Source organism: Paenibacillus sp. Marseille-P2973 (assembly GCF_018101095.1).
Lineage (GTDB): Bacteria > Bacillota > Bacilli > Paenibacillales > Paenibacillaceae > Fontibacillus > Fontibacillus vini.
Window position 1 is genome coordinate 230,687 of sequence record NZ_JAGQEH010000005.1, and the last position, 115,343, is coordinate 346,029.

Below are 115,343 nucleotides of genomic sequence, written 5' to 3' on the forward strand. Positions count from 1 at the left end.
TTCTGCACGGAGTGCGGTTCGCCGCTGGTGGAAAACGCAAAGTTCTGCTCCGGTTGCGGCACGAAAGTGTAGGGGATGACGATGGAAGCTTCAGCACCAAAAGAAGCCACCGCGAAGGCTCCAGTTACGTTTCCCTGTTCCGGCTGCGGCGGCCCGATGCTGTTCGACTCCGAGGCGCAAAATCTGAAATGCCAATACTGCGGGCGTGAAGAGGCCATTGAGGATTCCGGCAGCCAGCCCGTAGAGTACGATCTGGATTTGTCCGGAACGGATGAAGAAAATGCAGCGCGGACGGATTGGGGATTCCGGAAGCAGACGCTGCACTGCGAAAGCTGCGGCGGCGATATCGTGTTGCCTGAACTGGAAACCGCCGCGATCTGCCCCTTCTGCGGATCCTCGAAAGTTCTAAGTCAACAGGACACGGCCAGTATCAAACCGGAAACCGTGATTCCGTTCCAAATTTCCATGGAACAGGCCATGGCTTCGTTCAAGACATGGAAGTCGAAGCGATGGTTTGTGCCGAATGCCTTCAAGAACGGGAACATTGTCGCTCGGCTGTCCGGTCTGTATATTCCCTACTGGACCTTCGATGCCGATACGGACTCGGTGTATACGGCGGAACGCGGCGACTATCATTATCGCACCGTCACTCGTACCCGGACCGTCAACGGTAAAACCGAAACGTATACGACCCAGGAACGGTACACGGTATGGCACCGGGTCGGCGGGGAGTATGACCGCTGGTTTGACGATGTGTTGGTCCCGGCTTCCCGGCGTTATGACGGGAAGCTGCTGGAGAAGCTGAACAATTTCGACCTGTCGAAATTAAAAGAGTACCGACCGGAATATCTGAGCGGCTACCTGGCCGAGAAATATTCCGTGCCCCGCAGCGAGGGCTGGCAGCAAGCCAAGGTGCGCATCGACAATGCCATCGAAGTCGGCATCAAAAGGCAGATTGGCGGCGATGAAATCCGTGCGTTGCGTACCCGTACGCAATACAGCGGGCTTACCTACAAGCATCTGCTGCTGCCGATCTGGAATGCGGGCTATACTTATCGCGGGAAGTCTTACCGTTACATGGTCAACGCTCAGACCGGACTTGTTTCAGGCACTGTTCCGCGCAGCCCGTGGAAAATCACCATTTTCGTGCTGTTCTGCCTCGTTGCGGTCCTGATTGTGTTGTACTTCATAGGGCAAAGCCAATAAAATTAAAGGCCTATGCATGCGACATCATACTCAACAGAGAAAAAGACAGTCTCCCGAAATCGGAAGACTGTCTTTTGTTATGCTACTAATTATTTTGAAAGCAGATTGTACAGGATCTGCGCCACTTGGGCACGGGTCGATGCCTCTTGCGGGCCAAGCTTCCCGTTGCTGCCCGTTATAACTCCGGCTCCCGCAAGTTGCCGGAATGCCTCTTGCGCGTAGCCGGCAATCTGTCTAGCGTCGCTATAGCTTGCAAGCGAGGCTGCGGATTGCTCCGAAGGGAGCTCGCTGAGTACGCCAAGCGCACGGTACAGCAGCGTGATCAACTCCTGACGCGTAATTTCAGATTCCGGAGAGAACTTGTTATCGCCCGCTCCGTTAGCGATACCGAGCTTTTTCGCCGCCGCCAAATAACCGCTGTAGTAAGATTCCCCGGCATCGGAGAAATTGTCCGCGCCAACTGCTTCAGGAGAAATATTGTATGCCTTCAGCAGAAGCACGACAAATTGTCCCCGGGTCACTTTGGCATTCGGGCTGAAGTTGTTGTCATCAACCCCCGACGCAATGTTTCTGGCCGCCAGATAATCGATAGCCGGGTAATACCACGACTCCGCTGCGACATCGGCGAAAGCGACTTTATGGTATCCGATAATAAGTTGGGATAACTCGTTGACCGCAACATCAACCGTCCCCGTTGCAGGATTAAATCCGCCTCGCAATACCTCCAACTCACCCGACTCGCTGACCCGGTACACGATGATCGCATTATTCGTTTCGCCGGCTTGCGGCTGGTACGGAATGCTGATCTTAATCTTGCCACCGGTGCCTGCGCTCGTGATGCTCTTGTCGCCGGCAAAGATGGAGAAATCATACACAGGACGATCGCCAAGCGCCTGTTTACCTTCTTCCGTGAGCTCGGCTTTCGCAATCAGGATACTAATATCGCCGCTCTCCTCGGATGCGCTGAGCTTATCGATGGTGCCGGCATCCAACGTAATCGTCGCAATCCCCTCATAATTGATCACGACAGCAGCGCTTGTTCCGGCTGCCAATTCGTTAAAGGCCTTTCTTGGGATCGTAAACTGAGCCGTTTGCGTGCCGGCTGCTGCCGTGGCCTTGAATTCGATCACGGCTGTTTTGCCGGCTGCCTCCGCCTGTTTCGCGCTATCCGTTAGACTCGTCACGGCTGCTGCCGAAGCTAATGCCGTACTTGACCCTGTTGCTTCGTCCGTAACAGGCTTCACCGTTATTGAGACAACAACGGAATTGCCATTCGTTGTTACCGCCGGCTTTCCGCTGTCAGTTGGTGCAGTCGTACCAGTGTTCCCGCCGGAGCCGCTGCCAGACGATGAATTCGAACCTCCGCCGCCCGAGCCGTTTCCGCCATTGTTGCCACCGCCGTTATTGCTGCCGCCTCCCGGCGCCGGTGCGTAGGCTGGAACGATTACGGCCGTATCCGGGCTGGCATGATACCCCGTCTTGGCTGCATATCTGACTTGGTATGTCCCCGGTACCAGTCCGGTAATCGATGTGCCTGTCACCGCCGTATACTCTGCCGCACCCGACAGCTTATACTCCTGGCCCGGCTCGGTTCCGTTGATCCGACCGTCGTTATTGGCCGAAGTTGTCGGAGCCACGCCTGTCAGTCCGGCTGGGGCCGCTTGTTCTGCGGCATAGGCCGGAACTTCCACATCGGTCGGACGGCTTGCCTTGTAGCCTTCTTTTTCCGCATACCTTACATTGTAAATTCCCGGAACGAGCCCCGTAACCTCAATGTCCGTAGCGTATACGTAATCCGTAGCGCTGACCGGTTTATATTGCATCGCGGTCGTCGTTCCGACGATTTTGCCGTCATCATTGGCCGGCGTCGTTGGCGCCACGCCGATTAATCCCGTCGGCGCAGCCTGCTCGCCGAAGCCCGGGACTTCAACCCAAGTATCCGGGCTCGCTTTGAATCCCTCGCGGGCCGCGTATCTTACGGCATAGAGTCCCGGCTCCAAACCGGTAATAGCACCCTCTACAGCCGGTTTATAAGTGGAGTCGTCTTCCCGTTTATATTCCTGGGCAGATGTAGTACCCGTGATTTGACCATCCAGATTGTCGGCCGTCGTTGGCGCAATCCCCTTTAATCCGCTAGGTCCGTCTTGTTCTTGATCTTGCTTAGCCGCCGGAACCACAACTTCTACCGACTGGCCCGGCGCGTAGGAAATCGCGGTCGCCCCTTCTTTGCTGGTCGGTCCCTGATAGCCCGGTTTGGACGCATACCGCACCTGATAAGTGCCCGGAACCAATCCGGTTATCGACTCACCGGATACCGGCTTGAACTCGGATTCCCCGGCCAGTTTATATTCCAAGGCAGAAGTGGTACCCGTGATTTGTCCGTCATTGTTAGCGGACGTCGTCGGCGCTATTGCATTCAATCCCGTCGGCGTGGCTTCCAGTCTGGAATGCAACGATTCAAGCGCTTTGATGTAGTTGTTATATCTGGCGCCTACCGCGTATCCATCGCCTTCCTTCACGTAATCCGGTTGAATGTTGGTCCAGGAATACATCAGCTCGATATGTCCCAGAATTGGAGCGCCTTGGCCATCCGCATCCTTGTTATCCTTGTTGTAAGCAAACAGATAAGGAACCTGGAGACGGTCCCCGGAAATCACGGTTCCCTGTCCATCTACATAGCTGATCGTCGTCGGTTTGGCAGCCGTATTATTCTGAGTCTTGATATTGGTCAGATAGCTGTTGACCAGATCGACGTACAATTTGGCATATGGATGATTTGTCGTCCGGACTTGAAGCGTTTCATTGCCGTGAGGATTATCCCCTCTCGGTCCGCCCGTATTATTACCGGACTCCCGGACTTCCAGTCCCCCATCCAGCTTGGTATCCCAGAAATAGATTTTATCGATGCCCTGCTGCTTGGCATATTCGTTAATGTATTTGATTACCGCCTGCGTATTCGGGCACCACGATCCCCCGAACAGAAACAAGTAGTTCCCTTCGCTCTGCAAAATCTGTTGCAGTTGGTGATAGGTTACATGCTCATAGACGAGATCCCCGTCGGCTTCCGTAAAAATAGTCTGCCCGGCGTTCTCCCCGGCATAGTTGAGGTTGAAGGCTTCCTTAATATAATCGGATTCGTTGATCGTGCTGTATCCTTGCGCAGCCTTGAATACGGTGCGAACCGACTCTTTATACGCTCCGACCTTATTAGAATCCAATTGGCCATCCGTCAAAAAGTCATCCCAAACCCGGCGTTCGTCCAAATAGGTCACGATCGGTGCCGGATTCCCCTGCTCGTCTTTATGATCCTTGTTGTATACAAACAGGAACGGGGCTTCGATTTTGTTGGCGGCTACCGTATTGCCGTCCTTCGTGTAGCTGACGTTGTAAGCCGGGTCATTCTTGTCGTACAAATTCAGGTTTTTCAAATACTTATTGACCAGATCTACATATTTGTAAGCGAACGGGTTACTGGAATCCGCAATCTGCAGGGAATCCCCATCCAGCTTGGTATCGAAATTATAAACGGTATGAATACCTTGTTCTTTCGCCACCTCGTTAATGAATCCGATGGTTGCCTGAGTTTGCTCGCTCCACGCCCCGCCGAACAGGACAGCGTAGTTGCCTTCGCTCTCGAACAGATGGGCGATGTCTTCATATGTAGCCGTTTTGAACACATGGTTCTCGTCATTCAAATGCTCATACACCTTATTAAAATAATTAAAGTGACTAACCGCCGATTTAGCGATGCCGCTACTGTTTGCAACCTCAGCGGCGCTGGCGCTGGCTCCGCCGAATACCGGCACAGCCAGGAATGCCGCCAGCAGCAACGTCAACCATCGCCGGGACTGGTTTAATCTGATTTTGTTCATATTAACACCTCAATGTTCTTGTGTGATTTGAACCTCATTTGGTATTGCTTAATTAGCAATCTTCATCGGAGCTCGGCGGTGCTGGAGCCGGTTCCGGAGCAGGAGCCGGAGCTGCCGGTTCTGGTGCCGGAGCGGAAGTTGACGGCGAAGATGATGAGGAACCGGACGACGAGCTGGATGATGAAGATGATGACGACGAGTCGGATGAAGATGAACTCGAGCTTGACGCAGGCGCTGCGGCCGATTTGGTTTCGGTCACTGCAGGTGTTGTCACTTTAGGTTGATTATTCTGCTTCTTGATAAAAGAGACAGACGAACCGGAACCGGTGTTTTGCTCTTTAACAGCTGGAGCCGACGCTTGCGTTGACGGCGCCTTTTGTGATTCCGCTGCCGTCGTACCCGCTTTGTCCTTGCTCTCCTCGGAGGCCGTACTAGCCGTAGGTGCAGGCTTACTGTCCTGCTTAGCCGCGGATGCTGTCGTCTTGGACGGTGTCGATTCAGTTGCTTTGTTTACAGCGGCTGCATTGTTCGCCGAAGACTCCGATGCTGCCACCGTAGAAGACCCAGACCCTGCTGCCTTACTTCCTTCAACCTTCACAGGAACCGCTGTCGTCGCTGCTTCGGCAGACCCAGCCGTTTCACCAGCCGATTCGCTTTCCGCCACAGTCGATTCGTCAGCCGCAGACGCGTCCGGTGTGGCTGCTTCAGCCTGCTGCACGGATCCGCTATCCTCCGCATTGACAGGCTCTTCCGTAATCGGAGGCTCCGCCGCCGTATTATCTAAAGACGAGGTTGCCGGAGCAACCGGAGCGCCCTCCGCCGCGTTTACTTCCCTGGCGTGTTTATTCGCGGAAACCGCCGCAAATGTCAGTACGCCGAATACCAAAGCTGCTGAAACTAGGGATATCGCAATCTTTTTCATGAGTACACAATCCTTTCTGAGTTTAAAATTGTTGTTGCATCACCGCACTAATCTTCGCTGCTCACCCTCTTTGTCTGCTTCATCCGGATAATAAAAAAAGACCCAACAAGCCGCATAGATGCGTGCTCATTGGATCTCTGGCCGTCCAGTAGATCACTCTTTTTCATCATCCTGAATGATGTGGTTGATAGGTGCTTTTGTTTCTTGTAACCCTATATTAGGGTCCGATCATCGCAATGTCAATCATTATTTTAATTTTTCCTATTGGTTTTATCGGAATTATTTAACTTTTCCATCTCCTTGCGGTGTTCCGGCGTAATCAGTGGCGTATTCAGCGGAGTCTCAACGGCGTTTTCTGCCGTCCATTCATCCTTACTCAACCAGCAGTTGAGTTCCAGCCGAGTTACTCGTCCTAAGATACATAGCGTTTCTGCCGTCCGTGTTTATAATGAAGATAACGACGTCGTAATCTGATTTAGGAGAAGAAACGATGAACAACGGGGATAAAGTAGGTAAACGCATCGCCATGCTTCGCAAGGAAAAGAAGTTCTCACAAGAGGAGCTCGCCGAGCGGCTCCATGTAAGCGCACAAGCGGTCTCCAAGTGGGAAACGGGGAAATCGCTTCCCGAGACGGCTACGCTGCCCTTGCTCTCCACCATCTTGGGACATTCCATTGACAGCATCCTCATGCCGCAAGAATTAATCATTCTCTCCGCATGCTATACGGATGGACAGGAGAGCCATGAAGTTACTCACTTCTTGAATCAGTTTGTTGTCGGCAATCAATTGACGTTTCCCGTAAGCGAACAGACCCTTCCTTTTAAAATTCAAAGTGACCGGCTCAAGGTACTGCTCGTGAAATATGAAACTCCCTCCGGGGTTTATTCCGATTACGCTTTAAAAGGGGACACCTTGACCATCGGGATCGACTCACAAAATTTCATGACCAAGGACGGCGAACTGGACTTTATCTTTGCAGCCTACGGCAATGAATCGGCTTATCTGAACGTGATGAAGAAAATGACGCATCTCCAGTATTTCCGGTGGGATGAGTTTCAGGCCAATCATGAGTTATTCCCAAGCCTCATCGACAATGAAGGGCAAGACTATTTGCTGCTGATTTACCGAAATGCCGAAGGTCTTCACGCCGTCAGCTGCCAGGAGGGTGAACGCATCCGCTACAGCCCGGATCGAATGTCATTATTTTGGTACGACGACTCCAGCGAGAGTTACATTATCGAACAGGTTGACCGGCTGGGCTTCGGCAAAGGAATGGACTGCTCTTGGGGCGGCGCGATGTACCTGTCCCTGAAAAGTATGGGCGTTCAGACTTCCTATGAAAAAATTATGGGCGTCTCCGGGGCATGCTGGAGAATCGCTTTTACCCCGGCCTGGGACTACAGCTCCGCTGATGCCTTAGTAGCTTACGATTATGCCGTTCCCGCCTTTGCGGCCTATGGCTTTCAACCGATCTGGGCGGATCGGATCAGCCAGAAAGAACGAAAAGCGGAAAAGCAGCAAGTGTTGGCCAGCATTCGCAAACATCAGCTTCCTATTGCCATCAACCTGCGCGTCGCACCCGAGTGGGGCGTCATTACGGGATATCTTAATAACGGAAACACCTTGCTCTGCCGATCCTATTTCGATGACGAAACCTTCCGGGATCTTCATGATGATCCCGAATTCCAAGCCTCCATGGAAGAGAGCAAAGGTTATCTTTATGTCGATCAGTGGCCGTTCGCCATGGTACGGTTTGGAGATCAAGGCCCGGTTCCTTCCGACTTCGACAACCTGCTTCGTTCACTGCATACCAAGGTAGACTCGATGAGCCAAACCGAAAATCGGGGTTACCGGATGGGATACTCCGCTCTGGAGACGTGGAGAGAAGGACTGCTGGATGAGGCATGGTACCATACGGCGGAGGATTCGGATATTTCCCGGAGGCTTAGCGTCAATCATTTTTGCATGATGGCCCTAACCGACGCCCGGAAATGCGCAGCTGCTTATTTGCGTGATTCCCTATTCATCCCGCAAGGTGAATATGTCTCTCAACAGCTCTCAGAAATGGCCAGAATTTACGAAACCGTGCATTCTCGGCTTTCGGCTTTTTATGAAGCCATGCCAAGTGATGAAACTTTAAAAACCTCTTTCTCGGTCCGGCAGGCTTGGTCGAATGAGCAAAGAGCCGAACAGGCACAACTGCTGGAGTGGATGGCAAACCTGGAGAGACAGGGAGACGAGCTGGCGAGGCTGGTTTTGGAAAATGCGAATAACAGGCTAGCCAGCGACAAGCGTTAGTTCAGGGACTAGTTCAAAAAGGGGGTTATCTCCGCACCTTATCCTCATCCGGTGCGGAGATAACCCCATACTTTTGCGAACAACATTTATTTTATGATATCTTCCAGCTTGTTCATTAATTCCCGTAATTGATTAATCGACGTGACAATCTCTACTACATGCTGCTGCTGGACATGCGAACTTGCCAGTACCTGCTCAACCGATGCCGCGGATTGTTCCGTGAAAGCGGCCACCGTGGTAACCTCCTGGACGACGGTTTCAGAAATTTGGCGCAGACGTTCATTCATTTCGCGAACCTGTACCGCCTGTTCCAAGACCCCGGTTGAATTCGACTCGATTCCGGCAAACAGCTGTTCTGCATTCATCGCCGATTCTTTGCCCGCATCCACAACCGTACGGCCATGCTCCACTAAATCCGTCGCCTGCCCGATGCGGCTTTGAATGGATCCGAGAATGACCGAGATGTCCGTAGATGCCTCCTGAGCATGCTGGGCCAACTTCCGGATTTCCGTGGCCACCACCGAGAATCCTTGTCCATGTTCTCCAGCTCTCGCCGCTTCGATAGAAGCATTCAAAGAAAGCAGGTTTGTCTGGTTCGCAATGTCCTTAATAAGGTCCACGATGCTTTCGATTTTCCGGTTTTCCTCATTCACTTCTCCCATAACCAGGGAAGTATTTTGAACGATTTGGTCGATTTCATGGATTTTCTCCGTCAATTCGTCCATTTTGACTTTGCCTTGAACCGTAAACTCGGAAGTCGCCTTCGATTGTTCACTCATTTTAACGGAAGCCTGGCTTGTGGCACTTACATTCTCATCCACACGATGGATAGCCTCCGATATATCGGAAATGCTGGCGGACCCAGTCTCGATACCGACCGCGATTTCATTGAAGGCGGTTACGACCTGATTGGATATTTCCCCTGTATGGGTGGCATTCGCCTGCAAGCTTAGAATCGAATGACCCAGCACTTCCACCGTATTTTTAACCTCTCCCAAGACTTCCTCCGTCCGATTTTGCGCAACCGCGGATTCCGCCGCGCTGGCTTCCGCTTTCCTTCTCATTTTAGCGCCGATCAGGCTCTGTGCAATCAAGGCCGTTAGGGTGACGATCAGATAACCATTTAAGTTAATGTCACTTTCCGTTGACAGAAATTCTTTGGTCTGCAAAAAGTAGTTCGTCATCACTATCGCAAGCAGGCCGCTAAGCAGCAAGGGACGATAATTATGATAAATTGAAATAAGAGCCAGCGTAAAGAAAATAAGAAGCAGGCTGCTGTATCCCGCGCTCGCATTGATAAAAAAGAAGGTAATGATGCTAAGCCCGATCGATACGAGGTACATAATATAACGAACCCCTATTTTTCTCCAAATCAGAATCACGCACAGCAGGGCGACCGGCAGTCCGGAAATAGCCAACGTCTGTCTTATGTGTGGAACCGACAGTACAAGCCCCAGAAAAAGAGTTCCCCATAGCAACCAAACCATTAATTTGTTCCTTCGGTGCAATTCGATTAATTTCTCTGACATCACAATCACTCTCTCTCTGAGCTGTTTTATTCTACGGGGTTGCTATATTACATAAATACTTGAACACTGCACTGTAATTCGACATACTCGAACAAAATCCCTCCACCCTTTTCATGAACTCTACTATCGTTTTTTGAGCGCTGCTTTCCTATTAAACTCAAGCTTATTGAAAGCGATATCAAACAAATGATAGTATAAGGATTGGGAGATTCTCTCTACCTTATTTTGAAAGGAAGTACTCAGTCTATGGTCAATACAAAAGGGAAATGGGCATTAATTACGGGCGCAAGCCGGGGCGTAGGCTATGAGACCGCCATTTTTATGGCGCAGCAGGGTTGCAATCTCATCCTGCACAGTAGAACGTTGGAGCATACGAAGGCTTTGGAAGAAGAGGTTAAAAACCTCGGCGTGGAAGTATATAGCGTGCAGGCGGAACTCGCCAATCACGAGGAAGTGGTAGCGATGCTGGATGAAATTGAGGCAAAAGGGACGCAGGTCGACATCGTCTTCAACAATGCCGCCGTTCAGATCGCCTACCGGACCGATTACTGGAATACTCCGGTGGAGGACTTTGAACAGAGCTTCCGCATCAATTTCATCTCTGTCGTTACGATTTGTAACCGGCTTATTCCGAAAATGATTCAGCGCGGCTTCGGACGCGTTATCAATACAACCAGCGGCATCCGCAATGAACCGGAGCAAGCGGGGTATGCGGCCAGCAAAGCCGCGCTGGACAAATTCACGAAGGATTTGGCCTCCCGTCTGGAAGGCACCGATGTCATGCTGAACCTGACCGATCCGGGCTGGTGCCGGACCGATCTGGGCGGACCATCGGCCCCTAATGACGTGAAGAGCGTCATCCCGGGGATTGCGATCGGCGCCTTTGTCGACGACAAGAAGAGCGGGCGCTTCTTCCCTGCGCAAAGCTTCACCGGCTTATCTCTTGAAGAAGCCGTCGTGAAAGCGGAGCAGATCGAAGCCCAGCCTCATGTTATTTAAGAGCGTACTGTAACTGTAAATAGCATAAAAAGGCCCGTATCCGGATCAAAACATGTCCGGGATACGGGCCTTTATTTTTGGAGTCCGAAGTTGATTCATGTGTCTCCTGGGGAGTGTATGAGCGCATTTCCCTTCCCTGCTTAGTCGGTGCCAACTTGCTCCATGATCGCCGCCGTTACGGCCTCCCAATGCTGCTTCATTTCCTCCCGGGCCCAAGCGTCCGTCAGCTTCTCCTGATGAAAGCTGATTGTCGTCTTGTCGGCATGCGACGGGTTGGGAATGAGTCGAATTTGGAGCGTGGACGGCTGACTCCACCCTTTTCGTTGCCAGGTCAAGCGAAGCTGCTCCAGCGGCTTTACGACGCGCAGCTCCCCAAAGTTTCCTTCTTCGGTCGTATATTGGTGCCCCGGTTCGAGCTCCAGCGACGACAAATCGCCCAACCACAGCTTCAATCCTTCCGTGGAGAGCAGAAATGCCCAGGCCGCCTCCCGGGAAACGGGAAAAGTCCGGCGCACGCCGATCTGAAATCCGGCCGCTTTTGTTTGTCCTATCATCGAATCCACTCCTCTCAAAAATTAAGGCGTAAGTCCTCTTACGAACAATTCGATGCTCGAATCCAGAAACTCCGTCAATGCCACGCCGGCAATGCCTTCCGAACCGTACAGATGAGCCATGAACGCACCGTAATTCATCCACATGAACGTAATCGCCTGCGCTTCCGGCGAAGTAGGAGTCAGCTTCCCCTTCTCCATCATCCCGGTAAAATAATTAGTCAGCAGTTCCCGAAGCAGCCGCGGGTGCTTTTGTGCCTTTTCCCGCGCGGCGGATAATTCCGCTTCCTGGAGAACGACGCGAATCCACGTCCGATTCCGATTCATGATTTCATGGTACGTTTCGGCGACCAGCCGCAAATCGCTCCGCAAATCCCACACCAGCTGCTCGGCAAAAATCATCTCCATGGCACCGGTATAATAAAACCGGTCAATCGCCTCGTCCAGTAAATTGGGCTTGCTGCCAAAGTTACGAAACAGCGTCATCTCGCTGACTCCCGCCTCAGCCGCAATCTCCTTGGTGGAAACGCCATTGTAGCCCTTTTCCGCCATCAAAGAGAGCGCCGCCTGCATCAGCTTTTCCTTGCTGGTCAACTTTTGCTTGCCCGCAGGCTTTTGTTTACCTGTCGACTTCTGTTCGCTCGTCAACTTCTGTTTGCCTACCGGCTTCTGTTCGCTCGTCAAGTTCTGTCTATCTCTTAATGTCTCATTAAATTCCATGCTCGCTCCTCCAAAATGTTAGTCAACACTAACATATGGATATTATATACGCTGCCTTTCTATAAGTCAAAAAAAGGAAGTAAAAAAGACGCCGTACAGGCGTCTTTTCTCTTGAAATTACCTTTCTGGTTCTGCATATAAAGCACACATCCGCCGTTCCGTCCACCATCCAACAGTTCGTTATCTTTCTTCGCCCCTACTCACTCGCGCAAAGGGCAGCTTGTTGGATTTTTTCCAATGATATAGAAGTTACTTTTGCTTTGGTGATGTTTGGTTGGAAAATATCCAATGAAAAACGAGTGTCCGTGCCGATTTAGAGTTATAGAGAGCTTTTCATTGGAAATTATCCAATGAAAATGCTGTTTGGGCGCTGAATCAGCCATCTGGTTGGATTTTTTCCAATCATCCCTTGATCGATCCGGCGACCATCCCCTTCATGATCTGCTCCTGCAGTATGAGGTAAACGAGAATCGTCGGAAGGACGGCGATCGCCATCGCGCCCATCGTCAAGCTGTAATCGGTACCGAAGCCGTCCGAGAACAGGGACAGGCTGAGCGGCAGAGTCTTGAGCGCCTGCGTGTTGATGAACACAAGGGCGAACGAGAAGTCGTTCCAGAACCGGAGGAACGCCAGAATCGAAATTGTAGCGATGATCGGCGTGCACAGCGGCAGCACGATTTTTCCGAAGATGCCCCACCAGCCGTTGCCGTCAATCATGGCCGCCTCCTCAATCTCCCGGGGGATCGAAGCCATGTAAGCCATGGCCAAAAAAATCGCGATCGGCAGCTCGAACGCCGTGTAAGGCAAAATTAGCGCCCCGTACGTATCCAGCAGATGGATTTTATTCATGATGATAAACAGCGGCACAAGCGTGCTATGGATCGGAATGAGCATGCCCGCCAAAAAAATTCCAACCACCGCTTTTTTGAAACGGAACGGGAACCGGGCCAGCACATAAGCCGCCAGAACGCTGAGCAAGATCGTAAGTACAACCGCGGCCAGCGTGACAATGGTGGAATTCACCATGGCCCGTCCCATGTGCCCAAGCTCCCAAGCTCTAACTATATTCTCCTTCATCCAGACGAGCGGCAGGCCGTAAGGCCGGTTGAAGAAATCCTGATTCGTCTTGAACGCGCTGATAAACAGCCAGTATAACGGGTACAGCGTAATCACGGAATACACGAGCAGCAATAGCTTGCCAAGGCCCGATAAGCCCTTGACCGCCAACTGTCTGCCGGATAGATCCCGTCTCATCCCGCCGTTCCCGCCATTTCCTTTTTGAAGGCTCTGATCGTTGGTTACCCCTGTTTTCAAGGCCGGCTCTATTTTCATGTCGCCTTCTCCTTCCCGACTAACCCGATTTCTGCCGGGTCAGGATGTAATTGATGCCGATCAAGAGCGCACTGATGAGTATGATCATGGTCGACACGGCGGAACCGTATCCGTACCGGTACACGTCAAAAGTGCTGTTGTACATATAAGTCGCGAGCAGCTCCGTCGAGCGCGCCGGCCCGCCGCCGGTCATGACAATGACATGATCGAAGGCCTTCAGGCTGCCCGAGATGCACAGGACGAGCGTGACGACGACCGTGCCCCAGATCATGGGCAACGTTACATAAAGGAGTTTGCGCCAACCCACGGCGCCATCGATTTTGGCCGCATCGTCGACCTCGGGTGAAATATTTTGCAGAGCGGCAATAAAAATAACCAGGTACGGCCCGACATTGCTCCAGTTGATCGGTATGGAAATCGCCAGCATGTTGACCTGCGGATCGGACAACCAGGCCCTGGTCCAGGACTCTAATCCGATCATTCTCAGCACCGTATTGGCGAGCCCGAATTGCGTTTGGTAGATATATCCCCAGATCAGGCCGACGACAACCGTGGATAGCACCATCGGCATGAAGACGGCGGAACGAACGAACCGGGAAAAGAGTGTATTCTTCAGCAGCAGCAGGGCCAGCAGGAGAGCAATCGGAATCTGTCCGATGATCGAGGATGCTACCAATATCAAATTGTTGCGGAGCGCCCGCCAAAAGATTCCGTCCTGAAACATTTCGCGGTAATTGTCCAAACCGATAAAGCTCGCCGCGCCGAAGCCCTTCCAGCTGAAAAATCCGTAATACGCCGACCAAAACACCGGCACGATAACGAACATCAAGAAGAGCAGCAGGGCCGGTAGCAGCGCAACGGCAATGAATCCCTTACTTCGTAATGCGGTTGGCATGAATGCAGCCTCCTTTCTTAAGCAAACAGTCCATTGTGTCATAAGGCTGACTTGGGGAGGGCTGGCCTCCCCCGTCCAATCCTGTATCTAACTAAAAACTGCTCGCCTTAAGGAGTAACTGATCTAGCCTGCGCATCCTGTACCTTCTGGGCTACCGATTCCGGCGTACCGCCCATCATAATTTCCTGCAGTCCGTTATTGATGACATCCGCCGCATCGGCGGACAGATAAGCGTCATAAACCGGCGTAATCCCCGTTTTCTTGACCAGGTTGAAGGCTTTATAGTACAACGAGGTAACCTTCGCCTGATCGATTTCCGTATCATACATGACCATGGAATTGCTCTCGGCAATCGCTTTTTGAGCTTCGGGGCCGCTGACGGCATAGATCAGCTCCAGCGCCGCTTCCTTGGCCTTGCCCTCCGTCCGGCTGCTTAACGCAAGCCCGCCGCCGGCTCCGCCGGTAATCGTGTTCGGGTCGCCCTTGCCGCCAGGAATCGCCGGAAGGACGGTGACGTCGATCGCTTTCATCTGCTCTTCCGTGGCTGATGCCGCCAGGTTCGTGAGCGTCCAAGCGCCGCTGATCATCATTGCCGCGTTCCCCTGGATGAAGTACTGTTCGGCCTGGGTATTGTCGATGCTGTTCGCGCCTTCCTGGAATGCCTTATTATCCACCAGCTGCTTGAAGTAACCAAGCGCTTCCACAAACTGCGGATCGGTAAATTTGGCGTCCTTCTGGGCTACCGCATTTTTGAACCAGTCGGTCCCGGTCACCCGGTCGGCCAGCGAGCCGATAATCGTCGATTGCGCGACCCAAGGCGCCTTGTTTCCCAGCGCGATCGGCGTAATCTTGTTCTCATTGAACACTTTGATCGCCGTCATCATTTCATCCCATGTGGTCGGTACTTTTACGTTATATTTCTCAAACAATGCAGTGTTGTAATACAAAATCGAGGTGGCCGACATACCGAGCGGAACCGAATATACCTGGTCCGCTTCGAACTTATACGCGTCGAAAGCTCCCGGCAAAAACTTATCTCTCCATTCCGGATGTGCGTCCAACGCTTCTGTAACCGGTTGCAACAATTTCGCGTTGTAAAGCTCGGAAGAATGGCTTCCCGCATACACAAAGAACAAATCCGGCATCTCATTGGCCGCCGCTACGGTGCTCAAGCGCTGACGATAGCCGTCCGGCGGAATCGCCTGCGCATCCAATTCCACGTTCGGATGATCCTGTTTATACTGATCGATAAAGCTACGCACGGTTTTCGCCCGCAAATCATCGCCGGCAAAATTGTGCCAGATCGTCAGTTTTACCTTCTCCTCTTTGCCCTTCGATCCCTCAGCTTTTTCCCTGCTCTCTCCTCCGCACGCCGAAAGCAGCAGTGCAACGATTAGCAGCAGCAGACCTATTTTTCCTTTGGCTTTCATCGTCAGTCCCCCTTGATTGGATTGAGATTGTATGAAGCTCCTTGTTGATTAGCCCTAGTATAAAAGAGGGGGCCGTTACTCCACAGGGGAGAAACTTCAGTCGATAGAGGGACATTTTTCAGGTCTTTCCCGATACTCGGACGGGGTAAGCCCCGTGAATTTCTTGAACAGGCGGTTAAAATACTTCAAATCCTCATACCCGATCCCGTTCGCGATCTCGCTGATTTTCGCCGTCGTTTCCCGGAGCATAGCCATCGCCCTTTGCAGCTTCGCACGGGTAACGAATTCAATATAATTTTGCCCGGTCTCCCGTTTGAACATCGCGCTGAAATAATTCGGGTTCATATGGACATGACCGGCTACCTGATTCAAGGATAGAGATTGACCCAGATGATCGTGAATGTATGAAATGGCGCTCTGGACAGGGCTGATTCCCCCGACCATGACCTGGTGCTGGTTCATGAGCGATTCCAGATGGGCGAACAGCGCCTCTTCCGGGGCGCGCGCCAGCTCATCCAAATCCAGCTCCTCCTCCGAACCGCTAAAGGAATAAGCATGGCCGATGGAGGAAGCGGCGCGCTCCAGCCAGCGCCGGCCGGCAACGGCAAGCGAATGCAGGTAAGCGCGGACCGAGCCCGGCGTCGCTTGTTCGTCCAGGCGGAGCCGCTGCAGCTGTCCGCAGATCCATGCTCTCAGCTCTTCCGGATCGCCCGCCCGCAGCAGCAGGGAGAGGGCATGCTCCTCCTCCTGGGAGCAAACGGCGCGGCAACCTTTGCGCCTCCGGATTTCATCGTACCGGAGCGTCCGCTTCGGGTGGAGCAGCCAGTGGAACTGGGCGGTCTCCTCCGCGGTTTCTACGGCGCTGCGCAGACCGCGGGCCGATACCGTCGGCTCTCCGCAGGCAGCCAGAATCGGGCAGCCCAGCGACTGCTCGGCGGACCGGATCGCCGTTTCCACGGCGCACCAGCCGTCACCGCAGTTACGCTCCCGCCGCACAACCAGCAGAAGGCCTTCTCCCCAAGGCAGCCACTCGCCTTGGAGCCGCCCTGCCAGCATGGCACCGATCTGCTCGGTCAACGCTCCGGATGCCTGCTGCAGACGTTCCCCGCCCTTAGCGCATTCAGCATCAGGGTCTTTCTGGTTGTTGGCGGTGATCCGCCAAACCTCCAACCTTTCTCCGCTTTCAGTCAATCGGAGGTCCGGATACCGCTCCCGAAACTCGCGTTCCGCGATTTCCTCATCGGCTCCCGTGCCGGAAGCAAGCAGGTTGCGGAGAAAGCCCTGATTCACCAGCCGCTGCTGCATGGCGCGAAGCTCCTTGAGCCGCCTCTGCTCCAGCACTCGACTTCTCGCCTGGTCCGCCGCCTGCACGATTTCGCCCGGGCGGCTGGTCTTCAACAAATAATCGCCCACTCCCTCCCGAAGCGCCTGCTGCACATACGAAAAATCATCAAAGCCCGTAATGATGATCAATTCCGTATCCGGAAACTTCAGCTTTACCTCGTGGGCCAGTTCCAAGCCGCTCCTTCCGGTCATGCGGATATCGGTCATGACGATCTCCGGCTGTTCTTCCGGGATTCGTTCCAGCGCTTCTTCAGCCGAAGCCGCCGGCTCCATGACCTCGAACCCGTGCTCTGCCCAAGGAATTACCGTACTTAGCCCGGTCCGGATAATGACTTCATCATCGACAATCAACACTTTCATGGCTGTTCCCCCTTGCAAGGAATCGTAAAACTGACCCGGGTCCCTTCTCCTTCCGTACTTTCCACGCACAATCCGGAATCCTTGCCGTAATGAAGCAGCAAGCGCTTGTGGACATTACGCAGTCCATAGCTTCCCTGCGGAGAGCGCGTCGGCTCATATCTCGGATTCTCGGCCAGTTGCTCTCTCAACCAGTTCAGCCGTTCGGCGGACATACCCACGCCGTCGTCTTCCACATACAATTCCAGCCGCTGTCCCTCCCCCTTGATGGAAATCGTGATCGTCCCGGGCAGCTTTTGCTTCAAGATCCCGTGAAGCATCGCATTTTCCACCAGAGGCTGCAGCAGCAGTTTTAGCATGAAAACCTCGTTCAAGCTTTCATCGCACAAAATTTCTAGCGTAAATCGATCCGGATAACGGGCTGATTGAATGTTGGCGTAGTTGCGGACATGCATAATTTCCTGGTGGACCGTGCAATATTCCTGGCCGCTATTCAGACTAAACCTTAAAAAGTCGCTCAAAGAGCCGACCATATCCGCAATCTTCGTATCCTGGTTCATTAGCGCCAGCCAATGGATCGAGGACAGCGTGTTATAGAGAAAATGAGGATTAATCTGTACCTGAAGCGCATGCATATCGGCTTCCTTTTTCAGCGACTCATTCAATTTGACCTCTTCGTTCAGCTTCACAATCCGCGAGCTTAGCCGGTTATAGCTGATGATCAGCTGACCTACTTCATCGATCGATTTGACCGGGAGGGCCGGCAACGGCTCGTCGGGACTGGCATTCTTGAGGAATCTCGTTAATGCGGATAAAGGCTTGGTAATCTTCTGTATTAAAAACAAAACGGAGAAAATAACGAGCAAAATGGCCCCGGTAACAGCTACTGCCGTCAAGGAAAGAAAATACCGGTTCTGCGACCGGTATTCCTGTGCCGGAATCAGGCCGACCAGCTTCCAGCCGACCCCGTCCATCGTCCGGTACAGAATCGTCTTTTTGTCGCTGCCTTCCCCATAGTTAAGGTCTCCGCTTATCCCGTCCAGCTCCCCGATCCCCGGATAGTAATGGTCAAGCGGCAAGTTCGTCCCCATGTCCGCAGGTCCGGCAATGATCCGGTTCTCCGCATCCAGCAGCAGAACAAATCCGCTCTCCTCCATCGCGGCCTGACTCACCTGATGGGCGACGACCGACTGATCCAGATTGATCTGGAGCTTCCCGATCGGTTTGTACTTATCGGTGCTGCGAACCGGCCGGGACAGCGTTATCACCTCACGCATCCCCTCGAAGGTCCACTGGCGATGAACGGGGGACCACCATTTCGGATGACGTGCGTAGTATCCTGATTCCGTCCCGGTAATGTCCGCGAAATCCGAACGGATCAGAGACTTAAGCGTGATGCTGCGTTTGGCGTCGAGCGGCTCGATCACGATATTGGCAACGTAATCTTTGGAGAATGCCAGACTGTTCAACAGCAGAATGATGGAATTCTGCAGCTTCAAGTCGCTCTCCGGTGCTTTTAAATAGCTTTGGACGCTGCTGTTTCCGATCAGAAACAAGGACATATTCTCCGCATCCCCTACCATCGTCCCGAGATAAGCCTCCAGTTGGCGAAGCGTGTTCATCCCCGATATTTTGGCCTTTTCTTCGGACACGCCCTCCGCCATTTTGTAGGAGAACAATCCGAGAAACAGCAGAGGAACCAGCGTGGCGAAGATGATTAAGAGCGACAACTTATGCTTGAGCGATTTCCCAAGCCACTGCTGCATGCGGCAAGCTCCCCCCATTTGGAACAATTTTTATATAATATACCATTGGCAGCGCTTTCTCGGAATACTTTTTACTAAGCGTGCTTCTCTTCAATTAGCCACCCCGAGCTTGGCATGAAATGAGACCCGGTTTAAAACAAAAAACACGCCGTGTCCGGCGTGCTCTTTGTTTGTGATTCATATTCATATTCATATTCGTATTCTTAAATCTATTTTCTAGTAACCGTAAATCCCTTTTCCTCCAGCAGGTTCACGATCCCGATGTCTCCGGCCATATGTGCCGCACCCACCACGATCAGATAGACGGAAGATTTTTGGCCTTTCAAATAGCCTTCGATTTTATCGGTCATTGCAATGTTCCGGTCTACGAGCATCGCCTTGTTGAATTCCTCGTTCTTGCCCATTTCCTGGACCAGCTCCAGCAAGGCCGCGTCGTTACCGGTTTTCCACATGTCCGCCATAGCAGTCACGCTGTCGTCAACTTGATCGAAGTTATTCAATACGGCAAGCAAATTGTCTTCCTGCAGCTTCGGCGAAAAGCCGTTAAACATGCCCAATTGGGATTCGTACGACTCCAGTTCGATAATCGGAAGCTTGCGCTCCATCGCCTTCGTAAGGAAGTAAAGATCGATGCCGGTTTGCCCCTCATATCCTGTTTTGGAGGCCTGGAGCGTTGAAAGCGTCGTTTCGACCACCCATGGCTTGAATGCATCCAGCGCATCCTTAGGCAGGCCGTTTTCCGCTAAAATGTTACCCAGCTTGGCGTAAGTCGTCTCGGAAATATGATCCTTCAGTGTGGTTCCATCCTGATAGGCACCCAGCTTCATGGCCAGTTCCTGGGTTTCCGGATCGGCGGCCTTCGCAATATCGACTTCTACCCCAAGGTAATCGGCCTCTTCAAAGGCTTGTTCTATAGAAGGATGCAGCGGGTAAAAGCTGGCGTCCGCCAGGTGCATCGAACCGAGCAAATATACCTTATTGCCGGCATTCTCGACCTCCCACAGGAATCCGCGTCCGCTTGCCGCTACCTCCTTGCTCTTCAGGATTACGGTTCGGGACGCCTCATCCCAGAAAACCTCGTATCCGGCTGCATCCCCGAACGAACGTACCGGAAGATATGTAACTCCTTCAATCTGCTTTGGCGCGGAGCTTAACTGAACCGATTGTCCATTGACGACGGCTGCATTCCGGCCGTTCTCAAGCTCGATCGTCAGTCCGTTTTTCGTTCCTTTGACAAGTTTGGACTTGGCATCCTGTTCAAACTTGAAATTGAGCGCCTCAAACAGTTCCTCCATAGGGACCAAGGTCATCCCGCGATCGATCACCGGCGCATGTCCGTCAAATCCGACCCGCTCCCCATCCACTTGCAGTGCCACCGGTTTGGCGGCAGCGGAGGCCGCTGGCGCAAACAAAGTCACCGCTAAAAGCAGCGATAAAAAGGAGGCTGCTATTCTCTTCATTCCCATCTTCCAAATTTCCCCTCTCATAGATATTCTTTCATAGATTATATCGAATTCATTCTATGAAGCCAACCCAAGCCGCTTAAGAGCCCGGGTTATGCGCGCCATAATTTCGACACATGAACAAAAACCGCGCAAAACAGGCCTGCTGCGATGGTGAAAAAATACGGATGCTATGCTACAATACTGAAATGTTCTTAGGGAAATTAAGTAGGAGGTTATTTGAATCGCCATGTTAATTATCGGCATCGCCGGCGGCACCGGCTCCGGAAAAACAACAGTTGCCCGCTCCGTCATTGAGCAGCTTGGATCGGATAAAGTTACGTTTATATCGCAGGACAATTATTATAAAGATCAGTCTCACTTAACGATGGATGAACGTCAGCTGACCAATTACGATCATCCCTTCGCGTTTGACAACGAGCTACTGATCGAGCATTTAACCCTTCTCAATAGCGGACAAGCCGCCTATGCGCCGGTATATGATTTTACCCAACATACCCGCTCGGCCTCGGATACCGTTCATCTTAAACCAAACCGCATTGCCATTGTCGAGGGTTTATTCGTGCTCTATGACGAAAAACTCCGCAATTTACTCAATATCAAAGTGTTTGTGGACACGGATTCCGATGTTCGCCTGCTGCGTCGTGTTCTGCGGGATATCGAGGAACGGGGCCGCTCAATCCACTCCATCCATCAGCAATATCTAGCCACAGTGAAGCCGATGCATGAGGCGTTTATCGAGCCCTCCAAAAAATACGCCGACCTGATCATCCCCGAAGGCGGGCATAACGAGGTCGGCATCCAATTGTTGACCATATTAACGGAGAAGTACTTAACCGGCGGTGAAAACTGGCTGGTTTAGAATACTCATCCTATTTCATACCGCTAATCTCGCAAACCGGACCTATATGTATAGCCTGTCAGGATACGACCTCATAGGCTTGCAGCATGGTCCGGTTTTTTCCGCTTTTCTTGGCTTCGTAAAGCAGTGAATCCGCCTGCTCAAACAAATCCGAACGGGTCCGTCCTGCCCGGTATTCCGCCAGTCCGATACTGACCGAAATCCGGCGTCCGTCCATTTCCTCATGCCCGAGGCGCCAGATGTTCTCTCTAGCCTTTTCTGTCTCCCGGTAAGCCTCTTCCAGCGTTTTCCCCGGAAATATCACAACAAATTCCTCTCCGCCGTATCTTGCGATAATTTCATACGGGGAGAAGGATTCCTTCAGCGTACTCGCTACCCGGGCCAGGATGATGTCCCCTACCGCATGGCCGAACGTGTCATTGACGCTCTTAAAGTCATCGATGTCCAGGACTGCTAGCTGAAGCGGCATTTCGCAGTTATTGCTTTGCTCGATCAACTGATCCAGGTACTCATGCAAAGTCTTGTGATTGTAAAGGTCGGTCAATGCATCGATTTTTACCATCCGATCCATCAACGCATTCTTGACCACCAGTTCCTGTTCGCTTCTTACCATGCGCATGAGGTCGTTCAGTATTTCCTCGCCCCTCTGAATAATGCCCCGCAAGATGTATAGCATCCCGACCATGGCAAAGATAAAGGCCGAAATCTCATATCCTCCCATGCTCTCCCGGATCCGGGGGAACGCCCAGTACACCATTCCAAAAGCCGCCATATTGACTGCAAAGGCAAAATAAAGCCTTTTAATGTTGAAATAGAACATGGAGACCAGTAATGAAAGAAGAAATATATATTGAAGATGAATCGTCTTATTGGCAATCATTAAAGCGGAGGCGATACAAGTGCCGCTTAGAATAATGAGCAAGGGCTGATCGATCCGAAACCGGTAGGCGACCTCATTGATTCCCAACACAAGGAGTTGAATAGCGGTTGGCAGGAACATCGTATGGACCAGATATTCGGAAACCCGATCGGGTTCAGTCGTAAATTTCACATAAAGGGCGACCATTTCCGCAATTACGGATATGCCAAGGACAACCCAATAAGTGATTAATATTTTTCTATGCAATGCCCGTGTATCGGATCTCATTATATAATGCTCCTCTGCTTCATCCACTCATCGATTTGCTCAATACTCATCGGCCTGCCGTAAAAATATCCCTGCATATTGCGGCAACCGAGCTGCAATAAAAAATCGACGTGTTCTTGGTTCTCGACTCCCTCGGCAATGACCTCCAGATGAAGATTCTCGGCCATGAGAATGATAGCGCTAATAATGGCCCGCTTGGTCGGGCTCTCCAAGTTATTCGTAAACAGGCGGTCCAGCTTAAGCGTATCCAGAGGAATCATGTCCAGCAGGCCAATGGAGGAATAGCCTGTCCCGAAATCATCCATCGAAATCTTGACCCCCATATTTCGGATGCCTTCGATTTGCCGGATAATTTCCTGGATGTCATACAGCACCATCGATTCCGTAATTTCGAGCTCCAGCCATTGCGGATCCAAGCCCGCTTCGTCCAATATTCTTTGGACCGTCTTCTGCAAACTTCCCGTCTGAAACAAACGGACGGAGAGATTCACGGAAATCGGCTCCAGAACTCCTCGTGCCTGCCATTCCCGGCATTGTAGACAAGCCTTCTTGAGCGTCCAGTCCGTCATCGGTACAATCAGGCCGGTCTCCTCGGCGATAGGTATAAATTCACCCGGAGATATAATCCCGAGCCGGGGGTGATTCCAACGGATCAAGGCCTCCCAGCCGGCCAGACAATTTTCCTTCACATTCCATCTTGGCTGATATACCAAAAAAAATTGCTCATTATCCAGCGCCGGGTGAAGGTCCTTCTCCAGCTCCATTTTACGAAGCTCCTGTTTTCCCATTTCCTCGCTGTACACGCAATACCGGTTCTTTCCCGCTCCCTTGGCTCTATACATCGCCGTATCCGCAAATTTCAGCAAAACGGAACGGTCCGTATCGTGGATAGAGCTTATGCTGATCCCGATGCTTGCCGTAATGAACAACTCGTTACCTTGAATGGAATATACTTTTTTAATGCTCTTCAGAACTTGTTCCGCTAACCGTTCGGCCTGTTCCTGATCGCATGGCGCTACGGTAATCAAAAACTCGTCGCCGCCCATCCGAAACACTTCGAGCCCGCTATGCACGAATTTACTTAACCGTTCGCCTACCTGCTGGATGAGAAAATCCCCAATATGGTGACCCAGCGTGTCATTTACCGCTTTGAATTGGTCCAGATCCATAAACAAGACCCCGATGCTCTCTTCACCGGTATGCCTGTCAAAAAAACGGTTCATTTCATTCCGGTTAGGAAGTCCGGTGACCGTATCCAGGTAAGCCATCTTCTCCAGGAAATACCGGTCAAAGAATAACGCGCCCCACGACACCAGAAAAATACTAAAGATAACTATAGTAACGCCCAGCAACAGCATATAATCGGCTACAGGCTCCGGCTCTAACACCGCGCCCGCATGCTCGGTGAAATTGGCGGCTTTCATTCCCGTATAATGCATCCCGCAAATCGCAAGCCCCATTAGGCAGGCTGACAGCCACTTCAACCAGCTTGTTCCGTATTGGGTCCGGAACCGCAGCAGCAGAAACATGGCCGCATAGGAAGCGACTAGAGCAATGCCGGCGGACAAGGTCCAATACAACGGATCGTACGATATATGTGCAGACATCATCATTGCTTCCATGCCCACGTAATGCATGATTACAATCCCGCTGCCCATAGCGAAGCCGCCGACGGCAAATTTAATCCAATCTATATTTTTAGGCAGGGTCAGATAAAACGCAATAAATGAAGATATTATGCTCACCATCATCGAAAGCAAAGTGAGGCCTATATTATATTTGACAGTCATCTTCAAGTGGAATGCCAGCATGCCGACGAAATGCGTCGCCCAAACCCCCGTACCCATTACGAAGGAGCCGGCCATGATCCAATAAAACCGGGTCCTGCCCGTCTCCCGCGTAATTCTCGCTGTGATGGTTAGAGCCGAATAGGAAGCTAATATGGCAATAAAAATGGATAACACAACGATATAGGAGTTATAGCTGCCTTCTAAATACACTATCTTCATTCCTGCCTCTCATGATGCCTGTTGTGGATATCTGTAGTGATTATAATATGATAGTAATTCAAATGAATAGAGGATCATAGGCTTTTCTTGCGTAGGATCCAAAATATTTTAAATTTGAGTCCCGTCTATGGATTTCGAAGCCGAGATCATAGAAAAAACCGGCATCGGATTCATTCATCCTGTACCGGTCTTTACTTTTAGCTTGTCTCTATTAAACGCTCTGAAGCAGTTCGCTAACCGTCACCAGTTCATACCCTTCGGCTGTCAATTCGGATACTAAAATTCGAACGGCTTCCACGGACTGGGACCGGTCATCGTATCCATCATGAAAGATCAAAATACTGCCCGGTCTCACCTGCTCCCTGCTTTTGTCAACAATATGCCGGACGCCCGGCATCTCCCAGTCCGTCGCTGCTCCGTTAAGAGCCCCGATCGCCTTGTAGCCAAGCTCCTCAACAACTTCCGCTACCAGCTCGTTATATGCAAAATAAGGCGGACGGAACACTTTCGGAGCGACTCCGGTCAACTTCTCAATCAGCTTCTCGGTCTGAATCAGCTCTTCTCTGCATTCCTGTTTGAGAAGCTCCGGCAGGCTCGGATGCGTATAGGTATGGTTTCCGATCTCATGACCCTGCTCGTGAGCCTCCCTTACCAACTCAGGGCTCAACTCCATCTGGCTGCCAATCATAAAAAAGGTGGCCTTTGCTCCGGCCTCCCGGAATATATCCAACACCTGGGGCGTATAGACCGGGTTGGGACCATCGTCAAAAGTGAATGCAACCGCTTTCCTTTTGATCGGAACCTCATTGATTATCTCGAAATTGGACATAATTCTGACTCTCCTTAGGAAGATTGGACGCTGTACAAGGAAAGGATAATACTACGCTGCAAGTCCGTCAATCCCGAGTTTCTTATTTTCCCTTCTTCAAAGCCGCTTCCTGCTTCGCAGCAAACTCTTCGGGGGTAATCGCGTTGCCTAAAAGCGCTTGGATCAGGTTGTAATGCTCTTCCGCGGCGACCGGTTTCATTTGCACGTCCAGATACAGAATAACCTTGCTTGCATTGTTCAACTCGTTCAGCACATCGGTGAACATTTGCGGCAAATTCACGCTGGTCGTATCGACCTTCGTTCCGGGGATTATTCCCGCTTCGGTTACCGAAAGCTCTCCCCACCGTTGCACGAAGAAGCTGACGAACTTCTTGGCGTCCTCTTTCACCTTGGAATTTTCGGCTACGAACAAGCCGACGCCAACGCCTCCGACCCAATCGTCGATGTTACCTTTCCCGCCTTCGATCGTCGGGAATTTAAAGAATCCGATCTTGTCCTTGAACTCCTGCGGAATGTCCGCCCTCGTCGTATAGTTGGGAACTTCCCACGTTCCCATCGCATACATCGCTGCCGTTTCATTCATAAATTCCAGTTTGGCCTCATCGTTGGACAATCCGTTAAAACCTTTGACGAACGCGTTGCTGTTCACCAGTTCCTGAGCTTCCCTCGCAGCCGCAATCAGGCTGGGATCACTAAAATTGCTGCTCGCAACCGCCCGGTCCTGCACATCAGGACCTCCAATCCTGTCGGCGAGGTACATATACCAGAACGATCCGGTCCAGGCATCCTTGGAGCCAAGGGCAATCGGAGTGATCCTGTTGTCGTTCAACGTTTTGATGATAGATTTTAATTCTTCATAGCTTTGCGGCGGTTGAAGATTGTATTTGGCGAATATTTCTTTGTTGTAGTAGACAGGAACGATGTTCAGTTCCACGGGAAGTGCATACGTCTTTCCCTCAAAAGCATAGGCTTCCGTCGTACCGGCCACGAATTTATCCTTCAGTTCCCCCTGCAGAAGATCATCGAGTGAAGCAAACATCTCGCCCTTCACATAGGGCTCAAGGAATCCCGCCGCCCAGGTAAATCCCACATCGGGCAAGCTGTTGGACGCGGACAACACTTTAATTTTGTTCTTGTACGGCTCGTTATCAAGAACTTCGGTTTCGATGTTAACGTTAGGATGGGCCTGCTCGTACTCGCCGATAATTTGATTTACCAGCTTGTTTTGCGCGGAATTGCTGCTGTCCGGCCAAAGATGCATCATTTTAATCGTCACTTTATCGCCGGTCGAAGCGGCGCTACTGCCCGAGTCCTCCTCTGCGGATACGCCGTTACCGTTCAGGTTCGAATCTCTATTCTTAGTACCGCTGCTGCAGGCAGCCAGAATCAAGGCCAACACCAGCAATAACATGGATGCCGAAAACGCCTTTTCTTTCATGCAAGCCTGTCCCCCTTATCGTTGCGACTAAAATGTATGCGTTTTCCCTCTGAACCCAGTGTAACACCCTGCCTTATAAGGACATAAGGGTACAGCTTATGGATATTGTTCCATTTTATTTGGAATCGGCGCCAGGCCTCAGACTTCGGGATTCTGGTTCCTGACCTCGCTCCGGTACAATCCGGGACTGTGCCCTTCGTACTCCTTGAACACTTTGTTGAAGTACTTGGTCGTCTGATACCCCACGCGTTCTGCGATTTCCGCTACCGACAGCCTGGTCTGCAGCAGCAGTTCCTTGGCCTTTTGAATCCGCACACGGGTCAGGTATTCAATGAATGTCATCTGCATCTGCTCCTTGAACAGAACGCTGAAGTAGCTTGGATTCAAATGGACGTGATCGGCCACTTCGCGCAGACCGAATCCCTCATTTAAATGCGCCTCCACGTACTGAAGCGCCTCCCTGACCGGTTCGCTGACCGGCTCCATGTCGTCGGTCGCCTGGATCAGCTTGCTATCGACGATCCGCTGGATTCTGCTGATCCGGTTACGGTGCTCTCCAGCCTCCAAAGCCTGCTCCACGGCTTCGATCAGCTTGTCCTTGCGGATCGGCTTCAGTAAATATTCGACCACGCCCAGCTGAATGCCCTGGTGAGCGTAATCGAATTCGGCATATCCCGAAATGAGAATTACCGCAGGTTTATAAGTCAGAGAAGCCGACTCCAGTTGCTTAACCAGATTCAATCCCGTGATTTCCGGCATGCGGATGTCGGTAATCAACAGATGTACCGGCTCGTTCTCCAGTATCGTAATGGCATCCCGGCCATTATCCGCCGTCTTTACCTCAAAGCGTCCGCCGCCCCAGGCCTCCAGCATATTTTTCAGTCCCTGTCTGGTTCGCGGTTCGTCATCGACGATCAAAATCGTTTTCGGTTTAAACATAGTCCATCCCTCCCGTCTGGATTGGAATTACCAGGCTGACTGCAGTCCCCTCGTTCTCGCTGCTTTTGATCGAAAGTCCGGGTGTTTCTCCTCCCGAGTCGCCGTAGTAAAGTTTCAACCGCTGCTGTACATTGAAAATCCCGATACCGGACCCTTTGGCGGAAGGGGTCTTGCCAGTATTAAGCGCGGTAACTATAGTACGGAGCGTTTCACCGTTCATCCCCTTGCCGTCATCTTTAACAGTGACGACCAAGTGCGCGGCATCTTCGGCAAGCGAGACATGCACGGCAACCGTACCGGGCCCGATTTTGCCCTCGACGCCATGGAGAATCGCATTCTCGACCAGCGGCTGGATCAGCAGCTTGGGCATATTTATAGAGGCATAAGCAGGCGATGACGAGATCGACCAGGTCAACCGCTCGCCCAGCCGCATTTTCATAATCAGGAGGTAGCGTTCAATATGCTCCAGTTCATCCCCCAGCGTGACCCATTCTTCCTTGTTCGGACCGGTAATCGTATACCGGAACAAGTCGGACATCGCAACCACAAACTCTGCGAGCTCTTCCTCCTGCTTCTCCTGTAACGACCAGTAAAGCGCCTCCAAAGTATTGAACAGGAAATGCGGATGGATCTGGGCCTGGAGCGCTTTAAGCTCCGTTCGGCTCTGTATGATCTCTTTTTCATAGACCAGTTTGATCAGTTCGTTCATGTGCTCAACCATCTGATTGTAGGTATGATTCAGTTCGTTGATCTCAATGGTGGATGAAATTTGCGTAGTCGGCTTCAGACCTCCGAGCCGCGCACTGCGCATCGTCTTGATCAATTTAAAAATCGGGCGCGTAATGATCGTTGACATTAAAAAGGACAATACGATAAACAGGAGCGTGCCGATCCCCGCTGAAACGAGAATTGCCGTGCGGAGTACGGAAATACCGTCCGTAATGGCGCTGACCGGCGTCAGGATCAGGAAACTCCAGCCTGTAACCTCGGACTGCTGCTTGACCAGCATGTATTTCTTCTTGCCGAGCGCCACGATCGGTTCGCGGGCTTCCATCAGCATTTGGATCGAATCGACCGGAAAACGGTCGTCATTCGTCGCGATCAGGCTGTAATTGTGGCCGACGACCAGCATCGTCTCGCCCCCGGCTTCCCCGGCCAGCGATTCGCCGATTTTTAGCGCGGCCCGGTCCATCCGGACAAGCAGATACCCGCCTGATGTAAACCATTGATCCATCAGACTGACGCTGCGAATGGCCAGCAAGGAATTCGGATCCTTGGGGTCGATGCCGGCCCAGATCATCCGCCCCTTGCCTTCTCTTGCCTTCGTAATCCAGTTAAGAGTTATTTTTTTCTCCAAATTGCTGCCATCTAAAGGAAACAGACGGCGATACTCGCTGCTGTACAACTCGACCGAGGTAATACCATCCGCATAGGTCTGAACGATTCTTATGCTGGCAAGCAGTCCCTGCCGCTCGGAAAAGGTCGCTTGCTTCCCGTTTTTTTCGTTGAGCAGAAGTTGTTGTACATAAGCGCTTGTAGCGACCTGGGTCGTCAGCGAATCAATCTGATTGAGCACCGCCTCCAGCCGGCCGTTTGCCTGAATCGCCGTCTGTTGAATATGCTTTTCCGCATTATTTTTCAATAGCCGGGAAACCGAATCGAAAGTGACGACACCCACTACGAACAAAATAATCATCATCACAAACAGGAACCCTACCAGCATCTGGTTTCGCAGGGTATTCCATCGGCTAATACGAGCTTTCATGTCCTTATCCGCCTTCCTTCGGTTCCGTCCTGCTGCATATTGCATTCGAGTTTATCTAATTCTAGGCTGGCTGCGGATTCCCCTTTTTTTGAGCTGGGCTGCTCATGAATTAAGCCGTCTCCGGCCGGTACCCTAATTATCGCTTTTTAACAATGATAGTGTTATGGTAATTTCTAGAATGAAAGGTTCCAATATGAAGGGAGAACGAAAATGAGGATTTATGTCGCCCTGCTGCGGGGCATTAACGTCGGCGGCAAGAACAAGATCAAAATGGCCGATTTACGAGCGGAGCTGGAAAAGATCGGGCTGACCCGGGTACAAACCTATATTCAAAGCGGAAACGTGCTGTTTGAATCGGAAAAGGACGAGCCCTCCCTTCGTCAGGACCTCGAGCGGATGATCGAGGCGGTATTCGGGATCAAGCTGACCGTGATGCTTCGAACGGCGGAGGAAGTGAAGGGGATCGTGGAACAATGCCCGTTCCCCGAGGAGCTTGTGGCCGAGGCAGCGGCCACGCGTGTCGGCGAAAGCCTGCATGTCGCCATGCTTACGGAACCGCCGGCCCCGGCGGGAGTGGACAAGCTGGAGGCGGTGGAACGCGGCACCGATCTGTATATCATCGCGGGCCGCGACGTATATTTGTTGTTCCGGGACAGTATCCGGGACTCGAAGCTGGCCGCTAACCTGCATAAGCTGGGGGTAGAGGCAACAGTCCGGAATTGGAAGACTATGAACAAGCTCGTTGAATTGGCGGAGGGAATGAAGCGCGCTTGAGGCGGAGCTGTTCATAAAAGACAAAAGCGACCCCGGAAGGTCGCTTCTGTCTTTTTAATTCAATAATAGACCAAAATATAATTGCTAAGGCTAGCCAATTGGACATTCTCGTATTGCTCATCAGATAAACTGCTTAAAGCCTTCCCCGTTTCGGTGGCCAAAGCTTCCTCATCTACCTTGCCCGCAAGACGAAGCACAATATAAGTTTCCCCTGCTTTAACTTTCTCTTCCAGCTTGGATCCGAACTCCTGTACACTTTTTACTTCCAATCCATTCGCCTTGTAATATTCCATGGAATCGTCTACCGCCGCGAATTCAGGTATTTCGGCATCTACCCAAAACTCGTTGTTGAGCGAATAATTAAGCGTTTGAGCCGTATCATCACTAGAATTGAACAACAAGTAAGGCACCCCGCTATTGGTCTCATTATTGGTGGAATCCACATGTACCCACCCGTTATTCAGCTTCACTTTGTTCCAGGCATGCGGCACGCCTCCCATGTCTCCGGTCACCACGACGCTTTCCAGACCGGCCAGATCTCCCAGCAGCTTGTAAACAGAAGCGTAGGAGGCACAGACTCCGACCTTTTTAACCAGAATACCGTAGGTTGTAAAAGAATCATCGAATTTCGAGTCAACGGTACGGTAGCCGTTTGCCTTCGCATCCTCCAATGCCGCGTCGTCATATTTGGTGTTTTCGTTCAGATATTCGTAAATGGCTTTGCTCTTATCCTCCGCCGACATCTCCGCAGTAATGACGGAAGCTACGACCTTCTTCGCCTCGTCGATGATTTCCTTCTGCTTTTTCTTAATCGAAGCTGCCGAGTCATTATATTTGATATGGAGGGTCAGCGTTTTGTAATCGTATTGGAAACCTTCTACGCCAAGCACAAGAGGATTTTGGTACATCACCTTTAGAACCATGTCGGATAAAGTCTCGAAGTTCTGCGCCTCCGGGAAGGCCTCCAACGACACCTCTTGCACAGTGTCTATCATACTTAGAGCGACGATTTCCTCCACAGCCGAGTCGGCGTTCACCGGAACCTCTTTGACGATCTCCGGCACTTGAACTTTCCCCTTGTCGCCATCCTCCACTCTTTTCTTCGTATTTTCCTTTTGCGACTCCGTAATGTTCTCCGGTTCCCTGCCTTGCTGCGCACCCGAGTCTCCTTCTTCTATGACCGTAGGAACATTCGGATCGGGAATATACTCGGTGTCATTCTTGGGTTCTACATACCCTGTACTCGGCTTAGCCCGACGCTGCTGCTCATTTAATTGATCAAGATCGGCGGCGGTGATGTTCTGTACGTAGACATACCCTTTTAACGCCGTTCCTTCCACTCCCACATAAATGGTGGGCCGGTAATCCTCCAGGTTGGTGCGGGAGGTATCGTAAATCAGGTTTCGGCTTTTCACGGAACCGTCAATGAAAGTAACCTCGGTCGTTGTCGGCAATTGTGAAATATCGCTATAGGCTTCGTAGGTGATGTTCCCCTCCCAATCCGCCGGAATCCGGGAAGACAAAGGATACGTGCTGACTACGTTACTGAAGTTTGACTCTTTGCCGCCGCGAATCGCGGTGACGTAGTACTCGCCGTATACCCCCGCATTTTGAAAGGAAATGTAATCCGGATCGGTGCGATCCTCGCTCGAGTCATAAAAGAACTCTGTTGCCTTTACCTCTTCCAGCAGGCTCGGAATTCCTCCGGCATACGCCTCTTCCGGCCCGGATACCGGCAAATTCTCAATCGCCAGCAGGTCGCCGAACTTGGAATCGCGATAAATCCGGTAAGATTCGGCTCCCTCGACAGGGTCCCAAAGCAGCTTGAATTCTCCCTTTTCGTTGATTTCGTATCTTAATGTCGGCACTGGAATTTCGGATTTGATCGTGAAAGGAATGATGATCGGCTTCTCCAGCTTGGAAGGCTCCGGAGCGTCCAGATCGTAGTTGATTCGTATGTAGTAAATCGGGGCATTTCCCCATCCTCCAAAACCGTCGAGCGTATCGGACGAATCCAGCACGCTGCCCAGCGGACTGATCTCCACCGTATCGGTTTGGGTCATGTTCTTAAAGAAAGTGGAGGTTAGCACTTGGCTTTTGGGTAGTGCCTTAATGTCCGTATGTACGGTAACCACTTCCGAGGCCATCAGGTCATCGAACCTGCTTTTGAATTGGAACGTAAACCTTTCGTCCTTCGCCACATTGTACATCGGCATCATAGCCTGATCGGTATCCGATCCGTACTTCTTCTTGACGTCGAGCACGCTCAATTCTCCGGTAGCCGTATCTACGGCCTCAAGTTTATCGCTTTCGTTGTTCTCTGTCAGAGCCACCTCCGCAACGGAGTTCAAATCGGTTCCGGCATTTCCGAAACACCCCGTCAACGCTAACATGACTCCAATTAAAACCAACCACAACCTTTTCACTTCAACACCTCTTTCGTAAATAATTCATGCACCATTTGCACATCAACAATGAACTCACCCAATTTCCAGAATATAGGATGCCAGTGCCTCATACGCTAGGATACAATAAAACACTACATCATTCCATAAAAATTTCCTTTCATTCCATAAGGATACAAACAATCCATCCGTTTGCCTGAAACGCAAAAAAGGGCGATCGTCAGATCGCCCCTACTTCGTTTATAACGCTATTGTTTTACCGTCATTAACGTTAAATCAGCTTATGCGCATACCACTTCTTGCCGCGGAAACGCCACAGGAAGAGTGCTCCGCGCACACCCCACTCGCAGTTCATCGCCAGCCAGACACCGAGAATTCCGAAGCCCAGCACAATGCCGAGAATGTATCCGAGAATGACCCGGAACAGCCACATCGTCATCATCGAGGTAATCGAGGTAAACTTGGAATCTCCCGCAGCCCGGAGGGCGGACGGCAATATAAAGCTGATAGCCCAAAGCGGCACCTGGGCAATGGTATTAACCAGCAGCACCAGGAAGATATCATCGACGATTTCAGGCGGCGGATCGAAAATGCCCACCAACGGCCGGAATAACGGCATCAGAATCAGTCCGATTAACGCGAGAGAAGCTGAACCTAGCCAGAGAAAAGATTTGATAAATTTCCGGGCATCCTCAATATTCCCCCGCCCGATGCACTGGCCCACTACGGTGACGATGGTCAAGGACAATGCACTGGCGGGAATTTGAAACACCATGGCCAGCGAGCCGCTGATCGCATTGGTCGCGATGGCGTAAGTGCCCAGGCTGACGATAAATACCTGGGTCAATAGCTTGCCCCCGTTGAAAAACATCTGTTCGGCCGCGAACGGAACGCCGATGAACATGATTTTTTTAAGCATCGATAACGGAATATGAAAAAGATCGCGGATTCGCAAATGCAGCGTACCATCCAGTTTAAACAAGTAATACAGCGCGCAAGCGGCCCCCGCATAGCGGGCGATATTTACCGCGAGCGTCATCCCAAGTACACCCATATCGAGGACGTTAATAAAGACCACGTTCAGCAATACGTACAGAAGATTCATGATCAGTGACAGGGCTAGCGACGCACGAGTCTTGCCGACTCCGCGGAGCGCCCCGCAGACCGCCTGAACCACCGCGATACCTACATAGGAGATGCTGCTCCCGATGAGATAAATCCGGGCGCTATCCAGTACGTCCGCCGAGGCTGATCCGAACAGGACATTGAGCACCGGGTTATGAAAGCCCATAATCAGGAGCCCGATCCCCAGGGCCAGCATGGACACTGAACTAACCGTACTCGCTGAAGCCCGGGACACCATCAGGTCATTGCCGCTGCCTTTATACTGCGCAACGACCACCGTCCCCCCGGTAGCTACGGCTACAAACACATTGATGAGGAAAATATTCAGCGAATCGACCATATTTACCGCACTCACAGCCGCCACCCCGGACGAACTGATCATGGCGGTATTCACCAGATTCAATCCGACGATGAACGCCTGGTCGATCAGAATCGGAAGAAACAAAGCTATGATTTGCCGGTAATCCATCGACTCCCCGGTAAAATATTTGTCCAGGAAGCCCTTCTGTTGAAAACGCAAGCGAAGCTGCTTCAAGATCATCACATTCTTTTCTCTAAAATGGAAAAAACCCTTCGTGTGAAGAGCTCTTAATCAGTGTATCGGTTAAATTACGACAAGATATGAATATATCCAGGTCTGCGCCCGATGCGGATCAATACCTGTTTGAAGATATCACTGACCGCAGGTTCTGTCAATGAAGGCGTTCGCTCATCTCATCCCATTTTCGGATAAACAATAGTCCCATCTTCCTCAATGATCGGCATGGCTCCCCATCTTCCAAGCTGATGTTTAACGAGCTCTGGTTCACCTTGGGAATTGTCTATAATGTGGTATACATCCCACCCATTTACCGTAAGCCAGTTGCTGATTAGCAGACGGTGACAACGCGCCGGATGCCTTTCTGAACACATATAAGCGAGATTCATCGAATCTGCTTTATTCACAAGTTCCTCAATGCCTGCAGAGAATTCCTCGCTCAACGTATAGTCCGCATAATTATGAAAAGATGGATTATTCCATCCCTCGTTCAAACTTGTTCCCACCAGGGACGATTCCCCCCGCCTCCCGCCAAGCTGCGGAAAGTGCTGGTACCCGATATTTCCTCCGGACAGCCATTTTACCATTTCTTCTTTCTTAAATTGGGGATGCTTCCTGCTAGCGGGGAAGGCACGAACATCGGCGACAAATTCTATATTGGCAACGCCTAACATTGCGATAAAGTCCTCTTGTGAATGATCGGAATGTCCAATTGTAAATATATTCATTAAGATTCCTCCATCCACAGGTCTCCTCTTATTTAACAACCGTTAAGCCAAAAGCGAGTAAATGGCTTTATGTTCTACATATCCATTGTTTCTGGTAGTGAACCACAAGGCCAAATCAGTCTTGGAAAGTACCCCATAATAAAAAAAGCCCGGCAATGCCCACCGGGCCTCACACCCGCCACCTGCCTGCGGCTTGTCTGACTTACGCGTACAACGAACCCAATAAACCCTATTTATTTGACCAAAATACAGCCGACTGTGATTCTAAGGAACTTCAGTACCCTTATTCCAAACAAAGGGACACTTTTCATGCCTCAATTTGCTCAATAGCGCCGCTGGAGTTCGTTAAATTTGGTAATGAGCCATTTTCCTGCTAATAAGAACACTACGGTTCGTTAGAGTGAGAAGGCGTGCGTAGTAGAAGAGCAATGTGGCTGGTGGGAGGAGGAGTAATGTGGTACGCGGAAATTCCTTACGGACATAGGAGACCTTAACTAGCTGGTTTTTGCGTCCTAAACATTCTAATGGTCACAAGAGCCCTTATTCGTCCGCAAAGTCCATTTTCTTCGAAATTCGGCTCGATTAAGGGCTCTGGTGTCCTTTAAAATAGTAAACCCCCGTTTTGGGAAGGTTTAACGTCTCTCACGTCCGTTAGGATCGTGAGCAGCTGTTACTTTACGCCATAGAGTGAAACGTGAGACTAAGCCGTCTTCATTTTCCAGGCTCCGTCTGTTTCTGGGAACCGACATCGGTTTGATCCTCAGACTCCTGCTTAGTAAATTCCATAACTTTATAGTCGATCCCCTTCACGGTAATCACACTTCCGTCAGGAATGGATTGCTCCACGATGACGGTAACCCGGCCGGGATACTGTTCCGGTGTTTTTATTTCCGGTTCGGAAGCGGGATCCGTCCCGGTAGTTCCGGTATTTGTGCCTGTACCTGGAGCTCCTGCATCTGTACCTGAAGTTGCCGTACCCGCACTTGAATTTCCAGTACCAGTAGCTCCAGCACCTGAAGTTCCTGTGCCGTCAGTTCCTGAAGTGTCCGTTGAATCTTTGGTCCCTGTATCAGCAGATTCCGATTTCCCGGTTGCCGGGTCCGCTACCTCGCCGGTCGCAGGATCCGTTTTCTTACCTGCCGCCTCATTTCCTTCGACCTCTCCCTTGCTTCCATCACCATTCTGGGATGGGTCAACTGCATCTCCGCCATCGTTTGCCTCCGAGTTCCCGTTATCGGGAACGCCGGAAGAACATTCGGAGGTGAATTTCAGCATGGACAGCTCCTGCGGCTCTTGACCCGTTACCTGAATGGACAGTGCGCTTGGATCAAATACTTTGCACTCGGCCAAATCATCGAAAGGGAAAATCAGGCGCGTTTCTGCCTTGCCGTCATCCTTGGTTTTCAATGGCTCGGCAAATACTATAGGTTCCGAAACCGGATCCACCGGATCACCCGCTCCGTCGGTCGTTGCAGGGGGATTATCATCCTTCCCGATCACGCCGGTCTCTTTCAATACCCACAATCCTCCGACGATAACGATCACCAACAGGCAGAGCACTGCTGATGCGGCAACGACGGCCTTCCGATTCTTGACCAATAACCGGCTCAGCGGAGATGACAACTCCAGCTTAGCCTTGTCGAATACAGACCCCAGCGCCTTTCCTGCCTTCGAAAAATAGTTCCGTCGATAATCGCGGCTCTTGAAGGCGGACTTATCATGTCTTTTGAAGTAGGCCAAAATCGCTGAGCCATAGGCAGGAACCAAGCCCCGGGGACGCGAAAAATGCGGGTGCGCTTGAGACCACAGCATAAACTGATAAATCATTTCCTTGTTATCGGCATTTCTGCGTAAATAGTCAAACAGCGCGACATACTCCACAAAGCCCGACTCCGACTCCCGATAGAAGGCTAAGGCAAGTCTATGGAATTCAGAAGGCCTGATCTCGCCCTGAAGCCATCTGCGAACAATCTGTTGAACGCGGTCCACTTCCATCAAGCCTAATCCGTCAAATACCTCAACGTCCGGTTTGTCCTCAGTAAACATCCGGTGGAGAGCGTACAGCATAGCTGCATTACCGCTTAAACGAGTATCCTTCTGATCCCGCACCCAGGCCTTGCCGTCGATCCGGCTCAAGAACTCGGCACTTAGCAGCTGCTCTTTGGTAAGCCTGTCCAAATCCAATTCGCTTAGCAACGTCCGGCTAGCTGCCCTGGATAAGGTCTCTACCATACCCGAATCCTGTAATGCGCTATCCGCCGGAGAATGGCCCTCAGACCATTTGCCGGTTTCCAGCAAAATCAGATTCACGGCACGAAGCAGCTGCGAATTGCTGCGCAACATATCCAACAACCGGTTGCGCGCAGCCTCCTGAAACGAAGGGTTGTAAAGCACCCGCGGGTGTTTAGCCCCCCAGGAGTAGATCAAGTTCAAAATTCCCTTGATATCTCCCGATTTATTGAATTTATCTTGAATATAAGGCTCAAATAAAGCTCTGGAGAGCCCCTCGTTAGCCAATATACTCGTAAAGAAAGCGGCATCCAGACCAGGGTGCCCTTCAATCAGCGCATAGAATGCATCGGCCGCATCCCGCCGTTCCTGCAGCAGAGCATTTTTCAAAGCCCGGACGTAATAAGCGATGATCTTATCCTCCTGCCCGGCTCCTTGAATGCTGAAATAATCACGGAAGCATTCCGCTACAGCAAGGTCGGGGATTTGTCCCTGGCTGACCCGGTCAAACTCAAGATCAAAGCGGGACAGGAATAGATCGTTCAGCTCCATTCTCGTTTCCAGGGATCCGGCCGGCTGCAAATAGTCCAGCAATCCCCGCAAAACCGCAAGCTTATGATCTTCATACATCGCGTCATCGCCGGATTTCACCTGATAGAATACGGCCAATTCATGATAGCTGGACAGGGCCGACTTGCGTTCGCTGCCCATTCCTTCCAGCATTTCATCGGCAAAAACAAAGAAATCTTCCAGCCGGTCCCTGTGCTCCAAGCTATTCCAGGCAAGATCGAGGTACGGCTGACGCGACCAATCCAGATCCATCTGTCCGGTCCGCTCGGCAGCCAAATCAAACACAAAGTCTTTCTCGATATTGCGATCATGAGGGCGCAGGCTCCCTTTTTCCACAAACTGAAGATGAATATACTTCTTGTTGGTCGGTTCCTTAGCATAAGTAAGGAAGCCCAGACGTCTGCGGAACTCAAAAGGAAGGCAGGAATACAAAATGTCCAGCAAAGAGAGCGCCTCTTTGGAAATGTCCTCAATAGGGACGTTCAGCGAGATATATACTTTCTTTCTGCCCTGGCCCGAAGCGGTCATTACGGCGAACAACAATTGTTTGAAAAGGAGTTCATCCAGACCGAGCCGGGCCAGACGTTCCTTCGCGGAAGCTTGTCCCGCTTGTCCCGCAAGTCCCGCAGCAGCCATGCTCCCTTCCAAGTGCGGAATTTGCGGCAATTCAGGCAGTTCAAGCCCGCGCTCCACATCATACCCGCCTTCAAAGGCGGCTTCGATCAAGGACTTATAATTCGTTACAATCTCCTCGGAGCGTTCTCCGGGGATGACATAGTTATGCGTAAAAAAAGCGCTCCGCAAGCCGGTGAAATCCACCGGCTGGTAAATGCTGCGCCCAAGCACGGTTTCGCCGCCTTCGGCATGAAACAAATGGACGGACTCGGGATACAAGGCTGCGTCCTTTTCGCTGCGGGCAGTAAGTTCGGCAGGCGCATCATACAAGCAGAACGGATGAAGGATCTTCTTGATGAATGCTGCGTCAAGACCGGGAGATTTGGCTACCGTATCGAAGCCTTCGGCGGAGCGAAATATGCCCCGCCGCTCCCGGGTGTACATTTGCTGCTGGATGCTTCCTGGAGAGATGGACTTCAATGCAATTCTCTCCCCTCGATGTAATTCAACTGGTACAGCAGCCAGATAAACGGCTCATCCACCCGGATCGGGCTGACTACGCCTTGCAGCTTCTGATCCACCGGATTGCTCCCGAGCGCGGAAACCGCGAAATACGCCGTATTAGTAAAGTACACATCCATCGTGCCTTTAAACGGACGGTCGACCTTCTCGATAAAGCGCCGGATCTCTCCGTCGATATTTTCAAATTCGGCGACATTAAAGCTTTTACGGTGAACGACATTGTTGAATACGTTACTGTTCGATTTGATGTATTCCCCATCCCCATCGCTCAATGCGCGAAGCATATCGCTCTTGGTCAGGACGACGGCCGTTGGAATATCGGTTTTCCCCTTTTCCTCATAGGCGATGAAATCCCCGAACATCGTCAGCACCACGTCCCGCGGTTCATCGTACTGGGAGACCCATTCACCCGGCTCCCCGCCGATATTGATGCGGATCTTCTCGCGAATCGAGCGGATTTGCAGCGGATCGACCATAAATAGAATGCCGGAGGAATTCTTGATGTGCTGGCCCTGCAATCCCAGATAATCCTGATCCACCATTCCCTCGCCCGCTACATCAAAGAAGACCAGCGTCAATGGCGGCTTCCGGTCATCCTTAAACACAAACTGAAAAATAAACGGCTCCTGCATCTTCTCTTTCTGAGTCGAAGCGAGCAGATCTCCGCGTTCGAACAACGGCTCCTCGTACATACTGCGGAACTTCCGGCTGATCTCCGCATTCAGCGGCATACAGGCCGCATCGAAGTGATCCGCCGTCGTATTCTGAAGCGTATGAATCAGAGAAGTCATATACACCGACTTCCCGACCTGCGAAGCTCCGATGATGGAGATGATGTTGCTCGGCACTTTGCCGGCGGTAACCGGAAGCTCGTTATGGCAGTGCGGACATAACCTCCGGCGCGTGATGATCCCGTAGCGGTCATTTAGCCCGATCAGCACGTGATCCGAATAAATCCGGTGTTCCTCCGGAACCTGATGAGGAGCGATAATCGCCTCCATATCATAGACCGTGTCCAGGCCAAAGCGCTCCCGGTACTTGTTCAACGCTTCGTCCTCGCCCAGGGCGTAGTCCTCGTCGTCCTCCCGGTGATGTGCCGCCCGGAACACTACTTCCTCCGGTGAAAACTTACTGAAGCAGTAAGGACAGACAATATCGTAGAATAACGGCCGCGGCGCGGCCTGTGGTTTCTTCTTGAACATCTCGAAAATGCCCATGGTTCATTCCTCCTTCAGGCTCTGCGATTACTCCGCGATGAGCTCATACAATTGTCCGTATTTGCGCCCATCCGTAAAGAACAGCCGGACGTAATCGCCTTTGCCCACCTCGATGACAGGCAGAACGTTTCTCCCCGGAGCAAAGTCCTGCAGAAAATGATAGACGGTCCCATCCTCCTTGCCTGCCGGATACCCACCCTGTTTCTTGACGTAACAGAGAACATCCTTGCCGAGCGCCGTCTCCGTCATCACTTGAATCTGAATGCTTTTATATTTGCGGAACAGGCTGTTCTTCTGCGTAACAGAGTAATAAATCCGTGCTCGGCCGGCATTCATCACCAACCGGTTCTGCCCGTCCTGCTGATGGATCAGCTGCAATTCGTCGTCTGCCGTCAGGCATCCGTATACCGTATATAATACGCGTCCAATTCCGTCCAGACGCTCGCGATAGCCGCCGTTCGCCTTGTATTCCTCCCGCGTGTAGAGCTTCATGTCCGTCTCCGCCGGCAATGTATCCAAGGAGTCGTCTGCGGGGCCTTTGTGAATATACACCGCCTGGACTCCCTCCGGCCAACGCCATCGCAGGCATATCCAGTCTTCATCCAGACTGTAGTTCATTTCCCGAATTAACGGAGTTGACGGTGCCGCATCGATAACCCGCATGTTCTCTTCAACCTCCCTTGCTCTAGAATCCCCGGTTGACTCCGTCCCGCGGCCGTTCTCCGATGCCATTGCTGGCCGGGGAGCTATGTCCGTTCCGACGGCGCCCGGTTATTCTGCCTTGGTTCTCTTTTACAGGCACCACCAGCGTAAACAGGGCAATAACCCCCGCCAGCAGCAAGCAGGCCAACAGACGGACGATTACATCAATAAACTCTTCTCCGGACAATCCGAATTCCAGAAGCAGCCCCGCCAGGATTCCTCCTGCCGCGCCGCCGATGCTGAAGCTCTTGGCCAGATACCGGTTATCAAACATAATGCCGAGCCCTAATCCGATCACCGCTCCGATCAGAAGGATCGATAAGATTCGCAGCGCCATGTAAATGCCGCTATCTTCCGTCGGACCCGTCCGCTTCGTTACAAGGGTACGCTCCCCTATGTTGTCGTATATTTTCTGGAAGGCAAAAGTCAGCTGATCCGCTTCGGCCACATCCTGATATTGTCCGCCCGTCTGAGCGGCAATTTCTTTAAGCAGAGCGGAGCCTTCCGCATTATCCAATCCGAGACCTATCGCATTGATGGCGATCCCGTCTTTTTTGTACTCGCTGAGCGCATTCGCCGTATCCACTTCGCTATAACCGTCCGACAGCAAAATTACCAGTGTTCCCCGGCTAGAGGAGTTTCGCGATTTAATCTGGTCCATCGCTTCAGTCAGAGCCAGATCAATGTTCGTTCCCCCCTGCATCGGCTCAAGGCCGTCCAGTCTGGAGAACACCTCTTCTTTTACCCCTTGATCCTTCAGTCTGACAAAGGGCTGAATCAACTGGACCCTATCGTCAAACACGATGATGGCCGCCTCTTTATCCTGATCCATCTTGTTAATCAGCATTTTGGTTGCCCCGTAACGGCTATTGTCCGGATCGCTGGCCTCCATGCTTCCGGAGTCGTCGATGACAAACACGATATTCTTGACCTGCTTCAGCCCGCCGAGATTCAATTCATAAACGAATTCAAGCGCCAGGCCTACGACAAACACCATCACCAGGGTTGCCGGAACGACCAGCTTCCAAGAAGCGCCTACGTATCGTTGGCGCCAGGAAGACCCGTTTAGCCGCGGCTTGGTCATTTCAGCCACCAGACAGAATACGCCGATGCACAGAGCCAGAATCCCGAAATACAAACCGATGATCACCATGCCGGGCAAATCGCCGGGAAGGCGATTCAGCAGGATTTCGCCGACGACAAAACCGACGGCCCCCCCAACCAGACTGAACAACAACAGGAGCAAATTGATTTTACGCCTCATCTTGTTTGCTTCCTTTCCATTGATTTAATAGTTCTCTCAACGCAGTTCCGGCAGGCTGTCGGGTTGTATACCGTGAAACTCATAACCGTTCGCAAGATAGGTCTCGTAATACACCTTGCCATTGCGGTAATACATTAGGTCCTCCAAATGAAAACCGCCCATCAGGTTCAGCTTCACTACGCCGCTGCTGCGTCTCTCATGAAGGCATCCGAGCTTATAGATCCGCGACGTTTCATCGACGCCAAACACATAACGGACGAATTCACTTTCATAATCCCCGAAAATATACTTCTCTTCATAACGGTGTTCCTGCGTGTAATCATACAGCCGCAAATGGATGGCGGCGCGGTCTTCGAGGGTTCGATACAGCTTCTTGAACAATTCGTCCTTCGAAAGAACTTCCTTATTGCTGTAATCAATCGTAACATTCGAACGCTGCAGCAACTCTTCTTCAAACGTCAGCTTGAAATAGGATGAAGTCAGCAGAGTGTCCCGGCAAACCGAAATCAGTTTCGTCAGAAGGCCCTCTGTTCCGTTATGATCCAGCAGTTCCCGCTGATTACCAAGCATTCTATCTTCAAAAAATACGCCAGGTCCGCGCTTCGCCTTCCATTCGTCGATCACGCGTTTTGTCACCAGCTCGTAGTATTCCATAATATTTTGGCCGATGTAGTCGTCCGCCCAGGTTACGCTCTCCTGAGCCGCCTCTTTTAGTTGGCTTTCCAGGCTTTCCAGTTGAGTGATCTTACCGCCGTAACGCTTATGCAAGGCCTCGACTTCCGCCTCGATCCTCGTGATCAGCTTCAGCTTCATCTCCAGAACCAGCAGTTTCCGCTTTCTGTAATAGACGGTCTGGAACAGCTCCGAGATGCAAGCCCGCAAATTACGCTTATCCATAAACGGCACCCGCTTAAAAGACAAATGATCCACGATTCCTCCGGAAATCTGGTCCAACTCGGCCTTCGCCAAGTCCAGCTCCATTTGCGTTTCCCGGTACAAGGCTTGCAAAAACGGCCTTATTCCGCCGTTCTCTTTATGCTCACCACTCCAGTGAAACAGCTGGAACAGGCCGATAAGCGGGTCAGCAGCCATGCCGGTCCGTACCGCATGATCCAGTTCTTCCGCTACATTCAGCTGTTCCAGCCGCCGCCGGGCTGTTTCTTCGTAGTTGCTTCGGAAGAAGGCGGCACAACCGCCGCCGAACAACGCTTCCTCCGCCTCCCGAAGCGACATTTGACGTATAGCCGCATAGCTGACCTCGTTAGTCATCAGGGCATGCATCTCGGAAATCGCCTCGACATCAGGTACCAGCGTGGATACCCGTTCCTCGATCAATACCGGGTTTACGCCGAACAAAGCCAGCCTCTGCTGCTCGCTTGCCCCCGGGTCCTGTGCCATATCTGTCATCATCTGACGATAGAAGTGATAGAGTACCACCAAGGCAATCGATTGGTTAGGCCGCTTCACCTTGGCTAAGCCAGCCGAAACGTATCCCTGACGACCCGATTGAGTCATGATGTTATTCTTGAACGAAGTGTTGTTGTAGCTGCTATTAGCCGGATCAAAGGCCTGTTCTTTGTATTTCCGGTTCTTCAATAGACTGATATGGCTGATCATTTCATAGCTGCTATACAGTTCGCCCGCCGACATAATCCCCCGCTCGTTGCGATCCGACAGAACATACACCAGATCAAACAACGGGGCGGCCCGGTGGGTCACCGGAATCGAAAGACCGTCTTCCGTGACGTGCAGATTGGCCGTAAAAGAATAATCCGGCTGCTGCATATAATCGAGCTCCCGCAAGAAGGCCACGCCCGCCGAACTGCCGTAGCCGAACGCCTCCACTTGTTCCCGCTCGCTGATCAAGGCGTACAAATCCATCTGCACCGACTTGAACGATTGACCGAGGATCGATTCCGCCAGCAGCGAAAGCTCGGGGACAAACACATTAAGCGGGTCATCGACCCGCGTAATCACAGAGAGATGAATCCGGTCGAAGGAAGAATAGAGCCGGCCGTATTCCGATATACTGCTGCTGACCTGGCGAATAGCCCGGTTTAATTCAAACAATCCTTGCCCATTGCGGTAAAACTCCCGGTACATGCGGGGACGAACCGTCTTCGGATCGTCCCCTCCCCCTATACCGTCGAGAATATGCCTTTTGACCGAAACCGAAGAGCTGCCCTCTGATTGAGCAGATACCCCTTGTGCGGTCATGACATGTAAATACATAACCCCTTTGCTGTTATCCCATTTTCGGTCATTGAGTTCCTTGACTACGTCGATCGCCTCCGCGGTCTTGTCACCAATGAACAGAAACAAAGCGGGATAATGAATGCTGCTCTGATCGTCGCCCTGAAGGGTCAGGCGTTCCTCATTCCGGTCATAATCTATTGCAAATTGCTCCAATTGCTCCTTCATCGCTTACTTCAACCTTTTACGAATATCGTTTAATTGGGCGGCTATTCCCTTGTAGAATTGATACAGTTCCTCGCCGTTAGCCAATTCGATCTTCTCATATTCCAACGCATCGCGGGCTTCCAGGAAATTCACGGTCAGCTCATCCAGCTTGGACAGCAGCGGCGCGATATCCTCCGAAGCCGTCATTTCCGAAGCACGGCGGGACGCCTTGCGCAGTAAAGTATTCCGGCTCTTCTCATCCAGCCCGCGGAAATGAGTAAACACCTCGTATTCCGCATAGTTCCGGCTCTTCATCAGGTTGGCAAAAGGCTCCCAAGCCTCTTCCTCGGCGTCGCGATCATAGACATAAAGGGCGCCCTTCTTCACAATTGTGCCCGTATACATCGCCTCGATAAATTGCTCCAGCCATTTCTCCTCGTCGCGATATTGTCCGAGCAGTCCTTCCAACCGGTCGGCCATTTCACGAATCGCATTATACTTGGCCAGTTCGCTGCGGACCGTAGCGATCAGTTCCGGCGAGCGAATAAGGTTCTCTTGGGCTAGATCTTCAGTGATACTGCCGAAGATATCTTTACTAGCTGCGACCTCCAAACCGTCGGACAGCAGCCGCTTCAGCTCGGTCAAGGCGGACTTCACCTCGCCCAGATTCGGCTTCGGCGCGTCAAGACGCATATCGTATCCGGCCAGCTTCCGATCCAGATCAAACGGTACGGTCTGAACTACGGCAAACCGGTTGCTTGTATTTTGATCGATACTCTTCTCCACAATGATCTTCAAACTGCGGGCTTCGCCAAACTCGCCGCGAACACGCGCATTGTAGCTCTGCACCCGCTGGTTCACATAAACATCGCCCCAGGATTTCTCGGGAATCGGAGAAGGCAGATACGTCCAGTTATTCTTGTCGGTTTGCACCAGATGGCGTCCGATGCCTTCCTTATCGAGAATCGTACGTTCATAGCTTTCTTCGTACACTTTAAGCGGTGTATAGACGAAGAGCGGCACACCGTTGCGGGTGTTAAGCCAGAAGATGCGGTTCTTGACTTCGCTCTCCTTCACCGTGAAGTGGGATTTGCCTACCGCGTTATTCTGATAATTGCGGATCCCCTTCAGAATGCTCGGAGCCTGAACCGGAACCGATACGAAGCCCCAGGCCGGGAAGTTCAAATTCCCGGTACTGTTAGATAAATGGAACACCGGTACGGCTTCATCGTCCAGCTTGCTCGCAATATTGCGCTCCACAAACTTCTCGATGGATTCATCCTGCCCATACTTAATGATCAGGAATTCCTCCATCGACTTCGTGATCAAATCCCCGAACTTGTCGCTAAGGAAGGAAGAGATCGAGCTGACAATGTCGATTTCCTGCTCCTTGATCCACTGATTGGAGTGGTTCAACAGCTCCGTCGAGAAATCGCGGATCAAATCGTCCACGTCCTTCTGCTCCATCAAATTATTAACGACCTTGGAGATATCGGGAACGCTGACGATGTTCCAATAGTACGTTTTGTTCCCTTTATGATCAGACTGCTCCTCCCCGTTAATGAGGATGTCTCCGTTCTTGGCAAAAATAGAGCTGAGCGCGTTCAACACTTCCGTAAATACGTTATAAATCCGGTTATTTTCCGAGTTAAGCAACTCGTAAAGATCCTCGTAGAACTCGATCAATTGCTCCGTACGCTCCGTATCGGCATGGAGCCAGTACTCATTGATTTTCGCTTCGATATAGAAGTTCTTCTTCTTATCCTTGGATACGAAGGCGCTCTTTGCGTCGCTCAGCTTATCGGCAGCCTGCTCTTGCGCCGCTTCGATCTCGCGAGGAATGCGCAGCAGATTCTCCCGCAGCGCTTCAATGTAGGACAGAAGCATTTTTAGCAGGCAGAAGCCTTTCTCCGTATAGACCAGCCGGGACACGTAGAACGGCCCTTGCTCCGGATGAAGAAACAGCCGGCGGACCTGATCGCGGAACTGCTCCATGATTTCGCCGGGAAGCTGCTTCTTCGCCTTGATGTATTCTTCGCGGGCCCGTGCCAGGAAATTCTGCTCCAGCTCGGTATCGATATTTACCACCTGCGATTTCACCACATTGGCATGGCTAAGCCGTTCGCTGTTCTCATAACCGGGAAGCGGCTCGGGAACGCGCGATTCGAAGGTTTTGGCCATGCTGTCGAGGTCGATCCCCAGCTTCCGGGCAAATTTCTCCACGTCCTCCTGGTTCGGAGCCTTCTCAAACATGCCTTCCATCTTGTCAAACAAACGGTAAGCCAAATACGTCGTCATTTCTTCGATCGGAAGAACCGCCGACGAAGCGCCGATAATGTTGTATTCGTAGTTGGCGGGATAGATTTTGTTCATCTGCGCGATATTCGTGCGAATGTTACTGATGTAGTCGTGGATGGCAAATTCCTCTCCGGATTGCTTATCCTCACTGGCCATAAAGTTCGTGATATTCTCGGCCGTCACGTTCATGCAGTAATCGTAGGCATTCTCCAGCAGCTTACCTTCCGTATTCGTCGCCGAAATCAAATGGCAAAGATTAAACGGCGGCAACGGGGAATTCACGGTAAGAATGTTGCCGTACTGCTGTTTGAACCGCTCGCCGCGGCTATCCACGTTCATCCAATAGTCCAGTTCCTTCAGCGCGGCATACCCGTTCTTCTTAATATATTCCCGGGTATGCTCGCTCAGGCTCTTGTTCGAAAGGTTGATATCCGGGGTGAACAAATATCCGAGCGTATTCACCCGGTCGATGCCCGCTGAGCCGTGATCGCGCTCGATGATGCCCCGTACGATATAGGCGATGTCCAGGAAGCAGCCGCTGCCGGTTCCGCCGGATAAGCCGGTAAGGAGAAATACCATCAGCTTCTTGTTGGTGCCGACGGACAACGTCTTGATCTTCTTATCGATGGCTTGCACCACTTGGGTAATTTTCGTAAACAGCAGCAATCTTCCGGCCTGGCGCACGCCGGCCGCACCGTTCATCCCATCGGTGATGCTTAATTCAGGCGACAGCCATTCCGTAATGTAAGGCTCAAGGATACTGCGGTTTTGCAGTAATCCCCCGATTTCGGCGTTCGATAACAACACGAATTCATTGATCGGGTCGAGGCCGATGCCTTTATATTTCTTGGTCCGGTCCTGTTCATTCGTTTCAAATGCCAGGAACTCCACATTGTCCGGCTTTTCCCGCTTTTTCTTGGAAAGCGGATCTTCCGGGAGCCGGAACCGCCGGTTAATCTGGTATTTCAGCCGCAGCAGCGCATCGATCCCCGTGCCGCCCAAACCGATGATCAGCATCGGGTTGTCGATCGTGTCGACCCGGATCTTATCGCTGACAATGCCTCCGCCTAATGAAACGTCCAATTGTTGAATATGTTCTCTTACTACGGGCTTCATATGTGTTCCCCCTATTCGCTTTTAGAACAACCCTTACACGAGATATTCGATAAAAATCGTTTTGTCCACACTGCTCAGCGGGAGGGTGATACGATCCCCGCCTTTCAGCTCATAGCCTTTGCTTGCGTCGATGGCACGCCCCGACTTTTCGATCGTTCCGGCGGTGCCACTCGTTATGATGATCCGGTCATTGCTGCCGGGGGTGAAGACGATTCTTTCCGTCTCCTTCAGTTCAGGCGCCAGCTGCAGGAGCTGGTGAAGATTAAATTTGCCGCGGAAGGCGGTTAATTTCTTGTACTGCGGATAAGACTTTTCGTTTGTATTCTCATCGCGGATTTCGAGGACGATTTGTCCCACAAAACCGCGGTTATTCTGCTTCACCTTCCGGAATATGAAATATCCCGCAACCAGCAGGACAAGAGCGGCTGCAACCCCCAAAATCACCGGCAATAGCGGAAAAGGCTTCTTCTCTTCCCCGCCGCTTGGCGTGGAGGCTGGAGGAGTCGCTGCTGCCGATCCCGCCGGCTTAGCGGTTATTTTGACGGGAGGACTCTCGCGGTAAAAGCTCTTCTCCTCCGCCTTCACCACCAATTCATATTCATGCTTGTCAGGAATCTTGTAGGTTCCTTCAAACTTGTCGCCCTTATTGTCCAATTTGATTTCTTCCGTCTTACCGGAATCGAGATCGGTTACCTTCAGGACCGCGGCCATATTCTTATACATTTCGTCGTTGGCCAGCTTCTGTCCGTTACTGGTCAGATAGGAAGAAATAGCGACTTCATCTCCCGGTTTGTAGCTTGTGGAAGGCAAGGGCTCCATGGCCAGTTCCAGATCGTAATTGAACACGAGATTAATATCGATTTTGTCTTTCGATGTTCCCTTGACCTTCAGTTTCCAATCCCCTTCGCTTGGGGACAACAGCTTGAGCAAGGTATAGCTCTTCGAGTTGGTAACCACCACGTCGCCGGACGGAATCGCTACCGCCTTCCCGGAAGGGTCGATGAGCTCCGTCTCCACCGGCTTGGACGACATGATAGAGATATTCGCTTCCAGTACGTTGGCGTTCGGAACATTGACGGTGACCTCTTGAAAATTACCGGTACCCGTCATGCTCTGGATCGGTACGATTTTCAGCTTTAGATGACTGGCAAAGATTTCGCTCAAAATTTGCGGAAGGTCCTCCGCCGAATTGGTGGAGAAGGATTTGGCCGCGGTTTTATCGGACAGGGCAGCCAAAGCCTCTTTATTTAACTTGCCGTCGGCGTTCAGCCCGATCGTGTAAATCGGAATCCCCGCCTGCTTGGCCTCTTCGACCGAAGCATTCAATTCCTTATCGGATTCACTCTGCGTTCTACCCGAGTTTTTGTCAAAATCGTTATTCCCGTCGGCCAGAACGACGATCATCGGATCGTGGTTCGGGTCCGCACCGTTCTGAAGCACTTTGATCGCTTCTTTTACACCGACCGCAATATCCGTGTAAGGCCCTCTGTCCAGGCCGTCGATAAATTGCTTCAAGTCCTCCTTGTCGCCCGGAGTCTTGATTTCAAGCAGGGCCTTTTCTCTCTGGATTTTATCGGTAAAGGCGACGATGCCCACTCTGTCGCCATTAACCGACAGCATATCGATAAACATCTTCATGGCTTCATTACCAATTTTATTAGTATCGCTCGTATTCATGGAGTTGCTGACATCCACAACAAGCACGGCATCGATCTGCGAGGTCTGTCCGGCGGCATAAGCCCCCGGCAAACGGAAGCTGAAGAGAAGCAACATCAGCGATAATGCGAGCAGCAAACTGCGAGTTTTTATTTTTCTTTGGAACATGTGTAGTACTCCTTTACTGAAAAATCGTTATGTTATTGCCGCTGCATGATTTGACAAATCTCCCCCTAAGATCTGCCAATGCTATGCCAATATGATATAATTAACGCCTGTAAAGTTCAATTATTTTAAAGGTTGTTCAAAAAGACATCTTTCCACGACGAAGCAGAACATGAAGCGGATTCGACGTCGAATCTTGAATTCAGCCGGGCCTTCCGTTGCTCACGTACCTCATGTACGCTCCGCTACTCAGTCCCTAGCTTCATCCAACCTTCTTGGTCCTGAAAACCTGTCTTTTTGAACTCGCACTTTTAGGTATAATGGCCTGCTCGGCCTATAAAAGAAGGAGACTGTATATGATTACTTACGTTTGCCTGGCTATTTTGTTTCTTTTTGTCATTGCAAAATCAATCATATATTGGAGACGCAATAAGAATTCGATTGCGCCCGAAGAGCTTGACCGCAGGCTGGTACTCCAAATAAACCGGGATAGTGATAACCATGGACAATAAGATTCCTGTACAAATTAAACCTACTATTAAAACGAAATATGTATATGAAAAGTTAAGAATATGCAACAATTGCCATCGCTATACGATTTTACGCGAAGATAATTGTACGTTCTGCGGGAAGCCCGGTCTTCTTCCCCTGCGTGAAAAGGCTGCTGCAACCGTACGCCGCACCATGCGCAATGAAAGGCTGGCCGCGATACTGATCACCCTGATCAGTATCTTCTTCGGCAGAAGCTTTCAAGAGATGGCGATTGGGCTGGCCGGAGGGGTCATTCTGACCGGGTGTCTCTGGTTTGTTCAGCGCAGGCTGCTTCCGCGGGCCGTTTCCCGGGAAATAGCCCGAATGTTCCTGCACGATCGTCAAAGAATAGCGGACGGACTCATCGCTAATCTGGACCGGGCCGTCGAAACGGGCAAAGAAGATAAAGCCCGCTCTTATGAAATGCTGCGGGAAATCGCCGCGCTGGTCCATGATGACACCATCCGGTCGCTGCAAATCATACTGCTGCAATCTTTTGTGCTTCGTAAGGATATGGAGCTGGAATTGGAGCCGTTGCTGCAAAGCCGATTTGATCCTGATCTTGCCCGCTATATCGGCGAATTAGCAAAAATCAAACGCGAGCTGATCAAAGACAGGACCTTTCGCTACATATTAAAATATGAACATGAAATTGCCTCCTTGGAACGCGGAGAAGACATTCTTGCCGGGGTGGCCGGAGCCGCCGTAAGGTTGAAACGTTACGTCCTGAGCTACTCCGACTTCATTTCGCGGTATGCGCGCCTGCTTCCCAAAGAGCGATTCTTGCGCCTTTACCGGGTCATAGCCACAAATCCAAACGAGCCGTGGACTTCCCTGGCGGATGAGGTTTACCGGATTTACAATGAGAAATACCAATGGGATGCCGATTTTCAGCAAATAACACCAAGGAGCATTTCCTTATGATGATTCGTAGATTGGTCTCTCTGCAAAGCCTGCTTCTTGCATCATGTGCCGTTATGCTGATTCTTATCGGTCTCAAGGGTTATGGAATTTCGCAAAAGATGGCCTGGTTTGACGAGGCCGAGCGCCTCTATGCGGAGAAGGATTTAATCCAGGCCGAAACCTGGTATTTGAAAGCCCGAAACAACACCTCTATAGACTATAGGGAGGACATCATCTCGGCTCGTCTGAAAGAGCTGGCTCCGATTACGGATATGAAACGGCAGCTGGCGGAGTTAAGCTCGCAAGGAGCTAAGGCCACTTCCAAAGGCGATTTCGATAAGCTTATGGATGTCTATGCGAAGTTATCCCTGCTTCGCAACACCTATTATACGGGGAACGGGCCTTATAGCGAAAATTACCGTGAAATTTCGAAATCGAACAACGTTTCCGAGAAGTTCGTCTCCTATTTCGCCCAGTTCAAGGACCGGTTCTACGCGGATATGGATCACAATCTGGATACCGGCGATTATTCGAATGAATCCTTTAAATGGAATCTGCTCCGGATCCCTTTCAACTTTTACGGGGACAGCTCCAAGCAAATCAGCGAATTAAGCGCCAAATTCAAAACCTACGACGCAAGAAGAATCAAAGCCACCGCGTCCAAGGGCCTTTATGACACTTTATTCGCTGAAGCAAAGGATATGCTGGACGCCTACAAAAGCCATCAGTTTGAAGCGCCATGGATCACAAGCACAACGAAAGAGCTTATTGGAAGCCTGCTGGAATACGATCTGAAAGAAGAAAACTATGCCGCCTTCGCCAAGCATGCCAAACAATACAAGGAATTCGCAAACCAAGCCGACCCCGGGTCGTCGCTGACGGAATATGCGGAGGGCCAAATTGCGCGATTGATGAAAAAAGCCAAGAAAATGGCGGCACAAGGGGAGTATCAGGAGGCCATTAATCTCTATAATGCACTGAGTGGTTACCAGGATACCGGCGAAGCCGTGGATCAGGTCAAGCTGGCCTGGATGGCTGCAGAACCGTCCCAACTGCTCCCTATTCGAAGTGAGGGGGACAGCTATCAACACGTAAGCGGGGGTACTGACGCTTACGGCTCCAAGATATATGTCACGGCAGCCGATGAGACAAACCGGATTTATTTCGGCAGAATGAACGCCCAGGAACAAGTTCAGGTGCTCAGCAATACGGATATAACTTCAAATGCGACCATCCGGCAGCTGTCTATTGAACGTAAATTAAGCAACAAAGAGACCCCTGTCCTTCTCGTTGAAGCCGATTCCGCAAGCAGGAACGCGCTTTATGCGTTGTTTGAAGTTCAGGATGACCGGATTGAGCTGATCCTGTGGGTTGAAGCGGACAATCTGACCATCAACCCGGATGGCAGCCTCCTTGTAGAGAATCCCGCAGGATCGGGCGAGGGACAAATCGCCATTTACGAACGGTCAGGCTCCTACTATGAGTTTACCGGCGTCAAGACCGTTATCCCGGAGATTGCCCCTGAAGATATCGCTCAATATCCGCAGAAAAAGGTACGCTTCACATGCACGATCTCCGCGCCGGGCGAATTCGAAACTACGGCATGGGCCGGAGACAATTATATCGTGCTGACAGGTGACTTCCAATTCTCGGAGGGACCCGCTGTTATTACCGGTACGTTTGTTGAATATAAGGACATCATGATCAATGAGGACCTGCTAAACGTTCCCGTAGTTCAAGTGGATTCCGTTGAGCCATCTACGTTGCCCTGACTCTTCCGGGATAATGACCCTCGCTCCATTTTCGACTTCAGATAGGCCGTGAACCTGAATTCAATGTAATGATAGGACAGATGCGATATCAGGACCGACAGCGCTAACGATAACAGCGCGTAGATTCCGAAGGAAACCGCATTTGTCCCTATCATGGCGGCGAATTTGGGCACGGCTATTTTTAATGGAAACATGACCATTGTATGCCACATGTACAAACTGAAGCTGATCCTTCCCAAGTAACGCATCACGCTCGTTCGTAGAAACCGGGACAGCAGCCCATACTCCATCAGGATAGGGATAAACAGCAAGAAGCTCAGCACAAGCGCGGCCCAAATCGGAACCTTTAACGTATAGTAGGACAGATAGATTGCAGCCAACAGAATTACGCCATTAAAATAAAACGCTTTGACGGGTTTCCAGTAGCTCTTAATCTGTGTCTGGCTGAAATACGCCGCGACACCTACGGCAAAGAAGGAGAAGTCTTTACGATAATAAATAATGATGATCGCAGCGGCAGCTACCAGGGCATACAGTATGCCCTTCCGAACCCTGGGCAACTTGGAGCTGCGGTAGATTAGCCAAGCCAATCCAGCAATAATATAGAAGAATAACTCGTAACTCAGTGACCAGGCAACGATCTGAGCGATCGGAAGCGGGAACATTCCGGGCAGCAGAAGAGCGTTGGATATGAAATGAAACGCGTATTGCCCCGGTCCGATTCCATCCATCCATTTATATTCGATCACCGGTCCGACCGCGAAAATAATAAGATGAATCGTTATAAATACGGGATAGATCCGCAGCAGCCGGTTGACGGCAAACTCCCGGAACGATCTTTTATTCAACAAGCTTTGGGTGATCAAGTATCCGCTGATTACGAAGAACAGGTTTACTGATATAGGCCCGGCCTCATTGATCATATAAAGAAAATTTTCCTTGGGAATCTCGGGAATGTATCCCTCGATCACGGCGGAAATATAGATATGATAGATCACAACCGACAGGGCAAGCAGTCCGCGCAGTCCCATCAGCGTATAATTCATCTTCTTCACGAATCCTTATCCCCTTTGCCAAAAACGGTCAAATCCTCTCACTCTACTTAATCACAGGATGGCTATCTAGTCCACTGGCGGACCAACCGCAGCCCGTCTATATGCAAGAAGACACCCTTCCGGGTGCCTCCTTCGCTAATACAATACTGTTTATAGTCTCTTGGCAAATTGATTCAGCCGTTCGGACATTTGTTGAATTTCCTCAATAAACGAAGACATGTGCTGGGCCGACTCCGCTTGTTCTTCCACCACTTGGTTGATCCGGTCGATGGATTTCCCCATTTCCGCCGTAACCTCTCTGAATTCTTTTAAAATCCCCTGTATAACTCTGGTGGAGGAAACCGTCTCATTGGACAGCTTTCGGATCTCCCCCGCTACAATGCCGAACCCTCTTCCTTTATCCCCGGCATGAGCTGCCTCAATCGAGGCGTTAAGCCCGAGCAAATTCGTCTGATCTCCGACGGCTTTTACGATGGAGACGACTTCATCCGTCTTGTTGACCTGTTCCTCGGTCGCCCGGGCGAGGGCAAGGAGCTGGTGAGTAAAGCCCGCCAAGTCATTTGAACCGCTCGCCATGCGGGACAGCCGGGCGTTTGCCTGGGTCAGCGAGTCCGCGATTTGATCGGAAATGTCCCGGAGTTCGCTCTGCTTGCGCAGTTGGACCGCAATACCGCCGATAACATGTCCTTCATGGTCATGCAGCGGGGTAGCCGTCCCCGTAAATTCAAATCCGTAAAAATCAGCAGGCACTTCTGCCTTCAGGCTTATATTGTTTTTGATTGCGTTCGTCAGCGGTTCATCGGGATGCAATAACTGGTCGACCTTGATTTGCAGGTCGATATTCTCCCCCGGCCAATAAGCGACAAACTTGTCCAGATCGCAAATCGCGATCGACAAATCCATCGGAACGGCCTCCTTAATAACAGGTATGATTGCCATGAAGTCTTCCAGCGTTCTCTCTTTATCCATTCCCAAACCCCATTCTTCGAATACTGCAATGAATTATATTACAATATACGCCCTGCTAAAGTAGTTCTACCAGCTCATAACATCTTTCCTTGGTAATCCGGGCTTTGGCGGAAAGCAGCTGCAAGGCCTCCATCGTCCCGCCCTTATACTCTGCCGCTTCCTTCTCGGCGGTTTCGTCTCTCTCTGTAATCCACTCACGCTGCTCCTGCTTCAAGGCTGCCATATCCTTCTCGGAAAGCCGATCTTCCAGTTCCCCATAAATTTCGTTCAGGGCCGCATCCCACCGTTTATAGGTTTCATTGGCTGCCTGGGTCATCGATACGGTGGTCCCCTCCTCGTTCAGCTCCTCCAAATCCGCAAGCCCCTTCTCGACCTCATCCAGCTTTTTCGTATAATCAGCCCGCAATGATTCGCTGTTGGTTGATTGGTCAGCTTTATTCGATGGCTGGTTCCCGTTCGTTTGCTGATCATCTTCAGAAGTTGCAGGTTCCTTCGTTACTTCGTTCTGGTTCGTCTGCCCGTTCTGACTCGGAGGTGTGCTTTCAGTCTCTTTGTCCGAATTTCCATTTCCGCATCCCGCCAAGATACTGCACGCCAGCAAGCTTAAGATCAGTATTTTTCTCATCATTCTCCACCCATTCTTTTTGGATTTTTCTAATATAAGGTAAAACGAATATACAGCCAGGATTGTTGCGATATCATTGACAGCCTTTCCGGAACGGCCTGTATAATAAGAAGGCTTAGCCGAAGTATCAATAAAGAAAAACGGTATCTTTTCATCTAACCGACAAGGAGAATTACTAAGTTATGTGGTTTCTATTCGCTTTACTGACCGCCCTCGCTTGGGGAGGCGCAGATTTGTTCTATAAGAAAGGCAGCGACTCCCGCGATCGGTTCAGCCATATCAAAATCGTTATCATGGTCGGGCTCGTCATGGGGGTTCATGCCACAGGGTATATGCTGTTTAAGGGAATTACGCTGGAGCCGGCCGACCTGCTTCGCTATTTACCCGTATCGGTCCTTTACATCTTATCGATGACGATCGGGTATATCGGGCTCCGTTATCTTGAATTGTCTATCGCCTCCCCCGTCCAGAACTCCTCCGGGGCTGTCACCACGATTCTGCTGTTTCTGTTTTTTACACATTCATTAAATACGCTGGAGGTTACGGGCATAGTCATTATTACCCTCGGCGTGATCGGTTTAGCAGTCTTGGAAAAAAAAGCCGAGCAAATCGCGCTTCGAGCCAGTTCGACCAAGATCGATCCGAAATATCAAATCGGCATGATGGCGATCCTATTTCCGGTTCTATACGCTCTGATCGATGGGCTCGGCACGTTTGCCGACGGGATTTACCTCGATGAACTGAGCCTGATCAGCGAGGACGCGGCCCTGCTTTCCTACGAATTCACTTTTTTCGCCTGCGCTGTTCTGGCCTTCATCTACCTCCGGTTTGTGAAAAAACAGCGGTTCAACCTGTTCCAGGAGCGCGTCAAAGGCTATGCGGCCGTATTTGAAACGATCGGTCAATTCTTCTATGTATTCGCCATGTCCAGCAACGCCATCATTGCCGCGCCGCTGATTGCTTCTTACAGTATCTTTTCCGTCATTCTGTCCCGGATTTTCCTGAAGGAACGACTGAACAAGGCGCAGTACGCCGTCGTTATAGCGGTCATTATCGGCATCGCCCTGCTCGGAATTGCGGATGAATTGTAATATACTGGAGGCGAGAGGTGATTGAGAGATGAATAGAATCGGTCCTGATCCGAATGCCATTTTTCCTAACCCAAGCATGAAAAGAATTTGCTATATCAAAAATGTGATCACCAGGTCTAACATTAGTATCGGCGACTATACGTATTATGACGATCCCGATGGTGCGGATCAATTTGAATCCCACGTTACTCATCATTATGAGTTTTTGGGCGATAAGCTAGTGATCGGCAGGTTTTGCGCCATCGCCAAGGGCATCGAATTCGTCATGAATGGCGCCAATCATCGGATGAACTCCGTAACTACGTACCCTTTTAATATTATGGGCGAAGGCTGGGAGACCGTTCCGGTCTCATTGGACCAGTTTCCCTTCAAAGGAGATACCGTGATTGGGAATGACGTATGGATCGGTCAAAATGTGACGATCATGCCCGGAGTCCATATCGGTGACGGCGCCATCATCGCAGCCAATTCCCTGGTGGCCAAGGATATCCCCGCCTACCATATCGCGGGCGGTAATCCGTGCCGGATCATTAAGAAGCGGTTTGACGATGAGCTCATATCGTATCTTGAACAGCTAAAATGGTGGGATTGGCCTGCAGACAAAATTTTCGATAACCTGGAGATTCTGTGCAGCTCTGACCTTGAAATGATTAAAAACGTGAAGTAGAAAACAAGCCCGGTCCATATTCGGACCGGGCTTGTTGAGACGCTACCCTTGTTTCAGTTTGTATGGATCTCATTAATATCAAAAAACATGATGGCATTATTATTCACAACCACAAGCTCTGTTTCTGAAAGTGGAATCACCTGTGAAGAAGAAATCGTTCCATGATTCATCACAAGCTTGAATTTCATCTTGCCATCCGAAGCATCAAGGGCATGCACCGTGCCGCCTTGCGTGGAAATATAGACCGTTCCATATGAATCCAGCGTTAAAGTCGATGGGAAAAAGCTATATCCCGATTTTTCCTCCATACTCGGCAGGCGATAGACCCAAAGGATCTCCCCGGTATCCGGGTCTATTTTTTGTAGAGTTTTATCGTCTTTGGTTACCTGAAAGGAATCGGTAGGTTCTATGGATACACTTGATACCGATTGAAGTGTGCCATTCACAATACGATAAACCCCGGCATCGTCCAAAACGGTGCCGTTATCGAGCGGAATCAAGCCGGAATGCGATTCCGGGAGCAGCATGATGATTTCCCCTTTGTCATTAAGAACGACCAGATGATCGATATAAGAAATAAAAATTTGATTGGAAGCATTCGTACGAATATTGATGGTTTGTCTAACAGCCGATATGCTTTCCTCCCCTTTTTTCCATTGGGAATGAAGCCACAGACGTTTTCCCTTTTTATCATACGCTGCAAAACCTTCGGTCGTCACTACAAGCAAATTACCCGATCGGTCTAGAACAGCCTGCGTTGGATAAAATACATCCGGGGCGGCTTCGGTATATAACGGAATCCCCTTCCATACAGTACCGGTATCATTACTTTTGATCGTATACCCTTTATTCGTGGCTATTGCCGATATACTAATAGGGGAATTCTCGGCATTTAACGGCCATTCCTTATGTATTTTTCCGTTGTAATCCATCTGTTTGACTGAAGTGAAATTGGTAAATATCAATGCATCGTCCGGAGCAACGAATCCCTCATATTGCTGATAGGGACTGTCATCCTGGAACGACCACTTCAGCTTCATGTTGCCGTTATGCTCAAGGACCGCCGGTTTGCCTCGGTCATTAATTACTGGGAGCTCGGTTTTGACCGCAAGCTTCGGAGTTTCGATCTCGACTACATGCATTTCTGCCTTCCAATCGACGGAAGCCCCCAGCGACTCGCTGATAAAGCGAAGCGGTACGTAAACACTGTTCTTTACGAGTAGGGGCGGCCTGGATAAAAAGATGGGTTGTTTATTCTTGTATGCCGTCGTTTTGCCGATTTGAAGCTCAATCGTCGTGTCTCCTTTTTCTCCGATGATCTTCCCTTCCTTGGGCAAATAAGTCACCTTCGCCTGAAGCGACTCGAAGATCAATCGCATGGGGACATACAAACTTCCATCCCGATTGATCGGGGCCTGATCCGTGTTCAAGTAATTGCCGTCAAGGACGATCCAGTAACTCTCGGAATCGGCGAAAGCCGGACGATGAAGAGACAAAATCAATAAAACTATAAAGACACCTGTCGTTATTCTCCTGATCATATATTTCCTCCTGTGGTATTTTAGGGATTTTTTATTAATTCGATCCCTTGGAAAAAATTCCTTCATTCTTTCCATACCGACACTTGCCCAATGCTGCACAAAAAAAGAGCTTCACCCTTTGGAGGCGGGAAGCTCTTTTATCGTTTTGAAGATCTTGCGCGACGTCTGTTACCGGGCCCGTTCTTGACTTACGTCATTGTAAAATTTGATCGAGTAGATGGCACAAATCCCGACAATAACATAAACGATCCGGGATAATGTGGAGGTTTGCCCACCGAAGATGCCAGCCACCAGGTCATATTCAAAGAGGCCGATCAATAACCAGTTAAGTCCGCCCACAATCAGTAAAGTGAGTGCAATCGCATTTAGTGTTTTCATTTCAGCCACTCCTCAGATAAGAGTTTTTCATTAAAAAAATGCCCTTTTCCATCCAACTTTATACATCCGGTCTTGTGACAAAAAAGGAAACATGGAATTCTGAATCCATCCATTCCACTCCGGATGTGAAGGAGACGCTCTATTTTGATATACTCACAATACAGAAACCTCTATGTAATAGAATTTAAGAAATGAGGAAGAAAATGCGGGGCAATCACATGAACGATAATGAGGGGGCTATTCCGGAACCGTCACTTTCGGAATGGCATGAACTGTTCAATTTATGCGCAAATGCTGTAGATGATAAAACGATTACGGTACGGTATGCAGAAAACGTCTTGAAAGCGATCCGGGGCGTTAAGCCGGAGCTCAAGCCCGGCTTGGGACTTATTTATGATCTGAATGCCGCTCTTTACTGTCTTAAGCTGTTAATTTTACCTGCCAAGTCAACCTCCACTACTTATCATGCCAATTTTATGGGCTATTACAATTCGGTGGCCGTAAAGGAAATGCAAGAGTCCATCGGGCAAATCCTTGGTGAACCACTACCTCTCGGGCCTGAACAACAAGGATGGACTGTTGTCCTGCAAACACTGGACTTTATACGCAATGAAATGCTGAATGCACAGCAGGATCAGATTTTCGGAGAACCTTATTATCAACTCTGGCAAGCCTGGATTGTGCCTAATATAAAAGATAAAAATGTTTTTTTGCGCGAATTGGAGCTATTGGAGCAAGCGGGGAAACAACCCGGTTCAAGTGTGCATCAAAAAGCACTAATTCGGGCCCAATGCTGGATGTACTACCGCTTATCCGATGATCGGATGGCTCTGGAGCTACTCAAACAGGCGCAGGAGAATACGAAGGATTATTATGTTTTCATTCTGAATATTCTGGGCTTAATGCTGATGGAACAAGACTGGACCCGATTATTGGACTGGCTTATTACGGTCGGACCTCTGCTAGAAAGCCGGTACAAAGACGTCATGGACAGTTATGCAGGCTACTGGAGCAAGACGGTAGAACAGCTTCCGGAATGTGAGGAAAGGATGTGGAGCACGCTCAGAGAGATGCTCCCTTATTCGGAGCGTATTTACGAACAGCTTATGATCGAGCTGGGGCAATGGAGGCAGTGGATGGACTTGCAGCTTTCCAATAATGTCGATCCTCTCGCTATTCGTGCAACCGATCTGAAGCCCCTGGAGAAAAATGCTCCTGAGGTATTGCTGCCTTTTTATCATCAGGCTGTAGAGAGATATGTGCTCGAGAAGAATAGAGGCAGCTACAAGAAGGCTGTAAGGCTGTTGAAGCGGCTCTCCAAGCTGTATACCAAAATGAAGCTTACCGCGCGATGGGAGCAATTTATCGACTCCTTTACCGACAAGCACAGTCGTCTTCGTGCTTTACAGGAAGAGCTGAGGAAAGGAAAACTAATACCATGACCCGATTCAAACAAGCTATATCCATCGGTATCCAGTTGAGCGAACATGGGGATGCGTTATTTTTCGGTACGGTAAACGACCGAAATTTCGTATCCGGACTATCTTTGAAGCACCACCTGTTCGCCTGGCACGAGGAGTCTTATTACGGGACGGAGCTGGAAATCTCCCAAATCCAAGATATCGAAATCGTACTGCTCCCGGCCGAGCAGGTCATCCCTTTCCTGGCGAATTGCGAACTGCTCCGGCATATCGACTGGACCTGGCAGCCGCAGGCCCAGCCACTCCGTCAAATAGCTCCCCTGCTGGCCGTCTGTCTGGAGGAGAAAGCCTATATCCCCAGCTATACAGCGGCTAAATCGGGTAAACTGGCGTGGGAATGGGACTTGAGTGCGTCCGCCCAAGCAGAACTGGACGCGATCAACTATGACGAGATAGATCCGGATTTTATAGATAGAGTGCGCGCCGCCTTCTCCGCTTCCGTTTTCTATCGTTATTACGGCACTCAAGAAGCCGCTGCCGATTTGCGCCGGGATTACCCGCTGTTGTTCAGCAAAGAACGCATGTCCGCAGGAAGCGATGAACAGAGCTGGCTTATTGACATCGGCTGGAAGCCGGATACTTCCCCCTTCCGTCCGTTGCTGCAGCTGCTTGAACCCGGAATGGAACCGGAAACCGAATTTGATCCATCGGCTGACGAGGACTGGCGACTTCAGCTTGTACTGCAGGACAAGCTAAATCCTGCGCTGCTCGTGCCCATAAGGCTCGGCACTGACGGCCGATGCTTCGGCACTTGGCCCGAGACGTGGTCAGAATACGTCCGCAGCCTCTCCGCCAATTGGCTGGACCGCTTGCAAGCCTGCCTGCCGGAGGCCTATTTCTCAGCAGCGACTGCCGCCGGCGATGTCTTTGCGGAACCGCTGAACGACCGGGCGGCCTGGCAGTTTCTGACCGAAGACAGCCGGCGGCTGCTGGACGCCGGCTGGCAGGTGCTGCTTCCTTCCTGGTGGGAAGCAGCCAGCCGCACCAAGCCGCGAGTGCGGGCCAAAATCTCAGCGGGTGCCGGCGGCGGCAAATCCGGCGGCGGGGAATCGCTGTTCGGGCTGAATTCGCTCATCGACTTCGATTGGCGGATCGCGATTGGCGATGCCGATCTGACCGAAGCCGAATTCGCCGAGCTGGCGGCCCGCAATGAAAGACTTGTCCGCTTCCGCGGACAATGGATTCCGCTCGACCCCCGGCTGCTCGCACAAATTCGCAAAGCCATGGCACGGGTCGACTCATCGCGGGGAATGTCCTTTCAAGAGGTGCTCCAGCTTCATTTGCTGGGTGGAACCGAAGGTGCGGCAGACCGCCTGAACCCGCTGAGCGGTACGGACGATTTCGCAGGACAAATCCGACTTGAAGTGGAATTGAACAAGCACTTGAACCAGCTCATCCGGCAATTGGGCCAACAATCGGAATTGCCCAAGCCCGAGCTGCCGGCCGGACTGCGGGCGGAGCTGCGTCCTTATCAGCATGAGGGATTCGGCTGGCTTGTCCTGCTGGAGCGTTTCGGCCTCGGGGCCTGCCTCGCCGATGATATGGGACTCGGCAAAACGGTGCAGCTCATCACCTATCTCCTTCACTTAAAGGAGCGGCAAGGCGAAGAATCCGGACAGCCGTCTCTGATCATATGCCCTACCTCTGTGCTGGGGAACTGGCAGAAGGAGCTCAACCGCTTTGCACCATCACTGCGCGTGATGCTCCACTATGGCGGAAGACGTCTGGACGGCGATTCTTTCCGCGAGGCTGCGGACCATGCCGATGTGATCCTCACCTCCTATGCTACCGCCGCGCTGGATCAGGAGTTATTGAAGGAATATGCTTGGGGAACGATTTGTCTGGACGAAGCCCAGAACATTAAAAATGCGCAAACGAAGCAATCCTCCGCCGTCCGCAGTTTTCCGGCCAGACACCGGATTGCGCTCACCGGCACGCCGATCGAGAACCGGCTTTCGGAGCTGTGGTCTATTTACGACTTCATCAGTCCCGGCTTCCTGGGTAGTGCATCGGCTTTTCAACAACATTTTGTTCAAGCCATTGAGAGGGAGCACAATGAACAACGTACGGCCGATCTGCAGAAGCTCATCAAGCCGTTCCTGCTCCGCCGCAAGAAGAGAGACCCGCACATTCAACTTGATCTTCCGGACAAGAACGAGATGAAAATGTACGTGAATCTAACCGCCGAACAAGGGGCCCTCTATGATCAGACGGTAAATCAATTGATGGAACGCATGCAGAAGCTGGAGGGAATCGAGCGCAAGGGAGCTATTTTAGCAGCGCTCACTCAATTAAAGCAGCTTTGCGACCATCCTGTGTTGATGACCAAGGAGCCCATCCCTTCGCCGGAAGATTCCTCGAAGGACGGAAAGGATTTGGAGGCGCTCATCAGCCGTTCCTCCAAGCTGGAGCGTTTGCTGGAAATGGTCAAGGAATTGCGGGAAGAAGGAGAACAGTGCCTTATTTTTACGCAGTATGTAGGGATGGGACAGATGATGCAGCGAGTGCTTGAGCAGGTACTCCAAGAGCCTGTTCTCTATCTGAACGGCAGTACGCCGAAATCCGCCCGGGATAAAATGATCGAGCAGTTCCAAGCGCCGATTGAGACGGGAAGCGCCCAGGCCGGCACCAAAAAGCCGTGCGTCTTCGTTCTTTCCTTGAAAGCCGGCGGTGTCGGCCTGAACCTCACGGCGGCCAATCACGTGTTCCACTTTGACCGCTGGTGGAATCCGGCAGTAGAGAACCAGGCGACCGACCGGGCTTACCGCATCGGGCAAACCCGCGACGTACAGGTGCATAAATTTATTTCGCTGGGCACGCTTGAAGAACGCATCGATGAAATGCTGGAAAGCAAGCAGCAGCTCAGCGACAACGTCATCGCAAGCTCCGAGGGCTGGATCACCGAGCTTTCGACCGAGGAGCTGAGGGACCTGTTTTCACTCCGGAAAGAGTGGGTCGGCCAAGATTAGGGAGGGCTCTGTGAGAACTCCCGGCTTTCCTCTTCCCTTTTCTACCTCACCACGAAACTATTCAATACTATTTACCAAAGAAGTAAAATCAAGTATGTTCATATAGAACAGTTTTAACGGGGGTGTTATATGAGATATAAAGGAGCAGCCTTGGGTGTCCTATTGCTATTAGGAATTTCAGCGTTTTTCCTCTTCCCTAAAAATACTCACAAAGATCTGATCCTCATCCAAGAGACGGAGCACGGCCTTTTTTACAGCCCTACTAACGATTCCGAAACCACTCAGATGATCGACATTTTAGCCCTCGAATTCGACGCACACTACACGCGCCTGTCAACGATGTTCCATTTTGAATCGGAACGCAAACTCCCTGTTCATGTGTACCCGGATTACGAAGCATTCCGTAAAATGATCGGCCGCGATACGGAAGGCACCTATGATGCAAGAGACAAAACGATTAAAGTGTACACTCCGGTGAACCTCGAAAATCCGAATACCCGAAAAGCTTTTACCGATCAAATTACGCATGAACTCGTTCACGCTGTCATCCAGCAGGTCAACCCGAAGGTCGGGCGTACAAAGTGGCTTGATGAGGGGACCGCCTATTATGCGTCCAATCAATTTGAAGCCGAGTTTGAATCTAAGCTCCTGTTCGGTTCCGCCTTTTTAGATTTTCCGGATCTGGAGCAGTTTCAGCGGTCTGACTATTTCAATAAGGCTGGGGGAGCAGCCTACTTTTACAGCGGCACCTTGATCGATTACATCATTGATGAATACGGGATAGACGCGCTTAATGAAATCATCCGCAAACCTAATCGAATGGAGAAAATTCTGAATACGTCTCTCGAAGAATTGTATGCTGAGTGGAAATCCCGGCTGCAGAATCCAGAAGACTAACGGCTTCAAGGACTCTTCCCACATAAAAGACTCCTTAAGAAAAAGCCGGAATCCTGGGATCCCGGCTTTTCTTAAATTATAGAACGCAACCATTGCCGATTGTACGTCCAGATTACCTCAAATGCTATTCGCTCTCCACGTACTTAATGCCGTCGCCCTGAAAAAACTTGTCTTTGTATGAATACTCAATTTCTAGTTGGCCGGATGAAAGCGCCGGAGAGAACCATAAAGGTATAATCGCGTACAGTTTATCATTTCGAACCTCGTACCGGAAATATTGACCATATGCCGGGCTTTCATACCAATAAGGCTTGTCGGACTTAAAATCCTCTTCTGGAATACCATGCGGAATGGCCAGCTCTTTATGATCAATCTGGATGCTGGCCCCCTCTTTCGTAACTTTTCCCGGCACGACATGTTTTAAAGTATAGGTTTGCCAGTCCTCCAGAGGGATCTCCGAGAATTCCTCACTATCGAAAATATATGCATTTTCCTCTTTAAATCCTGTTCCGTAACCCGTCGTTAAAATGATCAATAATTCGTCCTTGCCGTCCTGATTCAGATCCTGAAGATAAACCTGAGGGGCATAGGATGGATTGCCGACATTATACCAGAAAGGAAAGTTGCGGGTTATCTCACCAAGGGTTATCCGCATTCCCCAGTATCCGCCGTCCGATTTTTTACCCCATATTTTGACCTTCTGAGTTCCCTTCACATATTCGGTCAATAGGTCTTCCCGATCAACGATATTGACCTCTGACTTCTGAGCATTCCATTGAACCTCTTTACCCAGAGCCTCGGCTGTCGTTCTTATGGGGACCATAACCCTTCCGTTCACGAAGCTTGGAGCTTCCTTCGAGCCGATCTTAGATCCGTTTACCAGCAAAGTGATGGGATTCTGAGCAAATACGGTGGCCGCTGTGCCGACGAGTATACCTGTAGTAAGTGTGAGGATAAGCGTTAGCTTTTTGTTCTTTTTCATAGACACAATTTCTCCTGGTAGGGGATATTTGGTGATTTTGCTATTTACCTCTACCTATTATACATCGATTTAGGGCGTGCGATAGGAAAATACCATATAAATCACCCTTCTAAAAGTCTTAATCTAATAAGAAAAGCACCGACCAAGGTCAGTGCTTCTCGATATTAACTTAACCATCCGGTAAAAGAACAACAGGAACTGCCTGCCCAATCTTACTTCCGGCGGCGGCCCTTCGTCATACGGTTATAGGTCACCAACGCCGCAATAATCATGGCGACAAACCCGATATCGCCCGCCAAGCCGCGCTCTAGTCCGAACAAAATGCAGAGGTTCGTCACCAGCGTATTCGTCAATAACGCAGTTGCAATCAACAAAACCGGTCGCCAAACATTATATCCTCTCAAATGTACTACCCCTTCGCTTAGGTATTCTTCTAGGACAATTTGAACTCGATCCAGCCGATTTGCAAGCCCGGTTTGACGAAATCAAGCGTCAGCTCGTAGAGACCCGCTTCCAGCTCGACTTTTACGAGCCGTTGCCGGAACCATTTGCCTTCGGTCCCGTTCGTTTGGACGGTAGTCATTAATTGGCCGTTCAGCATGATATTGCAAGCGCTCTGAGCCAAGTAGTCGTCCGGGGACATCATGTTCACCGTAATCCAATATTGACCTGCTACGTCTGCCCGAATGAACGTCGATCCATTAGCAACCGGTTCAACCTGTGCTTGACGGGACAGCTCTTGCACCTGTGCCGGCTCGGAAGAAAGACTTGCCGCCTTGAATTGCTGAACCGTTGCATGAAGAACCTGCTTTCTGGAGAATACAGGTGCATTCATGAGGAACCGGCAAATATTCATCGCGTTCCGCTGCAGTTCACCACGGGTCAGAGTTCCGTTCTCGAGAGACGCCAGCGTATTGTCGTCATATGCGTTGATTTCTGCGCCGTAATTGCTGACAACCATGTAGAGATCGTTTTGGGCACGAACCATGAAGTTCGTAAACTTCCGGTCGGCCGGACCTCCATTAGCGACATCATTCATTACAGCCCACCAGTCGGTCATGACGATGCCATCAAAGCCCCATTCCCCGCGCAGAATGGTGGTGTTGAGGTCATAGTTCGATGCGGACCAGTGCCCGTTGATCGGATTGTAAGCCGTCATGATCGAATTGGCTCCGCCTTGCTTAACCGCCATTTCAAAGCCCTTCAGATAAATTTCCCGCAGCGCGCGCTCGGATACGACCGAATCCACTTTACTGCGGTATTTCTCCTGGTTATTGCAGGCGAAGTGCTTCAACGTAGCGTTAGAGCCGCCCTTCATGATGCCGCGCGTACAAGCCGACGCGAATACACCGGTAACCAACGGGTCTTCGGAGAAGTATTCGAAGTTCCGTCCGTTCAGAGGACTGCGCCGGATATTAAGACCCGGTCCGAGCAAGGTGTCGATCTCGTTTCTGAGCAGTTCTTTGCCTTCCAGGACGTAAAGCTCTTCAACGAGCTCCACATTCCAGGTAGCAGCCAGCAAGGTGCCTATAGCAACTTGAGTTGCCTTCTCTCCGCTGTCCATCCGGATGCCGGACGGACCGTCCGCCGTACAACCAACCGGAATTCCGTAGTTGAACAGCCGGTCGCTGACACCGCCAAAAGCCGAAGCCGTACCGGAGGTGACAAGCGGGCTGACCATTCCCTCGCCCCGCACGAGTACCGCCAAATCATGATCGCTGAGTTGAGCGATAAAGGTCTCCAGGCTGACTTTTCCGTCCGAAACATCCCGCAGCGTATAACCTTGATCCCCGGTTTGTTCCAAGGTCTTTGGAAGACGGCTTTGAATCCGGTCCGCCAACGAGATCTTGCGTGTCGGAACCTCTTCATAAGTGAGCTCGTACGAACCGTCCGCCTTTTGCGTACCCGGTCTCATCCGGGAGTAGCTCTCGATCGGTGCTAGCGCTTCTTCCATCTGCTCCACGACTTCCAGCGACTCCACATGGTACCCGCTTTGTCCATCCACGCCGATCTGCACCAGGTCCTTCACACTACCGCCTACATAGAGATGATAAACTCCGGCTTCCAGCACAAAGGCGGAACGATGCCCCGTTACGCCGCCGTCATCGTAAGAAGCCAAAGAACGTACCGGGAAGCTTAGCGTAAGGCGCTGCGATTCACCCGGCTGAAGCTCGTTCGTCTTGCCGAAAGCGGCGAGAACTTTGGACGGCTTGCCCAGTTTGCCTTGCGGTGCTTCCACATACACCTGAACGACCTCTTTACCGGAGAACCGGGTCCCGGTATTTTGCACGTTTACGCCGATTTCCAAATACGCTTCCCCTTCCCGGGAGACCACTTTAGCCTCTTCGGAATCGAGCTTAAACTGCGTATATGAAAGACCGAAACCGAATTCGAAATGAACCCGATCCGGGCAGAAAGTTTCGAAATACCGGTATCCTACATAAATATCTTCCTGGTATAAGTTCTTGAACTCATTGCCGTAATTCCGTGTCGACGGATAATCCTCAATGGAATAAGCGATCGTATCGGTTAATTTCCCGCTCGGCGTCACTTCTCCAACAAGCACATCCGCAATTGCGTTGCCGCCCTCCATACCGCCATGCCAAGCATAAATCACGCTCGAAATCGGATTCGCATATCCTGCGTCGTCCAACCAGCTCATATCGATAATGTTGGAAACATTCAAAACAACGATCGTTTGTTCAAAATAGGAAGTTACCATGCTCAGCATAGCCTTCTCATCATCCGTTAAACGATAGCTTCCCGGCGCATCGGCATTATCCTGATCTTCGCCCGCGGTGCGTCCGATGACGATGATCGCCTTGTCCGATTGGCGCCGGGCCGATTGCACCAGTTCTTCGGTCAAAGGCATCTCCTTCTGATGCCATGGTTCGGCAGCCCAGCCGCCTCCGCCGTTGTCGAACGGATTTTGCTCAATCCATTTTTCATAGACAGCCGCTACGTCTTCGTTGACCTTAATCTGCTCTTTGCTCCGGAGTCCGTCAAGCAGGTTCGTGGTGTAGGCCACATGGACGCTTCCGCCCGATCCTGTACCGCTCCGGTAATAGTTGACCTGGGTCCGGCCAAAAATTACAACGTTTTCTTGATTTTGAAGCGGAAGAACTTGTCCGTCATTTTTCAACAACACGGCACCTTCGGCAGCTACTTTTCTGCTGAACTCGGCAAAGCCTTCTAATGGAATTCCCAGTTTCTTTGTAGTCAATTTGTTCTCTCCTTATGTCGTTAAAAACGTTTTTGTCGTTATATATTAAGTTACCTTATCTCTATTGAAAATTCCAATCTTTTTGAGGGTATTCTCGTTTTTTTGTAAACGCTGCCTTATAAAAAAAACGCCATGTTCCCGGAAAACAACCGGTTCATGCCGTTTCATCAGCTTATACTCCTATGCATTCATTCCTGTGAATCTCCGATCGCCGAAATGGCCTCGCGATAATCTGCATACCGTTCTTCCCATTCTGCTTTGCGGGACGGGAAGTCGCGCAAAGCCAACAAGGCGGCAATAACGTCGAGGCAAACATGCCAGCCTGCCAAATCCCGCGGCGTATGGTCGGTAATCCTTGTTATCTTCTCAATGAGAAGAAGCCGGCAGCCCTCCGCCGTAGGGAACAGTTCAAAACGGACGCGGTCCTGGTCCCAAGTATATTCCAACACGTTATAGGGTTTAACCTCCAGAAGGGTCATCTCCTCGAAGCTACCGTTTCCCATATCAAACTTGATCGCTCCGCCTTCGACCAGTTCATCCACGCTTAGTTCCGGGAACCATTGCTTCAGCTTGTCATTTTCCGTTAAGAAAGACCATACCTGCTCGGCGGGATGCTTCAAGCTGCGCTCAAAAGTTGCGGTATACCCCTGCTGACCGTGACCTGCTTTTTGGATAGTTGCTATGTTCATGGATTGGATTCAGCTCCTTATTTCCTGTGGACTGCGACGATTCCTCGAGTTTTAGTATACATTCCGCGCCCCCATAATTGAAACCAGGAGTGAACCCTTGCGGCAGTTGCAGATTCCTTAGTTTCGAAGCTGTGGTGGGTGGGTTACTTCTTGAAATTGAATTTCGCACTATAAGACAAAACGACAGAGATGGCGAGAAGACAAATCGGAACGATGCTGATAAGCACCCGGAAGGTCAACTCCGGCGCGGGTCCCGGATTGTCGCCGCTCTCATAGCCGAGTATCATGCCGACCACAAAAAAGGCCAGCGCAGAGATCAGACCGCTCGAACGCGTAATAAACCCGGCCACCGCGGTATAAATTCCTTCTCTTCTTAACCCTGTTCTTTCCGCATCCTCATCGATGATCCGGCCGCTCACGATCGGCGGAGTCACCAGGAAGCCGGCCAATCCGAAGCCCGCCGCGACACCGGCCGCAATTCCGCTGGCCAAATCGTATCCGAACCAGAGCGGAATCATTGAAAGGCCATAAACGACGAGGGATAAGCGCCAAGCCTTGACCCCGTTCATTCTGCGGATGATCCAATACCAGACGAAGATCAACGGAATTACCGATACGAACACGGCGGCCAGCAAAATCGAAACTTGCGCCTCGCTGATATGCAGCACGTATTTTGCGTAAAAAGGAATCATCGAGCTGAGCAGTCCATTGACCGTCTGGGCAAAGGAGTTCGAAATATTGAACACCCAAAACTTCCTGTTCTTCACCGTCGCCTTGAACGCGGGGATTAGCTTCAATGGCTCCCCTTGGCTGGCATCCGGCTGCTCCCGGACGCTCAGTACCCAGACGGACATCGCTACCCCGAAGACGCAGGCATACAACACCGCCATCATCGAGAAGTTTAGGGCGGCATAAATGAGGGGCGTTACCGCCGTCGCAATCAACAACGCAACAATCTGATAACCTTGCTCCACGGCCGAAGCCTTGGCGCGAATGCGGTCCCCGCGGAACAATTCCGGAAATAGAGCGCCGTAGTTTACCCACAGCACGGTTGCAACCGTCTCGTACAGAATCAGCGTAACCAGAAACCAGACGAACAGCCCATTCTCCGTCAATCCGCCGGGAGGTGAGAAGACGAGCACGAAAAACAGCATAAACAGCGGAATCGCACCCATAACCCAGGGCCTGCGCCGCCCGAATCTCGTCTTTGTCCGGTCCGACCAGTAACCGAAGATCGGATTATTCACGGCATCCCAGATCAGGAAGATCGTACGGGCCAGGGTCGCCAGGCCGATGCCGAGCCCCAGCTTTTCCACATAGTAATAGCTGTAAAACGAACTGAAGGCCTGGCTGGGCACCATCATCGCAAACATGCCTAGCGCAAATGCGTACGGGGCATTGATCCATCTGTTCTTCTTGTTCATAGAATCCCTCCCGATCGATAAAATAGCGGAACTTCAGACTTCCGCGGCATTTCGTTAGGCATTCTAGTATATTCTTTGGGGTTGTGAACAAGATCATTTTTCCATAGTAAACGATAGAAAAATTCTACCAACAGGGCAGGCGGCTGCTTGCTGCTGGCGGAACTGTTCTTTAAGTTAAAGTATGGCCTTGGACAGAGGGGTGCTTGGACCAATGGACAGGGGGTTGCTTCCTCCTCCCGACAAATTAACTGGATAAAATATAGTTATTATTCATTGGGGCTTGCCTTGCCCAAATTACTTATTCAGTCCCCCCACTACTTCGATGTCGTAGATGCTCCACTTCTCTGTACCAGCACCCGAGTCCTTGGCAAGGCTGAAGATCGTTTGCTTCTTGGTCCCTTCTGCCCCCGTCTCTACCAAAGTAACTATGGCGTCGCTTCCGGTTTCCTCCACTTCGAAATAAGCATCTTCGCCGTCCAACTCCAGTTGCAGATTGCCTACTGTCCCGTAGTCCACTTCAAGCACGGGCCGTTCACCGCTCGCCTCGCGGAATTGACAAAGTTCGTCAAGACGCTCTTCCACATTCGGCGGCAGTCGGTCGTCTATAATGCTTAATGCCAAAAACTCCATTACGGCCGCTTTTGGAGTAGATGGGTATTCCAACAGTTCCACCGAGGTATCGGTTTGTACAAACTCGCCTTGCTCCAACGTGAAATAGCGGGTAACCCCGTAATAAAAGACATCATAGCTGCCCCGGCGCTGTTCATAGCCATCAAACTTTCCGTCCTCATCGTCGTCCATCAGCATATCCTCGCCCGAACCGCTCGCAGAGGCGCTTTAGGCCAAATTCTCCAAAGTATCGCCCGAAATTCCAACCAACCCAAAGCCGGTCATACTGACCCAATTCGTGAGTCCCAGGTAAATGACCTTCTCCTCCCGGTCTTCCAACTGGACGAGCCGGATTTCATTGATGCCGTATCCGCCGCTATTCAGACTATCTCCAATCTGATGTATCTTTCCGCCCTGATTTCGTAAAACGTAAATCTCGTTGAACTCAATATCCTCTTCACTTTCATTTTCCGCTATCTCAGCATCTCCAAATGCTGCTATCGCTTCTTCGTTCCCATCCAAATCTATATCTTCCTGTTGAAAATAGATTAGTGAGAGATCGCCTCCTAACCCTTTCTCTTTTAAATAATTTTTAAATAACATAGCAGTGTCCTGAGGTTCGGATGACTCTGCCTTTTCCGCAAGCTCACCGCCCCCCGCCGAAGCGGTCTCCGCAGCCATTTCGCCGTCACCCTCCGCATTAATCCCGTTCCCTGCCGGGGTCACGGCGGATGAATTCCTTTCTGCGGCTTTGCTGCAGCCCGCCAGAAGCATAACCAAGGCCAAAGCATAGACGATAAGCCTGAGTTTTTTCATATAAACCTCCCTGGATTCTGTCCCATGTCTGTTCAGGCAGGATAGCCTTGTCCCTCCGGTATCTATCCTCATTCCCTATTTGTCCTATATTCTACAGCCTTTTGGGTGTTTCCTCCATACATGCGCACGGGTTGGTGGCAAGGAAAAGGAGAATCAGGCAAAATATTATTTATAGCAAATGAACTTTTCCTTAGGGTTACGACTCTTATAGGGGAGAGAGGTGGAGCCATGAATGCCGTCAGGCAAATTAAACAAGCAAAAAGGGGAAATAAAGATGCCTTGCTGCAGCTGATTCTCGCCGATAAAGACGCTTACTACCGGCTGGCTCTCGCCTATACGGGAAATGAGCATGACGCGATGGATGCGATGGAGGAAATGATCGTCCTGCTGTATGAGCGGATTCATCAGCTACGGAATGAGGATGCATTTTATAGCTGGAGTAAGACTGTCCTGGTCAATGTATGCAAAGCTCAGCTTCGTAAACGGCAACGGCTTGTTCTGCTGGAGGATTTGCAGACTGCGGATGGAGCGGACCCTAGCGGTCCCCCCCTTACGAGCGACCCTTACCAGAACAGCGATCGACAGATGGATCTTCAGGAGCTGATGCAGCAATTAAACGAACCGCAAAAAGAAGCGATCCAATTGAAATATTTTCACGATCTGGATTATAGGGCGATAGCCGAGGTGATGGAGGTTCCGGTGGGAACCGTGAAATCAAGGATTTTTCAGGGACTGAAGAAGCTGAGAGAACTGTATGGAGGTGAAGCCGATGAATAAGATCGAGGAACGGTTGGCGGAGGAGAAAAAGAGGATCGACTCCATTACAGCCCCGGAAGACCTGGAGATGAGGCTCCGAAAAGCGCTGGACAAAGCCCCATCTCGAAGTAAAAGGCGGGTTCCGCCCATTTGGAAAGCTGCGGCGGCCGTCTTGCTTTTTATCGTTATTCTCAGCTTCAACTTCCCTGCCTTTGCTTATTACGGCAAACAACTGCTCGGGTTCGACGGGTTAATTAATGGCACGCTGCAAGAGCTCAACGATCAAGGAAAAGGACAAACGATTGAAAAAAGGATGACCCTTGAGGACGGAACCCTGCTCACCATTGATGGACTCATGACGGATGCGAACCAATTGATCCTGTTTTACACCTTGTCCAATCCTCAGGGAGTATCGGAGGCGGATGCAACTGGAATCTTCAGCCCGGCCAAAATCACCGGTTTTCTGACGGATTCCTTCGTGGAATCGGGTGTCTCCCAAATGAATGACGAGCATACCGAGATAAAGGGTACGTATACTTTCGAACCCGTCAGTCCGTTCGCCAAAAAATTAACGTTGCATTTCCGCCAGCAGCCGTCATTTGGAACGGTAAAGGACAGTGAAATGACTTTTGCCTATGATCCCAACAAAGCCATGCAAACCGAGGTCAAGCAGCGCATTCGCAAGACACTGGAAGTCGACAAGGGTACGATTACCTTTCAGACAATTACGGCTACTCCTACGATGACGATGATCAAGGGAACGCTGAACATCGACAACTTCGATCGGATTCGAAACTCCCTGGACGGAATTGAATTGATAGCAAACGGACAACCGGTAGATCAAGTCGGCAGCGGCCGTCAATCTTCCTATGGGGGAATGAAATTTGATATCCGCTACGATGCACTTCCTCAGGACTTGAAATCTTTGAAGCTGGTTATAAAAGAGTTCGTCGGGTACCGGAAGCTGGACCTCAAGATCCCTCTTCCTTCCCCCGCCGATCAACCGGTGTTGCTGGAAGACAAGGAACTGTGGATTAAAAAGGTGTCATCAACCTCGCGCGGTATCGAGATCACGATTGCTACCGAAGAGGACGTGATGCTGGACGGCGTATTCATCCAGGCGAACGGAGAGAATATCCCGCTGAATACGACCTTGAATCAACACGATACCAAGTTGCCGGACGGAACCATTCTGAAGGAGCGCACCCTGTTGTTCGATGCCTCCGTTCAACCGGAGCAGTTAATCATCAAAGGAATGCATTACATGAAGCCTTTCAATATAAACATCAAAATCCCTGTGGACTAGACCTTCACACAAAACAAGGAGCTGCTCAAAGGAGCAGCTCCTTGTTCAATTAAAACCACGTTAAAGGCCACCGAGTTGGGCGGCTAGGAGTTTTTTTTCAAATCTCCTTACCGTTCCGCGCCTGTGTCGGTCTTGTCATCGAGAATGGACTCAGCATACTCCATCGTATCCGTGGTAGTTTCTTCAATCAATCCGTTATCCAGAGTCACATTGCCGCCCCCCAGGCCTTCGTTGATCATTCTGTCTATGTCCAGGAAGCGCTCTTCTCTTCCATCCTGCTGATCTTTGTTTTCTGCCATCTCTGCATCCACTCCTCCAAATTAATCCGAACCATATAAGTAAGTTTGCCCGGATTGGAAGGCCTCATTCCAGAGCGGAGGCGGCTAACTGCCAAAGTAGGTATAAATAAATGAAAATTCATCAAAGCCAAGGCTGAGATCGACCTTATAATCCAGCTTGAATGTTACGGCAGTGTCCGGATTGTCCGTACTCCTGCGGAAGCTTCCGTTCACCACTAAATGAGTCCAGCCCTCCGTTGGGGCAACTATAATAAGCTGCTCTAAATTATTAGCTGGTATCCGAAATCCGTTTAACGCCCCTTCGGCAGTCTGTACATATTTTGACGTAGTGACCACATTGCTACCCGTTTCTCCGAATGCAAACCGTTTCGGTGTGTTGTTTTTTTGCTGCTCTGCCTGATTGCTTGCTTTGCAAGCTTCGTTTTCAGTGAAAATAGGTACTCTTGTAATAGTGCCTTGCGAAGAACTGTTGTCTATTACAACTCGACTCGTCACTTCCGTACAGTCCTGCAAATTTACAGTGGGCAGTGGCTCTCTTTCTTTTTGATAAATAGACACTAGCTTCTTGTTCCCCGGCTCAAAGGACACCTCATAGTCTTGATCCCCATCATTATGGAAAGTCAGATAACTGTATAGTTTACCGTTCTTAAAACCATAGTGTGCCACATTCAATGTTAAGTCTTGATCAGGGAGATATAAGGTTTTTGAGCGTGTCTCTTCGTTCAATTTCAAAGTCGTACTGATTTCCGGAGGAAGTACCGGCCATTGCTCCTCCTCGCTTGTGTTGGTTAATGCGTTTGCTTGTGTTATAGGGAGCGATTTAATATTTACCGAGTAAGTTACTTGGTTCCAGGTGACCTCGTTACCAAGGGCTTGACTAATGAACCGAAGCGGCACCCATTGCCTTTGCTGGTAGGTTATGTGGGGAGCAGTGGAAACCTCAATTCCGTTGATCACCATTTTCCCCTTATCAACCATATATTCAATGTTACGCTCTCCTTTTGTTGACTTAATTATCCTCTGGCTGCTATCCCAGCTGACCGTGGCACCTTGAGCCTCAAAAACAGCTCTTAACGGTACGTACACAATTCCATCCCGAGCCAATGGATTCTGCTCCAAATGGATCTGCTGGCCGTTTAAATAGACTGTTACTTGACGTTCTTCGGCCTTTATAAGGCTAGCCGGGAACAGAGTTAGGATGATAAGCGCGATAAATAAAGCGAGCCCGCGGGCAGAAGTACTTTTCTTACGCAACGAGGCAGCCACCTTTCCAGGTACATGTAATTTCAATAAATTCCATATGTATCCTTATTCAACATCACTTCTCAAAATCCTATTGCTTGAAGATTGAAGAATGAACCATCTAATGGGAATAAAAAAGATGACCCCTGTGCAATACAGGGATCATCTCTTATGGTGCTGTTTATTTTTATTGACGAATCATATAATCGAAGGCACCCAATGCAGCGGTGGCACCCGATCCCATCGAAATGATGATTTGCTTGTAAGGACTGTTCGTGCAATCGCCGGCGGCAAATACGCCCGGAAGCGTGGTTGCGCCATGGTTGTCCACGATAATTTCGCCCATACGCGTACGTTCTACCGTACCCTCCAGCCAATCGGTATTAGGAACGAGGCCGATTTGTACAAATACGCCTTGCAGCTCGACATGCTGCGTTGTTCCGGTTTCCCGTTCGATGTAATCGATACCGTCCACTTTATTAGTTCCGGTGATTTCTTTGACTTGAGCGTTCTTAATCACCGTTGTGTTCGGCAGGCTGTTCAAGCGGTCTTGAAGCACGGAATCGGCTTTCAGTTCAGGCATGAATTCGAACACGGTAACATGAGCCGCAACACCGGCAAGGTCGATTGCCGCTTCTATGCCGGAATTACCACCGCCGATAACGGCAACGTGTTTACCGGCAAACAAAGGACCATCGCAATGCGGGCAGTAAGCAACGCCCTTGTTCTTGAATTCGGCTTCACCCGGAACGCCCAGATTACGCCAGCGAGCCCCGGTGGAAACGATGACCGTCTTACTCTTGAGCACAGCCCCGTTTTCCAGCTCGACCTCGATGAGATCTTTCTTCTCCAAGCGTTTCACGCGTTGAGCCTTCATGATATCGATATTGTATTCCTTGGCATGCTCTTCAAGGCTTGCGGCAAGCTTAGGACCTTCCGTGTACTTCACACTGATGAAGTTCTCGATGCCCAAGGTATCGTTGACCTGTCCGCCGAAGCGCTCAGCAACGATCCCTGTCCGGATGCCTTTGCGCGCGGAATAAATCGCTGCGCTCGCACCGGCAGGTCCGCCCCCGACAACCAATACTTCAAAAGGCTCCTTGCCCTCAAACTCGGAAGCGTCGGACGTTCCCAGTTTGGCAAGAATATCGTCCACGGTCATTCGGCCGCTTTCGAAAAATTCGCCGTTCAGGTGAACGGTCGGCACTGCCATGATTTCTTTGCTCTCCACTTCGGACTTGAACGCCGCTCCGTCGATCATCGTATGCGTGATGTTCGGATTCAGAACGCTCATCATGTTCAGGGCCTGCACAACGTCAGGACAGTTGTGGCAAGACAGGCTGACATAAGTTTCGAATTGGAATTCGCCTTTGATTCCCTTAATGCGGTCGATGACGCTTTGTTCCGCCTTTGGAGCTCTTCCGCTGACTTGAAGCAAAGCCAATACCAGGGAAGTAAATTCGTGTCCGAGCGGCACTCCGGCAAAAGTGATGCCGGTGTCCTCACCCGGACGATTTACGCTAAAGCTTGGTGTTCTAGGTAAAGATGCCTGCTCTACCGTAATGCGGGAAGACATGCTGGCCAGTTCGTTGACCAAATCCGTCATTTCTTCCGATACGGAATCGGAGCCGGTACTGACCTTCAGCAGAACATCGCCTTCCATAAGCTCAAGGTATTGTGCCAGCTGGTTTTTTATGTCTGCATCCAGTTTCATTGTATTCTCTCCCTTAAATTTTACCTACAAGATCCAGGCTCGGTTTCAAAGTTTCGGAGCCTTCTTTCCATTTAGCCGGGCAAACTTCGCCTGGATGATTACGTACGTATTGAGCAGCTTTGAGCTTGTCCACCAATGTGCTTGCATCGCGGCCGATGCCGCCAGCAGTGATTTCAACAGTTTGAATCACGCCGTCCGGATCGATGATGAACGTTCCGCGGTCAGCAACGCCTTCTTCTTCAATCAACACGTCAAAGTTGCGGGAGATCGCATGAGAAGGATCGCCAATCATGATGTACTCTACTTTGCCGATGGCTTCGGAGCTGTCATGCCAAGCTTTGTGCACGAAGTGGGAATCCGTGGATACCGAATACACTTCGCAGCCCATTCCTTTCAAAGTCTCGTACTGATTTTGCAAATCTTCAAGCTCGGTTGGGCAAACAAAGGTGAAGTCGGCCGGATAGAAACATACGACGCTCCATTTTCCTTTCAAGTCTGCTTCTGTTACCTCGATGAAACTTCCGTTGTGAAATGCAGATGCTTTAAATGGGAGTACCTCTTTACCAATCAGTGACATATGAACCTACCTCCAAAATATTATTTTAATGGGTTAATCTCTTGTTTATATTAATTATTATATGAGAACCCTTCTCAATGTTCAAGACTGTTCATAAACTCTTCATCTTTCTGTGGGTGAAAACGCTTATAACTTTAGTTATCACTGTATCCTATACTAAAAGCTATGATTTCTCTCACAACCAACATTTATTCTCGAAGAAAAATTTATTTAACCCATTTATGCAATAACGGCCCCTCTTCTCCGAACACCGGATCTTTATCCGGGACAGGTACATTCCTAACTTCGGCGATCGCTTGCGTGCGCTCCTCCGGCCTGCGTTCCCGCAAATTAGGTGATTTTCCTTCCGGATAAGCGCCTGCCACTGCAAAGTCCGGGCTGCTTGCCAGCTTCTTGTGTGCGGTTCCTGCCGGCAGCACGATGACATCTCCGGTTTGCAGTTCTAGCCGCTCCCCCGCCTCGCCGCCAATCAGAACGGTCGCTACTCCGGATTTAACGCCAAGCACCTCATGCGTGTTGGTGTGGTAATGGTGGTAGTCATAGATGCCACCGGTCCAACTGCCGCTCCACCCATGGCGCTGAAATGCCTCTTCCATCCCGTCCGGGTTATCCTTGAATACGCCCAGGTACACAATTACCGGCAATTCGGAGTTATTCGGGACCTCCCCATCGTCCTTAACAAAAAAAGATCTGACTATCCGTTCCATGATCGTCAACTCCCTTTCCCTCGTTGGTGTACTCGTAGTACCAGTACCCTTCGAGCGCAAGGGTTAAACCCAAACCGAAATGATAGGATGACATAAAGAAAAAAGCCCCCGTCAAGGCGGCTTCTATGTTCTATATATTAATTTTATCTGCGGCGGCAGCGGTGGCAGCAACGGCAGCGGCAATTGCATCCGTGGCGTAATTTTTTTCTTCCTTTTGTCCGACGTTTTCGCGGTCCCGAAGGCCCCTGTTCCGCTGGACGTTCTCTATTCTTGTCAGGGCAGGTGGTTTGCTGCTCGTTGCTAGTTTCTTGATTATCGCAGGGAACGAGCCTTCCCCATGAATCGATCCTGTACTTGTACATCATCACCCCTCCTTTGATTCATTGTATTCCAGGGAAGGAGGAGTGCTTGGACCAATGGACAGGGGAGTATGTCCGCAAAACTATTTATATAGCGATAAAAGGCATCATTCCACAGCGGGTGCAGATTCCGCTGCCGCAATGATGCGCCGCATACAATTCAGATGATGTTCTTCTTCTCTCAGATGAAATGTGAACATCCCCCGCACATACTTAACCCGCAAGAACGGCTGGGCCACGAGATCATTCAGCTTTCCGTCCGAAGCAGTAATAATCTCGTCCACCTGGCTTCTCAGCCTGGATACAATCTCCTCGTAGGCCGGCGGCTCTTCTGTCCAAGCACTCGGCCTGCTTCCTTTAGGAAAAATAAAATGATATTTCTGCGGTATTCTCCTAGATTCATTGATTTTAGGGAAAATGCCATGGTCCCAGGCCACCAGAATATGGCCCAAATTCCACCGGATGCTGTTGTTAAACCCGGATGGAACGATATCGATCAAATCGGGCGAAACGGACTCCGCCAAAGAAAGGGTCTGTTCCCGGAGTTCCCGAAACTGCCTGAAGAACTTGCTTTCATTCATCATAATTTCCTCCCGTCATTTCAAAGATTGTGCCCCATATCATCGTAAGGTACATATTCCCTCTAATAAGAGGGAATTCCTCCAAAATAATAGAATCATGAACCGTTATAGCGGGTTTTGATGTCTGGAGTCCAGGCTTACACTTACCGGCGTTGAATTGCCCTCTATAGGTTGGTAGAATATAACTTTATAGGACTATACTTCTATCTAAGGGAGAGAGAACAATGACAGCCCAACGGCAAGCGGCAATGGAGTCCATGATCGACTGGCTGGCGGATGAGCACGAACTCGGCCGGAAGCCCAGCAAGATCGAAATTGCAGGCGAATTTGATTTGCACAACATGCACTATTACATATTCAAGTATAAGAAAAACATGCTGGGAAAATGGCTTCTCGGCGTTTGCGGCGGTTATGAGCAGCCCTCCGACACCGAGCATTGCGGCCATGTGTTCAGCGAGATGCAGCTCTATGATCCGGCAACAGCGGAGCAGCAATCGATTGCGATGGTAGAAATGATCCGTGAATACTGGATGAAGCAGGCGGCGGCCATCGAGGCCGAGCAAAGCCAAAGCGATGAGAGCGAGCCGCAGAGCGAATCGTCCGGTATTTTCAACGGATTCGTGCTGCTGAACTCGGCTGAATGCGATCTGGAACAAATCAAGAATAACCTGCTTCAGGACTGGAACATATCCTATCCGGCAGGAGAGGACGGCCGCGAGTCCAGGGAGCAGGAAGGGATTCTGGTCTTTGACGTAGACGGCTTCACTCTGGCCGTCAGCTTTGTTGATGCGCCCGTCCCGGACGGTGAGGCCGAACATTACGCGCAGGGCAACTATCTCTGGCCCGGAGGCGCGGACGTGGTTAAAACCCATGTCGCCCAAATCATCCTCGCAGTCTTTACCCGCTGGGGTTCCCCGCTCGACAGCGGCAAAATGTACGTCAAGCTGGCCGCCAGCTGCCTGAAGCTTCCTAATGCCATAGGACTCTATTCATCCGGCACTGTGTTTGAACCCGACATGTACTTGAAAATGGCGGATATCATGAAATCCGAGGGCGAAGAAGAGGAAGAGTTCCCTCTCCTCAATCTGGTCCATTTTGGCTTGGTTCGCACGGAATCCGGCACGAACGGATACACGAACGGTCTGAAACCGTTTGGCAAGGAGGAAATCGAAATTGTCGATAGTCAGGCCGATCCGGCCGATCTTCGCGAATTCCTGATTGATATTTCAAATTATGTCATACAATACAACGTCACTTTAAGACATGGGGAAACGATCGGCTTCAGTGAGGAACAGAAACTGCCGATTACGCGTTCGGAAGGCGTGTATGTTGATGGAGAAAGTCTAAAGATAGGTTTTTGACGAAGAAAAAAAGGATAGAGCGCCCATGATCAGGGTCTGCTCTATCCTTTTTCGAATTACTATTTTCCGCCCGCGGCGGTCAAAGCCTCCGCCATTTCATTATAGCCGCGGCTTATAGCATGCTGCAACGGCGTTACGCCGTCGTTGTCCGCCAAATTCACGTCGGCTCCGTACTGTATCAACAAGTTCACGATTTCCTGATGGCTGGTGCCCCCGTCTCCAAGGATGACGGCTTCAAGCAAGGCGGTCCAGCCTAAATTGTTGACGTGATCCACATCGACGTCGGAGTTTGCGAGCAGTTCCCGGACAATTTCGACATGTCCGCGGTCGGCGGCCGGAATAAGGGCGGTCCCTCCGAAGCGATTGGTAACGGTCGTATCGGCGCCTGCCGCAAGGGCCGCTTTGACAAAGTCCAGCTTGCCTTCCGCCCCTGCATAAAGCAGCGGATTATCCAGACGATGGTCCCGGATGTTGATATTCGCCCCCTGCTCAGCCAGAAAATGAAACAGTTCCAGTTGATTATTGTGAACGGCAATCATGGCTGAGGTCCGACCATTCTCGTCCGTAGCGTCGATATCCGCTCCGTCCGCTAGAAGCTTTACAATCGCCTCCTTGTACCCCAGTTCCGCTGCCTTCAACAGATCTTTGTTCAAGTTATCCATTTCGTTGTTCACCACCCGGTTTGTTTGCTGTTCTTCACTTGATAACAAGGAATTCATGTCCATCCTGCACCCCGAAAGAACGAGTGCCAAGATCAAAAGAGGAATACCGCGAAACATAACGGACCGGCCCCTTTCTGTTGATTTCAAAAGTTTCAGCATTTCCGGCAGATTACTGTACAATCAGTTCCGCTTGGGATGAGCCGGCCCAGTCGCCAACGGGAGTAACGGTATAGGTTGCGCCTTTTTCCAATTTGCCGCCTTGCTCCAAATCGAATACGCCCGTCGCGCCTTTACGGCTTGAATATTTATAAGCCGCCGTCAGCTTGCGCCCCTGCGCATCGGTTAGCTCCACGCGGCGCCCGGAGAACATTTCATCTCCCGGATCGGCCGTCAATGTAAGAGTGAACGAGGTATCGTTCGTGGCTTCAGCTCCGGCGATTTGTAGCGGCGCAATATCTTTGGCTATGAAGGTCGGGTTAGCGATATCCGCCCATTCCGAGGTTACCGTGTATTTTACCCCAGGCTGCAATGCCTGGCCTTCCGGCAAGCGGAATTTAGGCTCTTGCTTACCGTCCGTGGACTGGGTAAACGGCACGTATTTTGCGATCATCGGCTGTCCGCCTTCCGGCGTAATCGTCACCGCTCTGCCTTGACCGGAAGAAATGATCTGATAAGTCTTTCCGTCCGCTCCGTTATTCTCATCCAGCACGAAGGCATTAGCTCCGCGGCCTCCGCTATAGGCGGAGATGACATAACCGTAGTCTACGACCCCGTTTTCCTTGAGGGCCTCCAATTCGAAAGTATCGTTCGCAATCTGTCTTGCTTCGGTCATATCCAGCTTCACTGCATTGCCTTCAAAAGTCCCCGCCGCTTGGCCCTTATAGGTCAGGTTGTAAACCGTTCCCGGCTGTTGGACAGAGGTCGGAACAATATAAGTGGCTTTCGAACCCGTTTTTAAGCGCGGCATGTTGGTTAAGGTAAGCCCGCCGTTAAAGGCAAAGTCTTCTTTGGCCTTGGCAAAGGCTTCATCATTTGCGGTCAATGGAGCATCGAAGGTCACGATTAACGTGATGGCATTCAGCGCACGCACGCTTGTAATTTTCGCCTCCGCCGAAGGAATCGCCTGGCGTGCGGTATTCAGCAGATAAGCTGCCTCTCCGCGGGTGACTGTAGCATCGGACGAACCGGAACGGCTACCCCAATGGTGGACCGATTTCAGGTCCCGGTTCAACGCTTTGGCCACGATTTGTTCCAGCTCCGCGCCAGTCACGGTTCCCTGCGGATAAAAGCGTCCATCCTGCACCGGCATAATATCCCGTGCCGTCAATTCGGCGGCATAATTGCTGTACCAGGCCTCCGGGTTTACATCTTCGAAGTTTGCCGAAGGATCTCCCTTCCCTTGCAGTCCAAATGTCAAAACCACCATTTTCGCCAGCTCCGCACGAGTGATCTGGTTTTCAACATGGATGGATCCGTCTTCATAACCGTTCATTACAGAAATTTGGGTAAGCTGGTTAGCGGCTTGTTCGATTTCCTGTGCGGATAATCCCGCTGAAGCCGCCTCTGCGTTCAAGGCACTCCATGGAAGGGTTGTCGTTCCTAAAGCCGCTGCCACCATCAGTGCAGCCAGCTTGGCAGAGTATTTGTTCATCGGTAATCCTCCTTAAGATCAATGAGTATAGTTGTGTTATCACCATACCCGTATGATAAAGGAGAGGTCTAAAATCTAAAGAAACCCGGGATAAACAGACTCTAAAATATTTATTAACAATTTCTAAACTCGGTCATACGGAAAAACGATAACCCGCTCCCCAAACGGTTTCTATATACTGCGGATTGGATGGATCCGCCTCGATTTTCTCCCGCAGCCTCCGAATGTGCACGGTAACGGTAGCGATATCCCCATTGGAGTCCATCCCCCAGATTCGTTCAAACAGCTCATTTTTACTGAAGACGCGGTTCGGATGGGTGGCCAAAAACTCAAGCAGACTAAATTCCCGAGTCGTAAAGGGCACCTCCCGATTCCGCACATAAACCCGGTGAGCCGCTTTATCAATGACGAGCCCGCGGATATGAATTTCGGGCCTTTGAAGCGGCTCCTGTTTGCCCAACAGCCGTTCGTATCTCGTCAGGTGGGCCTTGGCTCTTGCAACCAGCTCGCTGGGGCTGAACGGTTTGGTCACGTAATCGTCGGCTCCGAGGTTGAAGGCCCGGATTTTATCGATCTCTTCTTTTTTCGCGGAAACGATCAGGATCGGTACTTCCTTGGCTTGCCTGATTTGGCTGCATAACTCAAAACCGTCCATCCCGGGAAGCTGCAAGTCGACAATAATCAGATTGTAGTCCCCTTGGAGGGCAAGCCGTAAACCCTCGGGACCCGTATGGCATAAATCAACGTTAAAGCCGTTCAGTTCAAAATAATCCCGCTCCAGTTGAGCGATCGTGGTTTCGTCTTCAATGATTAGAATCCGAGCGGCCATAGCCTTCCTCGCCTCCTTCGTTCGTTATCCGCCGCAAAGTAAAGAACAGGCTGGTGCCGGTTCCGAGTTCGCTCTGTACCCGGATCGAGCCACCGTGCCCTTCGATAATCTGACTCGCGATGGCCAGTCCCAGCCCGCTGCCGCCCGTCGAAGAATTCCGGGAAGATTCCGCGCGGTAGAAACGCTCAAAAATATGAGGAACCGCTTCGGGCGGAATGCCGGCCCCGTTGTCTCTGATTTCGATGGTTACCCACTCCGCAGAGGTATGGACGGAAACTCGAATAATCTTGTGCGGCTTATCCATGAAGTTTTGGGCGTTTCCGATGATATTGAGTACCGTGCGCTTCAGTTTCTCCAGATCGGCAAGGACCTCGATCCCCTGTGATGGACGTTCTCCCCATTGCAGGGAAATCTCGCTCTCTTCCAAGACATAACGGAGCTCATCAATGCAATCGTCCAAAAATCCGACGATATCTACAGGCTCAAACGCGAACGGGACTTGCTTCAAATCCAGCTTGGAGTATAGAAACAGCTCGTCGACGAGCTTATCCAGATCGGCGGTTTTGGAATAGATGATGTTTACGTACTTGTCCATTTTCTCCGGCGTATCGGCCACCCCGTCCCGAATGCCTTCGATATATCCCTTTATGTTTGTGATAGGGGTGCGCAGATCATGCGAGATGTTCGAGATGAGCTCTTTTCGGTTTTCCTCGTCCTGCAGCCGGAGTTGGACCGATTCGTGCAACCTTTTCCGCATATTCTCGAACGCTTCGTTCAATTGGCCGATTTCGTCCTTCGAATGCAAATCCAGCGAAAATTGCAGGTTGCCCTCCTTAATGTGATCCGCCGAGTTTCGAAGCAAATCCAGCGGCTTGACCACGCTTCTGGTAATCCATCGGTATAGCAATACGTTCGCCACCACGACGACGCCGATAAGAAGGAAGACGAGAATCGGGAGCAGCTTACGGGTCACTTCGCCGAAGGGACTTCTTTCTCGAATGACGAAAACACTGCCCTTGGCGCCGTCCGAATAGCGGAAATCGAATTTCGCGTAAGCGTAGAACCGCTCACCGATATTGAAGGTATTGCGAATCTGGTTGTTATTTAAGTCATATGGCGGCAAATGCTGCTCTAATGCCGGTTGGTTAATCGTAAACGACTCGAACACTTGATTGCTTTCCCGGCGGACGAAGAGTCCGGCCCGCACCGTCCTGAGCTTGAAATCATAGTCTTTCAGAAGCTCCTTATCCTGCAGCTGGTCCGGCTCATTTTTGGCGAGATATTTCAGTTCCAGGAAAATGGACTCCTCTTCTTCGGTCAAAGGGTTAAGCTGATAATGCACCTTATAAAAATCCCGGATGCCGTGGATGTCGCCTGTTGCCGCGATCGTAAACAGACCTGCGGTCACGACAACTACCAGCAGGCTGATGATAAGCATGCCCGTGTATGACAGCAATAATTTTACCCTGATGGACAAGCCGCTCACCTCACTGCGATCGATAATAAAAAATGTAACCCTAGTATGACACATCCCCTCTTTAAAGGAAATCCGGAAAGGAATATGCCTCATTTCGAGATTTATATAAGAAAAGTACGGAACATTCTTTAATTTCGAGTAAGACGGTGCTTCCCTGCCGATGGTATCATTTGGGACTGAAAGGAGGACTTCACGCAATTAAATGTAAGCGCTTAACCTACTTAACCAAACTTTTACAGGGGGAGTGCAATGAATGCGTAAAATCATCAAACAAGCCATCTCAATTTCCATCGCAGCGGCTCTGCTGATCCCGTCAGGCTGGTTCGCCCAAGGCGGCGGAGCAGCTGCAAACGCAGCAGAAGACACGGTAACGGTTTACCACGAAACCTTTGCGAACGGCGCGGGTATTGCCGGTCAGTCCGGCGGCGCGAAACTTACGCCTGTCACCGAGAAAGTATTCGACGGCAATGACGATGGGGCGGCACTGTATGTGAGTAATAGAGTCAACAACTGGGACGCTGCGGATTTCAAATTCAGTGACCTCGGTCTCGAAAACGGCAAGACATATACGGCAAAAGTATCCATCTATGTCGACGCCAATGAAAATGTGCCCGAAGGGGCCGCAGCCGCGCTCCAAACCGTAGAAAGTTATGAGAATTACGCGGAAACAAGTTACGAAGCCGGCAAGGCAGTTATTTTGACGAAGGAATTTACAGTCGATACGAGCAAAGACAAGGCCTTGCGCATTAATTCTAACGCGGCTGGCAGTGCGGTGCCTTACTACATCGGCGATCTTCTAATTACAGCCAAAAATACAACCGGAACTACGGAGAAGGAAGTATACCGCGAAACCTTCGCTAACGGCCAAGGAGCGGCCGTCCAGTCTGGAGATGCCAGCCTTACGACGGTGACAGGCAAGGTGTTTGACGGAAATGAAGATGGGGCCGCTTTATACGTGAGCAATCGAGCAAATAACTGGGACGCCGCAGACTTCAAGTTTACCGATCTCGGCCTGGAAAACGGAAAAACCTATACGGTAACCGCTGCTGTTTATGTTGACCCTGACGAGGTTGTGCCCGCCGATGGCAAAGCCGCGCTCCAAACTGTAGAAAGTTATGGAAATTACGCGGATGCAAACTATGAAGCTGGCAAAACCGTCATTTTGACGAAGGAATTCACGGTCGATACGAGCAAAGACAAGGCCTTGCGCATTAATTCTAATAAGGAAGGCAAATCTGTTCCCTTCTACGTAGGTGATGTAAGAATCACCGAAAAAGTAGCCTCCGGCGGTGAAGAAGAACCGCCTAGAGAACCAGCTCTACCTTTTACAACTATCACTTTCGAGGATCAAAAGACTGGCGGATTTGTGGGCCGGGGCGGCGTTGAGACGCTCACCGTTACTGATGAAGCCAACCATACCGAAAACGGCTCTTATGCCCTGAAGGTGGAAGGCAGAGAAAAGGACTGGCACGGACCGTCACTCCGCGTGGAGAAATATGTGGACAAAGGCAGCGAATATAAAATTTCTGCCTGGGTCAAGCTGATTAGTCCTGCGAGCTCGCAGATTTCATTGTCTTCCCAAATTGGCGATGGAAGCGCTGCGAATTACCCTGAACTTGCCAAGAAAACAATCAGTGTCGGCGACGGCTGGGTGCAGTTGGAAGGAACCTATCGCTATAACAGCGTGGGGGGCGAGTATTTAACGATCTATTTGCAAAGCCCTAGTGTGGACACCACCTTCTATATCGATGACATCAGCTTTGAGAAATTGTCATCGGAGCCGATCGAAATTCAGAAGGATCTGATTCCGATCAAAAATGCCTACCAAAACGATTTCCTGATCGGCAACGCCATTTCAGGCGAGGATCTGGAAGGCTTACGACTTGACTTGCTGAAAATGCACCACAATGTCGCTACCGCAGGCAACGCCATGAAGCCGGATGCGCTGCAACCGAAGAAGGGCGAATTTTCCTTCAGCGGGGCGGATGCCATGGTCAATAAAGTTCTCGCGGAAGGCATGGAAATGCACGGACACGTGCTCGTATGGCATCAACAGTCCCCAGCCTGGATGAATACGACCACGGAGCAAGGAAACACGGTACCTTTAAGCCGTGATGAGGCCCTTACGAATTTACGCACTCATATCAAGACCGTCGTAGAGCATTTTGGCGACCGAGTGATTTCATGGGACGTTGTCAACGAAGCGATGAGCGACAATCCGAGCAACCCGACCGATTGGGAAAACGCGCTGCGGACGGCTCCTTGGAAAACCGCCATCGGACCGGACTACGTAGAGCAAGCATTCCTGGCAGCCAGAGAAGTGCTCGATGAACACCCTGAGTGGGATATCAAGCTTTACTACAACGACTACAACGAAGACAACCAGAATAAGGCTACGGCCATCTACAGCATGGTTAAAGAAATTAATGATAGATATGCGGAGACGCATCCCGGCAAATTGCTCATCGATGGCGTCGGTATGCAAGCGCATTACAATGTAAACACCAATCCGGAAAACGTCAAACTATCCCTGGAAAAGTTCATTTCTTTGGGCGTGGAGATCAGCGTTACCGAGTTGGACATCATGGCCGGCGATAAGTATCAGCTTTCCGAGAAGCTGGCTAGCGCGCAAGGCTATTTGTACGCACAATTATTCAACCTTTATAAAGAAAACGCCGAGCATATCAAACGCGTAACCTTCTGGGGTCTGGACGATGGCTCAAGCTGGAGAGCGGAGAACAATCCACTCTTGTTCGATAAGCAGCTTCAGGCCAAACCGGCTTATTACGGCGTCATCGATCCAGATAAATTCATTGAAGAACATGAGCCGGATTCATCGAATGCTAACCAGTCCACTGCGAATTATGCTACTCCTGTCATTGACGGAACCATCGACACGGTATGGAACCAGGCTCCAGCCATGTCTCTGAACCGGTATCAAACGGCTTGGCAGGGTGCAAACGGCGTAGCTAAAGCCCTGTGGGACGATCAAAACTTGTACGTTCTGATCCAGGTGAATGACGCGCAGCTCGACAAGAGCAATGCAAATGCTTGGGAGCAGGATTCCGTCGAGATTTTCCTGGACGAGAATAACGCTAAGAGCACGTTCTATCAGGACGATGACGGACAATTCCGCATCAATTTTGATAACGAGACTTCATTTAGTCCGGAAAAAATCGGCGAGGGCTTTGTTTCAGCCACCCAGGTTTCCGGAACGAACTATACGGTTGAAGTGAAGATTCCGTTCAAAAAGATTACCCCAAGCAACAACGTGAAGGTCGGCTTTGATGCGCAAATTAATGACGCCAAAGACGGCTCCCGTCAAAGCGTTGCCGCCTGGAATGATACCACCGGCAACGGTTATCAGGACACCTCCGTATACGGTGTGCTTACCCTTACGGGCAAACCTGGCAAACCGGGCGATAACGGGAACGGCAACACTGGCGGTAACAGCGGCGGCAGCGGGGGAACTAGCGGAGGTTCGGCGACTCAACCGAAACCAGTTGAACCGGCTGGCGGCGTAATCAAACCGGAGGTAAAAGTTACAGGAGGAGTCGCCACGGCGACGGTTTCCGGCGACAACCTGAAGAAGGCCCTTGAGCAAGCAGCTCCAACGGCTAACGGTAAGAAACAAATCTCCATCGAAGTTCCTCAGCAGGCAAACGCGACATCTTACGAAGTGCAATTACCGATTCAAAGCCTGAATAGTCAGGAAAACTTCGTGATTCTATTGAAAACGGAGCACGGCACAATCGAGATTCCGAGCAACATGTTGTCCAATGTGACAGAGAATGCAGGGAAAGTCTCCATCCGCATCGCGAAGGCTTCGTTGGATGAGTTAGATACAGCTTCCCGGGAAGCAATCGGCAACCGTCCGGCGCTTGATCTGAGCATTGCTGTTGATGGCAAGGCCATTGCCTGGAACAACCCGAAGGCGCCTGTCACGGTAGCTATTCCTTACAAGCCAACAGCAGCGGAACTTAGCAATCCGAATTCCATCGTAGTTTGGTACATTGCGGATAACGGCAGCGTGACCCCGGTTCCAAACGGCAGATATGATGCTGCAAGCGGAAATGTCGTTTTCCAAACGACCCACTTCAGCAGCTATGCCGTTGCTTATGTATCCAAATCATTCGGCGACCTGCAGAACGTGCCATGGGCGAAGCAAGCCATTGAGGCCATGGCCGCGCGCGACGTGATCCGAGGAACGGCGGAGAATGACTTCTCCCCTGCCTCTTCCATTAAACGTGCCGACTTCATTGCCCTTCTGGTCAGCGGCCTTGAATTGAAAGGCTCCGGCAAGGGTCAACCAGCGGCATTCAGCGATGTTCAGCCAGACGCTTCCTATAGCGATGAGCTGGCGATTGCGAAGGAGCTTGGGATCGTGACCGGGTACGCGGACAACACGTTCAAACCGAACAGCCCGATCTCCCGTCAGGAGATGATGGTGCTGACAACCCGCGCATTGACGGCCGCGGGCAAGCAAGCCGCAGGCAGCGCTACTTTAGATGCTTATACGGATGCGGCGCAAATTGCCGACTTCGCTAAAGCCAGCGCAGCTGCCCTTGTGCAAGCCGGCATTGTCAACGGCAAAGACGGTAAGATTGCACCGGCCGAAGCGCTCACCCGCGCCGAGGCGGCGGTGATTTTGTACCGGATTTGGAAGCTGTAGTTGACGACAAAGAACTAAGCTATGAACAAAGAACCCGCTCATTTGAGCGGGTTCTTACCTTTTTCCAAAGGCTCAGGATTTAACTTCCTCATCAAGGCTCTCTACTGCCGTAAAGAATACGTCCAGAAGCTCCATGGAGAAATTGTCTTTTACATAACCGGCCATTTGGTTCAGTTCTTCCTTGCTCTTATATTCCAGGCAGGCGCGGCCTTCGCACCATAACACCGAACAATTAAACTTCTGTCTCAAATGCTCGATGACGTAATCCTGATCCACCCATTCACGAACACCCATTATGCTTCTTTCCGTCTCCTCTCTTCTACTCTATTTTCGGTTCTTTTATCCGAAGCCTATCTTATCTCTATTATTCAAATTTTAATTATTTTTTCGGTGAGATTTATCACACATAAACTTCATGGCAGTCGATCCGCAAACAGATTATGACCAGCCTCCGACATTCCGCTCAACCAACCCCGCTAGGAAATCCAGCCACTCCGGCTGGTCATTCAAGCATGGTGCATATTGATATTGATCGGCTTTTCCGCCGGAGGCACCAAAGTGGCCCCGTCCTTCAATATCCAGCTCATACAGTGTCTCCAGACAGTCGGTCACGAAGCCGGGGGCAAACACCAGGGGATTTGCGATCCCTCGTTCCGGCAGGCTCCCGATCACCTGTTCCGTGGAAGGCCCAATCCATTCCTCCGGTCCAAAACGAGACTGGAATGCAATCTGCCAGCTGTCTTGACGCCAGCCCATCGCCTCGGCGAGCAGCCGCCCCGTTTCTTTGCACTGTTCCGGATAAGGGTCCCCGGTATCCGCATATCGCTTGGGAATGCCGTGAAAAGACAACACGATCTGATCCGGCTCCCTGTCCAGCTGTTTCATGCAGCGGAGCAAATGCGCCTTCATTACGGAAATGTACCCCTGATCGCAATAATAAGGCTCAACGAACCGCATCGCCGGAACATACCGCTTGAGCGCCGGGCCCCTAGAGCTGTTGCGGCCCAGCGCCGCAAAACAAGCTTGATCATATACGGAAGCCGTTGTCGTGGAAGAGTACTGAGGGAATAACGGAACGATGAGAACACGGCCGATTCCCGCTTGTTCAAACTCCCGCATGGCCCGCATGATGCTATTTTCACTGTACGCAAGTCCCAGTTCTACTTGGAATCTCGGCCCCAACCTCCCCTGCAACCCGGATTGCTGGCGCTGGCTGTATACCAAGAGCGGAGAGCCCTCCTCGCTCCAGATTTGCCTGTATAATTGGGCCGACTTCCGGGGCCGCGTCCGGAGGATGATCCCCCGAAGTACCGGCTGCCAGACCAACGGATTCGTATCCACGATCCGCCGGTCGGACAAGAACCGCCGCAAATAAGAGCGCACCGGCTTCGCCTCCGGCCGTTCCGGCGTTCCGATCTGGGCCAGAATGACACCGATTTTAGGATTGGATCTCAAAGGCAACAACTCCGTTTCTATGGTTTTCGGTATAAGTAAATTACAGGAAACATACACGAACGATGCTGTATTTACAGCCATTTTAAGGCAACCCTTCTCCTTTTTCAGCGACATAAAACTCAAGTGGGCCATATTTTAAAAGTGCCTAACTTCACAATTGACACCCATTAAAATTTAAAATAATATACTCTAGACCGGTCGTTATAATTTTAAGGGGATCATCTGTATGAAGAAGAAACAGGATACCAAGGAGATCATTTTGCAATGCGCAACCCGCTTGTTTCAACGGCAAGGCTATAACGGAACAGGGCTTAATCAGATTATTGAAGAAAGCGGTGCTCCCAAAGGTTCCATCTATTATCACTTTCCAAACGGGAAGGAAGAAATTGCGGTCGAGTCCATCGCGATGATGAGAAAGATGTTGATGGAAGGAGCCGAAAAGGATTTAGCGGAAAAAAATTCGGCGATCGAAGCATTCCGGTATTATATCCATAATATCGCCGCCGTTTTTGATAATCAGGGGAGTTGTGCGGAGGGGCTGTCCGTCGGACTGATCGCATTCGAAACTGCCTCGACGCATGAGAAGCTACGCAATGCCTGCGAAATGGTGTTTAAAGATTGTCAGTCTTTATACGCTCATAGGCTTGAACAGTGGGGATTCAAACAAGAAAGAGCCGAAGAATTAGGGGTTACGATTACGGCCATGATCGAAGGGGCTTGTCTTCTGTCGATCACCTATAAATGTGGAGATCCGCTGCGAATGATCGCAAAGCAGCTGGAGTTTTTATTAGACAAATAAACAGAGAGAATGTGGGAGGAACCAGAATGGATATGAGCAATACGCAAGCGAAGACGGGAGAAGTGGCAATCGGCAATTTACGTACCGTTCCGATCATCATTTCCTTCGTTGTTGCGGGATTTATCGGCTTGTTTAGTGAAACGGCTTTAAATATGGCATTGACAAATTTGATCGAAAATTTCGGTATTCATGAAACGACAGCACAGTGGTTGACCACCGGATACTTACTTACACTCGGCATATTGGTCCCGGTATCAGGGCTGATTATGCAGTGGTTTACGACAAGACAATTATTTATTACGTCGATTATGGCTTCCATCATCGGCACGCTCATCGCAGCGGTCGCTCCAGGCTTCGCGGTATTAATGATCGCACGCGTTGTTCAGGCTATAGGTACAGCGTTATTGCTTCCTTTGATGTTCAATACGATTTTGTTAATCATTCCGCCGCATAAACGCGGAAGCATTATGGGGATCATCGGTCTGGTCATTATGTTTGCGCCTGCCGTGGGACCGACCATTTCAGGACTGATTCTGAACAATTTGACCTGGCACTGGATTTTCTGGATTTCGCTGCCGTTGCTGGTCGGGGCACTTATTTTCGGCTGGTTCTTTATGCAAAATGTAACGACTCCAACAAAACCAAAAATCGATGTGCTTTCCATAGCATTATCCACGGTCGGATTTGGCGGAATCGTATTTGGATTCAGCAGTGCCGGAGAGGGAGGCGGCTGGGGAAGCCCCACCGTTATTGCTTCTATCGTCATCGGTGCCGTTGCGCTGGTCCTCTTTTCAATCCGGCAAGTCAAGATGCAGCAACCCATGCTTAACTTGCGTGCATTGAAGTATCCGATGTTTACAATCGGTCTGCTTTTGATTCTGGTCTGCATGATGGTCTTGCTCTCCACGATGATTCTTTTGCCGCTTTATATGCAAACATCGCTGGCTCTGACGACTTTTGCCGCAGGACTTCTTCTCTTGCCAGGCGGAGTCATCAATGGTGTTCTTTCGCCGGTCATGGGAAGATTGTTCGATAAGTTCGGACCTAAATGGCTGGTGTTGATCGGAACCGTGATCGTCCTAGGGGCTATGGTCGGGTTCTCGACGATTTCGATCGAAACGAGCTCGGCGTTTATCATTGCCCTGCACATCGTTACGATGGTGGGTATATCCATGGTGATGATGCCGGCGCAAACCAATGGTCTGAATCAGTTGCCGCGTGAGCTGTACCCCGATGGAACAGCCATTATGAACACATTGCAGCAAGTGGCCGGTGCGATCGGAACGGCAATCGCCATTTCTATTATGTCTTCCGGTTCGGAAAAGTTCATGACTACCGTTAAAGATATTTCAAATCCGTTAAACCCGCTTCTCGCATTTACGGCGGGAGTTCAGAACGCATTTATATTTGCGATTATCATGGCCATTATCGGCTTTGTGATCTCGTTGTTTATTAAACGGGTCAAAGTCGAGCATCAAATATAAGTTCCCGAACCAGCCTTGCTATCTAGAATAGTGAGGCTGGTTTTTTGTTATACAGATGAGCCGAGCCATGAAACAAAAAAAACGCCGATAGATATCGGCGTCAGCGTGTTAGGTCCTCTCCTAGTTGTTTAAGTCATCGAACATGGAGCCTACTACAGTTACTTTTAGGGAGTCCATGGTCTCAATCCCTTTTAAATTACCTAAAATAGAATAAGTATGATCGATATCTTTCAATTTGACATCCTCGAACCAGACCTTGATGTTGTACTCACCGTCCGGCATGTTTGCATGCGTGTAAAGCGGAATGTTATCCGTATTGACCACGATCGTGATTTTCGAAGTCTCGGTAATCTTGTAAATATGTTGTCCGGCTTCTACGTACTCCCTGTATTTATACGACTTATGGCTTGTTTCGGTTTTGGATTCGCTGTAGCCCTCAAGTACCTTCTTCCAGAATACATGGGAGTCTTCGCCGCGCACATCGGTATGTTCGATTTCTTCTACCTTCTGATCAAAGCGGGACTTATCCTCACTCCGGTCCAGGACGCGGATGAGCTTCTCCCCATTTACTCCTTTACTATCTTGTACGGACAGTACGCCTGTCTTTCTCTCAAAGCCTCCGCCTTTGGGTGCCAATCCTTCGTTATGAATATTGACTGCTTGTTTCTTGTTGTTAATATACATTAAATCCGATTCATAACGGAACGAGTTAATCAAGGCGTCCAGTAAGTCCTTATGATCGTCTGTCATCGTGCCCTCCGCCGGTTTTTTATCCTTAAAAACAACCGTATTCAGGGTAAAGGTATAGCTCCCTGCCGGATTAAAATAGTAGCCGGATTTGATCGGATAAGCGTATTTCTGAAGATCCTTGTCGGTGGCAAAAACAGCTTTGTCATAGAGGGACTTCTTGTTCGTTCTGCTCGCTGCCGCCTTCCTGGACTGACTGTACTCCTCTTCCATCGTCTTAGTTTTCGTCGATTTCACAAAGCCACTGGCCTGCTGAATAAACTCTCTTTCGTATTGGCCGGGAACTTTGGTCCACCCATATTCCTCACCAGCTTCATCTTGATGGTGCATCCAACGAATGACAGAGTAATAGTAAGGTTCATTGGTCCAAAATAGATTTTTGGTCAAAGAATCCGGCTGATTCTCCTCGATCTCATCCCTGTACTTGAACTTGGGTACGACCTCCCGGCCATTGTACACGTACATCTCATAAGGCTTGGTAACGGTGTCGCTGTTGAAACTTTCGGTTACGGTTCCTGAGCTTTTCTTCGGGACACTTTCACACTTTTGAGCCTCACCTTCGCCGGTACATTTATTTTCATATGTCGTATACGTATACTTTCTACTTACGGAGCCATCGTAAAAGATCTGTCCAGTTCTCCGCAATGGATTCCCTGGGGATTCAAGATTTATGTACTTCCGGTTTTCCGGATCGTCATTCTTGCTGTTGATACCGAAATCCTTTCTCAAAATCGTATAGGTCACCACGGGCGAACGGGTTATCGTTTCGCTGTCCTCATTGACTGGCGGATTATTCAATATCTTAAAGTCTCTCAACAAATCCTCCGTTTTGTTGTAGACATTTAATGATCCGGTAGCATTCCCGTCCCACGCCGCATCATCCAAATCCGGTAGTTGTAAGGTTACCGTATTCTCGGGAAGAGGAAGCCTTACTTTTTTGGTTAGCATATCGTACGGATAAGACTGCGGTTCAGCCACTTTGATCGCCCGGGGATGGGAATCCAGAACATTGTTGCTGAGAATCGTTTCTTTCGGAACGTCCCCCTTCTCGTTGACTTTAAACTGGATACGGACAGCGCTCTCCGGCATAGTGAACGTAGCACCCAGCCTTCGTTTACCGCCGGGGTCTATGCTGATCGTACCCGATGCCGAAGCTGCCCCAGCATTTCCGCTAAACTCCAGTTGGTCTGTTTCTTTCGTTAACGATCTGTCGTCGCTTACCCGAGTCAAAACCCAAGAATAAGCGGGACTGACCTCCTTCGGGAATGTAGAGTCCACCAATACCGACACCTCCACCCGATCCCCGGCTGCCGCCGACGTCGGCAGATCGTCAAACTCTGCAGAAATATCGCTCCCTTTCGTTGTTGCGAATGAGGCTATGGGAACATCCATGTAAGTGTTGGATTCCAAATATACTCTCCCGAACCCCTGCGATAGGTAAGTCGGAGGCTGAATGACGTGGACGTACTTAATCCATCCACCAGTTGGAGCACCGTTTTTATAGTAAACTTTTCTATCCTTATAATGGAAATTCTGTTTGTTATACATAAGATAGTCGCCATATCTAACACCAGCATACTTCTTATTTAGAGCAGTGAGGATCTGTTGTTCGAAGTGAAGCTTGGGATTGAGTTCTTTGAACTTATCCGTGATTTGACCGGTGAAATTCGATGGAAAATCATCGAATTTATAATCATCTACATTATCTACTCGTGGTGAAGGTATTAATTGAAAGTTATGAATCTGTACACCACTCCAACCCGCGTCCCAGGGAAACCCATCCGTGGATACCGGATCACCAAACTTATTGTATCCGGAATACCTGGTCATGTGCTGCCCATGATGAACGATAGGAGTTCCATGACTGGTTCCATAGACAATATCAAACCCAGAGAAATTTTCCGGATTCTTAATAGCATCGTTTATTTGTTTCTGTACTAGGGCAGCATTAAAAGAGCCGTTATCCGTCTTGACAGGATAATAATTTTTCAATCCGTACAGTTCTTTCATATCTTCGTTTGCTCGTTGCAACACAAGCTCAGGGGTAAGCGTTTTAAGATAATCCAACAAAGTGTTCTCCTCTTGGGAGTACACTCTTCCTTGTGGTAAGAAGCCGAATAAGATTATCATTATTAGAAATAGAAGGCTATACCTCTTCACGATTTCACCTACTTAAACCAAACATAAATAAGAATATCACCATATGTTTTTGATTTAACGACTATTTTAAAGGTATCATCCTGAAATGTCTTTTCCTCCAGTTTATCCTCCTCTTTTTCCTTTTGTTTAACATAGGCCATTATAGAATCAACAGTTTTTGGATCTATTCTCTGACTAATGATCTCCTCAGCATCTTTTTTCTGTTGATCAGGGTCATCGTTTACAAACCCAAAACTTATAGAAATTCGTAGAACAGCTCCCTTTTTGGTTTTAGGATCGTAACCATCATTAAACACCCCCAAACCCGACTTATAAATATTATTAAAACTAAACCCTTCTACCTTCAGTTTCTCGCTCTTTCCCTCCACATTTCTGCTAGCTTCAAATTCCTCCCATGTTGTTGGTTTCTCTGCATTACCAGTATCTTCACCTGTTGTCGAGCCTGTTGATCCGCTTCCCGTATGTATTTCCACGATGTAATTCAAGGAGTCCCATTTGACCTCCGCTCCTAGCGCCTCACTCACAAACCGCAGCGGCACGAATGTTCTGCTCGATTTCCGGAGCGCCACGGTATCCATTTGCTTGGTTTTACCGTTGACCGTGTAACTTTTTTTGCCCAAAGTGAGTACAATCTGGTTACCCTCCAGGCTTACCGTTACTTTCTGGGCCTTGCTATTCCAGTCCACTTTTGCGCCAAGTGCCTCACTCACAAACCGCACGGGCACTTGCACCCGGCTATTCTTGTCCGCAAAAGGCTGAGCATCTGGGAAAATAATCTTCTCCCCATCCACCTCCACGCGTAAGGGCAACTGGGCTGCCGAAGACAGAGCTGGAAGTACGGTCAACATAAGAATAAGAGACATAAGAATGAATCCTACTTTTTTCAGTTTCATGAATAGACATCCCCTTTAAAGGTAATATTTCCCTAATCCAACTCTTGCTATTATACAAACAACTCATTCCATAGACAATCAAATTTGGGTAAATAAACCTCTTAATGATATTGATTCCAATTATTTATATTGCTAGAATACCCACATAGATACTCTTGTCGGATTGGACGGTGAACCCAGTGTGAAAGTAGATCTTGACCGGATTATGAATCTGGCCGATCAAATGAAGCGGATGAATCTCAACATAGAGGATCGGGTGCCGGGACTAGTACGGGAATTAAAAGTAATGACAGAGAATCTGAGGCGCGACTACTCTGAATCGAGAAGCGTTCAAACAACTATAGATGAAACAGAACGTCTCCTCGAAGAGGTATTTAATCTATCCAGGAGTATAAGCAACCAACTAGATCAGAAAGAGAAGTCACTTCGTAAGGTATCTGCCCAATATGCCGAAATAGAGAAAAAAACGACCTTGATGTTAAAGAGAACAGTCAAATTCACGATAACCGGCTGGGAGACTGGGTTGTTGAAATCAGGCAAAAGCAATGTTATCCGGAGTAGGCCATCAATGGGAAACGCCGGGACAGAGACGCTTAACTGGAAGGATACATTCAAGCGGTTTGTTCAACAGCCCCTGATGTTAGTAACAGGAGCACCTCTCTTGCAAAGACTAGAGCATGTAAAAGAAGACGAGCGGATATCTCACCTTCTACGGCAGATGGAGTCAGGAGATTGGACCGAAAAGGAACGCGCTTGGCTGGAACTGATACAGATTGCCGAAGCCTTTGAGAACATCGCACGCAGCCAACGGGCATATGCCATTTACAAAACCTACGGCAATGGACCCTATATGGAATCAGCAAGACTGTACGTTAGGGAGCAAAGAGAGAAACTAAAGCAACTGGGCGTCTCCGAAAAATGGTTTGGAGCTAACGTCAATCTGAGTGGCCATTATTCGGGCTCACCGCTAACGGCATGCCAATATAATCCGCTGAAGCACGATGCTTCACCCATGCCGGAAGAACCTGAACTGCGATTAATGATTGCCGCCGGGCTTTTGAACAATCCATACCGCACATGGGTCCATCTTACCTATGGATACGCCGAGTCCGCTATCAAAAGAATGGAAGCGGAAAGAAAAGATGCGGACAGGATCCTGGAAAAGGCCGTAGAATATTATAACCAGAAGCGACAGGAAAGCAGCACGGCGGACTTCCAGCTCTATTATGTCTCTTTGACCCTAGCCCTTAGAATCGAGCACGGAGCTGAACAAATCGGCAATCTCGATTATTGGCTCGGCCAGCAGCTCTCGAATGAACGAAAGATGGAAATCGCCCAAGCGCTCCGGGATGCTGGGACCGAAGAGGTTGCAGTAAACAGTCTGTATATCCTCACTCCTACCTATGAACAGGCCCAATCAGACCTGGCGGGCGGTTATGGCGCCGGCGCACCAAGCGTAGTTCCGCGAAGAAGCCCAGGAATGCCAAAAGTGAAGACACCTGACATAGCGTCTGAAACGCTGCCTAGCAACAAATTAAAGGTGAAGCTGCCAGCTCTGCCTGCGGCGGATCTACGTAAGTTTTTTCAAGACATGCGTAAAGATCTCTGGAACTGGGGTTCGAGAACGAATCTTGCCACCACGGGACCTTCTGTTGACGGTATTCCCAACAATAGCTCTAAGCAGCAGACTTCTAGTCCTTCAGTAAACCAACTCCAGTATCGGCAAGTATTTATGGATGGAGACGGAGATAGCTCCGGGGGGAGCCCGAAGAAGCCTGGGGATTTGTCTGGGAAGGCGGCGGGGGCGGGGAATAATAGTTGGAAACTCGAAAATTTTAAAAATACAGATGACTTTAAAAAAGGAACAACTAGTAATGCAGTAGATCATATTTTCGAGGGTGAAATTATTAAGGGACAAGCAGTTGGATTTCATTATGAAGGTATGCCAAGCAGTAAGGGAAAAGTTATTGGAACTATCGACCCTCCTAATGAGTATGGGGTATATAGGGCAAATATAGAGGTGGACGGAATACCGAAAAGTGCAAAGTCTACTTTTTTTCCAAAGGATTGGACACCTCAACAAGTTATTGACGAAATAAATATCGCCTTCAACAACAAGATGGTTCACAAGAATAATAGATATAGAGGAACTGCAAGTACAGGAATGAAAATTGAATTTGTTATTAAAAATGGAAAAATCACCTCTGCATACCCGTTGTACTAAGGAGAATGGAGTTAAAAACATGATTAAGTACTTTTATATACCTGAATATAATGAGGAGTATAATGAAGTCATTTTGGATTTTAGTGTAGACAAGTCATTGAAGAATGGTTATCTGATCAATAATTCTTTGGGCTCAGATATATTTGGGGACTTCGCTGTTATTAAAGAAGAAGTGAGTAAACTACTCGAATTGCTAAAAGGAAAGATAACTTCCTATGAAGGTGGAGGAAATGTAAATTTAATAAATTCTGACAAGCATTTTACAATTATTGAAGATATTTTTGCAGAAGAGGATGAGGAGGACAGTGTATGCAAAATTGAAACGGTGGAGTTTGTAAAGATAATATTAGTTTGGGCAAGAGAAAACTTTCAGTACAAAAGTCAGCGTGGTGTTGTAATAGAAGACAAGGGTGAAATAGCAATCAACTGGATAAATGAACAACTTGATAAGATATCCGAATTGGAGAGCCGGTAAAGTAATTTATATAATTTGGTGAGTCATTGTTACTTGTAAATATACGCCCAATTTCTCATGTATGACTATGCTTAATATCCTATTTAATTCAATTTTTTTTTCAAAATAAATGCTCTCCTTGTGTTGACGTACCTCAATAATTCCAAGTAGCAGACATTAATAAAGCCCTTAACAGATGTAGAACAATTTGATGACAGAACCCACCTTTAAAATGTCGCTAATACAAGAACCCCTGGCCTCATAGGCCAAGGGTTCTTCCTGCTCTGCCCCATTCTCCGGTACGGCAGACGCGGTTGATACTTTTACTTTAGAAATTCACCTGGAAGTTCGTAATGTTCAGTGTACCCGCGGTCACGCTCTCCCCGGTTCCGGCATATACCTTGAATTCGATGGCCCGGATGTCGGTTGGGTCCGAGAGCGGCGCATTATTTACCCAGTTCGTGGTTTTTGATTTCCAGATGGGGGCATTGAATGCATATTCCACGTCGATGGATTCCCCGGCCCCGATGACCCGTTCGACGGAAGGATCGGTTGCGGTTTGGCCCCCCGTCTCTTCCCAGATCCAATCAGTGCCGGTCCGCAATACCAACGAAACATGGATCGGCTTGGTTCCTGTGTTCGTCAGGGTACAGGACACGCTTCCATAGCTGGACCAGTCATCTCCTTTTCCAAGGCCGGGCCTGGTTTCGGTAGCGACTCCGGCTGATATGCTGTCGCTTAAGGTAGCAGCGTAATTTACATAGATGGTTTCACCATTTAACCCGCTTGAAATGCTCCCCGTAAAAGCCGAATCCACAAAGTTCCAAGGATAGTAGCTTGCCGTCTTGGGGCGGTTCATTTCCGCAATCTCAGCCGCATAGGCACCGGCCGGCAAATCAAAGCTTACGGAATGCAGTTGAAGACCCCCTACCAGATTGCCGCCTCCTCCTTGAACTCTAAAAATAATCCGGTTCACCTCCTTATTCGTCAGCGCCGTTAAAGGAACCGTGGCCATCAAGGTCGTTTTTGCAGGAATTTTAATATACTGTCCAAGTTCCACCCACTTCCAGGCCCCATCTTTTACGATCGGCTGAAGCTGAATTTCAACCGGGTTGGGATTGGTCAGGATGAGGTTCATATTGGTATACGAACTCCAATTCGCCGCCGGGCTTGGATCCAGTTGAATGCTCGGGTAGTTCTCGGCCTGAAGGTTGAAGCTCATGCTTAACCCGCCGTTCTCAAGTGGAGCGAGCTGTGCTACGGTAGGAGTTGTCGGCTCATCATCCCCGTTGATTCCTACAAACCACTCCGAGTAGTCGTCGATGATTCCCGGATCCATAGGCTGAAGCTGTCCCGGATCGCCGGTGGTCACCGTAACCGCATTACTCGCTGAAGATACATTCCCTGCGTCGTCAAAAGCTTTTACCGTGAACGTATAAGCTGTGTTCCCTTCCAACCCGGAAGCTGTATAACTAGTTGCGGCAGTCGTACCGACGAGAGAGGTTCCATTGTTGTATACATAATAACCTGCTACGCCAATGTCATCCGTCGATGCCGTCCACGACAGGCGGGCGGTTGTGATGCCGGGAACTACGGATAAGCCAGACGGCGCAGTGGGAGCAGTTTGGTCGTTGCTGTTAATCGTCGTTACACTTGCCTGGTTGCTCGCCTCGGATAAATTGCCTGCGGCATCGACCGCTTTTACGGTGAAGGCATAGTTTGTATTGGCTTTTAGCCCTGTAACCGTATAGGTAGTCGAAGTGGTGATGTCCACTAATGCTCCATCCTTGTACACGTTATAGCCGGTGACTCCTACATTATCTGTCGATGCCGTCCAGGTGAGCGCTACGGTAGAATAGGTTGGCGATGAGCCCGACAAGTTCTTAGGCTGTGACGGTGCCTGGTTGTCGGAGGTTCCGCCGCCAAAAACCGAGCTGATCTCCGACGTGGCCTTTATGCCATGAGGGCCGTTGATGATGGCATTGCCTTGCTCGGTGTAGCTGGTACCCGCCCAATCATTCGACATGTCGAGATACTCCAGCCCTGAGCCATTTCCTTTCCATGACCATCCGAGATAACCGACATTCTTCTCCTCGCTGTAGCTCATAATCGTCGCTTCATCCACGTCACCGTTCGTATGCTTGATTCCGAATTCACCGATGACGAGCGCGAGGTTCTTGTTCAAGACATTATCGATATTGTTCTTAACGGTGGTTGCGTTACCTCCTGCATATTCGTACATATGGATTGAGAACATGGTGTTTTTGAGCGGATCCGAGTTAAATACCTGAGTCCCGTAATCGAATACCGATTGCGGATATTGCCCCCACCCTGCACTGTCTACCATAATAGTGTTCTTAATGCCGGCATTGCGAAGCTTCGGGATTACGGATGTGTAGCCTTGGGCCCATCCTGCTCCATCCCAGGTTCCATACCATTCATTCGCTATATTCAGGATGACCGTCTTTTCTTTTCCGATCAATGCGCTTTTCATTTCAATCCAATAATTCGCGATGTTGTCCAGTACCGCCTGGCTGTCCGAGCCCGTTCCGTCATGGACTTCAAGCACCGCGACTAACTTGTTTTGTTCGCATAAAGTAATGATGCTCTGGATCGCGGAAAGACTGTCCTTGGTCCACTGCTGTCCGTCCGAAAGAACGATTCTTACCGTGTTGGCTCCGGTTGCAGCAATAGCGGGAATAGCTACGGAGAGCTGATCCTTGTACCAGGTATGCGCATGATTCACGCCTCTCATCACAAAAGGATTCCCGTTAGCGTCATAAAGCGTCGTGCCTTCAATATAAAATCCTGTGTTGTTTGACGAGGCAGGGTTCGTTGTAATCGTTAGCGGGTTGCTTGCGGATGATGCATTTCCGGCGGCATCCCTGGCTTTTACCGTAAAGCTATATGCCGTGTTCGCCGTCAGTCCTGTTACTGTAAAACTTGTAGTCGTACTCGAGCCTGCCAATGTCGTTCCTTGATAGATATCATAACCAGCCACACCTACATCGTCGGTAGAAGCTGTCCATGACAGGCTCACAGTCGTATCGGTTTTTGCGGTGCTCAAAAGATTAGCAGGCACGGTAGGTGCCGTCGTATCCGGCGTCGTTGTCGTAACCGGCGTAAACTTCCACTTCTGCTGGGGATTCCCGTTGTCGGTCCATTGCTGGACATTTGCCCCATCTTGCGTATAGCCACCGACTACATCCAAAGCCTTGCCGCTGGACTGAACGATCAGCTTATAATATCCGCCGCCCACGTCCGTAATTTTCCACTTCTGATTCGACTGGCCGCTGGCGCTCCATTGTTGAACATTTGCTCCGTCATTGCTCTGCGATCCCGCTACTTCCAACACCTTGCCGCTGGCTTGAGAGATCAACTGGTAGTATCCATTTCCGACATCGATGACTTTCCACTGTTGCCGGGGCAGGTTGTTATCGGTCCATTGATGCACATTGGCCCCCTCTGCCGCAGCACCCTCGGCTACCTCCAAATTTTTTCCGCTATGCTGGGCTGTAAGTTTATATATCGTACCGGATACAATATCATTCTGCGGTATTTCCGGCTCCCCGCCTCCCGCAAGCACTTGGAAATCCCAAAGGGAATATCCCCATTGCGTTCCTCTTTCTGTCCCGTACATTCTTACATATCGAGCGGATTTTGCATCAAAAGAAATGGAGTCGATGCCGCCGTCTCCCAAGGTTGTAGCATACACCGTGTCCCATTGATTATTATCCATGGACGTTTGAATCTGATACGATTTGCCATAGGCCGTCTCCCAGTTCAGCAAAACACCGTTAATCTCCGTAACTGCACCGAGATCAACGCTGATCCATTGCGGATCGGAATAATTGGACGACCATCTGGTTGAAGTATTTCCGTCAAACGCCCTGTCCGGGGTTTTATCGTTGTCCTCTACCGAGCTTGCCGTTGCGGTTTTATTCAGAGCCACATTGGTTGCAGCCTTAACGCTCATGGACGGCATCACGCTAAATATCATTCCAAAGATGAGCATGCAGGCTAAAATCTTTTTCATGAATAGACCTCCTATTCGGATATTTAAAATTCAAATCGAAGCCTCGCTAATTTCCCCCTTGCATAAGATCCTCAAAAGAAAGCGCTATCTTTTTTTTAAAAGGCAATTGACGATGGTGGAGTGTAGGTTGCATTAGGTCATTGTAAACGTGATGGAAAAGCTGCAATACTTCTGCTGAAATCACAGTTGCAGACGGAAGGTTCAAGCTGGAGTTCATTCATGCTGAGAATGGGAATGTTGTAGGACGAAGAATTAATGCTTTTGAGGATTAACGGCGTGTAACAAGTTTCGTCGTCGGAAACCACCCCCTTCATAACAAATTTTCCTATCCATACAAATAAAACGGTTACAAAAAGCGAGGCGTTTTACTAAAATTATTCATTTTAGTATCCACACTTTATTATTTGTTATCATAATTGTCAATGTACTGAAATAACAAAGTGATAAAAATTATTGAAAACGAATGTTGCAAAACACTCAAATAAAAAAGCACCGGCCTTTGGCCGATGCTTTTTTTTTGCTGCCTGGGCAGCTTATTTTTCTTTTTCGAATCTTTTAGATAAGACCGGATTTCTCTAACAGCCGTTGTACCATGACTGCGACCTCCGCTCTGGATACAGGCGCTTTAGGATCGAGGCGCAGATCGCTGCGTCCCGAGACAATGTCCGCCTGCAAACAGTCGGCAATACTTGCTGCAGCCCAAGAAGAAATGACGCTTGAATCCTTAAAGGAGCCCAGCAATTCCTCATTATCGGAACTTTGAAGGCTGTTGTTCAACCCTGTCAGCTTGATTGCTTTGGCCAAAATCACCATCGCTTGTTCCCGAGTGATTTTTTCCGTCGGACGGAAGGTTCCGTCCTCGAAACCGTTAATCAGGTTATACGATTGGGCGGTGCCTACAAAACTGCTATACCAATCCGCCGATTTTACGTCGGAGAAGGAAACTGCATTGTTTTCCGCTTTTAGTCCGAGTCCGCGAACCATAATTGCTGCAAACTCTGCACGGGTAATCTCTTTGTCGGGGTTAAACTGCCCATTACCCACTCCGCTAATGACCATGCGGGATCCCATATCGTTGACGGCCTCTTTGGCCCAGTGATGCTCAACGTCCTGGAAAGTAATCGGATGCCAGATGACAGAGTACGTACTGTTCGTCAAACTGTTGATCTTAGCGTAATATTTCCCGCCGTCTACAGTGACTTGCGTAGGTACATGACGCACTGTGCCATCCGGTTCAACAACTACAGCTGTGGTCACCTTTGAAGGGTCGACCCCTTCAGGAAGGGCGATCGTCCGTTCCACATAGGCATTGAATTTGGCTACGTCAATGGTCTTACCGCCATATGTGCCGGTGATGGAAAATTCGACTGGAGAAACAACCAGTTCAAAGGTTCCTTTCTCGGATGCCGACTCCGCCAGCTTAACCATCTCTGCTGCAGGTTCAGCAATCTTCACCTGTACTTTAATATCCTGCAAGGAAACTTCGCTGCCGATCTGTGCAGAAATAGCGTCGATATTGATCTGGGAAGCAGGCAGAGTGTAGGAAGCGTCATTCGTCCGGATGACGAGAGTGGCTTGCTGATTCTCCATGTTTTTAACGATTTGGCCATTTAACCCGCCAACCGCAATATTGGATTCTCCAAGGATCGGGATGGTTACAGTCGCTCCCTTTCCTTCCTTGGACAGTTTTTCTTCCAGTTTGTTCGGATCTACAGTCACCGCAACCATTTTCTTATCGCCGATTTGAGTTGTCTGGGCTGTACCCGCGCTCTCAACCTTGCCGTTAACCCAAACTTCTACGTTTGTATTCGGGGTTGATGGTTTGGATGGGGTTGGCACGGAAGGTACGGTCGGTACGGATGGTGCAGTTGTTCCTCCTGTTCCTCCTGTTTCCCCAGGCCCTCCAGTTCCAGGCGTTTCAAGATCCGGTTGTGTTACGGTCACTTTGACAACGGAGCTCGTTGCCGAAGACGTCTTCTCACCGGTCATGCTCAAATCGGTGTTGGTCACTACAACATAGTAGTATGTTGTTCCCGCTGTTCCTGTCGGTGCTGAGAGCATGGCATTCGTCTCGCCTGTCAGCAGCGTACCGTCTGTCGTACTGTTACTCGTATTGCTATACCATTGATAGCTCAGTATGCCGTTGCCCGTGGTCGTTGCCGTTACACTAAGGTCGGCTGTGCCGCCCACATTCACCGTCCGGTCTACCGGCTGGGCCGAGATGGCTGGGACTTCCGCATTCGTGAGTGTATTGACAGTCACTTGTGCTATAGAGCTTGTTACCTCAGCCATCTTCTGGCCAGTCATATTCAAGTCAGTATTGGTCACTACGACATAATAGTACGTAGTTCCGGCAATATCCGTCGGTGCGGAGTACGTTGCGCTCGTTGCGCTTGCCAGCGGAGTTCCATCCGTCGTGCTGTTCGTCGTATTGCTGTACCACTGGTAGCTCAACGTACCGCTGGCGGATGCCGTTACGCCCAGGTCGACTGTGCCGCCTACGCTCACCGTACGGTCTTCCGGCTGAGCCGAAATCACAGGAGCCTCCGCATTTGTCAGCGCATTAACACTCACTTTTGCAACCGAGCTCGTCACGGTTGCCGACTTTTGGCCGGTCATACTTGCATCGGTATTGGTTACTTCCACATAGTAATATGTCGTGCCCACCGTACCCGTAGGTGTGGTGAACGTAGAGTTCGTCGCGCCTGTAAGCGGCGTACCTTCTACCGTACTGTTCGTCGTATTGCTGTACCATTGATAGCTCAATGCACCACTGGCGGATGCCGTTACGCTCAGGTCAGCTATGCCGCCTACGCTCACCGTACGGTCTTCCGGCTGAGCCGAAATCACAGGAGCCTCCGCATTTGTCAGCGCATTAACACTCACTTTTGCAACCGAGCTCGTTACGGTTGCCGACTTTTGGCCGGTCATACTTGCATCGGTATTGGTTACTTCCACATAGTAATATGTCGTGCCCACCGTACCCGTAGGTGTGGTGAACGTAGAGTTCGTCGCGCCTGTAAGCGGCGTACCTTCTACCGTACTGTTCGTCGTATTGCTGTACCATTGATAGCTCAATGCACCACTGGCGGATGCCGTTACGCTCAGGTCAGCTATGCCGTTTATGCTCACGGTCCGGTCTTGTGGCTGAGCCGAAATCACAGGAGCCTCTGCATTTGTCAGCGCATTAACACTCACTTTTGCTGCCGCGCTTGTCACAGTGGCCGACGTCTGGCCGGTCATGCTTGGATCGGTATTGGTCACTTCCACATAGTAGTACGTCGTACCCGTCGTACCCGTAGGTGCGGTGAACGTAGCGTTCGTCGCGCCTGTCAGCATCGTACCTTCTACCGTACTGTTCGTCGTATTGCTGTACCATTGGTAGCTCAACGCGCCGCTGGCCGTTGCCGACACGCTAAGGTCAGCTATGCCGTTTATGCTCACAGTTTGGTCCTGCGGCTGACCCGAAATTACGGGAGCCTCCGCGTTCGTCGGTGCATTTACCGTTACCTTGCCGTCAACCACGGTTTTTTCCATTTCTCCTGAGTGGATATCCGTAAAGGTTAAGTGATCCGGGTCGCTCTGATTACCCACGGTAATCGCTGTATCGCCTACCTGAGCATTCTCTTTAATCTTGAAGGTTACATGAAACAGGGGATCACCTGCTTCAAGCGCATGATCTCCGCCTTCGGCATCCACCCATGCCACCTTCACCCAGCCTTCCTCACCATCTTGTCCGAACATGAAATGATCACCGGTCTCTCCCGTGACATTCTCCACTTCAAGCGCGTCCGGATCATAGTCCAGCTGCATTCCATAAGCTCCGGTTGAACCCGTTGATTCCAGAATAGATACCGGCACATTCACCGTTTCTCCCGGGACCCCGGATGCGGTTCCGATGCCAACTTTAACTGTAGGCGTTGAACCCACCGTTACCGTACCGGAATTCAATTGTGTGATATTGCTCCAAAATGCATCATTATCCGTATAAGTTCCGGAAGGTATACCGATAGTTGATTCACCAAGCGGTGCATTTTCCTTTATTTTAAAATGAATAACAAAGACCTTTTGCTTTCCTTCAAGGAAAGACATACTCTCACCAAAGTACTGTGCGAATACCTTGAACGTTCCATCCATATTGTTGTCCATTTGTGAGGAAAGAGAGTCCACTTCATATGTCACCGCATTCTGAGATACGAGTTCAAGGACATTCCTATCGTAATTCAGATCCAGATCATATCCCAAAACTTCTTCATCCCCCGGATCGATAGTAACCGGAACATCCACGGTATCTCCCGGAGCTCCCGAGACGGCGCCCACCTCAACCGATACCGGAGAGGCCGGAAGAGCCAGAACAACAGAACGGAAGGGAACCAAAAGCAAGCACAATACCGTAAACACCAGGAATGTTTGTCTGAAATAATTAGCCTTGCCATGGATGCGATGTATCATTTTCCTGCCCCTCCCAAGTAAATCGCCATAATCATTTGAACATCCGTATTATCCAGAACTTGATTATCATCCATATCCAGAGCTTTAAATTGATCGTCCGTCAAAGTAATCTTGCCCTTCAAATATTGTGTAATCATTAGGGCGTCGGCTGGAGTAACCAATCCGTCGCCATTGGCGTCGCCTTTCAATATCGCCTTTGCCTTGACGGCCTGATTCACCGTAAAGGTAACATCCGTCATCCGATCCGCCGAGACCTTAACCGTCGCACTATAGATTCCCGGAATCAAATTGTCTTTCGCCTTCACGGTAAACGTTGTAGCGGGAGTTCCATCATTCAAAGTAGTAGAAACCGGTACGGTAACCACGAATTTATCCGCATCCACACCGTTAAGGCTCACACTTAGATTGGCCAAGTCCCCAGTCCCTGTCCGGGTAACGGTTACGGACTTCGTCTCTTGACTTCCAGGCGCATAACCTGCCTTCAGTTCCGTAAAATTTTGATCTCCCAGGGAGGCAACGGTATAAGTAAGCTCGCTCCACTGTGCATATAACGTAACGTTGGCCGGTCCCATGTTGAATTGGTCTCCTCCCGCATACGCTTGTCCGCTGCCGTCCTCTTTCGTGTTCCAGCCCGTGAACACATAACCGTTGCGCTTCAGGTTTCCGGAGTTGTCCAACACGGTAACCGGACTGCCTTCCGGATAGCGGTTGCTGTCCGTAGGTACCGTGCCTTCCAGGCTGCCGTTGCCGTTATAAATAACGCTAGATGGCGCTTGGAACGCACGCAGCATCGGGTAGGTATATCCTTCGTCGATCGACCAAATGTTACTGAAATCCCAGCCGTAGTAGGTAGATTTCACCTTCATCATGGCCGTCGTCGTCGGCTGTCCTACTTGCGCGAATGGACCGGGTCCGGCGACTTCTACGTTATACACGCTTTGAGCAAGCGAATATTGATTGGTTCCCAGCAGGCCGTCGACATGCGAGCCGTTTCCAGTCACTTGGCCGACTGCATAGGTGTTGGTGACATTCCCCATGCTTCTTCCTGCCATACCGCCGACGTAATCCCCTGTCCCCGTAACGGTGACCATCGCGTAGCTGTTGCTGATTTCAGGATAATCAGGCCAATATCCCTCGCTGCTTCCTACCAGACCGCCGACATAGGAGGCTCCGCTCACGGACCCACTGGCGTAACTTGTTCTAACGGAAGCCCGGCTGTTCATCCCGACTAATCCGCCGACGTAATTGCCGGTTCCCGATACGGTGCCCTCTACGCTGCTGTTTGTAATAATACCGTTACTTGATCCGACCAGACCGCCCACGTATTGGGTCCCCTGGACTTGTACATCCTCCACACGGACGTTACTGATCTGGCCGCCTTGGCCGAGAATGCCGAACAAACCGGCAAAATTAGTACTAACGTTTACTTTTACCCCGCTGATTACATGTCCATTACCATCAAGGCCCCCGGCAAAATCTTTGTACATCCCCGGTACCCCGATCGGTTTCCAGTGATCCGTATAGGACCCCAAATCGATGTCGTTTGCAAGTTTATAAAAAGCTCTCGTATTCACACGAATTGCATCGAACTGCGTTGCCGTCGTTACGATGTACGGATCATCTACCGTACCTGAACCCGCCATGGCTGCCGTCCACTGCGCATATAACGTAAAGTTGGAGGCACCCATTACAAGGTTGTCCCCTTCGTCATACTTCGTACCGCTTCCGTCCGGTTTCGTATTCCATCCGACAAACATATACCCGTCGCGCGTCAGATTACCGGGATTGCCCGGAACCGGTACGGCAACTCTCTCGGGATTACTGACACTGGCTGGTGACGTGCCTGTCGTGTTGCCGTTGCCGTCGTAGGTCAACGTATAACTCGTTTGAAAAACGCGCAGCTTAGGATATTCGTTAACCGCGATGGACCAGATCGTGTCGAAATCCCAATAGAAGATCTTAACAAAGGAGGGGTCCTTCATCTGAGCCGTAGTAAACGGCATTCCTTTGTTATTATCGTCGCTTTGTCCGGTCGTTTCCTTGTCATAGATGCTGTTTTGAACGCCCGAGTAAGTACTCTTTCCGACCAAACCGCCAACATCGCTAGCTCCGGTCACCCTGCCGACAGCCAGGCTATTTTTGATCGGGCCCCCGTTCAATCCGACGAGACCGCCGACATTACTGGTGCCTGACACAGTGTTATCGGCGTAGCTATTTTGGATATTGCCGTAATTGGTCGATCCCGCCAATCCGCCGACATTACCTGTCCCCGTTACACTACCGCTTGCGTAGCTGGTATTCACGGTGCCCCCGTCCATTTTTCCGATCAGGCCGCCGACATCCTGTACTCCTGTAACTGTACCAACAACATAACTATTGCTGATGTCCCCGTCGCTCTGCCCGGCGAGACCGCCAACCATACTCGATCCTTTTACTTGTACATTCTGCAATTTTACATTCTTAATTTTGCTTCCGTAGCCGACATAACCGAAGAAGCCTACATATTGTTCGCCAGGCAAATTAACTTTCAACCCGGTGATCGTATAGCCAGCCCCATCGAACCCGCCCGTAAACGGGTTGCCATCGAAACCGATCGGTTCAAAATTCGAAAATCCGCTCAGATCGATATCTTTGCCGAGTTTATAGTAAGCATTTAGATTATTTAGCATACTCGCTAACTCGCTTGCCGTCGTAATAATATACGGATCATCTGCCGTGCCTGTACCTCCGCCAGCCGCTTTGACTCCACTCTGCAACCATGCAAAGCAAGCCAGCATCGTACTCGTAACAAGCACTACAGCCATAATAATCGACCATTTCCTCAATTTTTTTCTAGTTTCATCCATCCTACATTGCTCTCCTCCTTCATATTCTCTATGATATTAATCACTAATTCTCACAATTCGCTAACATTCGACAATTTCCGAGATGAACTATTTTGAATCAACGAACACTATGCTGCGGAATACCCACATAGGAATGCAAAAAAAGGACTCCGTCCCCCATTCGGAGGTCGAAATCCTTAATATAGACGCATATTCATATATAGCTGCTTTAACGTTGCCGGAGGCTCCACACCCAACTCTTCTATGAATTCCGCCTTCATTCTCTCGTAATGTGATAAAAAGGCTGTTCGATCCTGCAACCCTATATAGGTTCTCAGGAGAATCTCATGGGCTTCCTCATCAAAGGGTACATCGTAGAGCACCGACAGCAGAAGTTCAATCGTCTCATGATAATGGCCCTGATCAAAATGCCATCTGGCGACTTTTTTTGCAAGACCCGCAAAGTATCGGGACATCCTCTCCCGCTCCGCCTCGCACCACGGGTAATCGCGGCTTCCGAAAAGCGGCCCCCTATACAGTTGAATGGCCTTTGTTGCCACCTCAACCTGGCGAGGATTCAACTCATTTATATCGACAGCGGCTTGCTCAAACATCACGTAATCGCACGGAGCATCACATTCCATCCGGTAGAACCCGCGCTGGGAAGAGATACGCACGCCAATCCCGCCATCCCTCAACGTCTTCTTCATCCGGTACACGGCCATATGCAGATTTTGATTCAGCTTCTCCGAAGATATAATTCCCGGCCACAGACTGTCGCAAAGAGTCCACTTTGAAATATTCGTGTTTCGATGGACCAGTAAATAGGCAAATAGCTCTTCCGCCTTGGCGGTAGGGAAGCGGATGGGTTCCGTTTGCTCTGCCGGGTACACCTCGAAGCCTCCGAGGCATACGATGCGGGAAGGAGCTTGTCCTGATTCTGACACTGCAGCGACGTTACCCTTCTTTCTTTTTACTACTCTATCTATGGTCCGATACAGCAACTCCGGCTCCACCGGCTTAAGCAAATAGTCCAACGCATGGACGCGAAACGCCTCCAAAGCATACTGATGATAAGCCGTAATAAATACGATCTCCACGTCTTCCAGCAGCTCCAATATGCGCGACGCTATCTCCAATCCGTTCATCCCCGGCATCTCGATATCCAGAAACACGATATCCGGTCCAAGCTCCTTTGCATCCCTAAGCATCTCGGAAGGATCCGTGTAGGCACCGACCACTTGTACATCGCTTCTTTCCCTGACCAGTTTGTTCAGTATATTTAATGAGGGTCTCTCATCATCAAGCAATACGGCCCTTAACATCGCACGTCACTGATTTCCTGAAAAAACTGAAACGCCCTGCTTAGAAGACTTGGCCCGAAGTTGGACACTTGTCCACTCCCCTTCCGAATATGAATGTACTCATCTTTCCATACCGTACCCTGATTCAGGTTAAAACAATCATCAGGTCAGGTTCCTTGATTGGAAAACTATTATATCAAATTTTAAATAAATATTGATAGTCATCAACAAAACTCCTTGACCCATCAGCGGTGGCTGACAGATCAAGGAGTTACCGGTGCAAGACTTCCCGATTGTTTACGTCAAAGGTGATTTCGCCGCCCGAATGCCTCGCGAAGAAATGCTTCCTTCTCCCCGGAGATTCATGCACACGATCGCTGTTGAGACTTGCCTGATAGTCTTTCACCCTGCCTTCAAAGACCAGTTGAAAATTTCCGGCATACGGCAGCTCGCTTGGTTCAAGCAAGGAGGGATCTTTGTCAAAATAAAGGAGCCTCCCTCTCTTCAGAACAGAAGCCACAAACTGTGAACAGAAGAAAGCATGCTTTCGCACGACCGGTTTCTGAACCATCACGCCAAATAATCCTATGAAATTATAACGGTAGCGTTCCCTCTGTACGTAGATCTCTTGAACATACCGACGCATGATTTGATATTCTTCCTTGGTTACGGTTAAAGAATAGACAGCACAATCCGCTTGCATAAACAGAACGGAGCGAAGATCCTCCCGCACGAATCCTCCTATAAAAGGATTTCTCTCGGTCTTTCTCCCAAAACTATATACCTCGGTTAAAGCTGCATCAAAAGCGATAGAGGCATGATTATAGCGCTGTCCGGTATAAGACTTAATCATCCGGTTTAACACCGTTCCCGTATCCGTCAAAAGGAGATATATCTTTCGTTCCCCGGTCAACATCCTCACTTCAACTTACATCCTCTCGTACCATCCTCTTGTAGCATAGGGATTTGATCTATTCCTCGCTCTGGTATTCCAAAATATCTCCAGGCTGACACTCCAAAGCCTGACAAATTGCTTCCAAAGTAGAAAAGCGAATTGCCTTTGCCTTGCCGTTCTTCAAAATAGAAAGGTTCGCCATTGTAATTCCGACTTTCTCCGAAAGCTCTGTTACGCTCATTTTCCTCTTAGCCAGCATCACGTCAACATTGATTATAATCGCCATTATATTCACCTCAGACCGTTAAGTCATTTTCCGATTTGATATCGATCGCATTCTTGAGCAGCTTCTGGAGTACCGCCGCAAAGACCGCAATCACGAAGGAAGCGAAAATAATGACCAAGCCGATAACAATGATCCCCGGAGCGTCGTCCTTCTCGGCCATCAAATAGAGGAAAGGCTCGCTTGCCGCAAACAGGATACTGATGGCGAAGGCGCAGTATTTAATTTTCTTTAAGGTTCCGACGGCCAGTTCGGAGAAAGCCTGATTCCTGTCAATATAGCTTAACAGCTTAAATGCCTGAACCAAGGCAAAGAAGAACGGGATTACCGAGACGTAAATCACGATAAACACCGGATACACCCAATAGGGAGAAAAATAGTCTGCCGCTTCCGTAACGATCTGCGGCAATCCAAAGATGCACAAGGCAAGCACCGGCAGCCCGATCAGAACAACAACGGCCTTCAAAAAGAGTGTTTCTCGCTTCACAAAAAAGCACCTCGCTTGATTTATCGATATTT

General features: G+C 50.2%; 81 protein-coding genes (2 of these 81 running past the window's edge). 21 read left to right on the top strand and 60 right to left on the bottom strand.

Annotation, left to right across the window (positions count from 1 at the left end; all coding sequences use genetic code 11):
• Positions 1 to 72: the final stretch of an SPFH domain-containing protein gene (locus tag KB559_RS13010; RefSeq protein WP_211022361.1), read on the top strand. It extends 951 nt beyond the left edge of the window; only the last 72 of its 1,023 coding nucleotides appear in the window; its start codon lies beyond the left edge, outside the window; the stop codon is at positions 70 to 72.
• 9 nt (positions 73 to 81) lie between these two features.
• Complete coding sequence (locus KB559_RS13015) at positions 82 to 1,206, top strand: TFIIB-type zinc ribbon-containing protein (protein ID WP_247681788.1); 1,125 nt, start codon at positions 82 to 84, stop codon at positions 1,204 to 1,206.
• Positions 1,207 to 1,295: 89 nt separating this feature from the next.
• Here KB559_RS13015 and KB559_RS13020 read toward each other — a convergent pair whose 3' ends face one another.
• Positions 1,296 to 5,078: an S-layer homology domain-containing protein gene (locus tag KB559_RS13020; RefSeq protein ID WP_211022363.1), complete on the bottom strand. Its 3,783-nt coding sequence runs from the start codon at positions 5,076 to 5,078 to the stop codon at positions 1,296 to 1,298.
• A 52-nt stretch (positions 5,079 to 5,130) separates the two neighbouring features.
• A complete protein-coding gene (locus KB559_RS13025; RefSeq protein ID WP_211022364.1) occupies positions 5,131 to 6,000 on the bottom strand; it encodes a hypothetical protein in 870 nt (289 codons plus the stop codon).
• 490 nt (positions 6,001 to 6,490) lie between these two features.
• Between KB559_RS13025 and KB559_RS13030 the strand changes: the two genes are divergently transcribed.
• A complete protein-coding gene (locus KB559_RS13030; protein WP_211022365.1) occupies positions 6,491 to 8,299 on the top strand; it encodes a helix-turn-helix domain-containing protein in 1,809 nt (602 codons plus the stop codon).
• Between the two features lie 86 nt (positions 8,300 to 8,385).
• Here KB559_RS13030 and KB559_RS13035 read toward each other — a convergent pair whose 3' ends face one another.
• Positions 8,386 to 9,828, bottom strand: coding sequence for a methyl-accepting chemotaxis protein (locus KB559_RS13035; protein ID WP_211022366.1), 1,443 nt, complete (start codon positions 9,826 to 9,828; stop codon positions 8,386 to 8,388).
• Between the two features lie 246 nt (positions 9,829 to 10,074).
• Here KB559_RS13035 and KB559_RS13040 point away from each other — a divergent pair, with 246 nt between their 5' ends.
• The gene (locus tag KB559_RS13040) at positions 10,075 to 10,827 is read left to right on the top strand and encodes an SDR family NAD(P)-dependent oxidoreductase (protein WP_211022367.1); all 753 of its coding nucleotides are present in this window, start codon (positions 10,075 to 10,077) and stop codon (positions 10,825 to 10,827) included.
• 140 nt (positions 10,828 to 10,967) lie between these two features.
• Here KB559_RS13040 and KB559_RS13045 read toward each other — a convergent pair whose 3' ends face one another.
• The 8 genes from KB559_RS13045 to KB559_RS13080 form a co-directional block, all read right to left on the bottom strand.
• Positions 10,968 to 11,381: an SRPBCC family protein gene (locus tag KB559_RS13045; protein ID WP_211022368.1), complete on the bottom strand. Its 414-nt coding sequence runs from the start codon at positions 11,379 to 11,381 to the stop codon at positions 10,968 to 10,970.
• 21 nt (positions 11,382 to 11,402) lie between these two features.
• The gene (locus KB559_RS13050; protein ID WP_211022369.1) at positions 11,403 to 12,098 is read right to left on the bottom strand and encodes a TetR/AcrR family transcriptional regulator; all 696 of its coding nucleotides are present in this window, start codon (positions 12,096 to 12,098) and stop codon (positions 11,403 to 11,405) included.
• 402 nt (positions 12,099 to 12,500) lie between these two features.
• On the bottom strand, positions 12,501 to 13,352 hold the full coding sequence (locus KB559_RS13055) for a carbohydrate ABC transporter permease (RefSeq protein ID WP_211022540.1): 852 nt from the start codon (positions 13,350 to 13,352) through the stop codon (positions 12,501 to 12,503).
• A gap of 97 nt (positions 13,353 to 13,449) precedes the next feature.
• A complete protein-coding gene (locus KB559_RS13060) occupies positions 13,450 to 14,325 on the bottom strand; it encodes a carbohydrate ABC transporter permease (protein ID WP_211022370.1) in 876 nt (291 codons plus the stop codon).
• 107 nt (positions 14,326 to 14,432) lie between these two features.
• On the bottom strand, positions 14,433 to 15,755 hold the full coding sequence (locus tag KB559_RS13065; RefSeq protein WP_211022371.1) for an extracellular solute-binding protein: 1,323 nt from the start codon (positions 15,753 to 15,755) through the stop codon (positions 14,433 to 14,435).
• A gap of 96 nt (positions 15,756 to 15,851) precedes the next feature.
• Positions 15,852 to 17,459, bottom strand: a complete 1,608-nt coding sequence (locus KB559_RS13070; protein WP_211022372.1) for a response regulator — start codon at positions 17,457 to 17,459, stop codon at positions 15,852 to 15,854.
• Positions 17,456 to 19,222 carry a cache domain-containing sensor histidine kinase gene (locus tag KB559_RS13075; protein ID WP_211022373.1) on the bottom strand — a complete coding sequence of 589 codons (1,767 nt, stop codon included), beginning with the start codon at positions 19,220 to 19,222 and terminating at the stop codon, positions 17,456 to 17,458. Before KB559_RS13075 ends, KB559_RS13070 begins: the two co-directional genes overlap by 4 nt.
• 209 nt (positions 19,223 to 19,431) lie before the next feature.
• On the bottom strand, positions 19,432 to 20,682 hold the full coding sequence (locus KB559_RS13080) for a TraB/GumN family protein (RefSeq protein ID WP_211022374.1): 1,251 nt from the start codon (positions 20,680 to 20,682) through the stop codon (positions 19,432 to 19,434).
• A gap of 232 nt (positions 20,683 to 20,914) precedes the next feature.
• Between KB559_RS13080 and udk the strand changes: the two genes are divergently transcribed.
• Positions 20,915 to 21,547 carry a uridine kinase gene (gene udk / locus KB559_RS13085; RefSeq protein WP_211022375.1) on the top strand — a complete coding sequence of 211 codons (633 nt, stop codon included), beginning with the start codon at positions 20,915 to 20,917 and terminating at the stop codon, positions 21,545 to 21,547.
• Positions 21,548 to 21,605: 58 nt separating this feature from the next.
• On the opposite strand, the gene KB559_RS13090 is transcribed toward udk, so the two are convergent.
• The 6 genes from KB559_RS13090 to KB559_RS13115 all read right to left on the bottom strand — a co-directional run bounded on the left by KB559_RS13090 (position 21,606) and on the right by KB559_RS13115 (position 29,674).
• Positions 21,606 to 22,694, bottom strand: coding sequence for a GGDEF domain-containing protein (locus KB559_RS13090; RefSeq protein ID WP_211022376.1), 1,089 nt, complete (start codon positions 22,692 to 22,694; stop codon positions 21,606 to 21,608).
• A complete protein-coding gene (locus tag KB559_RS13095) occupies positions 22,694 to 24,703 on the bottom strand; it encodes a bifunctional diguanylate cyclase/phosphodiesterase (protein WP_211022377.1) in 2,010 nt (669 codons plus the stop codon). The genes KB559_RS13090 and KB559_RS13095 overlap by 1 nt, the downstream gene beginning before the upstream one ends.
• 211 nt (positions 24,704 to 24,914) lie before the next feature.
• Positions 24,915 to 25,532 (bottom strand): polysaccharide deacetylase family protein, encoded by a 618-nt coding sequence (locus tag KB559_RS13100; protein ID WP_211022378.1) that lies wholly within the window; start codon positions 25,530 to 25,532, stop codon positions 24,915 to 24,917.
• 82 nt (positions 25,533 to 25,614) lie between these two features.
• Positions 25,615 to 26,970, bottom strand: a complete 1,356-nt coding sequence (locus KB559_RS13105) for an extracellular solute-binding protein (RefSeq protein WP_211022379.1) — start codon at positions 26,968 to 26,970, stop codon at positions 25,615 to 25,617.
• A 138-nt stretch (positions 26,971 to 27,108) separates the two neighbouring features.
• Positions 27,109 to 27,909, bottom strand: coding sequence for a response regulator transcription factor (locus KB559_RS13110; RefSeq protein ID WP_211022380.1), 801 nt, complete (start codon positions 27,907 to 27,909; stop codon positions 27,109 to 27,111).
• A complete protein-coding gene (locus KB559_RS13115; protein ID WP_211022381.1) occupies positions 27,902 to 29,674 on the bottom strand; it encodes a sensor histidine kinase in 1,773 nt (590 codons plus the stop codon). The genes KB559_RS13110 and KB559_RS13115 overlap by 8 nt, the downstream gene beginning before the upstream one ends.
• A 210-nt stretch (positions 29,675 to 29,884) precedes the next feature.
• Here KB559_RS13115 and KB559_RS13120 point away from each other — a divergent pair, with 210 nt between their 5' ends.
• On the top strand, positions 29,885 to 30,448 hold the full coding sequence (locus KB559_RS13120; RefSeq protein ID WP_211022382.1) for a DUF1697 domain-containing protein: 564 nt from the start codon (positions 29,885 to 29,887) through the stop codon (positions 30,446 to 30,448).
• A 59-nt stretch (positions 30,449 to 30,507) separates the two neighbouring features.
• Here the strand turns inward: KB559_RS13120 and KB559_RS13125 are convergent, their stop codons facing one another.
• The 10 genes from KB559_RS13125 to KB559_RS13170 all read right to left on the bottom strand — a co-directional run bounded on the left by KB559_RS13125 (position 30,508) and on the right by KB559_RS13170 (position 49,950).
• The gene (locus tag KB559_RS13125) at positions 30,508 to 32,865 is read right to left on the bottom strand and encodes a transglutaminase domain-containing protein (protein ID WP_211022383.1); all 2,358 of its coding nucleotides are present in this window, start codon (positions 32,863 to 32,865) and stop codon (positions 30,508 to 30,510) included.
• A gap of 259 nt (positions 32,866 to 33,124) precedes the next feature.
• Positions 33,125 to 34,519: an MATE family efflux transporter gene (locus tag KB559_RS13130; protein WP_211022541.1), complete on the bottom strand. Its 1,395-nt coding sequence runs from the start codon at positions 34,517 to 34,519 to the stop codon at positions 33,125 to 33,127.
• 173 nt (positions 34,520 to 34,692) lie between these two features.
• Positions 34,693 to 35,244 (bottom strand): DUF488 domain-containing protein, encoded by a 552-nt coding sequence (locus KB559_RS13135; protein WP_211022384.1) that lies wholly within the window; start codon positions 35,242 to 35,244, stop codon positions 34,693 to 34,695.
• A 711-nt stretch (positions 35,245 to 35,955) separates the two neighbouring features.
• Positions 35,956 to 39,138 (bottom strand): GAP1-N2 domain-containing protein, encoded by a 3,183-nt coding sequence (locus KB559_RS13140; protein ID WP_211022385.1) that lies wholly within the window; start codon positions 39,136 to 39,138, stop codon positions 35,956 to 35,958.
• Positions 39,135 to 40,397 carry a TRAFAC clade GTPase domain-containing protein gene (locus tag KB559_RS13145; protein ID WP_211022386.1) on the bottom strand — a complete coding sequence of 421 codons (1,263 nt, stop codon included), beginning with the start codon at positions 40,395 to 40,397 and terminating at the stop codon, positions 39,135 to 39,137. Before KB559_RS13145 ends, KB559_RS13140 begins: the two co-directional genes overlap by 4 nt.
• A gap of 27 nt (positions 40,398 to 40,424) precedes the next feature.
• Positions 40,425 to 41,060 carry a beta-mannanase gene (locus tag KB559_RS13150; RefSeq protein WP_211022387.1) on the bottom strand — a complete coding sequence of 212 codons (636 nt, stop codon included), beginning with the start codon at positions 41,058 to 41,060 and terminating at the stop codon, positions 40,425 to 40,427.
• A gap of 22 nt (positions 41,061 to 41,082) precedes the next feature.
• Positions 41,083 to 42,363, bottom strand: a complete 1,281-nt coding sequence (locus KB559_RS13155; protein ID WP_211022388.1) for a vWA domain-containing protein — start codon at positions 42,361 to 42,363, stop codon at positions 41,083 to 41,085.
• 36 nt (positions 42,364 to 42,399) lie between these two features.
• Positions 42,400 to 44,784, bottom strand: coding sequence for a transcription initiation factor TFIID (locus KB559_RS13160; RefSeq protein ID WP_211022389.1), 2,385 nt, complete (start codon positions 44,782 to 44,784; stop codon positions 42,400 to 42,402).
• A gap of 3 nt (positions 44,785 to 44,787) precedes the next feature.
• Positions 44,788 to 48,177 (bottom strand): tubulin-like doman-containing protein, encoded by a 3,390-nt coding sequence (locus KB559_RS13165; RefSeq protein ID WP_211022390.1) that lies wholly within the window; start codon positions 48,175 to 48,177, stop codon positions 44,788 to 44,790.
• Between the two features lie 33 nt (positions 48,178 to 48,210).
• Complete coding sequence (locus tag KB559_RS13170) at positions 48,211 to 49,950, bottom strand: vWA domain-containing protein (RefSeq protein ID WP_247681814.1); 1,740 nt, start codon at positions 49,948 to 49,950, stop codon at positions 48,211 to 48,213.
• 732 nt (positions 49,951 to 50,682) lie between these two features.
• Here KB559_RS13170 and KB559_RS13175 point away from each other — a divergent pair.
• Positions 50,683 to 51,453, top strand: a complete 771-nt coding sequence (locus KB559_RS13175; RefSeq protein ID WP_247681789.1) for a hypothetical protein — start codon at positions 50,683 to 50,685, stop codon at positions 51,451 to 51,453.
• Positions 51,450 to 53,204 carry a hypothetical protein gene (locus KB559_RS13180; protein WP_211022393.1) on the top strand — a complete coding sequence of 585 codons (1,755 nt, stop codon included), beginning with the start codon at positions 51,450 to 51,452 and terminating at the stop codon, positions 53,202 to 53,204. The genes KB559_RS13175 and KB559_RS13180 overlap by 4 nt, the downstream gene beginning before the upstream one ends.
• Here the strand turns inward: KB559_RS13180 and KB559_RS13185 are convergent.
• The 3 genes from KB559_RS13185 to KB559_RS13195 form a co-directional block, all read right to left on the bottom strand.
• Positions 53,168 to 54,250: an acyltransferase family protein gene (locus tag KB559_RS13185; RefSeq protein WP_247681815.1), complete on the bottom strand. Its 1,083-nt coding sequence runs from the start codon at positions 54,248 to 54,250 to the stop codon at positions 53,168 to 53,170. The two genes, KB559_RS13180 and KB559_RS13185, sit on opposite strands and share 37 nt — an antisense overlap.
• 159 nt (positions 54,251 to 54,409) lie before the next feature.
• A complete protein-coding gene (locus tag KB559_RS13190) occupies positions 54,410 to 55,228 on the bottom strand; it encodes a methyl-accepting chemotaxis protein (protein WP_211022395.1) in 819 nt (272 codons plus the stop codon).
• Between the two features lie 55 nt (positions 55,229 to 55,283).
• Positions 55,284 to 55,853 (bottom strand): lysozyme inhibitor LprI family protein, encoded by a 570-nt coding sequence (locus KB559_RS13195; protein WP_211022396.1) that lies wholly within the window; start codon positions 55,851 to 55,853, stop codon positions 55,284 to 55,286.
• A 182-nt stretch (positions 55,854 to 56,035) separates the two neighbouring features.
• On the opposite strand from KB559_RS13195, the gene KB559_RS13200 reads away from it, so the two are divergent.
• Positions 56,036 to 56,944: a DMT family transporter gene (locus tag KB559_RS13200; RefSeq protein ID WP_211022397.1), complete on the top strand. Its 909-nt coding sequence runs from the start codon at positions 56,036 to 56,038 to the stop codon at positions 56,942 to 56,944.
• A gap of 28 nt (positions 56,945 to 56,972) precedes the next feature.
• Complete coding sequence (locus tag KB559_RS13205; protein WP_211022398.1) at positions 56,973 to 57,611, top strand: Vat family streptogramin A O-acetyltransferase; 639 nt, start codon at positions 56,973 to 56,975, stop codon at positions 57,609 to 57,611.
• Between the two features lie 53 nt (positions 57,612 to 57,664).
• On the opposite strand, the gene KB559_RS13210 is transcribed toward KB559_RS13205, so the two are convergent.
• Both KB559_RS13210 and KB559_RS13215 read right to left on the bottom strand, forming a co-directional pair.
• The gene (locus KB559_RS13210; RefSeq protein ID WP_211022399.1) at positions 57,665 to 59,152 is read right to left on the bottom strand and encodes a stalk domain-containing protein; all 1,488 of its coding nucleotides are present in this window, start codon (positions 59,150 to 59,152) and stop codon (positions 57,665 to 57,667) included.
• Positions 59,153 to 59,320: 168 nt separating this feature from the next.
• Positions 59,321 to 59,530 (bottom strand): DUF378 domain-containing protein, encoded by a 210-nt coding sequence (locus KB559_RS13215; protein ID WP_211022400.1) that lies wholly within the window; start codon positions 59,528 to 59,530, stop codon positions 59,321 to 59,323.
• A 218-nt stretch (positions 59,531 to 59,748) separates the two neighbouring features.
• Here KB559_RS13215 and KB559_RS13220 point away from each other — a divergent pair, with 218 nt between their 5' ends.
• From KB559_RS13220 to KB559_RS13230, 3 genes are all read left to right on the top strand, one after another.
• Entirely contained in the window at positions 59,749 to 60,972 is a 1,224-nt protein-coding gene (locus tag KB559_RS13220; protein ID WP_211022401.1) for a hypothetical protein, read from the top strand.
• Positions 60,969 to 63,980: a DEAD/DEAH box helicase gene (locus KB559_RS13225; protein WP_211022402.1), complete on the top strand. Its 3,012-nt coding sequence runs from the start codon at positions 60,969 to 60,971 to the stop codon at positions 63,978 to 63,980. The genes KB559_RS13220 and KB559_RS13225 overlap by 4 nt, the downstream gene beginning before the upstream one ends.
• 285 nt (positions 63,981 to 64,265) lie before the next feature.
• Positions 64,266 to 64,877 (top strand): gluzincin family metallopeptidase, encoded by a 612-nt coding sequence (locus tag KB559_RS13230; protein ID WP_211022403.1) that lies wholly within the window; start codon positions 64,266 to 64,268, stop codon positions 64,875 to 64,877.
• Between the two features lie 124 nt (positions 64,878 to 65,001).
• Here the strand turns inward: KB559_RS13230 and KB559_RS13235 are convergent, their stop codons facing one another.
• From KB559_RS13235 to KB559_RS13265, 7 genes are all read right to left on the bottom strand, one after another.
• Positions 65,002 to 65,859: a copper amine oxidase N-terminal domain-containing protein gene (locus KB559_RS13235; protein WP_211022404.1), complete on the bottom strand. Its 858-nt coding sequence runs from the start codon at positions 65,857 to 65,859 to the stop codon at positions 65,002 to 65,004.
• Positions 65,860 to 66,071: 212 nt separating this feature from the next.
• A complete protein-coding gene (locus tag KB559_RS13240) occupies positions 66,072 to 66,233 on the bottom strand; it encodes a hypothetical protein (protein ID WP_348772917.1) in 162 nt (53 codons plus the stop codon).
• Between the two features lie 59 nt (positions 66,234 to 66,292).
• Entirely contained in the window at positions 66,293 to 69,082 is a 2,790-nt protein-coding gene (locus KB559_RS13245) for a glycoside hydrolase family 3 protein (RefSeq protein WP_211022406.1), read from the bottom strand.
• Positions 69,083 to 69,270: 188 nt separating this feature from the next.
• Positions 69,271 to 69,771: an SRPBCC family protein gene (locus KB559_RS13250; RefSeq protein WP_211022407.1), complete on the bottom strand. Its 501-nt coding sequence runs from the start codon at positions 69,769 to 69,771 to the stop codon at positions 69,271 to 69,273.
• 143 nt (positions 69,772 to 69,914) lie between these two features.
• Positions 69,915 to 71,195 carry an MFS transporter gene (locus KB559_RS13255; RefSeq protein WP_211022408.1) on the bottom strand — a complete coding sequence of 427 codons (1,281 nt, stop codon included), beginning with the start codon at positions 71,193 to 71,195 and terminating at the stop codon, positions 69,915 to 69,917.
• 294 nt (positions 71,196 to 71,489) lie between these two features.
• Entirely contained in the window at positions 71,490 to 71,996 is a 507-nt protein-coding gene (locus KB559_RS13260) for a hypothetical protein (RefSeq protein ID WP_211022409.1), read from the bottom strand.
• Between the two features lie 36 nt (positions 71,997 to 72,032).
• Positions 72,033 to 72,620 (bottom strand): hypothetical protein, encoded by a 588-nt coding sequence (locus KB559_RS13265; RefSeq protein ID WP_211022410.1) that lies wholly within the window; start codon positions 72,618 to 72,620, stop codon positions 72,033 to 72,035.
• Positions 72,621 to 72,848: 228 nt separating this feature from the next.
• On the opposite strand from KB559_RS13265, the gene KB559_RS13270 reads away from it, so the two are divergent.
• Positions 72,849 to 73,397 (top strand): sigma-70 family RNA polymerase sigma factor, encoded by a 549-nt coding sequence (locus tag KB559_RS13270; protein WP_211022411.1) that lies wholly within the window; start codon positions 72,849 to 72,851, stop codon positions 73,395 to 73,397.
• Positions 73,390 to 74,682, top strand: a complete 1,293-nt coding sequence (locus KB559_RS13275; protein ID WP_211022412.1) for a DUF4179 domain-containing protein — start codon at positions 73,390 to 73,392, stop codon at positions 74,680 to 74,682. Before KB559_RS13270 ends, KB559_RS13275 begins: the two co-directional genes overlap by 8 nt.
• A gap of 107 nt (positions 74,683 to 74,789) precedes the next feature.
• Here KB559_RS13275 and KB559_RS13280 read toward each other — a convergent pair whose 3' ends face one another.
• The 6 genes from KB559_RS13280 to KB559_RS13305 form a co-directional block, all read right to left on the bottom strand.
• Entirely contained in the window at positions 74,790 to 74,981 is a 192-nt protein-coding gene (locus tag KB559_RS13280) for a hypothetical protein (RefSeq protein WP_211022413.1), read from the bottom strand.
• Positions 74,982 to 75,065: 84 nt separating this feature from the next.
• Positions 75,066 to 76,235: a copper amine oxidase N-terminal domain-containing protein gene (locus tag KB559_RS13285; RefSeq protein WP_211022414.1), complete on the bottom strand. Its 1,170-nt coding sequence runs from the start codon at positions 76,233 to 76,235 to the stop codon at positions 75,066 to 75,068.
• A gap of 175 nt (positions 76,236 to 76,410) precedes the next feature.
• The gene (gene ahpF, locus KB559_RS13290; RefSeq protein WP_211022415.1) at positions 76,411 to 77,937 is read right to left on the bottom strand and encodes an alkyl hydroperoxide reductase subunit F; all 1,527 of its coding nucleotides are present in this window, start codon (positions 77,935 to 77,937) and stop codon (positions 76,411 to 76,413) included.
• Positions 77,938 to 77,950: 13 nt separating this feature from the next.
• The gene (gene ahpC, locus KB559_RS13295; protein ID WP_211022416.1) at positions 77,951 to 78,514 is read right to left on the bottom strand and encodes an alkyl hydroperoxide reductase subunit C; all 564 of its coding nucleotides are present in this window, start codon (positions 78,512 to 78,514) and stop codon (positions 77,951 to 77,953) included.
• Positions 78,515 to 78,720: 206 nt separating this feature from the next.
• A complete protein-coding gene (locus tag KB559_RS13300; protein WP_211022417.1) occupies positions 78,721 to 79,221 on the bottom strand; it encodes a cupin domain-containing protein in 501 nt (166 codons plus the stop codon).
• Between the two features lie 466 nt (positions 79,222 to 79,687).
• Positions 79,688 to 80,161, bottom strand: coding sequence for a DinB family protein (locus KB559_RS13305; RefSeq protein WP_211022418.1), 474 nt, complete (start codon positions 80,159 to 80,161; stop codon positions 79,688 to 79,690).
• A 224-nt stretch (positions 80,162 to 80,385) separates the two neighbouring features.
• Here KB559_RS13305 and KB559_RS13310 point away from each other — a divergent pair, with 224 nt between their 5' ends.
• Positions 80,386 to 81,522 (top strand): DUF4261 domain-containing protein, encoded by a 1,137-nt coding sequence (locus KB559_RS13310; protein WP_211022419.1) that lies wholly within the window; start codon positions 80,386 to 80,388, stop codon positions 81,520 to 81,522.
• A gap of 59 nt (positions 81,523 to 81,581) precedes the next feature.
• Here KB559_RS13310 and KB559_RS13315 read toward each other — a convergent pair whose 3' ends face one another.
• From KB559_RS13315 to KB559_RS13330, 4 genes are all read right to left on the bottom strand, one after another.
• The gene (locus tag KB559_RS13315; RefSeq protein WP_211022542.1) at positions 81,582 to 82,247 is read right to left on the bottom strand and encodes an ankyrin repeat domain-containing protein; all 666 of its coding nucleotides are present in this window, start codon (positions 82,245 to 82,247) and stop codon (positions 81,582 to 81,584) included.
• 106 nt (positions 82,248 to 82,353) lie between these two features.
• Entirely contained in the window at positions 82,354 to 83,835 is a 1,482-nt protein-coding gene (locus tag KB559_RS13320; RefSeq protein WP_211022420.1) for an S-layer homology domain-containing protein, read from the bottom strand.
• A 133-nt stretch (positions 83,836 to 83,968) separates the two neighbouring features.
• Entirely contained in the window at positions 83,969 to 84,664 is a 696-nt protein-coding gene (locus KB559_RS13325) for a response regulator transcription factor (protein WP_211022421.1), read from the bottom strand.
• Entirely contained in the window at positions 84,639 to 86,141 is a 1,503-nt protein-coding gene (locus tag KB559_RS13330; protein WP_211022422.1) for a sensor histidine kinase, read from the bottom strand. The genes KB559_RS13325 and KB559_RS13330 overlap by 26 nt, the downstream gene beginning before the upstream one ends.
• Positions 86,142 to 86,394: 253 nt before the next feature.
• Between KB559_RS13330 and KB559_RS13335 the strand changes: the two genes are divergently transcribed.
• Positions 86,395 to 90,813: a glycoside hydrolase family 10 protein gene (locus tag KB559_RS13335; protein ID WP_211022423.1), complete on the top strand. Its 4,419-nt coding sequence runs from the start codon at positions 86,395 to 86,397 to the stop codon at positions 90,811 to 90,813.
• A 72-nt stretch (positions 90,814 to 90,885) separates the two neighbouring features.
• Here the strand turns inward: KB559_RS13335 and KB559_RS13340 are convergent, their stop codons facing one another.
• Both KB559_RS13340 and hemH read right to left on the bottom strand, forming a co-directional pair.
• Positions 90,886 to 91,107: a hypothetical protein gene (locus KB559_RS13340; RefSeq protein ID WP_211022424.1), complete on the bottom strand. Its 222-nt coding sequence runs from the start codon at positions 91,105 to 91,107 to the stop codon at positions 90,886 to 90,888.
• 144 nt (positions 91,108 to 91,251) lie between these two features.
• A complete protein-coding gene (hemH, locus tag KB559_RS13345) occupies positions 91,252 to 92,268 on the bottom strand; it encodes a ferrochelatase (protein ID WP_211022425.1) in 1,017 nt (338 codons plus the stop codon).
• Positions 92,269 to 92,494: 226 nt separating this feature from the next.
• Between hemH and KB559_RS13350 the strand changes: the two genes are divergently transcribed.
• Together KB559_RS13350 and KB559_RS13355 are read left to right on the top strand one after the other, a co-directional pair.
• Positions 92,495 to 93,067 carry a TetR/AcrR family transcriptional regulator gene (locus tag KB559_RS13350; protein WP_211022426.1) on the top strand — a complete coding sequence of 191 codons (573 nt, stop codon included), beginning with the start codon at positions 92,495 to 92,497 and terminating at the stop codon, positions 93,065 to 93,067.
• Between the two features lie 32 nt (positions 93,068 to 93,099).
• Positions 93,100 to 94,551 carry a DHA2 family efflux MFS transporter permease subunit gene (locus KB559_RS13355; protein ID WP_211022543.1) on the top strand — a complete coding sequence of 484 codons (1,452 nt, stop codon included), beginning with the start codon at positions 93,100 to 93,102 and terminating at the stop codon, positions 94,549 to 94,551.
• A 120-nt stretch (positions 94,552 to 94,671) separates the two neighbouring features.
• Here the strand turns inward: KB559_RS13355 and KB559_RS13360 are convergent, their stop codons facing one another.
• Together KB559_RS13360 and KB559_RS13365 are read right to left on the bottom strand one after the other, a co-directional pair.
• Positions 94,672 to 97,365: a hypothetical protein gene (locus KB559_RS13360; RefSeq protein WP_211022427.1), complete on the bottom strand. Its 2,694-nt coding sequence runs from the start codon at positions 97,363 to 97,365 to the stop codon at positions 94,672 to 94,674.
• A 101-nt stretch (positions 97,366 to 97,466) separates the two neighbouring features.
• Positions 97,467 to 98,351: a copper amine oxidase N-terminal domain-containing protein gene (locus KB559_RS13365; protein ID WP_211022428.1), complete on the bottom strand. Its 885-nt coding sequence runs from the start codon at positions 98,349 to 98,351 to the stop codon at positions 97,467 to 97,469.
• 205 nt (positions 98,352 to 98,556) lie between these two features.
• Here KB559_RS13365 and KB559_RS13370 point away from each other — a divergent pair, with 205 nt between their 5' ends.
• Together KB559_RS13370 and KB559_RS13375 are read left to right on the top strand one after the other, a co-directional pair.
• The gene (locus KB559_RS13370; protein WP_247681791.1) at positions 98,557 to 100,575 is read left to right on the top strand and encodes an EndoU domain-containing protein; all 2,019 of its coding nucleotides are present in this window, start codon (positions 98,557 to 98,559) and stop codon (positions 100,573 to 100,575) included.
• A complete protein-coding gene (locus KB559_RS13375; RefSeq protein ID WP_247681792.1) occupies positions 100,541 to 101,050 on the top strand; it encodes a hypothetical protein in 510 nt (169 codons plus the stop codon). The genes KB559_RS13370 and KB559_RS13375 overlap by 35 nt, the downstream gene beginning before the upstream one ends.
• Positions 101,051 to 101,357: 307 nt before the next feature.
• Here KB559_RS13375 and KB559_RS13380 read toward each other — a convergent pair whose 3' ends face one another.
• The 7 genes from KB559_RS13380 to KB559_RS13410 all read right to left on the bottom strand — a co-directional run.
• On the bottom strand, positions 101,358 to 105,065 hold the full coding sequence (locus tag KB559_RS13380; RefSeq protein ID WP_211022429.1) for a cellulase family glycosylhydrolase: 3,708 nt from the start codon (positions 105,063 to 105,065) through the stop codon (positions 101,358 to 101,360).
• Positions 105,066 to 105,620: 555 nt separating this feature from the next.
• A complete protein-coding gene (locus tag KB559_RS13385) occupies positions 105,621 to 109,517 on the bottom strand; it encodes an S-layer homology domain-containing protein (RefSeq protein ID WP_211022430.1) in 3,897 nt (1,298 codons plus the stop codon).
• Positions 109,514 to 112,363, bottom strand: a complete 2,850-nt coding sequence (locus KB559_RS13390) for a GLUG motif-containing protein (RefSeq protein ID WP_211022431.1) — start codon at positions 112,361 to 112,363, stop codon at positions 109,514 to 109,516. The genes KB559_RS13385 and KB559_RS13390 overlap by 4 nt, the downstream gene beginning before the upstream one ends.
• Positions 112,364 to 112,539: 176 nt before the next feature.
• Positions 112,540 to 113,667 (bottom strand): response regulator, encoded by a 1,128-nt coding sequence (locus KB559_RS13395; protein WP_211022432.1) that lies wholly within the window; start codon positions 113,665 to 113,667, stop codon positions 112,540 to 112,542.
• Between the two features lie 250 nt (positions 113,668 to 113,917).
• Positions 113,918 to 114,529 carry a hypothetical protein gene (locus KB559_RS13400; protein ID WP_211022433.1) on the bottom strand — a complete coding sequence of 204 codons (612 nt, stop codon included), beginning with the start codon at positions 114,527 to 114,529 and terminating at the stop codon, positions 113,918 to 113,920.
• An 88-nt stretch (positions 114,530 to 114,617) separates the two neighbouring features.
• Positions 114,618 to 114,827: a helix-turn-helix domain-containing protein gene (locus KB559_RS13405; protein WP_211022546.1), complete on the bottom strand. Its 210-nt coding sequence runs from the start codon at positions 114,825 to 114,827 to the stop codon at positions 114,618 to 114,620.
• 10 nt (positions 114,828 to 114,837) lie between these two features.
• Positions 114,838 to 115,343, bottom strand: the 3' portion of a protein-coding gene (locus KB559_RS13410; protein WP_211022434.1) for a DUF2975 domain-containing protein. Its footprint extends 13 nt past the window's final position; the window shows 506 of its 519 coding nt (coding positions 14-519); its start codon lies off the right edge, out of view; it ends in the stop codon at positions 114,838 to 114,840.

Bases quoted from the DNA above. Each gene is read 5' to 3' on its own strand.
- KB559_RS13015 (WP_247681788.1), top strand. From the start codon at position 82: ATGGAAGCTTCAGCACCAAAAGAAGCCACCGCGAAGGCTCCAGTTACG.
- KB559_RS13020 (WP_211022363.1), bottom strand. From the start codon at position 5,078: ATGAACAAAATCAGATTAAACCAGTCCCGGCGATGGTTGACGTTGCTG.
- KB559_RS13025 (WP_211022364.1), bottom strand. From the start codon at position 6,000: ATGAAAAAGATTGCGATATCCCTAGTTTCAGCAGCTTTGGTATTCGGC.
- KB559_RS13030 (WP_211022365.1), top strand. From the start codon at position 6,491: ATGAACAACGGGGATAAAGTAGGTAAACGCATCGCCATGCTTCGCAAG.
- KB559_RS13035 (WP_211022366.1), bottom strand. From the start codon at position 9,828: ATGTCAGAGAAATTAATCGAATTGCACCGAAGGAACAAATTAATGGTT.
- KB559_RS13040 (WP_211022367.1), top strand. From the start codon at position 10,075: ATGGTCAATACAAAAGGGAAATGGGCATTAATTACGGGCGCAAGCCGG.
- KB559_RS13045 (WP_211022368.1), bottom strand. From the start codon at position 11,381: ATGATAGGACAAACAAAAGCGGCCGGATTTCAGATCGGCGTGCGCCGG.
- KB559_RS13050 (WP_211022369.1), bottom strand. From the start codon at position 12,098: ATGGAATTTAATGAGACATTAAGAGATAGACAGAACTTGACGAGCGAA.
- KB559_RS13055 (WP_211022540.1), bottom strand. From the start codon at position 13,352: ATGAGACGGGATCTATCCGGCAGACAGTTGGCGGTCAAGGGCTTATCG.
- KB559_RS13060 (WP_211022370.1), bottom strand. From the start codon at position 14,325: ATGCCAACCGCATTACGAAGTAAGGGATTCATTGCCGTTGCGCTGCTA.
- KB559_RS13065 (WP_211022371.1), bottom strand. From the start codon at position 15,755: ATGAAAGCCAAAGGAAAAATAGGTCTGCTGCTGCTAATCGTTGCACTG.
- KB559_RS13070 (WP_211022372.1), bottom strand. From the start codon at position 17,459: ATGAAAGTGTTGATTGTCGATGATGAAGTCATTATCCGGACCGGGCTA.
- KB559_RS13075 (WP_211022373.1), bottom strand. From the start codon at position 19,222: ATGCAGCAGTGGCTTGGGAAATCGCTCAAGCATAAGTTGTCGCTCTTA.
- KB559_RS13080 (WP_211022374.1), bottom strand. From the start codon at position 20,682: ATGAAGAGAATAGCAGCCTCCTTTTTATCGCTGCTTTTAGCGGTGACT.
- udk (WP_211022375.1), top strand. From the start codon at position 20,915: ATGTTAATTATCGGCATCGCCGGCGGCACCGGCTCCGGAAAAACAACA.
- KB559_RS13090 (WP_211022376.1), bottom strand. From the start codon at position 22,694: ATGAGATCCGATACACGGGCATTGCATAGAAAAATATTAATCACTTAT.
- KB559_RS13095 (WP_211022377.1), bottom strand. From the start codon at position 24,703: ATGAAGATAGTGTATTTAGAAGGCAGCTATAACTCCTATATCGTTGTG.
- KB559_RS13100 (WP_211022378.1), bottom strand. From the start codon at position 25,532: ATGTCCAATTTCGAGATAATCAATGAGGTTCCGATCAAAAGGAAAGCG.
- KB559_RS13105 (WP_211022379.1), bottom strand. From the start codon at position 26,970: ATGAAAGAAAAGGCGTTTTCGGCATCCATGTTATTGCTGGTGTTGGCC.
- KB559_RS13110 (WP_211022380.1), bottom strand. From the start codon at position 27,909: ATGTTTAAACCGAAAACGATTTTGATCGTCGATGACGAACCGCGAACC.
- KB559_RS13115 (WP_211022381.1), bottom strand. From the start codon at position 29,674: ATGAAAGCTCGTATTAGCCGATGGAATACCCTGCGAAACCAGATGCTG.
- KB559_RS13120 (WP_211022382.1), top strand. From the start codon at position 29,885: ATGAGGATTTATGTCGCCCTGCTGCGGGGCATTAACGTCGGCGGCAAG.
- KB559_RS13130 (WP_211022541.1), bottom strand. From the start codon at position 34,519: ATGATCTTGAAGCAGCTTCGCTTGCGTTTTCAACAGAAGGGCTTCCTG.
- KB559_RS13135 (WP_211022384.1), bottom strand. From the start codon at position 35,244: ATGAATATATTTACAATTGGACATTCCGATCATTCACAAGAGGACTTT.
- KB559_RS13145 (WP_211022386.1), bottom strand. From the start codon at position 40,397: ATGGGCATTTTCGAGATGTTCAAGAAGAAACCACAGGCCGCGCCGCGG.
- KB559_RS13150 (WP_211022387.1), bottom strand. From the start codon at position 41,060: ATGCGGGTTATCGATGCGGCACCGTCAACTCCGTTAATTCGGGAAATG.
- KB559_RS13155 (WP_211022388.1), bottom strand. From the start codon at position 42,363: ATGAGGCGTAAAATCAATTTGCTCCTGTTGTTGTTCAGTCTGGTTGGG.
- KB559_RS13160 (WP_211022389.1), bottom strand. From the start codon at position 44,784: ATGAAGGAGCAATTGGAGCAATTTGCAATAGATTATGACCGGAATGAG.
- KB559_RS13165 (WP_211022390.1), bottom strand. From the start codon at position 48,177: ATGAAGCCCGTAGTAAGAGAACATATTCAACAATTGGACGTTTCATTA.
- KB559_RS13170 (WP_247681814.1), bottom strand. From the start codon at position 49,950: ATGTTGCTTCTCTTCAGCTTCCGTTTGCCGGGGGCTTATGCCGCCGGA.
- KB559_RS13175 (WP_247681789.1), top strand. From the start codon at position 50,683: ATGCGCAATGAAAGGCTGGCCGCGATACTGATCACCCTGATCAGTATC.
- KB559_RS13180 (WP_211022393.1), top strand. From the start codon at position 51,450: ATGATGATTCGTAGATTGGTCTCTCTGCAAAGCCTGCTTCTTGCATCA.
- KB559_RS13185 (WP_247681815.1), bottom strand. From the start codon at position 54,250: ATGAATTATACGCTGATGGGACTGCGCGGACTGCTTGCCCTGTCGGTT.
- KB559_RS13190 (WP_211022395.1), bottom strand. From the start codon at position 55,228: ATGGATAAAGAGAGAACGCTGGAAGACTTCATGGCAATCATACCTGTT.
- KB559_RS13195 (WP_211022396.1), bottom strand. From the start codon at position 55,853: ATGAGAAAAATACTGATCTTAAGCTTGCTGGCGTGCAGTATCTTGGCG.
- KB559_RS13200 (WP_211022397.1), top strand. From the start codon at position 56,036: ATGTGGTTTCTATTCGCTTTACTGACCGCCCTCGCTTGGGGAGGCGCA.
- KB559_RS13205 (WP_211022398.1), top strand. From the start codon at position 56,973: ATGAATAGAATCGGTCCTGATCCGAATGCCATTTTTCCTAACCCAAGC.
- KB559_RS13210 (WP_211022399.1), bottom strand. From the start codon at position 59,152: ATGATCAGGAGAATAACGACAGGTGTCTTTATAGTTTTATTGATTTTG.
- KB559_RS13215 (WP_211022400.1), bottom strand. From the start codon at position 59,530: ATGAAAACACTAAATGCGATTGCACTCACTTTACTGATTGTGGGCGGA.
- KB559_RS13220 (WP_211022401.1), top strand. From the start codon at position 59,749: ATGAACGATAATGAGGGGGCTATTCCGGAACCGTCACTTTCGGAATGG.
- KB559_RS13225 (WP_211022402.1), top strand. From the start codon at position 60,969: ATGACCCGATTCAAACAAGCTATATCCATCGGTATCCAGTTGAGCGAA.
- KB559_RS13230 (WP_211022403.1), top strand. From the start codon at position 64,266: ATGATCGACATTTTAGCCCTCGAATTCGACGCACACTACACGCGCCTG.
- KB559_RS13235 (WP_211022404.1), bottom strand. From the start codon at position 65,859: ATGAAAAAGAACAAAAAGCTAACGCTTATCCTCACACTTACTACAGGT.
- KB559_RS13250 (WP_211022407.1), bottom strand. From the start codon at position 69,771: ATGAACATAGCAACTATCCAAAAAGCAGGTCACGGTCAGCAGGGGTAT.
- KB559_RS13255 (WP_211022408.1), bottom strand. From the start codon at position 71,195: ATGAACAAGAAGAACAGATGGATCAATGCCCCGTACGCATTTGCGCTA.
- KB559_RS13260 (WP_211022409.1), bottom strand. From the start codon at position 71,996: ATGGACGACGATGAGGACGGAAAGTTTGATGGCTATGAACAGCGCCGG.
- KB559_RS13265 (WP_211022410.1), bottom strand. From the start codon at position 72,620: ATGAAAAAACTCAGGCTTATCGTCTATGCTTTGGCCTTGGTTATGCTT.
- KB559_RS13270 (WP_211022411.1), top strand. From the start codon at position 72,849: ATGAATGCCGTCAGGCAAATTAAACAAGCAAAAAGGGGAAATAAAGAT.
- KB559_RS13275 (WP_211022412.1), top strand. From the start codon at position 73,390: ATGAATAAGATCGAGGAACGGTTGGCGGAGGAGAAAAAGAGGATCGAC.
- KB559_RS13280 (WP_211022413.1), bottom strand. From the start codon at position 74,981: ATGGCAGAAAACAAAGATCAGCAGGATGGAAGAGAAGAGCGCTTCCTG.
- ahpF (WP_211022415.1), bottom strand. From the start codon at position 77,937: ATGAAACTGGATGCAGACATAAAAAACCAGCTGGCACAATACCTTGAG.
- ahpC (WP_211022416.1), bottom strand. From the start codon at position 78,514: ATGTCACTGATTGGTAAAGAGGTACTCCCATTTAAAGCATCTGCATTT.
- KB559_RS13300 (WP_211022417.1), bottom strand. From the start codon at position 79,221: ATGGAACGGATAGTCAGATCTTTTTTTGTTAAGGACGATGGGGAGGTC.
- KB559_RS13305 (WP_211022418.1), bottom strand. From the start codon at position 80,161: ATGAATGAAAGCAAGTTCTTCAGGCAGTTTCGGGAACTCCGGGAACAG.
- KB559_RS13310 (WP_211022419.1), top strand. From the start codon at position 80,386: ATGACAGCCCAACGGCAAGCGGCAATGGAGTCCATGATCGACTGGCTG.
- KB559_RS13315 (WP_211022542.1), bottom strand. From the start codon at position 82,247: ATGGACATGAATTCCTTGTTATCAAGTGAAGAACAGCAAACAAACCGG.
- KB559_RS13320 (WP_211022420.1), bottom strand. From the start codon at position 83,835: ATGAACAAATACTCTGCCAAGCTGGCTGCACTGATGGTGGCAGCGGCT.
- KB559_RS13325 (WP_211022421.1), bottom strand. From the start codon at position 84,664: ATGGCCGCTCGGATTCTAATCATTGAAGACGAAACCACGATCGCTCAA.
- KB559_RS13335 (WP_211022423.1), top strand. From the start codon at position 86,395: ATGCGTAAAATCATCAAACAAGCCATCTCAATTTCCATCGCAGCGGCT.
- KB559_RS13340 (WP_211022424.1), bottom strand. From the start codon at position 91,107: ATGGGTGTTCGTGAATGGGTGGATCAGGATTACGTCATCGAGCATTTG.
- KB559_RS13350 (WP_211022426.1), top strand. From the start codon at position 92,495: ATGAAGAAGAAACAGGATACCAAGGAGATCATTTTGCAATGCGCAACC.
- KB559_RS13355 (WP_211022543.1), top strand. From the start codon at position 93,100: ATGAGCAATACGCAAGCGAAGACGGGAGAAGTGGCAATCGGCAATTTA.
- KB559_RS13365 (WP_211022428.1), bottom strand. From the start codon at position 98,351: ATGAAACTGAAAAAAGTAGGATTCATTCTTATGTCTCTTATTCTTATG.
- KB559_RS13370 (WP_247681791.1), top strand. From the start codon at position 98,557: ATGAATCTGGCCGATCAAATGAAGCGGATGAATCTCAACATAGAGGAT.
- KB559_RS13375 (WP_247681792.1), top strand. From the start codon at position 100,541: ATGGAAAAATCACCTCTGCATACCCGTTGTACTAAGGAGAATGGAGTT.
- KB559_RS13380 (WP_211022429.1), bottom strand. From the start codon at position 105,065: ATGAAAAAGATTTTAGCCTGCATGCTCATCTTTGGAATGATATTTAGC.
- KB559_RS13385 (WP_211022430.1), bottom strand. From the start codon at position 109,517: ATGATACATCGCATCCATGGCAAGGCTAATTATTTCAGACAAACATTC.
- KB559_RS13390 (WP_211022431.1), bottom strand. From the start codon at position 112,363: ATGGATGAAACTAGAAAAAAATTGAGGAAATGGTCGATTATTATGGCT.
- KB559_RS13395 (WP_211022432.1), bottom strand. From the start codon at position 113,667: ATGTTAAGGGCCGTATTGCTTGATGATGAGAGACCCTCATTAAATATA.
- KB559_RS13405 (WP_211022546.1), bottom strand. From the start codon at position 114,827: ATGGCGATTATAATCAATGTTGACGTGATGCTGGCTAAGAGGAAAATG.